This window comes from Burkholderia sp. 22088 (assembly GCF_052045915.1).
GTDB lineage: Bacteria > Pseudomonadota > Gammaproteobacteria > Burkholderiales > Burkholderiaceae > Burkholderia > Burkholderia cepacia.
Window position 1 is genome coordinate 229359 of record NZ_JBQEPY010000005.1, and the last position, 111333, is coordinate 340691.

General features: G+C 68.5%; 105 protein-coding genes and 2 pseudogenes (1 of these 107 cut by a window edge). 61 read left to right on the forward strand and 46 right to left on the reverse strand.

Going from position 1 to position 111333, the window contains the following annotated elements; translation table 11 throughout:
* The 3 genes from ACTJLD_RS11765 to ACTJLD_RS11775 all read right to left on the reverse strand — a co-directional run.
* A protein-coding gene (locus tag ACTJLD_RS11765) for a YqaA family protein (RefSeq protein ID WP_027791496.1) crosses the window boundary here: on the reverse strand, positions 1 to 280 show its 5' portion. It extends 152 nt beyond the left edge of the window; the window shows 280 of its 432 coding nt (coding positions 1-280); it begins with the start codon at positions 278 to 280; its stop codon lies off the left edge, out of view.
* A 107-nt stretch (positions 281 to 387) separates the two neighbouring features.
* The gene (gene kch / locus ACTJLD_RS11770; protein WP_124814802.1) at positions 388 to 1563 is read right to left on the reverse strand and encodes a voltage-gated potassium channel protein; all 1176 of its coding nucleotides are present in this window, start codon (positions 1561 to 1563) and stop codon (positions 388 to 390) included.
* 121 nt (positions 1564 to 1684) lie between these two features.
* Positions 1685 to 2329, reverse strand: coding sequence for a LysE family translocator (locus tag ACTJLD_RS11775; protein WP_124838405.1), 645 nt, complete (start codon positions 2327 to 2329; stop codon positions 1685 to 1687).
* A 284-nt stretch (positions 2330 to 2613) separates the two neighbouring features.
* Here ACTJLD_RS11775 and ACTJLD_RS11780 point away from each other — a divergent pair, with 284 nt between their 5' ends.
* Positions 2614 to 3096, forward strand: a complete 483-nt coding sequence (locus tag ACTJLD_RS11780; RefSeq protein WP_021159229.1) for an Lrp/AsnC family transcriptional regulator — start codon at positions 2614 to 2616, stop codon at positions 3094 to 3096.
* A gap of 834 nt (positions 3097 to 3930) precedes the next feature.
* Here the strand turns inward: ACTJLD_RS11780 and ACTJLD_RS11785 are convergent.
* On the reverse strand, positions 3931 to 5580 hold the full coding sequence (locus ACTJLD_RS11785; RefSeq protein WP_060085212.1) for an IclR family transcriptional regulator: 1650 nt from the start codon (positions 5578 to 5580) through the stop codon (positions 3931 to 3933).
* 177 nt (positions 5581 to 5757) lie between these two features.
* On the opposite strand from ACTJLD_RS11785, the gene ACTJLD_RS11790 reads away from it, so the two are divergent.
* The 3 genes from ACTJLD_RS11790 to ACTJLD_RS11800 all read left to right on the forward strand — a co-directional run bounded on the left by ACTJLD_RS11790 (position 5758) and on the right by ACTJLD_RS11800 (position 9693).
* The gene (locus tag ACTJLD_RS11790; RefSeq protein WP_059683417.1) at positions 5758 to 6717 is read left to right on the forward strand and encodes an MBL fold metallo-hydrolase; all 960 of its coding nucleotides are present in this window, start codon (positions 5758 to 5760) and stop codon (positions 6715 to 6717) included.
* Positions 6718 to 6897: 180 nt separating this feature from the next.
* Positions 6898 to 8247, forward strand: coding sequence for an MFS transporter (locus ACTJLD_RS11795; RefSeq protein WP_059694963.1), 1350 nt, complete (start codon positions 6898 to 6900; stop codon positions 8245 to 8247).
* Between the two features lie 87 nt (positions 8248 to 8334).
* Positions 8335 to 9693 carry an MFS transporter gene (locus ACTJLD_RS11800; RefSeq protein WP_060085213.1) on the forward strand — a complete coding sequence of 453 codons (1359 nt, stop codon included), beginning with the start codon at positions 8335 to 8337 and terminating at the stop codon, positions 9691 to 9693.
* Positions 9694 to 9714: 21 nt separating this feature from the next.
* On the opposite strand, the gene ACTJLD_RS11805 is transcribed toward ACTJLD_RS11800, so the two are convergent.
* Together ACTJLD_RS11805 and ACTJLD_RS11810 are read right to left on the reverse strand one after the other, a co-directional pair.
* Positions 9715 to 10011 carry a hypothetical protein gene (locus tag ACTJLD_RS11805; RefSeq protein WP_060085214.1) on the reverse strand — a complete coding sequence of 99 codons (297 nt, stop codon included), beginning with the start codon at positions 10009 to 10011 and terminating at the stop codon, positions 9715 to 9717.
* A 137-nt stretch (positions 10012 to 10148) separates the two neighbouring features.
* Positions 10149 to 11576 (reverse strand): sensor domain-containing diguanylate cyclase, encoded by a 1428-nt coding sequence (locus ACTJLD_RS11810; protein WP_416360059.1) that lies wholly within the window; start codon positions 11574 to 11576, stop codon positions 10149 to 10151.
* Between the two features lie 78 nt (positions 11577 to 11654).
* Between ACTJLD_RS11810 and ACTJLD_RS11815 the strand changes: the two genes are divergently transcribed.
* On the forward strand, positions 11655 to 11996 hold the full coding sequence (locus ACTJLD_RS11815; protein ID WP_404824981.1) for a hypothetical protein: 342 nt from the start codon (positions 11655 to 11657) through the stop codon (positions 11994 to 11996).
* 293 nt (positions 11997 to 12289) lie between these two features.
* Here the strand turns inward: ACTJLD_RS11815 and ACTJLD_RS11820 are convergent, their stop codons facing one another.
* Positions 12290 to 13090 carry an SDR family NAD(P)-dependent oxidoreductase gene (locus ACTJLD_RS11820; protein WP_060315280.1) on the reverse strand — a complete coding sequence of 267 codons (801 nt, stop codon included), beginning with the start codon at positions 13088 to 13090 and terminating at the stop codon, positions 12290 to 12292.
* 136 nt (positions 13091 to 13226) lie between these two features.
* Here ACTJLD_RS11820 and ACTJLD_RS11825 point away from each other — a divergent pair, with 136 nt between their 5' ends.
* Positions 13227 to 14198 (forward strand): GlxA family transcriptional regulator, encoded by a 972-nt coding sequence (locus ACTJLD_RS11825; protein WP_440658811.1) that lies wholly within the window; start codon positions 13227 to 13229, stop codon positions 14196 to 14198.
* Between the two features lie 77 nt (positions 14199 to 14275).
* On the forward strand, positions 14276 to 15424 hold the full coding sequence (locus tag ACTJLD_RS11830) for an epoxide hydrolase family protein (protein ID WP_440658813.1): 1149 nt from the start codon (positions 14276 to 14278) through the stop codon (positions 15422 to 15424).
* A gap of 102 nt (positions 15425 to 15526) precedes the next feature.
* Here ACTJLD_RS11830 and ACTJLD_RS11835 read toward each other — a convergent pair whose 3' ends face one another.
* Entirely contained in the window at positions 15527 to 16018 is a 492-nt protein-coding gene (locus ACTJLD_RS11835) for a 2,4'-dihydroxyacetophenone dioxygenase family protein (RefSeq protein WP_124531325.1), read from the reverse strand.
* A gap of 168 nt (positions 16019 to 16186) precedes the next feature.
* On the opposite strand from ACTJLD_RS11835, the gene ACTJLD_RS11840 reads away from it, so the two are divergent.
* From ACTJLD_RS11840 to ACTJLD_RS11850, 3 genes are read left to right on the forward strand one after another with little or no spacing between them, the layout of a single operon-like run.
* Complete coding sequence (locus ACTJLD_RS11840) at positions 16187 to 16657, forward strand: MarR family winged helix-turn-helix transcriptional regulator (RefSeq protein WP_334066036.1); 471 nt, start codon at positions 16187 to 16189, stop codon at positions 16655 to 16657.
* Between the two features lie 37 nt (positions 16658 to 16694).
* Positions 16695 to 17030, forward strand: a complete 336-nt coding sequence (locus tag ACTJLD_RS11845; protein WP_060170991.1) for a hypothetical protein — start codon at positions 16695 to 16697, stop codon at positions 17028 to 17030.
* On the forward strand, positions 17027 to 18283 hold the full coding sequence (locus ACTJLD_RS11850; RefSeq protein ID WP_021159215.1) for an MFS transporter: 1257 nt from the start codon (positions 17027 to 17029) through the stop codon (positions 18281 to 18283). The genes ACTJLD_RS11845 and ACTJLD_RS11850 overlap by 4 nt, the downstream gene beginning before the upstream one ends.
* 112 nt (positions 18284 to 18395) lie before the next feature.
* On the opposite strand, the gene ACTJLD_RS11855 is transcribed toward ACTJLD_RS11850, so the two are convergent.
* Positions 18396 to 19349 carry a LysR family transcriptional regulator gene (locus tag ACTJLD_RS11855; RefSeq protein ID WP_021159214.1) on the reverse strand — a complete coding sequence of 318 codons (954 nt, stop codon included), beginning with the start codon at positions 19347 to 19349 and terminating at the stop codon, positions 18396 to 18398.
* Between the two features lie 105 nt (positions 19350 to 19454).
* Here ACTJLD_RS11855 and ACTJLD_RS11860 point away from each other — a divergent pair, with 105 nt between their 5' ends.
* Positions 19455 to 20813, forward strand: a complete 1359-nt coding sequence (locus ACTJLD_RS11860; RefSeq protein ID WP_027791512.1) for an aspartate aminotransferase family protein — start codon at positions 19455 to 19457, stop codon at positions 20811 to 20813.
* Positions 20814 to 20862: 49 nt separating this feature from the next.
* On the forward strand, positions 20863 to 22380 hold the full coding sequence (locus ACTJLD_RS11865; protein ID WP_021159212.1) for a CoA-acylating methylmalonate-semialdehyde dehydrogenase: 1518 nt from the start codon (positions 20863 to 20865) through the stop codon (positions 22378 to 22380).
* 146 nt (positions 22381 to 22526) lie between these two features.
* On the opposite strand, the gene ACTJLD_RS11870 is transcribed toward ACTJLD_RS11865, so the two are convergent.
* The 4 genes from ACTJLD_RS11870 to ACTJLD_RS11885 all read right to left on the reverse strand — a co-directional run bounded on the left by ACTJLD_RS11870 (position 22527) and on the right by ACTJLD_RS11885 (position 26262).
* Positions 22527 to 22901 (reverse strand): COG4315 family predicted lipoprotein, encoded by a 375-nt coding sequence (locus ACTJLD_RS11870; protein WP_021159211.1) that lies wholly within the window; start codon positions 22899 to 22901, stop codon positions 22527 to 22529.
* Between the two features lie 299 nt (positions 22902 to 23200).
* Positions 23201 to 24136 (reverse strand): DMT family transporter, encoded by a 936-nt coding sequence (locus ACTJLD_RS11875; RefSeq protein ID WP_440658816.1) that lies wholly within the window; start codon positions 24134 to 24136, stop codon positions 23201 to 23203.
* A gap of 126 nt (positions 24137 to 24262) precedes the next feature.
* Positions 24263 to 25195, reverse strand: a complete 933-nt coding sequence (locus ACTJLD_RS11880; RefSeq protein ID WP_440658818.1) for an AEC family transporter — start codon at positions 25193 to 25195, stop codon at positions 24263 to 24265.
* Between the two features lie 182 nt (positions 25196 to 25377).
* A complete protein-coding gene (locus tag ACTJLD_RS11885; protein ID WP_440658820.1) occupies positions 25378 to 26262 on the reverse strand; it encodes a LysR substrate-binding domain-containing protein in 885 nt (294 codons plus the stop codon).
* 311 nt (positions 26263 to 26573) lie between these two features.
* Here ACTJLD_RS11885 and ACTJLD_RS11890 point away from each other — a divergent pair, with 311 nt between their 5' ends.
* Positions 26574 to 27818 (forward strand): serine hydrolase domain-containing protein, encoded by a 1245-nt coding sequence (locus tag ACTJLD_RS11890; protein WP_440658821.1) that lies wholly within the window; start codon positions 26574 to 26576, stop codon positions 27816 to 27818.
* 12 nt (positions 27819 to 27830) lie between these two features.
* Here the strand turns inward: ACTJLD_RS11890 and ACTJLD_RS11895 are convergent, their stop codons facing one another.
* Positions 27831 to 28661 carry a GntR family transcriptional regulator gene (locus tag ACTJLD_RS11895; RefSeq protein ID WP_440658822.1) on the reverse strand — a complete coding sequence of 277 codons (831 nt, stop codon included), beginning with the start codon at positions 28659 to 28661 and terminating at the stop codon, positions 27831 to 27833.
* 132 nt (positions 28662 to 28793) lie between these two features.
* A complete protein-coding gene (locus tag ACTJLD_RS11900; protein WP_440658823.1) occupies positions 28794 to 29729 on the reverse strand; it encodes an AraC family transcriptional regulator in 936 nt (311 codons plus the stop codon).
* A gap of 87 nt (positions 29730 to 29816) precedes the next feature.
* Between ACTJLD_RS11900 and ACTJLD_RS11905 the strand changes: the two genes are divergently transcribed.
* The 3 genes from ACTJLD_RS11905 (at position 29817) to ACTJLD_RS11915 (ending at position 31946) form a co-directional block, all read left to right on the forward strand.
* Positions 29817 to 31256, forward strand: coding sequence for a cytochrome P450 (locus ACTJLD_RS11905; RefSeq protein ID WP_440658824.1), 1440 nt, complete (start codon positions 29817 to 29819; stop codon positions 31254 to 31256).
* A gap of 188 nt (positions 31257 to 31444) precedes the next feature.
* Complete coding sequence (locus ACTJLD_RS11910; RefSeq protein ID WP_021159202.1) at positions 31445 to 31750, forward strand: Panthothenate synthetase; 306 nt, start codon at positions 31445 to 31447, stop codon at positions 31748 to 31750.
* A 13-nt stretch (positions 31751 to 31763) separates the two neighbouring features.
* Positions 31764 to 31946 (forward strand): hypothetical protein, encoded by a 183-nt coding sequence (locus tag ACTJLD_RS11915; RefSeq protein WP_060372037.1) that lies wholly within the window; start codon positions 31764 to 31766, stop codon positions 31944 to 31946.
* A 103-nt stretch (positions 31947 to 32049) separates the two neighbouring features.
* Here ACTJLD_RS11915 and ACTJLD_RS11920 read toward each other — a convergent pair whose 3' ends face one another.
* A complete protein-coding gene (locus ACTJLD_RS11920; RefSeq protein ID WP_027791520.1) occupies positions 32050 to 32850 on the reverse strand; it encodes a helix-turn-helix transcriptional regulator in 801 nt (266 codons plus the stop codon).
* Positions 32851 to 32974: 124 nt separating this feature from the next.
* Between ACTJLD_RS11920 and ACTJLD_RS11925 the strand changes: the two genes are divergently transcribed.
* Positions 32975 to 34381 (forward strand): APC family permease, encoded by a 1407-nt coding sequence (locus tag ACTJLD_RS11925; RefSeq protein ID WP_060085226.1) that lies wholly within the window; start codon positions 32975 to 32977, stop codon positions 34379 to 34381.
* A 72-nt stretch (positions 34382 to 34453) separates the two neighbouring features.
* A complete protein-coding gene (locus ACTJLD_RS11930; protein ID WP_042974866.1) occupies positions 34454 to 35563 on the forward strand; it encodes a DmpA family aminopeptidase in 1110 nt (369 codons plus the stop codon).
* Between the two features lie 129 nt (positions 35564 to 35692).
* Here ACTJLD_RS11930 and ACTJLD_RS11935 read toward each other — a convergent pair whose 3' ends face one another.
* Both ACTJLD_RS11935 and ACTJLD_RS11940 read right to left on the reverse strand, forming a co-directional pair.
* On the reverse strand, positions 35693 to 35905 hold the full coding sequence (locus ACTJLD_RS11935; RefSeq protein ID WP_060195854.1) for a hypothetical protein: 213 nt from the start codon (positions 35903 to 35905) through the stop codon (positions 35693 to 35695).
* 164 nt (positions 35906 to 36069) lie between these two features.
* Entirely contained in the window at positions 36070 to 38253 is a 2184-nt protein-coding gene (locus ACTJLD_RS11940) for an FUSC family protein (protein WP_322036223.1), read from the reverse strand.
* A 201-nt stretch (positions 38254 to 38454) separates the two neighbouring features.
* Between ACTJLD_RS11940 and ACTJLD_RS11945 the strand changes: the two genes are divergently transcribed.
* A complete protein-coding gene (locus ACTJLD_RS11945) occupies positions 38455 to 39402 on the forward strand; it encodes a LysR family transcriptional regulator (RefSeq protein ID WP_027791525.1) in 948 nt (315 codons plus the stop codon).
* 142 nt (positions 39403 to 39544) lie between these two features.
* Here the strand turns inward: ACTJLD_RS11945 and ACTJLD_RS11950 are convergent, their stop codons facing one another.
* Complete coding sequence (locus ACTJLD_RS11950) at positions 39545 to 39847, reverse strand: DUF4148 domain-containing protein (RefSeq protein WP_027791526.1); 303 nt, start codon at positions 39845 to 39847, stop codon at positions 39545 to 39547.
* Between the two features lie 214 nt (positions 39848 to 40061).
* Complete coding sequence (locus ACTJLD_RS11955; RefSeq protein WP_440658826.1) at positions 40062 to 41204, reverse strand: porin; 1143 nt, start codon at positions 41202 to 41204, stop codon at positions 40062 to 40064.
* 642 nt (positions 41205 to 41846) lie between these two features.
* On the opposite strand from ACTJLD_RS11955, the gene ACTJLD_RS11960 reads away from it, so the two are divergent.
* The 4 genes and pseudogenes from ACTJLD_RS11960 (at position 41847) to ACTJLD_RS11975 (ending at position 45454) form a co-directional block, all read left to right on the forward strand.
* Positions 41847 to 43181, forward strand: a complete 1335-nt coding sequence (locus ACTJLD_RS11960; protein WP_440658827.1) for a chloride channel protein — start codon at positions 41847 to 41849, stop codon at positions 43179 to 43181.
* A gap of 281 nt (positions 43182 to 43462) precedes the next feature.
* A pseudogene (locus ACTJLD_RS11965) lies at positions 43463 to 43585 on the forward strand (STM2901 family protein); the annotation flags it as partial.
* Positions 43578 to 43925 carry a DUF1493 family protein gene (locus ACTJLD_RS11970; RefSeq protein WP_440658828.1) on the forward strand — a complete coding sequence of 116 codons (348 nt, stop codon included), beginning with the start codon at positions 43578 to 43580 and terminating at the stop codon, positions 43923 to 43925. The pseudogene ACTJLD_RS11965 and the gene ACTJLD_RS11970, both read left to right, overlap by 8 nt.
* A gap of 206 nt (positions 43926 to 44131) precedes the next feature.
* On the forward strand, positions 44132 to 45454 hold the full coding sequence (locus ACTJLD_RS11975) for a TIGR00366 family protein (RefSeq protein WP_027791531.1): 1323 nt from the start codon (positions 44132 to 44134) through the stop codon (positions 45452 to 45454).
* 58 nt (positions 45455 to 45512) lie between these two features.
* Here ACTJLD_RS11975 and ACTJLD_RS11980 read toward each other — a convergent pair whose 3' ends face one another.
* The 4 genes from ACTJLD_RS11980 to ACTJLD_RS11995 form a co-directional block, all read right to left on the reverse strand.
* Positions 45513 to 46841, reverse strand: a complete 1329-nt coding sequence (locus ACTJLD_RS11980; RefSeq protein ID WP_027791532.1) for an MFS transporter — start codon at positions 46839 to 46841, stop codon at positions 45513 to 45515.
* A gap of 220 nt (positions 46842 to 47061) precedes the next feature.
* Positions 47062 to 47994 carry a 3-keto-5-aminohexanoate cleavage protein gene (locus tag ACTJLD_RS11985; protein ID WP_021159186.1) on the reverse strand — a complete coding sequence of 311 codons (933 nt, stop codon included), beginning with the start codon at positions 47992 to 47994 and terminating at the stop codon, positions 47062 to 47064.
* Positions 47995 to 48029: 35 nt separating this feature from the next.
* Positions 48030 to 48836 carry an SDR family oxidoreductase gene (locus ACTJLD_RS11990; protein WP_176096339.1) on the reverse strand — a complete coding sequence of 269 codons (807 nt, stop codon included), beginning with the start codon at positions 48834 to 48836 and terminating at the stop codon, positions 48030 to 48032.
* A 73-nt stretch (positions 48837 to 48909) separates the two neighbouring features.
* A complete protein-coding gene (locus ACTJLD_RS11995; protein ID WP_059694915.1) occupies positions 48910 to 49620 on the reverse strand; it encodes a GntR family transcriptional regulator in 711 nt (236 codons plus the stop codon).
* A 294-nt stretch (positions 49621 to 49914) separates the two neighbouring features.
* Between ACTJLD_RS11995 and ACTJLD_RS12000 the strand changes: the two genes are divergently transcribed.
* Complete coding sequence (locus tag ACTJLD_RS12000) at positions 49915 to 50367, forward strand: type VI secretion system amidase immunity protein Tai4 (protein ID WP_440658829.1); 453 nt, start codon at positions 49915 to 49917, stop codon at positions 50365 to 50367.
* Positions 50368 to 50421: 54 nt separating this feature from the next.
* Here ACTJLD_RS12000 and ACTJLD_RS12005 read toward each other — a convergent pair whose 3' ends face one another.
* The gene (locus ACTJLD_RS12005; RefSeq protein WP_059694911.1) at positions 50422 to 51213 is read right to left on the reverse strand and encodes an IclR family transcriptional regulator; all 792 of its coding nucleotides are present in this window, start codon (positions 51211 to 51213) and stop codon (positions 50422 to 50424) included.
* 159 nt (positions 51214 to 51372) lie between these two features.
* Between ACTJLD_RS12005 and ACTJLD_RS12010 the strand changes: the two genes are divergently transcribed.
* The 5 genes from ACTJLD_RS12010 (at position 51373) to ACTJLD_RS12030 (ending at position 55764) form a co-directional block, all read left to right on the forward strand.
* Complete coding sequence (locus ACTJLD_RS12010; RefSeq protein WP_440658830.1) at positions 51373 to 52149, forward strand: ABC transporter substrate-binding protein; 777 nt, start codon at positions 51373 to 51375, stop codon at positions 52147 to 52149.
* An 88-nt stretch (positions 52150 to 52237) separates the two neighbouring features.
* Positions 52238 to 52894, forward strand: a complete 657-nt coding sequence (locus ACTJLD_RS12015; RefSeq protein WP_006482843.1) for an amino acid ABC transporter permease — start codon at positions 52238 to 52240, stop codon at positions 52892 to 52894.
* Positions 52891 to 53646 (forward strand): amino acid ABC transporter ATP-binding protein, encoded by a 756-nt coding sequence (locus ACTJLD_RS12020; protein WP_060061795.1) that lies wholly within the window; start codon positions 52891 to 52893, stop codon positions 53644 to 53646. The genes ACTJLD_RS12015 and ACTJLD_RS12020 overlap by 4 nt, the downstream gene beginning before the upstream one ends.
* Positions 53643 to 54953 (forward strand): NAD(P)/FAD-dependent oxidoreductase, encoded by a 1311-nt coding sequence (locus ACTJLD_RS12025; protein ID WP_440658831.1) that lies wholly within the window; start codon positions 53643 to 53645, stop codon positions 54951 to 54953. Before ACTJLD_RS12020 ends, ACTJLD_RS12025 begins: the two co-directional genes overlap by 4 nt.
* A gap of 79 nt (positions 54954 to 55032) precedes the next feature.
* On the forward strand, positions 55033 to 55764 hold the full coding sequence (locus tag ACTJLD_RS12030) for a class I SAM-dependent methyltransferase (RefSeq protein WP_060085238.1): 732 nt from the start codon (positions 55033 to 55035) through the stop codon (positions 55762 to 55764).
* 36 nt (positions 55765 to 55800) lie between these two features.
* Here the strand turns inward: ACTJLD_RS12030 and ACTJLD_RS12035 are convergent, their stop codons facing one another.
* The gene (locus ACTJLD_RS12035; protein WP_440658832.1) at positions 55801 to 57219 is read right to left on the reverse strand and encodes a cytochrome-c peroxidase; all 1419 of its coding nucleotides are present in this window, start codon (positions 57217 to 57219) and stop codon (positions 55801 to 55803) included.
* A gap of 103 nt (positions 57220 to 57322) precedes the next feature.
* Positions 57323 to 58996 (reverse strand): phospholipase C, encoded by a 1674-nt coding sequence (locus ACTJLD_RS12040; RefSeq protein WP_440658833.1) that lies wholly within the window; start codon positions 58994 to 58996, stop codon positions 57323 to 57325.
* Between the two features lie 357 nt (positions 58997 to 59353).
* Here ACTJLD_RS12040 and ACTJLD_RS12045 point away from each other — a divergent pair, with 357 nt between their 5' ends.
* Entirely contained in the window at positions 59354 to 60265 is a 912-nt protein-coding gene (locus tag ACTJLD_RS12045; RefSeq protein ID WP_440658835.1) for an EamA family transporter, read from the forward strand.
* A gap of 13 nt (positions 60266 to 60278) precedes the next feature.
* Here ACTJLD_RS12045 and ACTJLD_RS12050 read toward each other — a convergent pair whose 3' ends face one another.
* Positions 60279 to 60752 carry an Lrp/AsnC family transcriptional regulator gene (locus ACTJLD_RS12050; RefSeq protein WP_021159174.1) on the reverse strand — a complete coding sequence of 158 codons (474 nt, stop codon included), beginning with the start codon at positions 60750 to 60752 and terminating at the stop codon, positions 60279 to 60281.
* Between the two features lie 319 nt (positions 60753 to 61071).
* Here ACTJLD_RS12050 and ACTJLD_RS12055 point away from each other — a divergent pair, with 319 nt between their 5' ends.
* The 6 genes from ACTJLD_RS12055 (at position 61072) to ACTJLD_RS12080 (ending at position 65482) form a co-directional block, all read left to right on the forward strand.
* Positions 61072 to 62457, forward strand: a complete 1386-nt coding sequence (locus tag ACTJLD_RS12055; protein ID WP_440658836.1) for an amino acid permease — start codon at positions 61072 to 61074, stop codon at positions 62455 to 62457.
* Positions 62458 to 62502: 45 nt separating this feature from the next.
* Positions 62503 to 63705 carry an amino acid aminotransferase gene (locus tag ACTJLD_RS12060; protein WP_027791545.1) on the forward strand — a complete coding sequence of 401 codons (1203 nt, stop codon included), beginning with the start codon at positions 62503 to 62505 and terminating at the stop codon, positions 63703 to 63705.
* Positions 63706 to 63869: 164 nt separating this feature from the next.
* Positions 63870 to 64268, forward strand: coding sequence for a DUF488 domain-containing protein (locus ACTJLD_RS12065; RefSeq protein ID WP_021159171.1), 399 nt, complete (start codon positions 63870 to 63872; stop codon positions 64266 to 64268).
* Positions 64269 to 64429: 161 nt separating this feature from the next.
* Positions 64430 to 64714 carry a DUF1488 domain-containing protein gene (locus ACTJLD_RS12070; RefSeq protein WP_027791546.1) on the forward strand — a complete coding sequence of 95 codons (285 nt, stop codon included), beginning with the start codon at positions 64430 to 64432 and terminating at the stop codon, positions 64712 to 64714.
* A gap of 22 nt (positions 64715 to 64736) precedes the next feature.
* A complete protein-coding gene (locus tag ACTJLD_RS12075) occupies positions 64737 to 64976 on the forward strand; it encodes a hypothetical protein (RefSeq protein WP_006479066.1) in 240 nt (79 codons plus the stop codon).
* A 155-nt stretch (positions 64977 to 65131) separates the two neighbouring features.
* A complete protein-coding gene (locus ACTJLD_RS12080; RefSeq protein WP_027791547.1) occupies positions 65132 to 65482 on the forward strand; it encodes a hypothetical protein in 351 nt (116 codons plus the stop codon).
* Between the two features lie 48 nt (positions 65483 to 65530).
* Here the strand turns inward: ACTJLD_RS12080 and ACTJLD_RS12085 are convergent, their stop codons facing one another.
* From ACTJLD_RS12085 to lhpI, 3 genes are all read right to left on the reverse strand, one after another.
* A complete protein-coding gene (locus ACTJLD_RS12085; protein ID WP_021159167.1) occupies positions 65531 to 66310 on the reverse strand; it encodes a helix-turn-helix domain-containing protein in 780 nt (259 codons plus the stop codon).
* 16 nt (positions 66311 to 66326) lie between these two features.
* Entirely contained in the window at positions 66327 to 66731 is a 405-nt protein-coding gene (locus ACTJLD_RS12090; protein ID WP_027791549.1) for a response regulator transcription factor, read from the reverse strand.
* A gap of 167 nt (positions 66732 to 66898) precedes the next feature.
* Complete coding sequence (lhpI, locus tag ACTJLD_RS12095; RefSeq protein ID WP_440658838.1) at positions 66899 to 67834, reverse strand: bifunctional Delta(1)-pyrroline-2-carboxylate/Delta(1)-piperideine-2-carboxylate reductase; 936 nt, start codon at positions 67832 to 67834, stop codon at positions 66899 to 66901.
* A gap of 263 nt (positions 67835 to 68097) precedes the next feature.
* Here lhpI and ACTJLD_RS12100 point away from each other — a divergent pair, with 263 nt between their 5' ends.
* The 6 genes from ACTJLD_RS12100 (at position 68098) to ACTJLD_RS12125 (ending at position 75440) form a co-directional block, all read left to right on the forward strand.
* Complete coding sequence (locus ACTJLD_RS12100; protein ID WP_059683474.1) at positions 68098 to 68835, forward strand: FadR/GntR family transcriptional regulator; 738 nt, start codon at positions 68098 to 68100, stop codon at positions 68833 to 68835.
* A gap of 121 nt (positions 68836 to 68956) precedes the next feature.
* Positions 68957 to 70078: a branched-chain amino acid ABC transporter substrate-binding protein gene (locus ACTJLD_RS12105; protein ID WP_059694892.1), complete on the forward strand. Its 1122-nt coding sequence runs from the start codon at positions 68957 to 68959 to the stop codon at positions 70076 to 70078.
* Positions 70079 to 70159: 81 nt separating this feature from the next.
* On the forward strand, positions 70160 to 71167 hold the full coding sequence (lhpH, locus tag ACTJLD_RS12110) for a trans-3-hydroxy-L-proline dehydratase (RefSeq protein WP_021159162.1): 1008 nt from the start codon (positions 70160 to 70162) through the stop codon (positions 71165 to 71167).
* A 173-nt stretch (positions 71168 to 71340) separates the two neighbouring features.
* Complete coding sequence (locus tag ACTJLD_RS12115; protein WP_440658840.1) at positions 71341 to 73929, forward strand: penicillin-binding protein 1A; 2589 nt, start codon at positions 71341 to 71343, stop codon at positions 73927 to 73929.
* Between the two features lie 79 nt (positions 73930 to 74008).
* Positions 74009 to 74890 (forward strand): PilZ domain-containing protein, encoded by an 882-nt coding sequence (locus ACTJLD_RS12120; protein WP_440658841.1) that lies wholly within the window; start codon positions 74009 to 74011, stop codon positions 74888 to 74890.
* Between the two features lie 223 nt (positions 74891 to 75113).
* Positions 75114 to 75440 carry a DUF4148 domain-containing protein gene (locus ACTJLD_RS12125; RefSeq protein WP_027791556.1) on the forward strand — a complete coding sequence of 109 codons (327 nt, stop codon included), beginning with the start codon at positions 75114 to 75116 and terminating at the stop codon, positions 75438 to 75440.
* Between the two features lie 135 nt (positions 75441 to 75575).
* On the opposite strand, the gene ACTJLD_RS12130 is transcribed toward ACTJLD_RS12125, so the two are convergent.
* The 3 genes from ACTJLD_RS12130 to ACTJLD_RS12140 are packed head-to-tail and all read right to left on the reverse strand — an operon-like array spanning position 75576 to position 77891.
* Entirely contained in the window at positions 75576 to 76469 is an 894-nt protein-coding gene (locus ACTJLD_RS12130; protein WP_440658843.1) for a DMT family transporter, read from the reverse strand.
* Positions 76470 to 76476: 7 nt separating this feature from the next.
* Positions 76477 to 77265 (reverse strand): DUF2182 domain-containing protein, encoded by a 789-nt coding sequence (locus tag ACTJLD_RS12135; protein ID WP_027791558.1) that lies wholly within the window; start codon positions 77263 to 77265, stop codon positions 76477 to 76479.
* A 23-nt stretch (positions 77266 to 77288) separates the two neighbouring features.
* Entirely contained in the window at positions 77289 to 77891 is a 603-nt protein-coding gene (locus tag ACTJLD_RS12140) for a DUF1326 domain-containing protein (RefSeq protein WP_027791559.1), read from the reverse strand.
* Positions 77892 to 78240: 349 nt separating this feature from the next.
* Between ACTJLD_RS12140 and ACTJLD_RS12145 the strand changes: the two genes are divergently transcribed.
* The gene (locus ACTJLD_RS12145; RefSeq protein WP_440658844.1) at positions 78241 to 78645 is read left to right on the forward strand and encodes a lysozyme inhibitor LprI family protein; all 405 of its coding nucleotides are present in this window, start codon (positions 78241 to 78243) and stop codon (positions 78643 to 78645) included.
* Positions 78646 to 78699: 54 nt separating this feature from the next.
* On the opposite strand, the gene ACTJLD_RS12150 is transcribed toward ACTJLD_RS12145, so the two are convergent.
* Both ACTJLD_RS12150 and ACTJLD_RS12155 read right to left on the reverse strand, forming a co-directional pair.
* A complete protein-coding gene (locus ACTJLD_RS12150) occupies positions 78700 to 79347 on the reverse strand; it encodes a response regulator (protein WP_006483707.1) in 648 nt (215 codons plus the stop codon).
* Positions 79344 to 81452, reverse strand: a complete 2109-nt coding sequence (locus tag ACTJLD_RS12155) for a PAS domain-containing sensor histidine kinase (RefSeq protein ID WP_440658846.1) — start codon at positions 81450 to 81452, stop codon at positions 79344 to 79346. The genes ACTJLD_RS12150 and ACTJLD_RS12155 overlap by 4 nt, the downstream gene beginning before the upstream one ends.
* Positions 81453 to 81774: 322 nt before the next feature.
* Between ACTJLD_RS12155 and ACTJLD_RS12160 the strand changes: the two genes are divergently transcribed.
* From ACTJLD_RS12160 to ACTJLD_RS12180, 5 genes are all read left to right on the forward strand, one after another.
* Entirely contained in the window at positions 81775 to 82245 is a 471-nt protein-coding gene (locus ACTJLD_RS12160) for a universal stress protein (protein ID WP_060085250.1), read from the forward strand.
* A gap of 377 nt (positions 82246 to 82622) precedes the next feature.
* The gene (locus ACTJLD_RS12165; protein ID WP_027791561.1) at positions 82623 to 83129 is read left to right on the forward strand and encodes a cupin domain-containing protein; all 507 of its coding nucleotides are present in this window, start codon (positions 82623 to 82625) and stop codon (positions 83127 to 83129) included.
* A gap of 185 nt (positions 83130 to 83314) precedes the next feature.
* Positions 83315 to 84340: a DedA family protein/thiosulfate sulfurtransferase GlpE gene (locus ACTJLD_RS12170; protein WP_021159151.1), complete on the forward strand. Its 1026-nt coding sequence runs from the start codon at positions 83315 to 83317 to the stop codon at positions 84338 to 84340.
* 443 nt (positions 84341 to 84783) lie between these two features.
* The gene (locus tag ACTJLD_RS12175; protein ID WP_440658849.1) at positions 84784 to 86166 is read left to right on the forward strand and encodes an amino acid permease; all 1383 of its coding nucleotides are present in this window, start codon (positions 84784 to 84786) and stop codon (positions 86164 to 86166) included.
* Positions 86167 to 86375: 209 nt separating this feature from the next.
* Positions 86376 to 87311, forward strand: a complete 936-nt coding sequence (locus ACTJLD_RS12180) for a universal stress protein (protein WP_091919663.1) — start codon at positions 86376 to 86378, stop codon at positions 87309 to 87311.
* A 548-nt stretch (positions 87312 to 87859) separates the two neighbouring features.
* On the opposite strand, the gene ACTJLD_RS12185 is transcribed toward ACTJLD_RS12180, so the two are convergent.
* Complete coding sequence (locus ACTJLD_RS12185; protein WP_060195822.1) at positions 87860 to 88294, reverse strand: hypothetical protein; 435 nt, start codon at positions 88292 to 88294, stop codon at positions 87860 to 87862.
* 554 nt (positions 88295 to 88848) lie between these two features.
* On the opposite strand from ACTJLD_RS12185, the gene ACTJLD_RS12190 reads away from it, so the two are divergent.
* Positions 88849 to 89103, forward strand: coding sequence for a DUF3562 domain-containing protein (locus ACTJLD_RS12190; protein ID WP_059694877.1), 255 nt, complete (start codon positions 88849 to 88851; stop codon positions 89101 to 89103).
* A gap of 355 nt (positions 89104 to 89458) precedes the next feature.
* Positions 89459 to 91258: a methyl-accepting chemotaxis protein gene (locus ACTJLD_RS12195; RefSeq protein ID WP_440658851.1), complete on the forward strand. Its 1800-nt coding sequence runs from the start codon at positions 89459 to 89461 to the stop codon at positions 91256 to 91258.
* Between the two features lie 59 nt (positions 91259 to 91317).
* On the opposite strand, the gene ACTJLD_RS12200 is transcribed toward ACTJLD_RS12195, so the two are convergent.
* Positions 91318 to 92355 carry a sigma-54 interaction domain-containing protein gene (locus ACTJLD_RS12200; protein WP_440658853.1) on the reverse strand — a complete coding sequence of 346 codons (1038 nt, stop codon included), beginning with the start codon at positions 92353 to 92355 and terminating at the stop codon, positions 91318 to 91320.
* Between the two features lie 134 nt (positions 92356 to 92489).
* Positions 92490 to 92690 (reverse strand): hypothetical protein, encoded by a 201-nt coding sequence (locus ACTJLD_RS12205; RefSeq protein WP_440658854.1) that lies wholly within the window; start codon positions 92688 to 92690, stop codon positions 92490 to 92492.
* 46 nt (positions 92691 to 92736) lie between these two features.
* On the opposite strand from ACTJLD_RS12205, the gene ACTJLD_RS12210 reads away from it, so the two are divergent.
* From ACTJLD_RS12210 to ACTJLD_RS12225, 4 genes and pseudogenes are all read left to right on the forward strand, one after another.
* Positions 92737 to 94728, forward strand: coding sequence for a PAS domain-containing hybrid sensor histidine kinase/response regulator (locus tag ACTJLD_RS12210; protein ID WP_440658855.1), 1992 nt, complete (start codon positions 92737 to 92739; stop codon positions 94726 to 94728).
* Between the two features lie 15 nt (positions 94729 to 94743).
* Positions 94744 to 94873 (forward strand): annotated as a pseudogene (locus ACTJLD_RS12215) (BON domain-containing protein); the annotation flags it as partial.
* A gap of 89 nt (positions 94874 to 94962) precedes the next feature.
* Positions 94963 to 95508, forward strand: a complete 546-nt coding sequence (locus tag ACTJLD_RS12220; RefSeq protein ID WP_091919659.1) for a hypothetical protein — start codon at positions 94963 to 94965, stop codon at positions 95506 to 95508.
* Positions 95509 to 95557: 49 nt separating this feature from the next.
* Positions 95558 to 96169: a DUF4142 domain-containing protein gene (locus ACTJLD_RS12225; RefSeq protein WP_440658856.1), complete on the forward strand. Its 612-nt coding sequence runs from the start codon at positions 95558 to 95560 to the stop codon at positions 96167 to 96169.
* Positions 96170 to 96181: 12 nt separating this feature from the next.
* On the opposite strand, the gene ACTJLD_RS12230 is transcribed toward ACTJLD_RS12225, so the two are convergent.
* The 3 genes from ACTJLD_RS12230 to ACTJLD_RS12240 form a co-directional block, all read right to left on the reverse strand.
* Positions 96182 to 96679, reverse strand: coding sequence for a PRC-barrel domain-containing protein (locus tag ACTJLD_RS12230; protein ID WP_440658858.1), 498 nt, complete (start codon positions 96677 to 96679; stop codon positions 96182 to 96184).
* Positions 96680 to 96736: 57 nt separating this feature from the next.
* A complete protein-coding gene (locus ACTJLD_RS12235) occupies positions 96737 to 97168 on the reverse strand; it encodes a CBS domain-containing protein (RefSeq protein WP_027791577.1) in 432 nt (143 codons plus the stop codon).
* A 351-nt stretch (positions 97169 to 97519) separates the two neighbouring features.
* Positions 97520 to 97768, reverse strand: a complete 249-nt coding sequence (locus ACTJLD_RS12240) for a hypothetical protein (RefSeq protein WP_021162008.1) — start codon at positions 97766 to 97768, stop codon at positions 97520 to 97522.
* Between the two features lie 140 nt (positions 97769 to 97908).
* Between ACTJLD_RS12240 and ACTJLD_RS12245 the strand changes: the two genes are divergently transcribed.
* From ACTJLD_RS12245 to ACTJLD_RS12265, 5 genes are all read left to right on the forward strand, one after another.
* Positions 97909 to 98208, forward strand: coding sequence for a hypothetical protein (locus ACTJLD_RS12245; RefSeq protein WP_059694867.1), 300 nt, complete (start codon positions 97909 to 97911; stop codon positions 98206 to 98208).
* A gap of 306 nt (positions 98209 to 98514) precedes the next feature.
* Complete coding sequence (locus tag ACTJLD_RS12250; RefSeq protein WP_060085522.1) at positions 98515 to 98826, forward strand: hypothetical protein; 312 nt, start codon at positions 98515 to 98517, stop codon at positions 98824 to 98826.
* Positions 98827 to 99029: 203 nt separating this feature from the next.
* Positions 99030 to 99911, forward strand: a complete 882-nt coding sequence (locus ACTJLD_RS12255; protein WP_021162747.1) for a MipA/OmpV family protein — start codon at positions 99030 to 99032, stop codon at positions 99909 to 99911.
* A 96-nt stretch (positions 99912 to 100007) separates the two neighbouring features.
* Positions 100008 to 101702: a VRR-NUC domain-containing protein gene (locus ACTJLD_RS12260; RefSeq protein WP_440658859.1), complete on the forward strand. Its 1695-nt coding sequence runs from the start codon at positions 100008 to 100010 to the stop codon at positions 101700 to 101702.
* The gene (locus ACTJLD_RS12265) at positions 101699 to 103999 is read left to right on the forward strand and encodes an ATP-dependent DNA helicase (RefSeq protein WP_124544661.1); all 2301 of its coding nucleotides are present in this window, start codon (positions 101699 to 101701) and stop codon (positions 103997 to 103999) included. Before ACTJLD_RS12260 ends, ACTJLD_RS12265 begins: the two co-directional genes overlap by 4 nt.
* Before the next feature lie 32 nt (positions 104000 to 104031).
* Here the strand turns inward: ACTJLD_RS12265 and ACTJLD_RS12270 are convergent, their stop codons facing one another.
* Positions 104032 to 104802 carry an IclR family transcriptional regulator domain-containing protein gene (locus tag ACTJLD_RS12270; RefSeq protein ID WP_021162744.1) on the reverse strand — a complete coding sequence of 257 codons (771 nt, stop codon included), beginning with the start codon at positions 104800 to 104802 and terminating at the stop codon, positions 104032 to 104034.
* 172 nt (positions 104803 to 104974) lie between these two features.
* On the opposite strand from ACTJLD_RS12270, the gene ACTJLD_RS12275 reads away from it, so the two are divergent.
* Positions 104975 to 105586: a hypothetical protein gene (locus ACTJLD_RS12275; protein ID WP_440658860.1), complete on the forward strand. Its 612-nt coding sequence runs from the start codon at positions 104975 to 104977 to the stop codon at positions 105584 to 105586.
* Positions 105587 to 105689: 103 nt separating this feature from the next.
* Here ACTJLD_RS12275 and ACTJLD_RS12280 read toward each other — a convergent pair whose 3' ends face one another.
* Positions 105690 to 106991, reverse strand: a complete 1302-nt coding sequence (locus ACTJLD_RS12280; RefSeq protein WP_027791585.1) for a UDP-N-acetylglucosamine 1-carboxyvinyltransferase — start codon at positions 106989 to 106991, stop codon at positions 105690 to 105692.
* 204 nt (positions 106992 to 107195) lie between these two features.
* Complete coding sequence (gene shiA, locus ACTJLD_RS12285) at positions 107196 to 108503, reverse strand: shikimate transporter (RefSeq protein ID WP_048023001.1); 1308 nt, start codon at positions 108501 to 108503, stop codon at positions 107196 to 107198.
* A gap of 355 nt (positions 108504 to 108858) precedes the next feature.
* On the opposite strand from shiA, the gene ACTJLD_RS12290 reads away from it, so the two are divergent.
* Complete coding sequence (locus ACTJLD_RS12290) at positions 108859 to 109986, forward strand: 4-hydroxyphenylpyruvate dioxygenase family protein (RefSeq protein WP_021162738.1); 1128 nt, start codon at positions 108859 to 108861, stop codon at positions 109984 to 109986.
* Positions 109987 to 110032: 46 nt separating this feature from the next.
* Here the strand turns inward: ACTJLD_RS12290 and ACTJLD_RS12295 are convergent, their stop codons facing one another.
* Positions 110033 to 111268, reverse strand: coding sequence for an NADH:flavin oxidoreductase (locus ACTJLD_RS12295; RefSeq protein ID WP_060085267.1), 1236 nt, complete (start codon positions 111266 to 111268; stop codon positions 110033 to 110035).
* Positions 111269 to 111333 lie beyond the last annotated feature (65 nt).

The window sequence follows — 111333 nt, forward strand, 5'->3', positions numbered from 1 at the left end:
AGCGGCCATAACGCGCATACCAGCGCTCGGCGCGTGCGAGCGCGGCGGGCTTGACGGGAAACCAGCGGCGCGCGCGGAAGTGCTCGATGCCGCGCCCGAGCGCCCAGTTGATCGCGGAGCCGGCGACGTTGCCGACGCTCGCGACGAGCACCAGCGCCCATACGGGTTCGCGCCCGGCGAGCAGCAGGCCGGCGAGCACGGCTTCGGACTGGAGCGGGAACAGGGTCGCGGCGACCATCGACACGGCGAACAGGCCGCCGTAAGTGAGCAATTCGGACATCGCGCGATTGTACCGGGCGCATGCCGGCCGCCGCGGGTCATGCGGTCACGAGGCCATGCGGTCTGCGGTCTGCGGTCACGCGGTCACGCGGTCACGGGCCCGACAGGTCATGCGGCATCGGCCGTGCCGAACAGCAGGTGCGAGATCATCGATTTGTCGACCGGTTCGTCGTTGAGCGTGCTCGCGAGCAGTTCGCCCGCGAGCTGCTGCGGCGAAAACACCATGTCGGGCTTCAGCAGGCGCAGCCGTTCGAGGTTGCGCTGCTGGTTCACGAGCGCGACCGTGCGCACCGACGGCGCGATCTCGCGGATCGCGAGGATGATGAACGCGTTCTCGGCGTCGTCGGAGCGCAGCGCGAGCACCGCGCGCGCGGTCGCCGCGCCGGCGCTTTCCAGCACCGCATGGTCGGTCGCGTCGCCGACGATCAGGTCGGTCGCCGCCGCGTAGTTGTGCTCGACGCCGGCCGGCACGACGACGGTCACCGCGTAGCCGCGCTTGCGCAGCCCGTCGTGTACCGCATGCGCGACGGGCGTAGCGCCGACGATCAGGAAATGATGCTTGCGGATCACGTTCGAAATGCCTCCCTTGACGATCCGTTTCAGATTGCCGCCGATCACGGGGCCGACGACCGCGCTGATCGACGTCGCGAACACCGTGATGCCGAGCACGATCACCGAGGCGGTGAACAGGCGCGCGGTCGGCGCGTGCGGAACGATGTCGCCGTAGCCGACCGTCGACATCGACACGATCGAGAAATAGACGGCGGTGGCGAGGTCGTGGACGGGCGGCGTGAATTCGTCGCCGAGATACAGCACGCCGAAGGTGGCGTAGATCAGCAGCGACACGATGCTCAGCAACGCGAACAGGCTGCTCGCGGCGACGCTCGCGCGGTCGAAATGCCGCCAGTAATAAAGCAGCGCGACGACCAGCACGGCCGTGTAGGCGAACACGCCGTGGCTCGGATAACCGCCGAGCGCGCTGAGCGCGGCGGCCGCGACCAGCAGCAGGATCGACAGCACCCACGCGACGCGCGCACGCAGCAAGATGCCGATGGCCATGGTCGCGAGGCCGGCCGCGATCACGACCTGCGGCAGCACGACGAGCCCCGCGTTGTCGACGAGGTTCAGCGCATCGGCAAGCCACGCACCGTGGCGGCCGAGCTTCGCGTTGTCGACGACCGGGCGCAGCACCATCAGTGCATCGAGCGCGAGGAGAAGGGCGAGATACCAATGCAGGCCGATCGGCGCGAACAGGCGCCGCAGGCGGGTAGTGACGTGCTTCATTCAGTCGCCCGGCAGGCCGGGCATGTCCAACGAACCAGGCGCTACCCTAAAGCATTCCGCGATCGGCTGCTTTTTCGCGGGGCCCGGCGGCGGTGGCGACGACGCGCGCAGCGGCGGCCGTTCAGTTCCAGCCGGCCATGATCGCGCCCATCCCGACGAGCAGCCCGCCCGTGACGCGGTTCATCGCGCGCATCCGCGCGGGCCGCTGCAGCGCGCGGCTCAGCCGGTGCGAGAACAGCGCCATCGACGCGACGCCGCCCGCGAACAGCACCGCGAAGGTCGCCGAGAGCAGCAGGAACTGCTGGTTCAGGCTCCAGTCGGCGTCCGGGACGATGAACTGCGGGAAGAACGACGGGAAGAACAGCAGCGTTTTCGGATTCAGCCCCGAGGTCGCCAGGCCGCGCCAGAACAGCGCGCGGTGCGAGTCGGTCTCCGGCGTTGCCGCCCCGGCGGGCCCGGCCGTAGCGGACGCGCCGGCCGGCGTGCGGCTGAGCCATTGCTTGCAGCCGAGCCAGACGAGGTAGGCTGCGCCGGCCCAGCGCAGCACGGTCAGCGCGCGCTCGTCGAGATGCACGAGCGAATTCAGGCACAGCGCGGTCAGCGCGAGTTGCAGCAGCACGGCGAGCGTGCCGCCCCAGACGCACGGCAGCGCGCGGCGCCATCCGGCGCGCAGTGCGTGGTTCATGGTGAGGAGGTTGACGGGGCCGGGAGCGTAGACGAGAACGGCGGAAGCAGCGAGAAACGAGAGGTAAAGCCTGAACGACATGACGGGTAGGGCAGGAACAGGAACACGGGCGCCGAAGCCGCGCGGCCGGATAGGCGCGCGGGCGGCGGGGAATCGCATGCCTGCTGGCCGGCACCGCAACTCGTGATTGCGGCCGTGCGTCCCGCTGCGAAGGGGTTGTCGCGGGGAGCGTGCCGGACAACAGGCATGGGGAAAATATATCAAGGGGCCGGATTAAAAGGCTTCCGCATTTCCACACAAACCGACACAAATCCGGAATGTCGTTCAGATAGAATCGCGCTTTTCAGTAGAAGATTCTTCCTGCCATGGCCACACGTGAACGCTCGCCGAAAACGCTCGACAGCCAGGACCGCAAGATCCTGGGTGCACTGCAGAAAAATGCGCGCCTGTCGAACGCCGAACTGGCCGAACAGATCGGCATGTCGACCACCGCGTGCTGGAACCGCACCCGGCAACTCGAGGTGGACGGCTACATCGACGGTTATGTCGCGCTCGTCAACCAGCGGAAGCTGGGTTATGCGGACATCGTGATCCTCGAAGTCACGCTCGACCGCCACGAGGACGACGCGCTCGCCCGCTTCGGCGAGGAGCTCGCCGCGCTGCCCGAGGTGCTCGAGGCGTATCTGGTGTCGGGCGAGTACGACTACTGGATCAAGGTCGCGGTGGACGGCACGGCCGGCTACGAGCGCTTCCTGCGCGAAAAGCTGTACAAGATTTCGAGCATCCGTCACAGCCGCTCGATGTTTGCGCTGCGCTGCATGAAGGACGTGCCGTCGATTCAGGTGTGAGGAAGGCAGGGGTGAGATGCGGCCGTCGTTGAAACGACGGCGCTTGTGGCTGCGCGTATGCGCGGAGAAAGCCGGCAATCGGGCGGGGGAGAAGCCGCGCGGCGCGGTTCGGTACCGCCGCCGGCAACGCGGATGAATCTTCCGTCCGCGATGGTCCGGCCTTCCCACGTGCTGGCTGGATAACGGCTGTCCGCCCGGGCAACCGTCAGACAGAACCGCGCCGAAGCCGATTCGATACCGCGTCGACGCGGATTGGCGCCGGCATCGGCTTCAAAGCGACCTCGACACGCTCCCGGCACCGGGAGCGCATTCAACCGGGGCAACTCTTGCCGGTTTCCACATTGTTTGCCGCCCCAGGCGTTGCCGGATGCCGCGGCCTTGTGGCGCGCATCCGGGCAAGCGGATCAGGACGGCATCGTGCGGCCGGCTGTTGGCCGGTCGTACCGCTCAGCGCGGCAGGCGTGCGTGTGCTTCAGCGATGACTTCGCAGGTCTCGAGGTGGAGTGCCCAAGCTTCTGCAATCAGCTCGCCCACACGTGCGAGCCAGCCAGCGGATTCGGTGGAACGGTCGGAGACATTAGACGTTTGCATGACGAAGCCCCATATAGGTGGCGAGTTAGGGATAACCCTAATCATAGCGAAACGCCTCCGCCTTGTGAAATGCGATTTCGTTATATGAGAATTACTGACAATTTGTGTTGCTGCTTCGCAACATGAATATCGGGTGCCTTGGCACGGTCGTGCGGGCGCGACGAGGCCGTGCCGGCACGGCCTCGCATCGAACAAGAGAGGGGGATTCGGGCGCTGCGGAGGATGGCGGAAGCGGGCGTCGGCTTACGGGCCGATCCACCCGAACCGCCACGACAGCCGCCGCGTCGCGGCGAGCAACGCCTGCGCGAGATCGCTGTCCGGCCCGCGCGGGAAGCCGCGCGACGAACCGATGATCGCGATCACGAGCCGGATGCTGCCGGTGTGATCGAACACGGGCGCGGCGACCGTCCCGATGCCCGGCACCGGCGCGTCGAACGCGAAATCGAGCGCGTCCGCGCGGATCGTCGCGAGCCGCGCCCGGAATGCGTCGTCGGTCGGCGGGGCGATGCGGCCCGCGAGGCGCACGGGCTCGTCGGCGAGCAGGTCGGCCAGCACGTCGTCGGACATGCCGGCCGCGAAAATCCGGCCGATCGCCGTATTGACGAGCGACATCACGGTGCCGACCTGGAGGCTCACGTGCTGCGGTCGCGCCGATTCCTCGAGGCGGATCACCGTCGGGCCGAGCGGCCCGAGCGTCGCGGCCGCCACGCTCATGTCGGTCGCGCCGGCCAGCGCGACGATCTCGGCTTCAGCGTCGCGCGTCGGCGACACGCGCTGCATCGCGATCAGGCCGAGCGCCTGCCCGAGCGGGCCGCCGCCGAAGCAGCCGGTGTCGTCGCGGCTCAGCAGGCCGATCTTCTGCAGGCTGACGAGATGCGGAAAAGCCTTCGCGGCCGGCATCCCGGCCGCCGCCGCGAGATCGCGCAGCGGCAGCGCGCGGCCCGCCGACACCAGCGCGAGCAGCAGCTCGCCGGTGCTGTCGAGCGCGTTGATCCCGCGCTGCGCCTTCGCATCGTCGGCCAGCGCGGGCGGCACGCGCGGAGCGGCCGGGGCTGCGCCGGGTGCGGGCGGGGGGGCATCGTGCGCCGCGCCGAGCGATGCGCTCGCCTGCCGCGCCGCGTCGCGCAGTGCCGCCGCGATCGGGCCGTCCCACGCGACGTCGATCGAGCCTGTCGAACCGATCACCGTCAACGCGAGCTGCAGCGCACCCGCCGCGTCGAACACCGGCACGCACATCGCGCTGACGCCGGGGCTCGGCAGGTCGACGCCGCGCTCGATCCCGCGTGCGCGGATCGCGTCGAGCTCGGCCTGCGGCACGCCGGTGTCCGGCACGGGCTGCTCGCCGCCTGCAAGCGTGTCGGCCGCGCCGGCCTGGCTGGCGGCCATCGCGCGGAGTTGCGCGGGGTCGCCGAACGCGCGGAACACGCGGCCGGTGGCCGTCGTGTCGAGCGACATCACCGAACCGACATGCAGGTTCACGTGCAGCGGATAACCGCCGTGCTCGATGCGCACGATCGTCGGCCCGAGCGCGCCCGGCACCGACAGCGCGACGCTCAGGCCGACCGCTTCCGCGAGCCGTGCCGCGTGCGGCAGCGTCGCGCGATAGGCCGGCTGGCGCTCGATCGACATCAGCCCGAGCCGCAGCGACAACGGGCCCGGCTCGTAGTTGCCGGTGAGCGCGTCGCGCTTCACGAGCGCGAGCCGGGTCAGGCTGACGAGATAGGTGTGCGCCTGCGCGGTCGACAGGTCGGCCGCCGCGGCCAGCTCGGACAGCCCGAGCGGCTTGCGCCGGCGCGCGAGCGCGTCGAGCAGCCGGCCGCCGACCTCGACACTCTGGATCCCGCGCTGCGCCTTGGGCGGCGCATCGTCTGCGCTGACTTCGTGGTTCTGCACGCGATGATTCTTCCGTTGACGAAACCCCGCATGGTATCCGACGCCATTTATCGCGCCAGCCCGCAGGTTTACCCGTATTAAACAATAGCAAGCGACTTTGCCATTGACAAATATTCGGTGCGGGAAGATGATCCGCTCACTCCCCTCAACACATGGCTCGCAGCCACGGAACGCAACATGGCCAAAGCATTCGCCTCCCAAGCCGATCTGGAAGAGAAGAAAGTCACCTGGACGAAGCTGTCCGAGAACGCGTACGCGTACACCGCCGAAGGCGATCCGAACTCGGGCGTGATCATCGGCGACGACAGCGTGCTGATCGTCGACACGACCGCGACGCCCGCGATGGCGCAGGACCTGATCGCGAAGATCCGCAGCGTGACCGACAAGCCGATCAAGCACGTCGTGCTGTCGCACTACCACGCGGTGCGCGTGCTCGGCGCGTCCGCGTATTTCGACGAAGGCGCGCAGCACGTGATCGCCAGCCGCGGCACGTACGAGATGATCGTCGAGCGCGGCGAGGCCGACATGAAGTCGGAGATCGAGCGCTTCCCGCGCCTGTTCGCCGGTGTCGAGACGGTGCCCGGCCTGACCTGGCCGACGCTCGTGTTCGAGCGCGAGATCACGCTGTTCCTCGGCAAGCTCGAGGTGAAGATCATGCACGTCGGCTCGGGCCACACGAAGGGCGACACGATCGTCTGGATCCCGTCGCAGAAAGTGCTGTTCTCGGGCGACCTCGTCGAATACGACGCCGCGTGCTACTGCGGCGATGCGCAGCTCGAACAGTGGCCGGCCACCCTCGAGGCGCTGCGCGCGCTGAACGCCGAGAAGCTGGTGCCGGGCCGTGGCCCCGCGCTGCTGAACCCGGCCGAAGTGAACAAGGGCCTCGACTACACGAAGGATTTCGTCACGACGCTGCTCGCGCAGGGCCGCAAGGCCGTCGAGCAGAAGCTCGACCTGAAGGCATCGATGGCGCTCACGCGCGAAGCGATGGACCCGAAGTTCGGCCACGTGTTCATCTACGAGCACTGCCTGCCGTTCGACGTGTCGCGTGCGTTCGACGAAGCGAGCGGCATCACGCATCCGCGCATCTGGACCGCGCAGCGCGACAAGGAAATGTGGGCCGCGCTGCAGGACTGAGCGGCTTGCACAGGCGGGGTGTCCGACAGGGCGCTCCGCCTTTTTTCTGAAGCGGCGACCGGCCGCGGCGTTCCGCCGTCTTGCCGTCCGCCGTGATCCGAGCTCACTAGAAAGCAGGGCGCACGTACGCCCTGGGAGACGGCTGCGCGCCCGAATCGCGCAGCCTGTTTGGAGAGAGACATGCCCCAATCGCTTCATGCCGAAGCGACGCTCGCGCACGCGAGCGCTTCGGCTTCCGCATCCGCCGCCACGGACGACGCGCTGCTGTTCCGCAAGATCGCATGGCGGATCGTGCCGTTCCTGTTCCTCTGCTACGTCGTATCGTTCCTCGACCGCATCAACATCGGCTTTGCGCAGTTGCAGATGAAGCACGATCTCGGCTTCAGCGACGCGATGTACGGCCTCGGCGCCGCGGTGTTCTACGTCGGCTACGTGTTCTGCGAAGTGCCGAGCAACATGCTGCTCGCGCGTTTCGGCGCGCGCCGCACCTTCACGCGGATCATGCTGCTGTGGGGCATCGCGTCGACCGGGATGATGTTCGTGTCGCAGCCGTCGCATTTCTATGTGCTGCGGTTCCTGCTCGGCGTGTTCGAAGCCGGCTTCTTTCCCGGCATCGTGCTGTACCTCACTTACTGGTTCCCCGCGAACCGGCGCGCGGCCGCGATCTCGGTGTTCTTCGCGGGCGTCGCGGTGGCCGGCGTGCTCGGCGGCCTGATGTCGGGCTGGATCATGCGCGACATGGGCGGCGTGCTCGGCCTGCACGGCTGGCAGTGGATGTTCGCGATCGAAGGCGCGCCGGCGATCCTGCTCGCGTTCGCCGCGTTCACGTTCCTGGTCGACCGGCCGCAGGATGCCGCGTGGCTCACGGCCGATGAAAAGGCGCGGGTCGCCGCGCTGTGCGCCGACAGCCGCGGCCACGGCCACGCGCACGACGGGCGCAGCCTCGTGGCCGCGCTCGCCAATCCGCGCGTGTACCTGTTCGCGTTCATCTATTTCTCGCTGACCTGCGCGTCGCTGACGCTCAACTTCTGGATGCCGCTGATGATCCGCGATTTCGGCGTGACCGACGTCGTGGCCGTGAGCCTGTACACGGTCGTGCCGAACGCGGTCGGCGCGGTGGGGCTGGTCCTGATCGCGCGCCGTTCGGACCGGACCGGCGAGCGCCGCAAGCACTTCGCGTGCTGCACGATCGGCGGCGGGATCGCGCTCGCCGCGCTGACGCTGCACCTGCACAGCTTCGCGGCGATGCTCGCGTGCCTGTCGATCGCGGCGACGCTGATCTTCGCCGCGCTGCCGATCTTCTGGGCCGTGCCGACCCGCTACCTGTCGGGCAACGCGGCCGCGGCCGGGATCGCGCTGATCAGCAGCATCGGGATCACGAGCGGCATCGTCAGCCCGTGGGTGATCGGGATGATCCGCACGCGCACCGGCAGCATGGATCTCGCCGTGTATCTGCTGGCCGCGTTGCTGGTGGCGAGCGGCGTCGCGCTGATGCTCGGCGTGAAGGGCGAAGCCGCGCCGCGCGACTGAACGCGCAACGGCCGGTCGCCGCGCGCGGGCGGCGGCGACCGGCGCCCCATGTTCGCCCCGCAACCGAATCCATCGAGGAGACGATCGATGTCAGCCCCTCTTCAAGCCGATGCCGCGCGTGCCGTCGCGTCCGGCGCCGCTGCACCGGACGACGACGCGCTGTACCGGCGCATCGGCATGCGGATCGTGCCGTTCCTGTTCATCTGCTACATCGTGTCGATCCTCGATCGCAGCAACATCGGCTTCGCGCAGTTGCAGATGCGGCAAGATCTCGGCCTGACCGACGCGATGTACAGCCTCGGCGCCGTGCTGTTCTTCGTCGGTTACGTGCTGTTCGAGGTGCCGAGCAACGCCTTGCTGCGCCGCTTCGGTGCGCGCCGCACGTTCGCGCGGATCATGTGCCTGTGGGGCGCGGTGTCGGTCGCGATGATCACCGTCGACAGCGCGAAGCACTTCTACGTGCTGCGCTTCCTGCTCGGGCTGTTCGAGGCCGGGTTCTTTCCGGGCGTGGTGTTCTACCTGACGTACTGGTATCCGGCGCGGCGGCGTGCGTCGGTGCTGTCGATCTTCTACGCGGGCGTCGCGGTGGCGGGGATGGTCGGCGGGCTGCTGTCGGGCTGGCTGATGCGCGGGATGTCGGGCGTGCTCGGGCTGCACGGCTGGCAATGGATGTTCGCGATCGAGGGCGCGCCCGCGATCCTGCTCGGCGTGATCGCGTGGTTCTGGCTGTGCGATCGCCCCGAGCAGGCGCGCTGGCTGTCCGACGCCGATCGCCAGCGGCTTGCGGCCGACCTGGCCGCCGACCGCGCCGGTGCCGCCGGTGCCGCCGGTGTCGATACGCCGGCGCCGCATTCGCTGCGGCAGGTGCTGGCCGAACCGCGCACGTACCTGTTCGCGTTCATCTATTTCTCGCTGACCACCGCGCTCTTGATGCTGCTGTTCTGGATGCCGCTGATGATCCGCGAATTCGGCATCCACGACGTCGTGCAGATCAGCCTGCTGTCGGTCGTGCCGAATGCGATCGGCGCGGCCGGCCTGATCGCGATCGCGCGGCGTTCCGACCGCAAGCGCGAGCGGCGCCGGCACTTCGCGGCATGCGCGTTCGGCGGCGCGGTGGCGCTTGCGCTGCTGACGCTGCACCTGCCGAGCATCGTCGCGATGATGGCGCTGCTGTCGGTCGCGGCGATGCTGATCTTCGCTGCGCATCCGGTGTTCTGGGCCGTGCCGTCCGCGTATTTCTCCGGCGCGGGCGCGGCCGGCGGGATCGCGCTGATCAGCAGCATCGGCGTGTCGAGCGGCATGATCACCCCCTGGCTCGTCGGGCTGATCCGCACGCGAACCGGCAGCATGGATCCGGCGATGCTGATGATCGCCGCGCTGTTGGCCGCGTGCGCGGTCGCGATGCTGCTGGGGGTGCGGGCGGTGCCGCGTGCGGAGGCGGCGTGACGCCGGCGGCTGCGGTGCGATTCAGTGGAAGGACAGAAACAGCCCGGGCAGGACGAGCAGGCCGTGCAGCACCAGCGCCCCGTAGATCACGCCGCCGCGCGCCTGCAGGTCGATCGACAGGCAGGCGATTGCCGCGATGACGCCGATGGCCGAGAGGCCTGCCGCCCAGAACAGTGCGGTAATCAGCACGCGAACGCCGGCGTACGGATCGTCCATCGAACTGGCGAACACGTAGCCGATCAGAAGCGCCAGCAACTCGACGAGCGCGACGACGAGCAGACCTGTCGCGATTCGCGCGGTTCGTTTGGCATTGTCCATGGCAAGTCGTGGTGAGGGGAGCAAGGGGCGCAAGTCTACACGATCGGTTTCGAACCGATCGCGCGACGGGGGCGGGGAAACCGGGCGGCGGACGTGGCGCGGATGTCGCCCGGCATGCAGTCGCGCCGTCGCGTCGGCTACGCCCGATACACCTCGATCCGGTTGCGGCCGCGTTCCTTCGCGAGATAGAGCGCCTTGTCGGCGCGTGACAGCGGCTGGTACGCGCCGAAGTCCGACGCCCGCATCGCGTCGATGCCGATGCTGACGGTCAGCGTGACCTGCTGGTCCTCGTGCATTAGCCGCGCCTCTGTCGCGCGTTGCTGCACGCGCTGCGCGAATGCCAGCGCGGTGTCGAGATCCGCCTTCGGCAGCACGACCGCGAATTCCTCGCCGCCGACCCGGCCGACGATCCCGTCGGGCCCGGTTTCCGCGAGCAGCAGCCGTGCGAAATGCCGGAGCGCGCGATCGCCGACCGGGTGGCCCCAGCGGTCGTTCAGCGCCTTGAAGTGATCGAGATCGAGCATCAGCACCGCGGCGGCCAGGCCGGTCGTGCGCACGTTGCGCAGCGCGGCTTCGCTTTGCCGCATGAACGCGTGGCGGTTCGACAGTTGAGTCAGGTGATCGGTCGTGGCCATCCGGTGCAGCTCGGCCTCGATGTGCTTGCGGTCGGTCGCGTCGGTGATGAAGCCGTGCCACACGGTGCCGCCGTCGGCCGTGCGCTGTGGGCGTGCATCGCCTTCACGCCAGCGCAGGCCCTGGCCGGGCAGCAGCACGCGATATTCGAGGCGCCACGGGGTCAGCCGCACCGACGAGTCGTGCAGCGACAGCCGATAGGCGACCAGGTCGGCCGGATGAATCCGCGTCTCGACCGCTTCCGCACTGTGGGCGACCTGCTCGGGCGTCAGTTCATAGATGTCGCTGACACCCGCGCTCGCGTAGGTAAAGAAGCGGTGCCCGTCGGCCGTTTGCCGCAGTTGGAACACGAGCCCGGGAACCTGGTCGGTGAGATCCGTGACGAGCGCGGCCGAGTCGCGCAACCGCGTGGCGAGCTCGCGCAGCGCGGTGATGTCGGTGGTCGTGCCGACCATCCGGAGCGCGCGGCCGTAGGCGTCGCGGGTGATCACCTTGCCGCGGCTGCAGATCCATTTGTAGGTGCCGTCCTTGCAACGGATGCGGTGCTCGACCGCGTAGCGGTCGGTGCGGCGCTCGAAGTGCGCGAGCATCGCGGCTTTCACGTCGTCGACGTCGTCCGGATGCAGCCGTTCGTACGCATCCTCGATCCGGGTGCCGAGCTCGTGCGGCGCGTAGCCGAGCAATGCCTTCCAGGCCGGCGAGTAATGTATCTCGCCGGTTTCCACGTTGCGATCCCACACACCGGTGCCGCTTTCGGTGAGCGCGAGCGTGGTCAGCGTGCTGTGTTCCTCGACGATGTCGAGCCGTTCGCGCAACGCGGCGGCTTCGATCGCGCGGCAAAGCGCGCTTGCCGCCAGCATGGCGAGGTCGCGGAGCAGCGTGCGTTGCGTGGCGTCGAGCGTGCGTTGCGCATCGTCGACGACGCACAGCATGCCCAGTGTCGCGCCATCGGGCGCGGCCAGTTCGCAGGCCGCGACGATCCGCGGCGCGTGAGGCGGGCCGCCGCCGCATTGCCCGTTCGCATTCGCGTTCGTGTCGTCCGGCACGAGCCGCGCATCGGCGGCCGGATCCGGCTCGACCCGGGGTGGCAAGCCATCGGCGAAAAGGGGATCGGGCAGCGCGCCGTCGACGGCGAGCACGCGTGGCGCATCGGCATCCGCGTGCGCAATGAACGCGCCGGCGGCACCGAAATGCGCCCGCGCGACACGACAGACGGTGGCCAGTTCCGGCACGGGCGGGAGCGCGGGCTGAAGGTCGGCCGAACCGCGCGCGGAGGCCGGCGCGTCGCCGGTCTCGGTGATGAACATACGGACCCGCATGGTCGAGTTTGCAACGGACGATTGCCCTCGTGATCGGACGAATGCCGGTCGGACGAGGCCGCTTGGGGACTGCAATCGCAGAGCTTACTGTTGCGCGGAATGCGTGGCAAGCGAACCGGAATCGTCTGTCGGTATGCGCCATTTGCGCCGATCGGGAAAGAATCCGGTGCATGTTTCGGCAGACGAATCCACCGATCGGCACGTGCCGGGAAGCGTGCCGCGGAACCCGGGATGATCGTCGGCGATGCGCTGCATGTCACCGGGTTCCGCGGCGCGTCCCGGAGGGCGACGCGCTTGCTGCCTTCGACCTGCGGGATGTCGGGCGGTCAGCGTGCCGTCGCGTAGCGCGGCGCGGGCGTATCGGCCGACAGGTGCGGGGCCATCGTGCGGCGCGCGGCCTCGTAGGCGGCCCATTCGTCACCCGCATGCAGCGACGGGATCGTCACGAGTTCGCCGCGCTCGAAGCCGATCAGCGCCGCGTCGACGAGGTCGGACGCCGACATCACGATTTCCTTCGGCAGATGCTCGAGCGGCAGGCCGCCCGTCTGCCAGAAATCGGTGGCGGTTGCGCCGGGCAGCACGGCCTGCACCTGCACGCCCTTGTCGGCGAGTTCGTGATGCAGCGACTGGCTGAACGCGAGCACGAACGCCTTCGTGCCGCCGTACACGCCGTTCAGCGTTTCCGGCGAGATCGCGACGATCGATGAAATGTTGATCACCGCACCGCGGCCGCGGGCGACGAAGCCGGGCACCGCCGCGTAGGTGAGGCGCGTGAGCGACGTCACGTTCAGGTCGATCATCCGGGTCATCGCGTCGACGTCGCTGTCGAGCAGCGGCGCGTGCGTGCCGACGCCCGCATTGTTCACGAGCAGCGTGATGCTCGCATCCTGCTTCAGCTTCGCCTCGACGGCGGCGAGGGCCGCGCGGTCGTTGAGGTCGGCGTCGACGATCTCGACGCTGCGCTGCGTGTCGTTCGTGATGCGATCGGCGAGGGCGGCCAGCCGGTCGCGGTTGCGGGCGACCAGGATCAGGTCGTAACCGCGGCGCGCGAGGCGGTCCGCGTAGACGGCGCCGATGCCCGACGAGGCGCCGGTAATGAGGGCGGTACCGCGATGTGCTTGCGTCATGATGTGCTCCGTTTCGATGGGATTGGCCGGATGGCGTGAAGCCATTCTGGCCGTGAATCGCTGTGACACAAATGACGTAGATGGGTATGATTCAGGACATCGGGCCAACTCACTGGCCGGGGAAGGGAGAACGCACATGCACCGCATCGGCTTTCTGATCAGCGACGGCTTCCAGATCATGGCGCTCGCCGCGCAGTCGGTGTTCGAGTACGCGAACATGGGCATGAGCGAGCCGTTCTACGTGATGGGCAACTATTCGGTCGACGGTGGCGACGTGCGCTCGTCGCTCGGGTTGCCGGTCGCCACGCACGCGCTGCGCGGGCAGCTTGCCGTCGATACGTGGATCGTCGCGGGCGTCAACGATCCGGTCGCGTCGCCGGCGCCGCCCGGCGTCGTCGCGTTCCTGCGCCGCGCCAACGCGCGCGCGCGGCGGATCGCCGGCATCTGCACGGGCGCGTTCGTGCTGGCCGAGGCCGGGCTGCTCGCGCAGCGCCGCGCGACGACGCACTGGGCGTTCGGCCGCGACCTGCAGCGGGACTACCCGGAGATTCGCGTCGAGGAAGACCGGATCTACATCGTCGACGGCTCGATCTGGACGTCGGCCGGGATGACGGCCGGCCTCGACCTCGCGCTCGCGATGGTGGAAAAGGACCTGGGCGCGGATGTCGCCCGGTCGGTCGCGCACAAGCTCGTGATGCACCAGCGGCGGGCCGGCGGGCAGTCGCAGCATTCGGAAATGCTGGATCTCGCGCCGAAATCCGACCGGATCCAGAACGCGCTGAACTACGCGCGGCAGCATCTCGGCCGCGCGCTGACCGTCGAGGATCTCGCCGAAGCGGTGCACCTGAGCCCGCGCCAGTTCAGCCGCGTGTTCACGCTCGAGACGGGGCAGTCGCCCGCGAAGGCGATCGAGCGGCTGCGGCTGGAGTCCGCGCGGCTGATGATCGAGCAGAGCCGCCATTCGCTCGACGTGATTGCGAAGGAAAACGGCTTTCGCGACCGGCGGCACATGCGCGAGGCGTTCGTGCGCGGGTTCGGCGTGCCGCCGCAGGCGGTGCGGCGCGACGCGCGGTCGGATGAGCGGTCGGATGAGCGGGAGGCGGGCTGACGCGTGTGCCCGAGCTGCTCTGCGCGCGCCGGGAAAATCGCGCAGAATCTCGTCGACCCGCTTCGCGAGGAGACCCGATGCACACCGCCCCGTTCGACATTGCGATTCCCGATCACGCGCTCGATGACCTGCGCCGGCGCCTGCGCGCCACGCGCGCACCGACGCTGACACCCGCGGAGCCGTGGCAGCAGGGCGTCGACGGCGCCTGGTTGCGCGAACTGACCGCGTACTGGGCCGAACGCTTCGACTGGCGTGCGGCGGAGCGTGCGCTGAACCGGCTGCCGCAGTTCGTCGCAGACGCAGGCGGGCAGCGCGTGCATTTCATCCATCGACGCGGCGTCGGGCCGAAGCCTTATCCGCTCGTCATCACGCACGGCTGGCCCGGCTCCGTCTTCGAATTCGACGCGCTGATCGATCGCCTCTGCGACCCGGCGGCGTTCGGCGGCGATCCGGACGACGCGTTCGACGTCGTCGTGCCGTCGCTGCCCGGCTTCCTGTTCTCGCCGGCGCCCGCGGCACCCGGCATGTCGGCGTTTCAGGTCGCGGACCGCTGGGCGGCACTGATGTCCGGTCTCGGATATCGCCGCTTCGGCGCGCAAGGCGGCGATCTCGGCGCAGGCGTGTCGATTGCGCTCGGCGCGCGGCATGCCGACGTGGTGGACGGCCTCCATCTGAACTTCCTGCCCGGCAGCTACGAGCCGCCGACCGACGCGGCCTTGCCGCTGACCGACGAGGAACGGGCGTTCGTGACGCAGCGCGGCGAGTGGGCCGTGCTGGAAGGCGGATACGCGCACGTCCACATGACGAAGCCGCAGACGCTCGCCGTCGCGCTCAACGATTCGCCGGCCGGGCTGGCCGCGTGGATCGCCGAGAAATTCCGAGCGTGGAGCGATTGCGACGGCGACCTGGCGCGGCGGTTTTCGCACGACACGCTGCTGACCGGCATCTCGTTGTACTGGTTCACCGGCTGCATCGGCTCGTCGATGCAGATGTATTGGGAAAACCGGCTGCAGCCCATGCGCTTCGCGGCCGGGCAGCGCGTGGCGGTGCCCGTCGGGTTTGCGCGTTTTCCGAAGGAAATCGGCCGCCCGCCGCGCAGCTGGCTCGAACGGGTGTTCGACGTCGTGCAGTGGACCGACATGCCGAGTGGCGGCCATTTTGCCGCGATGGAGGAGCCGGATCTGCTGGCCGACGATGTCCGGCGGTTTTTCCGGCGGTTTCGGTAACGCGCGGGCAGGCCGGGGACGTTGGCGAAGGGCGCCGGCTGCCATCCGCACATCAGCGCGAGCCCGCACCGCACGGATCGCGACCCGGCGATGCCGCCTGTCTTACCGTGTGACGAACGGCGCGGCGTCGTCCGGCGCCGTGCGCGCATGCTTGCGCTGGCGCAGCAGCGCGACGCGGCAGTTCTCGCGCGCGGTTTCGCGGCCTTCGTCGTCGAGCAGCACCAGATCGCCGCGCATCACGTTCAGCGTGATCACGTCCTCGCCCGGCGCGCCGAGCGTTTCCGGCGTATGCACCGAGCCGGCCGGTTCGAGCACCGTCGAGCCGGCGCGCGCAATCCAGTCGTATTCGAGGTAGCGCCACGCACCCTGCAGCGTATGGACGAATACCTCGCCGTCGTGGCGATGGCGCGGCAGCGTGCCGCCGGCCGGCATCTTCAGCAGCGCGGTGAGCGTGTCCTCGGCCGCGTTGATGTGCAGGTACTTGATTGCGAGCCCGGGCAGGTCGGCGCTCATCGGCAGCCACGGCAGCGCGTCGCCGGGCAGGCACGAGATCGGCGGCAGGTCGGTGGAGAGCGGAGCGGACGGCTGCGTCATGGCGGGAAGCGGAGCGGAAATGGGGAGCCCGCATTATCGCAGAGCCGGCTTGCGCGGCCGAACGCGACGTTTCGCATCGGCTCGAGCGCACGCGAAGGGACGATCCTTACAAGGTGAAATATGCAGCTAAACTGTACAGTTTGACTGTATACCTGCTATCTTGAATTCATGAACCCGCCTTTATCTCCCTCCGACGCGCTCCCACTGGCCGGTCTCGCCGGCGAACTCCGCATCTCGGTCGGCAAGCTGATGCGGCGAATGCGGGAGCAGATCCACCCGAACGACCTCACGTCATCGCAGAAATCGGTGCTGTTGCGGCTCGACCGCGACGGCCCCGCGACCGTATCGGCCCTGGCGCGCGCCGAAAGCGTGCGCCCGCAGTCGATGCGCGTGACGGTCGCGACGCTCGAGACGCTGGGCGCCGTCAGCGGCGAGCCCGATCCGTCCGACGGCCGGCAGACGCTGATCGCGGTCACGCCCGGTTTCCGCAAGGTGCTGCAGGCGAACCGCGCGGCCAAGGATGACTGGCTGTTCCGCGCGCTGCACGCGCAACTGTCGGCGGCCGAGCAGGCCGAACTCGCGTCCGCCGTGAAGCTGCTGCAGCGGCTCGCCGAATTCCAGGAAACGCCGCGCCCTTGAACCGCATCGACCCGCTTGCCGAAAGGACAACCCGAACATGAACCTCCCGCATCTCGTCGCGTATTTCTTCGGCGGCGCGTTTCTCGCGAACGTCGTGCCGCATCTCGTCAGCGGGTTGCGCGGCGAGCCGTTCCAGACCCCGTTCGCGAATCCGCCCGGGCGCGGGTTGTCGTCGTCCACCGTGAATGTCGTGTGGGGCGTCGCGAACCTCGTGATGGCTTATGTGCTGGTGTGCCGAGTGGGTGATTTCGACCTCCGGGTCACGGCCGATGCAGCGGCGTTCGGTCTCGGCATCCTCGCGCTCGGCCTGTTTCTCGCGTGGCACTTCGGCGAGCTGCACGGCGGCAACGAGCCCGACCGGGAGCGGCCATGAGCGTGCCGGCGGCGGGCGTGTTCCGTTCGCTTCGCAGTTTCAACTATCGTGTGTGGGCGATCGGTTCGCTGGTGTCGAACATCGGTACGTGGGTCCAGCGCACCGCGCAGGACTGGCTGGTTCTCACGCAGCTCACGCATCACGACGCATCGGCCGTCGGCACGGTGATGGCGTTGCAGTTCGGGCCGCAGTTGCTGCTGTTGCCGTGGACCGGCTACGCGGCCGACCGCTTCGACCAGCGCAAGCTGCTGATGGTGACGCAGGCGCTGATGGGCGTGCTGGCGCTGGTGCTCGGCGCGCTGACGGTCACGGGTGTCGCGCGGCTCGAGCATGTCTACGTGTTCGCGTTCCTGTTCGGCTGCGCGGCGGCGTTCGACGCGCCCGTGCGGCAGACCTTCGTCGCGGAACTGGTCGGCGATCGCGAACTCGCGAACGCGGTCGCGCTCAATTCGACGTCGTTCAACGCCGCGCGGATGATCGGCCCGGCGGCGGCGGGTTTCATGATCGCGTCGGTCGGCACGGGCTGGGCGTTTGTCGCCAACGGGCTCAGCTTCTTCGCGGTGCTGGTGTCGTTGTTGCTGCTCCGCGAGGACGAACTGCGCGCGAACCTGCGGGCGGGCCGCTCGCGCGGCGGCCTGCTCGACGGGTTCCGCTACGTGTGGCGGCGCGACGACCTGAAGGCGATCCTCGTGATGCTGTTCCTGATCGGCACGTTCGGGCTCAATTTCCAGCTGTTCATCTCGACGATGGCGGCCAGCGTGTTCCACGTCGATGCGCGCGGGTTCGGCGTGCTGTCGTCGATGATGGCGGTCGGCACGGTGTCGGGTGCGCTGCTCGCCGCGCGCCGCGAGCAGCCGCGCTTCCGGCATCTGTGGTTCGGCGCGGCGCTGTTCGGGCTCGGCTGCACGCTCGCCGCGCTGGCGCCGGGCTATTGGCTGTTCGCCGCCGCGCTGGTGCTGACCGGGATCGCCGCGATCACCTTCATGAACTCGACCAACAGCCTGATGCAGTTGTCCACCGAGCCGGCGATGCGCGGCCGCGTGATGGCGCTGCGCCTCGCGGTCGCGCTCGGCGGCACGCCGATCGGCGCGCCGGTGGCCGGCTGGGTCGCGAACCATCTCGGCCCGCGCTGGGCGCTCGGCGTCGGCGCGATGTCCGGTTTTGGCGCGGCGCTCGTCGCGACGCATTTCGTGAAGCGCAGCCGCGCGCAAGCGCAAGCCGACCGCGCGCGCGACCGGTTCGACGGCGTGTGACCGGGGCGACCGGGCGGGGCGCTGGTGCCGCCGCCGCGCTTGTCGGTCCCTTCATTGCCGGCACGCTGCCGCACGACGGGCGGCCGGGAGCCCGATCCTTTGCGTGATTCGCCTACGCCGCCGGCCGTGCCGTCGCCGCGTGCGCGGCTTCCAGACACGACTGGAACAGCAGCGCGGCCCGCGACGGCCGCGGCGAGCGCCGCAGCAGGCTCACGAACCGGCACCGGTAATTGAACCGGTGCGGCGCGATCGGCTGCATCAGCCCCTTGTTTTCAAAACTTTCCGCGTAATGGTCGGGCAGGAAGCCGAGATAACGACCGGACAGGATCAGCGTCGCGATCGACTCCTGATCCGACGCGGTCGCGCTGCGCGTGAGCTTCGCGCGGTGGCTCAGCTCCATGTTCGGCGAATGGAAGCCGAGCCCCGCGAATGCGTGATTGCGGATCGTCGTCCACGTGAGCTTGCCGTGCGGCGCGTCGTAAAGCGGATGCTGGCGGCCGCAGTACAGCAGCATCCGTTCGTCGAACAGCTCCGAATACACGAGGCTGCCGGAGTTGCGGTGCGCGGGAATGATCCCGACCTGGTAGCTGCCGTCGATGATCCCGCGCTCGACCTCGTTGATCGACGCGACATGCAGGTTCAGCGCGACGTCGGGCGCTTCGTCGGCGAACTGGCGGATTGCGTCGCCGAGGCGAGCGTTCGCGTTGGTGGCCGTCTTGTCGAACACCGCGACGTGCAATTCGCCGCCCATCCGGTCGTGAATGCCGTCTATCCTGCTTCTAAATGCTTCCATCGACGCGAGCAGCCGCAGCGTCTCCTCGTATACGGTCTGCCCCTCGGGCGTCAGCGTGAAGCCCGCGCGGCCGCGCCGGCACAGCACGAGGCCGACGCGCGTTTCCAGGTCCTTCACGTGCCGGCTGATCGTCGAGATGCCGATATTCAGTTCCAGTTCGGCCGCCGCCATCCCGCCGCACTGCACGACGCCCTTGAAGACCCGCAGCAGGCGGAGATCCATGTCGCTGAGCTGCCCGAGCAGCGCGCGGCTCTTCGGTTTCTTTGCTTGCATAGTTGCGCAAGTGAACATTGATATTGCGATATTGAAGAGACTAATTGGCCTCCCGACAATGCGCAACATCATCACAAGAAGGAGGGGCGCGCCGCGCCGACCGACATGACCGACATCACCACCGCCGCGCAGCAGGACGACACGACCATCCGCACCGACGCCGCGTGGCTCGACGCGCACTGGATGCCGTTCACGGCCAACCGCCAGTTCAAGGCCGACCCGCGCATGATCGTGTCGGGCAAGGGCGCGTATTACACGGACGCCGAAGGCCGCAAGATCTTCGACGGCCTGTCGGGCCTCTGGTGCACGGGCCTCGGCCACGGCCGCACGGAAATCGTCGAAGCCGTGAGCCGCCAGGTCGCGCAGCTCGACTACGCGCCGGCATTCCAGTTCGGCCACCCGAAATCGTTCGAGCTCGCCAACAAGATCAAGGAACTGACGCCGGCCGGCCTCGACTACGTGTTCTTCACGGGGTCGGGCTCGGAAGCGGCCGACACCTCGCTGAAGCTGGCCCGCGCGTACTGGCGCGCGAAGGGCAAGGGCACGAAGACGCGCCTGATCGGCCGCGAGAAGGGTTATCACGGCGTGAACTTCGGCGGTATCTCGGTCGGCGGGATCGGGCCGAACCGCAAGCTGTTCGGCCAGGGCCTCGACGCCGACTTCCTGCCGCACACGCAACTCGCCGAAAACAAGTTCTCGCGCGGGATGCCCGAGCACGGCGCCGAGCTGGCCGACCGCCTGCTCGACCTGATCGCGCTGCACGACGCGTCGAACATCGCGGCCGTGATCGTCGAGCCGTTCTCCGGTTCGGCGGGCGTGGTCGTGCCGCCGAAGGGCTATTTGAAGCGCCTGCGCGACATCTGTACCGCGCACGACATCCTGCTGATTTTCGACGAAGTCATCACGGGCTTCGGCCGTGCCGGCGCGATGACGGGCGCCGACGCGTTCGGCGTGGTGCCGGACATCCTGAACTTCGCGAAGCAGGTGACGAACGGCGCGCAGCCGCTCGGCGGCGTGGTCGCGACGAAGGAAATCTACGACACGTTCATGGCAGCAGGCGGCCCCGAGTACATGCTCGAGTTTCCGCACGGCTACACGTATTCGGCGCATCCGGTCGCATGCGCGGCCGGCGTCGCGGCGCTCGACCTGCTGGTGAAGGAAGACGCGGTGGCCCGCGTGCGCGATCTCGCGCCGCATTTCGAGGCGGCCGTGCACGGGCTGAAGGGCCAGCGCCATATCGCGGACATCCGCAACTACGGGCTGGCTGCCGGCCTGACGATCGCGGCCCTGCCGGGCGAGCCGGCACGGCGCCCGTACGAGATCGCGATGCGCTGCTGGGCGAAGGGCTTCTACGTGCGCTACGGCGGCGACACGATCCAGCTGGCGCCCCCGTTCATCTCGGAGAAGCGCGAGATCGACAACCTGGTCAACGCGCTGTCCGACGCACTGAACGAAGTGGACTGAGCCGCGGCGCGCACCGACCGACAACCGCATTCACGAAAGAGCCTCAACGATGAAACACGACAGCAATGTGACCTCCACCGTCGGCCACCTGATCGACGGCAAGCGCGTCGACGGCGGCAGCCGCGTCCAGCCGGTGTTCGACCCGGCGACCGGCGAATCGCACAAGAGCGTCGCGCTCGCCGACAAGCTGACCGTCGAAGCCGCGATCGCGTCCGCGCAGGCCGCGTTCCCGGCCTGGCGCAACACGCCGCCGCTGAAGCGCGCCCGCGTGATGAGCCGCTTCAAGACGCTGCTCGAGGAACACGCCGACGAGCTGTGCGCGCTGATCACGGCCGAGCACGGCAAGGTGCTCGCCGATGCGATGGGCGAACTGCAGCGCGGGATCGAAAACGTCGAATACGCGACCTACGTGCCCGAGCTGCTGAAGGGCGAGCACAGCAAGAACGTCGGCCCCGCGATCGATTCGTGGAGCGAGTTCCAGGCGCTCGGCGTCGCGGCCGGCATTACGCCGTTCAACTTCCCGGTGATGGTGCCGCTGTGGATGTGGCCGATGGCCGTCGCGTGCGGCAACACGTTCGTGCTGAAGCCGTCCGAGCGCACGCCGTCGTCGACGCTGCGCATGGCCGAGCTCGCGCTCGAAGCGGGCCTGCCGCCGGGCGTGCTGAACGTCGTGAACGGCGACAAGGAAGCGGTCGACACGCTGCTGACCGACCCGCGCGTGAAGGCCGTGAGCTTCGTCGGCTCGACGCCGATCGCCGAATACATCTATTCGACCGGCTGCGCGCACGGCAAGCGCGTGCAGGCGCTCGGCGGCGCGAAGAACTTCGCGGTCGTGATGCCGGACGCCGACATCGGCAACGCGGTGAACGCGCTGATGGGCGCCGCGTACGGGTCGTGCGGCGAGCGCTGCATGGCGATTCCGCTGGTCGTCGCGATCGGTGACGAGACGGGCGACAAGGTCGTCGCGGGCCTGAAGGCCGAGATCGAGAAGATGAAGGTCGGCCCGGGCAACGGCGCGGGCGTCGACATGGGCCCGCTCGTCACGCAGCAGCATTTCGAGAAGGTGACGGGCTTCGTCGACGCGGGCGTGGCGGCGGGCGCGACGCTCGTCGTCGACGGCCGCGGCGTGAAGGTCGACGGCCACGACGGCGGCTACTACCTCGGCCCGTGCCTGTTCGACAACGTGAAGCCCGGCATGCCGATCTACCAGCACGAGATCTTCGGGCCCGTGCTCGGCGTGATTCGCCTGAAGTCGCTCGACGAGGCGATGGCGCTGATCGACGCGCACGAGTACGGCAACGGCACGTGCCTGTTCACGCGCGATGGTGAGGCCGCGCGCTACTTCAGCGACAACATCCAGATCGGCATGGTCGGCATCAACGTGCCGCTGCCGGTGCCGGTTGCCTACCACTCGTTCGGCGGCTGGAAGCGTTCGCTGTTCGGCGACCTGCATGCGTATGGCCCGGACGCCGTGCGCTTTTACACGAAGCGCAAGACGATCACACAGCGCTGGCCGTCGGCCGGCGTGCGCGAAGGAACGGTGTTCAGCTTCCCGTCGAACCGCTGATGCGCTACCCGGCCGCATGAATCGCCCGCCTGCGGGCGGACGATGCAACGCGGCCGGCGCGATCGCGAGCAGGCCCGCCCGGATCGACAATCCGGGCGGGCTTTTTTACGTCCTCGTGGCGGGCGCGGAAGGCGGCGGAACGACGCTTACGGCGCGACCACGTGCCACATGTCCTTGAAGTTGTCGCCGTTGCGGTCGCCCTGTTTCATGTCCTTCGAGAAGAAGTACAGCGGCTTGCCCTTGTATGCCCATTGCGGGCTTCCGTCGTCGCGCTTGACGATCGTGTAGGGCCCGACCGGAACGTCGGTCGCGCTGGCCTTGTAGGGCGGCCAGAAGGATTCGCACTGGCCCGTGCACGCGCTGGTGCCGGCGTTGGCCTTGTCCTTGTCGAACGTGTAGACGGTCATCCCGTTCGCGGCGACGAGCGAACCGTTTTCGACTTTCGTGATCGAGCCTTGAGCCGACGCCGATGCGGATGCAATGGCGAGCAGGGCGGAGCTGACGAGCAGCGCGGCTTTCATGAGGGCCTCCTGTAATCCGGTGGGCGGCCGCGATCGTGCACGGGCGAGCGTGCGCCGGATCGCGGTGAATGGTGCCGGAGCGCGGGGCCGTCGCCGCCGGTGCGAGCGACGCAGGGTCGAATGGCGGCAAACGGAGCGCTCCATTCACGATAGGCGGTTTTTGGCGGGGCTGCGAGAACATCGGGGGCATATCGGTAGCGGCCGCCCGTCTGCGTCACGGAACCGGGGCGTGATCGCCGCCGCGCGCCGCTCCGGTATTCGGCATCCGTCCCCGAGTGCGCGTCGCGCACACCCATGGATCAGCGTTTCGCTCGATTGGTCAGCGCGACGCCCGCGATCACGAGCGCACCGCCCGCCAGCATCGACGGCGACAGCGGTTCGCCGAGCAGCGCGACCGACAGCAGCACGCCGAACACGGGCACCAGGTTGGTGAACACGGCCGCGCGGGCCGGCCCGAGTTCGCGGATGCCCTGCGAATACCAGACGAACGCGACCACCGTGCCGATCGCGCCGAGATAGAGCATCGACGCGACGGCCTGCCATGTCAGCGCCGTGCCGCTGCCGGCGGGCGAGCCGAACAGGTGCGCAATGACCAGCAGCGCGAGGCCCCACAGCGCCGCGTACGTCGTGGCCGCCAGCGGCGACAGCCCGTCGAGCGCGCGCCGGCCGATCACGGTGTAGGCGGCCCAGCTCAGCACCGCGCACAGCATGAAGCGTTCGCCGGCACCGAACGTGTTGCCGAGATCGGTCAGCACCTGCAGCAATTCGCCGCGGCTGATCACGACCAGCGCGCCGAACAGCGCGACGGCGATGCCGGCCCAGCGCGACAGCGACAGGCGTTCCCCGCGCACGACGATCGACAGCAGCACGGCGGTGGCGACCGGGTTCAACGCGACGAACAGCGCGGTGCGGCCCGCCGGCATCCGCGCGAGCGCCGCGAAAAAACACACGTTGTACAGGAAGATGCCGGTCGCGCCGAGGCCGAAGGTCGTCACGACCTGGCGGCCGCTCAGCTTCGGCAGCCCGCCTTCGATCTTCCACGTCAGCGCGACCAGCATCAGCGCGGCGATCGCGAAGCGGCCGGTGGCCGCCGAGGTCGCGGACATCGTCGCGGCGAGGATCCGGCCCGCGATGAACGTCCCGCCCCAGAACAGCGCGACGAGCGTGAGCTTCACGTAGACGGCCGCGTGCGGCCGGGTGGCGGCGATGGCGGCGGGCGGGGCGGGAGCATTCATGTGACGGGGTTTCTCGGTGAGCGCCTGCGGCAACGCGCGAACGAGCACGCGCGGCCGGTTATGCCGAATCGCGCGATGGCCGGCGTGCAGGCTGGATTCAGGGGGAAATGGGCGGTCGTTGCGTCGTCAGCGAAACGCGGGTGCCGACGCGAGCGCGGTCAGCACGACGGGCATCGCGAGCGCCGCCGCGATCGTCTGGAACGCGGTGATGCCGGCCATCAGCGGCGCGTCGCCGCCGAGCTGGCGCGCCATGATGTAGGACGCCGACGACGTCGGCAGCGCCTGGAACAGCAGCGCGACCGTCAGCGCCGCATCGCCGAGTCCGAACAGGCGGCCGGCGGCGAGCGTGATGAGCGGCATCGCCATGAACTTGAACGCCGACGCGACGCAGACCGGCTGCAGCCACGCACGCGCCGCATCGAATTTCAGTGCCGCGCCCACGCACAGCAGGCCGAGCGGCATCGACGCGACGCCGAGCGCGCGCACGGCCGGCTCGACGGCCGCCGGGAACGTGACGCCGCCGGCCTGCATCGCGATCCCGAGCGCGCACGCGACGACGAGCGGATTCGACAGGATCTGGCGCACGAGGGCTGCCGCGCCGAGCCACGTGTCGCCGTAGCGCGCGAATACGAGCACGCACATCAGGTTGACGGTCGGGACGATCGCCGCGACGCACACGGCCGCGAGCGCGATGCCTTTTGCGCCGAACAACCCGGCCGCGAGTGCCGTGCCGACATAGTTGTTGAAGCGCACGGCACCCTGGAACACCGACGTGAAGCCGGCGCCGTCGACCCGCACGAACGGGCGAACCAGCAGGAGAAGCGCCGCGGCGAGTGCGGTCGAACCGACCAGCGCCGCCGCGAGCGGTAAAACGGGCAGTGCCTGCAGCCGCGCGTTCGCGAGGCCGTCCGCGAACAGCGCGGGCAGCAGCACGTAGTAGCACAGCCGCTCGGCCTGCGGCCAGAAGGCGTCGGCGATGAAGCCCGTGCGCCGCAGGCCGTGGCCGCACGCGACCAGCAGCGCGACCGGCGCCAGCGCGAGCAGGATCGGGCCGATCATCGGGGCGCCTTTACTCGAGGCGGGATGACCGTGCAGGCCGCCGTGAGCGGCTGGCACGCAAAACGGCGGAACGAGGCGGGCATCCATCCGGCGGGCAACATGGCGACACGCAAGCGAAAGAGTGACGATGCCGCCAAGTTAACACGCGCAAACAACAGGAATAATGGTTAATTATCGGGTGTTCAATGAGAAATTCTCATCGATGACGCGGTGACTTCGGCCGCCAGCGCACGTGCGAAACGTTCGGCCGGACGCGACTGGTGTTCGAGCAGGACGACCGCGCGCCCCATCTGCGGCTGGCCGAACGGCAAGCGCGTGGCGGGCGGCAGGCGCGCGAGCGTCGAATCGGGGAGTGCGACGATCGCCGCGCCGAGCCCTCGCGCGACCATGCGCGCGATCGTTTCCGCGCTGTCCAGCACCATCTCCTCGCGCACCCGCACGCCGATGCGGCGCAGTTCGGCGGCGATCATGCGGCCGGCCCACGCCTGCGCATCGAAGCGGATGAACGGCAGCGCGCCGAGCAGCGTGCCCGCGTCGCGTTCCGTCTGGTCCGGCGGCGCGAGCAGCCAGAAGCGATCCTCGTACAGCGTGGTCCACGTGAGTTCCGCCGGATGCGGGCGCACGGGGCGTGTCGTGATCGCCGCATCGAGTTCGCCGGCCGCGACACGGTTCGCCAGTTCGGCCGACATGCCGGCCGACACGTGCACGCGCAGCCCCGGATGCGCTGCGCGCAGCGCGAGCAGCGCGTCGGGCAGCGGGCCCGACAGCGCGGTCTGGATCGCGCCGATCCGCAGGCGGCCGACGAGCTTCTTCTCGTCGCTGAGCGCATCGGGAATCCGGTCGACCATCGCGAGCACCTGCTCGGCCTGCGCGAGCAGGATGTTGCCGGCCTCGGTAAGCACCGGCTGCCGGCGCGAGCGATCGAACAACTGCACGTTGTATTCGCTTTCGAGCGTCTTGATCTGCAGGCTCACCGCCGATTGCGTGAGGCCGATGGCTTCGCCGGCGCGCGCGAAAGTCCGGTATCGGGCGATGGCGACCAGCGTTCTGAAGGCGCGGAGTGACATAAGCGGGCTGAGGTGGGAAGAGGCAGCCGTGTGCGAAACGTAGCCCGGCCGGCGCATTGGCAATGCGACGGGGGGAACGGTTCGCAAGGCAGCCGCCAGGGTTCGCGACATCATGCCCGCGCGTCCCGAATCGGGCAACCGGCCCACATGACGAGCGCCGCATGTCGCCGACGCGTCGCGCCGGGTCGGGCATTCTTTAAAATGACATAGTTCTATTGTTAGAATGTTTTGATCGGACAAGCGCGCTGCCTGAAGCGAGGCGGGCGCGGGTTCCGGCGCGTCGAGACCGAAGTGGAAAGAGGAGCAGGGGCATGACCAAGGTGGCATATCCGGGTTTGTCGTCGCAGCGTCTGAAGGCGCTCGACATGCGGCTGAACGAACGGTACGTGGCGTCCGGGCGCTTGCCGGGGGCGGTGACGATGATCCATCGCCGTGGCGAGCTGGCGCACGTGAACGTCGTCGGCTCCATGGACGTCGAGCGCGCGAAGCCGATGCGCGAGGACGCGATTTTCCGCATCTATTCGATGACCAAGCCGATCACGAGCGTCGCGTTCATGACGCTGGTCGAGCAGGGGCGGGTGGCGCTCGACGATCCCGTGTCGAGCGTGATCCCGGCATGGAAGGATCTGGGCGTCGCCGTGGCCGGCGCACGGAGCCTCGGCGGGTTCCAGACCCGGCCGGTCGGGCGCGAGATGCTGATGGTCGATCTGCTGCGCCACACGGCGGGGTTGTCGTATTTCTTCCAGGCCAGGACGAACGTCGATGCCGCGTACCGCGAACTCGCGATCGGCGAACCGGGCAACCCGGGCGGTCTCGACGGCATGATCGCGGATCTGTCCGGGCTGCCGCTCGACTACTCGCCTGGCGAAGCGTGGAATTATTCGGTCGCGACGCACGTGCTCGGCTATCTCGTCGAGAAGATCTCCGGGCAGCCGTTTGCCGACTACCTGAAGCAGGTGCTGTTCGATCCCATCGGCATGCCCGACACCGGTTTCTTCGTGCCGGACGCGCAGGCCGAGCGCCTGTGCGCGTGTTATTGCCCGGGCCCGGATGGCGGTCTCGTGCTGCAGGACGACCCGGCATCCAGCGCGTTTCGCCGGCCGCCGGCGCTGGCTTCGGGCGGCAGCGGGCTCGTGTCGACGGCCGGCGATTACCTGCGCTTCTGCCGGATGCTGCTGAACCGCGGTTCGATCGACGGGCACCGGATCCTGAGCCCGAAGACCGTCGAACTGATGACGATCAACCATCTGCCGGGCGGCCGGACGCTCGACCGGATGTCGCGCTCCACGTTCAGCGAGGCCGTGTATCCGGGGCTCGGGTTCGGGCTCGGCTTCGCCGTGACGCAGGACCTTGCCGCGACGATGCAGCCAGGCAGCGTCGGCGATTACTTCTGGGGCGGTGGCGCCAGCACCGCTTTCTGGATCGACCCGGCCGAGGACCTGATCGTGGTGTTCATGACGCAGCTTCTGCCGTCGACGACATACCGGATTCGCCGCGATCTGCGGCATTGGGTCTACGGGGCGATGTGCGACGGCGAGGGCGACGCGGCGGCTTGAAGGGCCGGCGGGTCAGGCCGCCGGCTTGCGCGTGCCTTTCCGACCACCGGCGCGCGGTGACGGGATCAAGTCGGCGCTCCGGTCGTTGCCGTCGAGATCGTGGGTGATGTCGAGCACGAAACGGTCGGCGCGATACAGGTAGAGCCCCGCATGGACGATGCAGCCGTCGCCGTCGGTCCACCAGCGGCGCATGCGAATCAGCATGTCGGCCATGCTGAAGTCGGCACCGTCCGACGCGAGCAGGTCGGCCGTCTCCTGGTCCGCATAGGCGGCCGTGATTTCCTGGCGGGCCTTCGCGAGCGGAAGACGGTTGTATTGACGGACGAGATAGCCGACCTTGCGCCGCGCGTCGCTGCCCTTCGGAAACCGGTCGTAGGTTTCCCGCGCGACGTAGCTGTCCATCACGCCGTAAGGCGCGCCGTCGTGCAGCTGAAGCGTGCGGATCCGCATGTAGGCGGCGCGCATGGGTTGGCCCGTCTGCAACGCGGCGGGCAGCGCGGTCACGGCTTCGCGCAGCAGCACGCGCAGGGTCTGGCCGGGTGCGAGTTGCAGCGGATCGTTGATCGCGGCGCGCAGCGCCGGGTTATCCGGGGGAGAGACGACATCGGCCGTGACGAACGTGCCGCGCCCGCGGGCACTGCTCACGAGCCCTTCGGCGCTCAGTTCGGCCAGCGCCTGGCGCACCGTGATCGTGCCCGCCTGATAGAACGCGCACAGCTCGGGAATCGGCGGCAACTGGTCGCCGCGCTTCCATTCGCCTTGATGGATTCGTCCGCGAAGCAGGCTGGCAATCCGCGCATAAAGGGCGACCCCTTTGCGTTCGGCGGGCGACGACGGGTTCAATCACGGGCTCCTGGAATGATGCGGGTGGCGGGTTGACCGGGCGGGGCAGGCATGGCGCCTGTTAATGCCCAACATTCTACTCTTGGAATGTATGGCCCATTCGCGCGGCCGGGGCCGTGAAGCCGCCGTGCGTCACACCCACAGCCGGTACATCCAGAACGATTCGTCGTCGATGAAGCGCTGCGTGAATTCGCTCGGCGAGAATCCCGTGATGCGCTTGACCTCGCGGCTCAGGTGCGCCTGGTCGGCGAATCCTTCGTCGAGCGCGAGCGTCGCCCAGTTGAACGCGGTGCCGGCTTCGAACCGGTCGCGCGCCGCGAAGAACGCGCTTTCCGTCCTGACGAGCGCCTGCCATTCGCGCAGCGATCGGCCGCTGTAGGTCTTGATGCGCCGTTCGACCTGGCGCGGGCTGTGCGTGCCGCGCCACTCGCGCGCCTGCAGCGCGAGACGCTCGACCCAACTGCGCCCCGCATTGCGAAGCGAAGCCAGCGGCGTCGCGGGCCGCAGCGTCCGCCAGCGAGGCGCGAGATGGCGATCGATCGCCGCCAGCACGTCCGCGTCGCCATCCGCGCCGAGCAGTGCATCGAGCAGCGGGTGCCAGTCGCGGCCGAGGCACGCGTGTGCGTCGAGCACGCGGTCGTGGACGTCCGGCAGCGCGATGCCGAACAACGTCCGAGCGGCGTCGGCGGTGAAACAGATCATGCCGATCAGCCCGCCTGTCGGCGACCACGCGACGGTGGGGGCCGAATGGCTGCCCGACAGCGTCGCCGCCGCGCCGAAGGGGCGCCATCGCGGGCCGTCTGGGGCGGGTTCGATGAAGCCCACGTCGAGACCCCGGTACCACGACACGCAGACGAGCGGCGTGGCCGGAAAATGCGAAAGCCGTTGCGCGTCGCTCGACGCGACGCCGCGCGTGTCGGACAGAACGATCGCGACCACCGCGCCCTGCAGCGCGGCAGGCGCGGGATGCAGCCGCGCATGCGGCAGCGGCCCGCCGCCCGCGACGCGAGGGGCGCGGGCAAGCGGATCGGGGCATGACGGCGGAATCGATGGCGGGCCGGAGAACATGACGCCGCAGTATAGGGACGGGGCCCACGCGTGTCGATGTCGTTTGCGTTCAAGACCGCCGCCGCGCCGATGCGGAGAATCCGGCACATGAACACACGATCCTCTTCCCCATGTCCATTCCACGCGGGCACCGCTGCGCCGGCGCCCGTGCTTCACCCGCCCGGCGTATGGCCGCCGGGGCCGCTCGCCGGCCTGACGGGTTGGGGGTTGCTGCGCACGATGTCGCGCGACCTGATCGGCGCGCTTGGCGACTGGCAGCGCACCTACGGCGACGTCGTGCACTTGCGCGTGTGGCCCGAGCATGCCGTGGTCGTGACCGATCCAGCGCTCGTGCGCGAGCTGCTGGTCACGCACCACGATGCGCTCGGGCGCTGGGAGCGCGCCATCCGCGTCTTCGCGGAGGTCCACGGCCAAAGCGTGCTGGTCGCCGAGGGCGATGCGTGGCGCGACAAGCGGCAGGCGCTGCAGCCCGGCTTCATGCCGAAGCCGGTTCAGGCGTTCGTTCCGGCGATCGCGGCGACGGCCGGTCACGCCCTCGCGCAATGGCCCGCGCATGATCCGGAGTGGCCGATCGAAAGCGCGCTGACGTCGCTGGCGATGGACGTGATCATGCGCACGATGTTCTCCGATACGATCGGCGACGATGCGCGCGCGGCCGAGGAGGCGGTGCGCGTGGTGAGCGCCGCGGCGAACGCGGCGTTTTACCAGCCGGTGAACACGCCGAGCTGGGTGCCGTGGAAGCGCCGCACGGCACGCGCGATGGCGGTGCTGAACGGGGTGATCGACCGGCAGCTGCATGCGCGCCTCGACCGGCCCGAGCGTACCTGGCCCGACGATCTGCTGTCACGCCTGTTGCGGCTGCATCGGGCCGATGCGCGGAAATGGCCGCTGCGGGCCGTGCACGACGAATGCGTGACGGCGTTCCTGGCCGGCCACGAGACGACCGCCGGGGCGCTGACCTGGTGGGCATGGTGCATGGCCGCGAATCCGGCCGTGCAAGCCTCCGCGCGCGACGAGGTGTCCCGCGTGCTGGGCGGTCGTGCGCCGTCGGCCGAGACGCGCGCGTCATTGCGTTACCTGTCGCAGACGCTCGACGAAACGCTGCGCCTGTACCCGTCCGCGCCGATCCTGATCAGCCGTCGCGCAGCGCGGCCGATCGCGCTGGGCGCGTGGCAGTTTCCCGCGCGCACGCTGTTCATGCTGCCGCTGCAACTGATGCAGCGCGATCCTCGATGGTTCCCCGAGCCCGATACGTTCCGCCCCGAACGCTTCGCCGACGATGCGCCGACGCTGCCTCGCGGTGCCTGGATGCCGTTCGGCACGGGCCCGCGCGTGTGCCTCGGGCAGCATCTGGCGATGACGGAGATGACGGTCGTGGCCGCCATGGTCCTGCAGCGCTACGTGCTGTCGGTGCCGCCCGGCATGGCGCCGCCGTGCGCGGTGCTGAACGTGACGCTGCGACCGCAGCACGCGTTGCATCTGGCGATCGCGCCGACGGAGCTGGCGGCCGATACGGTCTCCGAATGACGGAGGCACGAGCGGCCGATTCGACGGGGCCTGCATCGCGCGAGCGCATGCCGTGCGCGCGATGCGGTGTCGTCGAATCGTCGGAACGTGAAGGCGTGCCGGCAACCGTTTTCGGCGCCACTGGCGCGGCATCGCGCAGCACCTATGCTTGAAGAGCCCAGGCCGGGTGACGCCCAAGGAGGATGGTCATGCGCATGCTTCTCAACATACGAATCCCTCACGAGCCGTTCAACACGCTGGTGCGGGACGGCAGCGTCGGCGACGTGATCTCGCGAATACTCGAAGCGGTCAAGCCGGAGGCCGTGTATTTCACGGAGCAGGGCGGCGGTCGCGGGGCGGTCGCGATCGTCAACGTGGATGACCCGTCGCAGATCCCCGCGCTCGCGGAGCCGTGGTTCCTGATGTTGAATGCCGACTGCGAGTTCCGCGTGGTGATGTTGCCGGACGATCTCCGGAACGCCGGGCTCGCGCAACTCGGCGCGAAGTGGCGGTAGCGGGGAGCCGCGCATGCGCATGCCGCTGCCCGAAAGCCGGGTGAGCGGCATCGCGCGGCGTTCGCGTGCCGGCTATCGCGCAGCCGGCGGCGGCTCGACGTTCGCCGCCTGCCTGTCCTTCGGTCGCAACAGCAACAGCAGGCCGCTCAGCGCCGCCGCTGCAACGCATACGAAAAAGAACCGTTCGTTCCATTGAATCTCGCATGTCGGATGCTGTGCCGCCGGCATTCCCGGCCGTGGCGCCGGGTTCCCGCAGGAACGTGAAGACCGCCGGTTGCCATCCGTCCGGATCGGGAAGGTCATCCGGCCGCGTCTTCCCCCAGCGCCTGGATGAAGCGCGAGAACAGCTCGGGCTGCGATGAAATCCCGAGCTTCGCGTACAGGTGCCGCCGGTGCACCTTCACCGTTTCCGGCGAAATCGCGAGCCGCTCGGCGATCGCCTTCGACGAGTTGCCGCGCAGCACCATTCTCGCGATCGACATCTCGCGATCGGTCAGCACGCCCGCGCCGAAGCGGGCGAGTGCCTGCTCGACCCGCGCGCCGAGATCGGCGTCGGGCGTCGCGCGTGCGGCGTCGCCCACCAGCCGCCAGTGCTGCCGGATCGCCGCGAGCACCCACGGCATCGCGGCCGTCAGCTTGCCGAGCGGCTCGACGTCGAAACGCGTGCTCGCGCCCAGCGACAGCGACAGCAGCATGTCGGCGCTCGGCCGCACGAGGATCTGGATCTCGTCGTCGCCCACCGCATCGCGGAAATAGCTGAGGAAATACTCGCTCTGCCGGAACAGGTCGGGTGCGACTTCCTCGAGCCGGTAACAGCCGTCTGCGAGCCCGTCGTGCGCGGCCTGCAGGAACGGGTCGAGCAGATACACGCCGTTCAGGTAGAGCGGCACGGGCGACGCGGCATCGGTGCCGCCCGTGTCGTATTCCTCGAGCACGAGCGGCACCCCGTCGGGGCCGATCGCGGTCGCGAGCGCGTTGTCGAACGGCGCCATTTCATTGAGCAGCAGCACCAGGAAGCGCCAGAAGCGCGGCTGGCCGAGGTGATCGATTGCGCGGCCGAGCGCCTGGTGCATCGCGATTTCGGAAAAGAGACGATCCATACCACCACCGGAAGGGCGTAACACGAAGGGGGAATAGCGGTCCTGAAATTGGCTTCCTAGACTGCCACGCAATCAGTCGGGCCCGAGTATGGGCGTTCAAAAAAGTGCAGCACAGGAGAACGAGATGGCGATGATGTCGGAATCGACGGGCACGCTGCAAGCGGCGCCTGCAACGGAGGACGCGCCGCGCGCGCTGTCGCAGACGCTCAGCGTGCGCGACGCGGTGATGATCACCGTATCGGGCGTGACGCCCGCGAGCTCGATCTTCGTGATCGCGCCGTTCGCGATCCAGCAGGCCGGCAGCGGTGCCGTGCTGTCGTTCCTGCTCGGCGGCGTGCTCGCGCTCGCGTTCGCGCTCTGCTACGCGGAACTCAGCGCCGCGCACCGCAGCGCGGGCGGCGAGTATGTGATGGCCAAGCGCGTGTTCGGCACGCTGCCCGGCTACCTCACCTTCATCACGGTGCTGTCCGTCAGCGTGTTTATCCCGGCCGTGCTCGCGAGCGGCGCCGCGCCATACCTGAACAATGCGCTCGGCACGCACTTCAGCAACCAGTCGGTCGCGTTGACGATCGTGCTGCTCAGCTACCTGCTCGGCATGCTGAACATCAAGACGAACGCGTGGATCACGGGCGCGTTCCTGGTGGTCGAGATCGGCGTGCTGATGCTGATCGCGGGCCTCGGCTTCGGTTCCCCGCATCGCGGTGCCGACGCGCTGGTCGCGCCGGTCGTCGCGAGCGGCAACGCACTCGTGCCCGCGACGCTGGCCGCGATCGTTCCGGCGATCGGCACGGCGATCTTCTGCTACAACGGCTTCGGATCGGCCGCGTATCTCGCGGAAGACCTGCGCGGCGGCAACCGCAACGTCGCGAAGGCGGTGATCTACTCGCTGCTCGTGATCCTCGTCGTCGAACTGATTCCGCTCACCGCGATCGTGCTCGGCGCACCGTCGCTGACCGAGCTGACGAAGAGTGCCGACCCGATCGGCTATGTCGTGCGTTCGCTCAGCAACCCGGCGGTGTCGCGCGTGGTCAGCGGCGGGATCTTCCTGTCGGTGTTCAACGCGATCATCGCGATCGTGATCACGATGGGCCGGCTGCTGTACAGCAGCGGCCGGCACGCGCTCTGGTCGCGCACCTGCAACCGCGCCTTCTCGACGATCCACCCGCGTCTCGAATCGCCGTGGCTCGCGACCCTCGCGCTCGCGGTGCCGTCGGCGGGGCTCGTGTTCGTGTCGAGCCTCGACGAGCTGACCGCGTTCACGGTCGACCTGCTGCTGCTGATCTACCTGGTCGTCGGGCTGGCCGCGCTCGCGAGCCGGTTCGTGCGCCGCGACGTCGAGCATCATTACCGGATGCCGTTGTGGCCCGTGACGCCGCTCGTCGCGGTGGCGGGCGCCGCGTACACGCTCTACACGACGCTGGCCACGGCCACGAAACCGACCGACCTCATCATCATCGCCGGCCTGCTGATTGCCGCGCTCGCGATGTACGCGGTCTGGGCACGCCACAGCGAAGCGTTCCGCGCGCTCTGAGCGACGGATCGAAGCCTTGCCGTACTGAAACACCGAAACACCGAACCATTGAAAGACGGGAGGAATTGCATCATGCGCACGAGGGATCTCGGCATCCGCATCGGACTCGGCACGCCGGGCCGCTTCAACGCGATCACGGACGTTCCGGGCGTGCGGGTCGGACATTGCACGCTGAACGAGGAGAACGGCGACGCATCGATCCGCACCGGCGTCACCGTCATCGAGCCGCGCGCGGGCGCCGCGCACGATTCGCCCTGTTTCGCGGGCGTGCACGTGCTGAACGGCAACGGCGATGCGACGGGGCTCGAATGGATCCGCGAAGCCGGCCTGCTCACCACGCCGATCGCCTATACGAACACGCACAGCGTCGGCGCGGTGCGCGATGCACTCGTCGCGAACGAACGCGAAGCGGCGGCGGGCCGCGTGTACTGGTGCATGCCGGTCGTGATGGAAACCTACGACGGCCTGCTGAACGACATCTGGGGGCAGCACGTGAGCGCCGCGCACGTGCAGCGCGCGCTGGCCGCCGCGCAGACGGGGCCGGTTGCCGAAGGCGGCGTGGGCGGCGGCACGGGCATGATCTGCCACGAGTTCAAGGGCGGCATCGGCACCGCGTCGCGCGTGCTCGCGGCCGATGCGGGCGGCTGGACCGTCGGCGCGCTCGTCCAGGCGAACTACGGCGTGCGCGAGATGCTGCGCGTGGCCGGCTACCCGGTCGGCGAAGTGCTGCGGCACGTGCCATCGCCGTTCCGCGCGCCGGACGCGCAGGGCGAGGCCGGGATGGGCTCGATCGTCGTGACGATCGCGACCGACGCGCCGTTGCTGCCTCATCAATGCACGCGGCTCGCGCAGCGTGCCAGTGTCGGGCTCGCGCGGGTCGGCGGCGGCACGGAGGATTCGAGCGGCGACATCTTCCTTGCGTTCGCGACGGGCAACGACGGCCTGCCGGCGGCGAACTACGGCAGCAAGGGTGCGCCAACCACCGGCGTGAAGATGGTCAACAACGACCATATTTCCGCGCTGTTCGTCGCGGCGGCGGAAGCGGTGGAGGAAGCGATCGTGAACGCGCTCGTCGCGGGCGGCGACGTCGAGTCGCGCGGTGCGCGGGTCGAAGGGCTGGGGCAGGCGCGCTTGCTGGATGCGTTGCGCGAGGTGGGCTGGCGGCCGGGGCGCGGCGCCTGAAACGGCATGCGCCGCTTCAATCGAAGCGGCGTGGGTTGGAGCGGCGATGCGGCGATCGGCCGGGCCGCCGCTCGCCCGCGCAGGTCATGCGGGCGGTGCGGGCCTGGCCGTGACGACGCGGCGTCATGCTCAGCTGCCGAAGTAGATGTTGCAGAAGCTGACGGGGCCGACGCAGGCGTTCGGGTCGTCCTGCTTCGATTGCGCACGATCGACGCGGCCGGCGGCCTTCACGGCTTCGACGCGGTTCGCCTGTTGCGGTGCGTCGTCTGCCGGTGCCGGCTGTGCGTGAGCGACAGCAGCGGTGAGCGACAGGGCAACGAGGGCGAGGTGCAGCGGCTTCATTTTTGTTTCTCCTGGGTGAGTGCCAGTCTCGCTGGCAGTGAGGAAACTATAGGCTCGCACTGCTTAAAGATTAATCACCGCGCCTGTAGAGCATATTTCCATCCGGAACAAGGATCCCGTTGCGCACGCACCGATCGTCAAGGGCGTCGATGGCATCGATGGGATCAATGGCGATGCCGGTTGAACGGCGCGTCCTTGTCCAGCAGCGCGCTGCGCATGAAGTGCAGACAGCCGACGATGCGCTGCATGCGGTGCCGCTCGTTGGGCACCGCATACCACGCCTGCAGCGCGTGTTGCGCGGCGCGGATCGCGAGATTCACCGATTTCAGCGTGCGTGCGTGATGGCCGGGCGTCGGATCGTCGAAGAAGCGCGGCAGCTCGTGCAGCACCGCGTCGATCGAGCCGGTCCAGCGCAGCGTCTGCGGCGGCTTCGATGCGCGGAACGCGTTCATTTCGTCGCGCAGGTCGATCACCGCGTGGCCGACTTCGAGCGTCGACAGCATCCAGCGCAGCGCGTCGCGATGCTGCCGCGTGCGCCGCACGAGCAGCGTGCGCAGTTGCGCCATCAGGTCGTGGGTACTCGACTGGAAGCGCTGCGCGAGGCCGTCCGGCGCGCCTTCGCACGCCAGCGTGACCTGGCGGCGCAGGTCGTGCGCGATGCGGCCCGTGAGCCACGGCATGTGAGTCGGGAACACGACCGCGAACACGAGCGAGCACGCGAGCATCGCGATGACGACGGCCAGGCCGTTGTTGATCAGCACCTCGGGCGTATACGCGATCACGTTGTCCGGCCCCGCGAGCAGGCAGAAGAACACCGCGAAGCCGATCCCGTAACCGGACAATCCCGGCCGCATCGCGAGAAACGCGCCGACGCCGAGCACCGGCGCGAGCGCCGCGCACAGCAGCGGAAAGCCTTCGATGTTCGGATACACGTAGCACAGGAACAGGTAGCCGACGGCGGTCGCGAACGCCGCGCCGACGCTCATCTGCGCCACGAACTTCGGCGCGCGCGGCGACGTCGAGCTGAGCGCGCAAGCGATCGCGGTGGCGGTCACGGCAAGCGGGCCGCTTGGCCACTCGGAGGCGATCCAGAACACGCTCATCGCACCGACGGCGACGACCGTGCGCAGGAACGCGAAGCCGACGAAGAACGTATTGGTCTTCACCGCGTAATGCGTGACCGAGCGCTCGAACGCATGGTCGTCCTGGTCGAGCGACGCATAGGTGTCGGCGTAGCCGAGGTATTCGCCGATGAAGCGGTACAGCAGCTCGATCGCGGTATCGAAGTCGAGCAGGCCGCCGGGCGCATGTTCCTCGATGCTTCGCCGCGAGGCGCGCGCGGCTTTCGGCAACGCGCTGTGGAAGCGGCGCAGATCGACCAGCGCACCGGCGGCCGGCGCGATGCCGCGCTGCCGCTCGTCGCGCAGCGCGGCGAAACGCTGCGCGAGCGCATCGACATGCGGCGCGAGCGCATCGAGCACCGCGTCCGAGCCGTTCGCGCGCAGCCGCTTGACGAGCTGGTGCAGCGCATGCAGCCGTGTGCACGCGTTCATGAACTCGCTGTTCAGCCGCGCGAGCCGGCGGCTGCGCGCGCGAATGTGCGGGTCCTCGAACGACGCGAACGCGCGGTTGGCCTCGAAGCCGACGATGTCGTCGACGAAATCCGCGAAGCGCCGCTCGAAGTCGGCGCGCGCGACGTCGCCCGCGAGTGCGCCGGCCGTGAACGCCGCGAACGTCGCATGGCGGGTGCCCAGCGAGCGCATCAGCGCCTTCGCGGAGCTGAGCGGCAGGATCAGCGCGCTGACCGCGCCCGAGCAGGCGATGCCGAGCGCGACTTCCGCGGCACGCGTGAGCGCGGACTGGAACAGCGTCTGCGGCGTCATCACGGCCGGCAGGCCGATCAGCGCGGCCGTATAGCCGGCGAGTACGAAGCCGTACCAGCGGAAGTGGCGGTTGCGCACCGCGAGTGCGATGCAGCTGCCGATCCACAGCGTGATGCCGGCCATGTACAGCTCGGGCTGCTGCGCGAACAGCCCGCCGAGCGCGAGCGCGGCGACGAGACCGGCCGCCGTGCCGAGCACGCGGTAGAAACTCTTCGCGAACACCATCCCCGACAGCGGCTGCATCAGCACGAACACGGTCGTCATCGCGGTGCGCGGCTGCGACATCTCCAGGCGCATCGCGATGCCCATCGCGAGCAGCGCCGCGAACACGGTTTTCGCGAGGTGCAGCCAGATCAGCCCGTCGCTCGCGGCCCAGTCGCGTGCCGCGTCGCCGAGTGGATCGAGCCATGTCCTCCATCGTGCCGGTTCGATGGAAGGTCGCTCGATCGCAGGTTGTGGCTTCATGAAAAGAGGGGGCCGGTACGGGGCCGGGCACGGTGCCACGGCACGTCCGAACGGGTTCGTTCGACTGGTGAGGCGCCGATTGTAGGAGCGCGGCGCCCGCGCATTAACGCAGCTGCGGGGAAACGATAGTTGCAGCCGGAGTAACAATCTGTCGCATCCAGTGGAGGAAAATAGCGGCTCCGCTACAGGTTGCTCACAGGAATGGATACCCTACAAAACATGCGGGTGTTTTCGCGTGTCGTCGAGACGGGCAGTTTCACTGCCGCCGCGCAATCGCTGAATTCGACGACGGGCGCGATGTCGCGCGCGGTGTCGGAGCTCGAGGCGCGCCTGCGTACCCGTCTGATGAATCGTTCGACACGCCGTCTCGCGCTCACGTCGGCCGGCGAAAGCTATCTGCGGCGCTGCCGCCAGATCCTCGCCGACGTCGACCGCGCGGAGGAAGAGGCGAGCTGCGCGCACGAACGGCCGGCCGGTGTGCTGCGCATGCACAGCTTCGCGAGCGTCGGCCATCACTATGTATTGCCCGCGCTGACGCGCTACCACGCGCAGTTTCCGGACGTGTCGATCGAGCTGTCGCTGTCGCAGCGCATGCCCGACCTGTTCGACGGGACGAGCGACATGGCCGTCGTGACTGCATCGTCGCTTCCCGATTCGGAACTCGTGTCGCACCTGCTCGGCTCGACCTTCAGCATCCTGTGCGCGTCGCCCGACTACGTGAAGCGCCACGGCGCGCCGGCCCGTCCGCAGGATCTCGCCGCGCACGCGTGCCTGACGCTGTGCACGCCGGCGTTCCCGACGCACGAATGGGTGCTCGAAGGGCCCGAAGGCGTCGAGCAGATCCACGTCGCGGGGCCGGTGCAGACCAATACGGCCGAATCGCTCGCGCTCGCGATCCGCGACGGCATCGGGATCGGCATGCTGCCGCTTTACTCGGCGATCGACGCGCTGCGCGACGGCACGCTCGTGCGCGTGCTGCCCGCGCACATCCTGCAGAAGATGAACGTGTACGCGCTGTATCCGTCGCGCCGCTTCGTCGATGCGAAGGTGCGGACGTGGGTCGAGATGCTGCGTGCCCAGGTGCCGGGGATGATCGCGCGCGACGTCGAGATGCTGAACGCGATCGACCGCGAACCGCAGGCCGCCTGAGCGGCCGACGCGTATCGGCGTATCGCCGGCTTCTTCTCTTCAGCCGGCTTCTTCTCTTCACGCGAATTTCGCCAACCTCGCCAACGCGACTCGCCGCGCCCACGGTACATCGTCTCCGTGGGCGCGGCGCATCGTCATGACGTTACAGCGCGGGCTTTGCCGCCGTGCCCGATTCCGTTGCCGGCTCGCCGGCCGGGCCGTATGCGGCGCGCGCGGCCTTCTGTTGCGCGAGGCGCTTTTCGTGGAGCCGCTCCTGTGCCGCCAGGATGTCGTCCGGATAGTTGATGGATTCGCCGCGCGCCGGGTTGTAGCCGACCGATTCGAGGTCGCTCAGCTCCTGCAGCACTTGCGCGCGCGTGACGGGCGACTTTGCCGACTGGGCGAACGACAGGGCCGGTGCAGCGAGCAGGACGGCAGCGGCGGCGGTAACGACGAGCGATTTCACGAGGTTCTCCTGGGTACGGGGTGGGTGGCCGGCGCGACGCGCGATGCGTGCCCCCGACCTTCGCTGGCAGTCTACGCAGCGCTCGCGCGCGTAAAAACCCCGATTCCAGGCAGGCTGCCTTCCAGATGGAACAACATTGATGCGCCGCCCGCCGCGAACGAACCCGCACGCGAACGCAGGTGCGTGACCGACGGGCGGCGATGCATCGCGTCGATCAGAAGCGCGTGCGCATGCCGATCGTGCCGACGATCTGGTTCGCGGTGCTCGATGCGCCGCCCGAGCCGTCGATGAACGCCCGGTAGCCGCGGCCCGATGCGTGCTGATACATCGCTTCCGCGTAGACGTCCGTGCGGCGCGACAGCTTGTAGACGGCCTGCAGGTCGACCTGGTGCCACTTCGGATCGGTGCCGTGCCTGCTGTTGGGGTTCGACACGCTGGCGTCCGTATACACGTAGGCCGCGCCGAGGCTGACGGCCGGCGTCACCGCATAGCGCACGTTCACGTCGTAGTTGTTGAACGCGACCTGGCCGGTCGAGCCGAACGAGCCCGTGTTGTCGTACTGCGAGCGCGTATAGACGAAGCCGACGGTGGCCGGGCCGAACCCGTAGCTGATGCCGCCGCCGTACGAACGCATGCGGTCCGAGCCGATCGACCAGCCGCCCTGGTTCAGGCTCTTCGCTTCGGCCGCGTCGGTCGCGCCCGGGCTCGCGCTCGTCGAGCCCTTCGTGCCGTTCATCTGCAGGTACGCGCCGGCCAGCTTCAGCGGGCCGTTCGTGTAGCTCGCCGCGACGCTGTATGCGCGGTTCGCGCCGAAGCTGGTCGCGTTCGAGAACGCGTACATCGCGCCGACCTTGAAGCCCGCATACGTCTCGCTCGTGTACTTGACCGCGTTGTTGATGCGCAGCGAGTGGTTCAGGTTGTCGTTGTCGAACGGGTGCGCGAAGCTCGTGTCGCCGAGGTCGCCGGCCGTGGCGGACAGCGGCGCGACGAAATCGACCATCGTGTCGTACTGGCGGCCGAGCGTCAGCGTGCCATAGCCGCTCTGGCTCAGGCCGACGTACGCGTGGCGGCCGAACAGCTTGCCGTCCTGCCCGAGCCCGCCGTTGTTCACGTTGAAGCCGTTCTCGAGCACGAACAGCGCCTTCAGGCCGCTGCCGAGATCCTCGGTGCCGCGAAACCCGACGCGGCTGCCGTTGACGGTGCCGCTGTTCAGGCGCCACAGCGACGCGCCGTTGGCGTTGTTGGTGTAGACGATGCCGGCATCGATCAGGCCGTACAGCGTGACCGAGCTCTGTGCGTGAGCGAGCGGGGCGAACAGCGTGGCGGTGCATGCGCCGGCGACGAGGGTTTTTTTCAAGTGAGGCTCCTGCGTGTGGAAGGGGAACGAAAGTTCGGCGCAAGTATAGGAACGCAACCCGCGCGCAAGGCCGCCGGGGGCCGCGAGCGCACCTTTCCGGATCAGGCAAGAGTCGTTCACAAAACTGACACGACGTGCGGTGCGCGCGTGACGGTGGTGGTTTTTGCACGGTCGCACGCGGGCGGTATCCCTCCGTCGCGGGCGTGCTGTCGCGTCGGTGCAACATGGGCGGGGCGCGGCACGGCGATGGATCGGTGCGACTGGCGCGCGGAGAACGGCTCGCCTGCGTCCACGCCCACGACCGGCATCACCCGCGTTCAAGGGCGGGCGCGTGCACACATTCCAGGCTCGTCAACCGGATCGCGCGACCTGCCGACTCGAAGCACGCGGCCGTTCTCACGAATACGCCGCAACGGGAAGGCGATCCTGCGGCGTGAACCGGAACGCATCACGTATCCGGTATCCGGATTGAAGCGGACGGTGAACTTCGGGCTGCCTCGACCCGCCGGTCTTCATGTATTCATCGAATGCATGAGTCGATTCGAAAAATACGTTTGTCTCATGATTGTCGCCGGCCTACGATGCGGTCCTGACGACGGCGCGAGTGGCGCGCCGTCCTTTTCGAACCCATTCGCGAACCCCATGCGCCCCGATCTCCCGTCCGCTCCCGCATCCCTTTCGCCGGCCGCCAGCCCGTTCGCGCGCATGGCCGTCGTCACGATCCTGACCGGCGTCGGCGCGGGCCTCGGTGGCATGCTGCTCGCGCTGCTGCTGCATGCGATCCAGCACGTCGCGTTCGGCTACAGCATCGCGCACGTGATCGGCACCGAGAGCTTCCTCACCGGCGTGACCGGCGCCGATCCGCTGCGCCGGCTCGCGGTGCTGATCGTCTGCGGGATCGTCGCCGGCGGCGGCTGGTGGGCGCTGTACCGGTATGGCCGGCCGCTCGTCAGCATCCGCCGCGCGGTGCGCGCGGCCGATCCGCGGATGCCGGTCGTCAGCACGACGATTCACGCGCTGCTGCAGATCGTCACCGTCGCGCTCGGCTCGCCGCTCGGCCGCGAAGTCGCCCCGCGCGAGATTGGATCGCTGCTGGCGGGGCAGCTTGCGCATCGTGCGGGGCTCACCCCCGACGATTGCCGGCTGATGGTCGCGTGCGGTGCGGGCGCGGGCCTCGCGGCCGTCTATAACGTGCCGCTCGGCGGCGCGATCTTCGTGCTCGAGGTGCTGCTCGGCACGTTCGAACTGCGTGCGCTGGTCGTGGCGGTCGCGACGTCGGCGATCGCCGCGGCCGTCGCGTGGATCGGCCTCGGCAACGAACACCAGTACACGGTGCCGCCGTTCGTGCTGAGCACGCCGCTGGTGGCATGGTCGATCGTCTGCGGGCCGCTGTTCGGCGTCGCCGCATACGGCTTCGTGCGGCTCACGACGCGCGCCCGGGCGAACGCGCCGAAAGACGGGCGGCTGCCCGTGCTCGCGCTGATCAACTTCGCGGTGATCGGCGTGCTCGCGATGCGGTTTCCGCAACTGCTCGGCAACGGCAAGGGCCCGGCATCGCTGGGTTTCGACGGCACGCTGACGATCGGCCTCGCCGCCGCGCTGCTCGTGCTGAAGGTGCTGATCGAGGCCGGCAGCCTGCGGGCCGGCGCGGAAGGTGGCCTGCTGACACCGGGCCTCGCGAACGGTGCGCTGCTCGGCGTCGTGCTCGGCGGGCTGTGGAGCCTCGTGTGGCCGGGTGCGTCGATCGGCGCTTGCGCGCTCGTCGGCGCGACCGCGTTTCTCGCCGCGTCGATGCAGATGCCGATCACGGCGGTCGTGCTGCTGCTCGAGTTCACGCGCGCGGATCACGACAGTCTCGTGCCGATGCTGCTTGCCGTGACCGGGTCGCTCGTCGCGTATCGGGTGGCGCAACGGTGGAGCGAGGGGCGGGCGAAGGCGATGGAGGTGGTCAAGGAGCGTGCGGTGGCGACGCGTTAATGCGTCCATGCAGCCAGGAGGCGAACGACGTTTGCTCTTTTGTCGCCAACGGGTCACTGAAAATTGACGATTTGTATCCGTTCCCAGGCAAGCCATTGCCGCGAGGATCCGTGCTGCACGACGACGCTGTCACGATCGGAGGTGCAAGCGCGGGGCCGCATTAAAGGAACGATAACCGGTCGACCGCTTGCGTCGGAATGCACGCTTGCAACAGCCTTTGCTTCCATGGGGCGGTTGTCCCTCCCGAGTCGTTCACGATAGCCTTTTCCGCTCGTTCAAATGTCGGGCGCGCCATTCCAGGAGCAGGCTGGGTACTCCTGGCAACGGATATATCGCTGATCACTTATCGCACGATCGGCACGTACAACAGCATCGTGAAGCCCGAGGATCGTTTGTATGGCTGACGCCTGGAAAAACCTCGAAGCGTTCATTGCGACCGATATCGGCAAGCTTCCAGTCGATCGGATCGAGCTCACGCGGGACACGGATCTCCATCACGATCTCGACATGGAGCCCGACCACATCGATGCGTTCGTCCGGCGATGGGCCGTGATGTTTGACGTCGACTTGTCCATGTTCGACATCCACGATTACTACCCGTCGGCGAAGCTCGGCATCGGTTCGTTCCTTGCCACGGTCGTCAGATCGCCGTTCAGCAACAAGGCGCGCGAAATCCTGGGCGGCCGGTCGCTCACACTCGGCATGATGGTCGAGGCGATGGAGCGCGGGCGCTGGGAGGCGTGACGAACGCGGTGCGTTGATCGAGGCTGCGAAGCGACGTAAGGGCTGCCTGTCATTTATCCCCGTTTTCCTGTCGATACGACCGCGCGATCGCGGCCCCCCGCATTCCAAAGCGTGTCCGCCGGTTCTATGCAAGAATCCGCGCGTTTCCGCGCATCCACCCACAACGACACGCGCGGACGTCCCTATCAGGAAACGAGGAGCTCAAGTTGATCCAGCGCATTTCCCGCTTTTTCACGCAGGTGGTTCACCGCGTGTTGCCCGACCCGTTGATTTTCGCGATCCTGCTGACGATCGTCACGTTCGCGCTCGCGTTCGGCCTCACGCCGAATACGCCCGCGCAACTCACGACGATGTGGGGTTCGGGTTTCTGGAACCTGCTCGCGTTCTCGATGCAGATGGTGATGATTCTCGTCACCGGTCACGCACTCGCGAGTTCGCCGCCCGTGAAGCGCATGCTCGTCGCGCTCGCGAGCACCGCGCGTACGCCGGGGCAGGGCGTGATGCTCGTCGCGTTCGTCGGCGCGCTCGCGTGCGCGATCAACTGGGGCTTCGGCCTCGTGCTCGGCGCGATGCTCGCGCGCGAAGTGGCGCGTCGCGTGGCCGGCAGCGATTACCGGCTGCTCGTCGCGTCCGCGTACATGGGCTTCCTGAGCTGGCACGGCGGATTGTCGGGTTCGGTCCCGCTCGTCGCGGCCACGAAGGGCAACCCGATGGAAAAGACCATCGGGCTGATTCCCGTTTCGCAGACGATCTTCACTGGCTACAACGCGTTCATCACGATCGGCCTGATCGTGATGCTGCCGTTCCTCGCGCGCCTGATGATGCCGAAGCCGGGCGACGTGGTCAGCGTCGATCCGGCGTTGCTGGCCGAACCGCCGAGCGTCGAGCGCCAGCTCGGGCCCGACGCGACGTTCGCGGAGCGGATGGAGGAGAGCCGTGCGTTGTCGGTGTTCGTCGCGGCGCTGTGTGCGGCGTTCCTCGTGCTGAAGTTCGTGCAGAAGGGTTTCGCACTCGACATCGACACCGTGAACCTCGCGTTCCTCGCGGCCGGCATCCTGCTGCACCGTACGCCGATGGCCTATGCGCGCGCGGTGGCCGGCGCGGCGCGCGGCGCGTCGGGGATCATGATCCAGTTCCCGTTCTACGCCGGCATCCAGGCGCTGATGGATCATTCGGGGCTCGCGGGCGTGATCACGAAGTGGTTCGTCGATATCGCGAACGTGCATACGTTCCCGCTGCTCGCGTTCCTGAGTTCCGCCGTGATCAATTTCGCGGTGCCGTCGGGCGGCGGCCACTGGGTCGTGCAGGGCCCGTTCGTGATGCCGGCGGCTCAGGCGCTCGGTGCCGATCTCGGCAAGGCGGCGATGGCGATCGCGTACGGCGAGGCCTGGACCAACATGGCGCAGCCGTTCTGGGCGCTGCCCGCGCTGGCGATTGCCGGGCTCGGGGTGCGCGACATCATGGGGTACTGCGTGACGACGCTGCTGTTCTCGGGCGTCGTGTTCGTCGCGGGGATGTATCTGTTCTGACGGCGTGAGGCGGGCGGGGCGCAGCCCGTCTCACGCCGGTCTGGTTCCAGCCTGCCTTTCAGCCGCGCGACCGCACGTCGGCGCGCTCGTGCCCGTGACGCAACGCGAGGCTCGCGAATGCCGCGACGACGAGCGCGGCCGCCAGCAGCGTCAGCCCGTTCTTTGCATTGCCGGTCGCCTGTTCGATCGCGCCGACGACGGTGGGCCCGACGAAGCCGCCGAGCAGCCCGCACGTGTTCACGAGCCCGAGCCCGCCGGCCAGCGCACTGCCGGCGAGCCGCGACGCCGGAAACGTGAACACGATCGACTGCACGACGAAGAACATCGACGCGGACACGCACACGCAAAGCAGGCCCGCCAACGGTGACGCATGCGCGGCGCCGACCATCCCGGCCGCCATGATCGCGAGCCCCGCGCACAGCATCCGCCGCGAATGACGCGACTCGCGTGCGAAGCGCGGCAGCGTCCCGGCCCCGAGCGCGGCGGCGAGCCAGGGCAGCGACGTCAGCAACCCGACCGCGACCGGCGACAGACGTCCCGACGCGCCGATGATCCCCGGCAGGAAGAAGATCACCGTGTAGATGGTCAACTGGTGGCAGAAGTACACGAAGATCGCGAGCCAGATCTGCGGGTCGCGCAATGCGGCGCCGAACGCGTGGCCGCCGTGCGCGGCGACGCCCGCATCCTGTTCGGCGGCCAGCTTGCGCTCGAGCGCGCGGCCGGTTTCCGGGGCGAGCCACGGCGCGGCGCTCGGGCGGTCCGGCAAGCGTGTCCACACGACGAACGCGAGCAGGATCGCCGGAATGCCTTCGACGACAAACAACCATTGCCAGCCGTGGAAACCGAGCGTGCCGTCGAGCTCGATCAGCGCACCGGCCAGCGGCCCGCCGACGATATTCGCAATGCACACGCCGAGCAGGAAATAGCCGGTGGCGCGCGCACGCTCTTCCCGGCCGAACCAGTACGTCAGATACAGCATCACGCCGGGAAACAGGCCGGCTTCGGCCACGCCGAGCAGCAGGCGCATCACGTAGAACGACGTCTCGCCGCGGACGAACGCCATCGCGATCGACAGCGCGCCCCACGTGATCATGATCCGCGTGATCCAGAAGCGCGCGCCGACGCGATGCATGATCAGGTTGCTCGGGATCTCGAAGAGCGCGTAGGTGAGAAAGAACAGCCCCGCGCCGAGCCCGTACGCGGCCGATGAGATGCCGAGATCGACGCCCATCGAATGTTTGGCGAACGCGATGTTGGTGCGGTCGAGAAAGCTGATCACATACGCGGCGATCAGCAGCGGCATGAGTTTGCGGAACAGCAGCCGGTTCAGCGACGCGTTCGCGTCGGTCGCGGTGGACGACAGGGCCTGAGCGTGATGAGTGGACATGCGGACGACTCCGGTAAGGGCGAACCGGCGCGCACGGCAAGCACGGCGCGCCGCGTTCGGCAAATGCCGCTGCGCGGCAGGCAGCGGATGGGCAGTCGACGGAGCCGCGCCGGCGGCGCTCGAACGGAGCGGGGCGATGAAGGGCGTCCTGGCGCCGGCCGGTTCGGGCCGGCGCCTTGTCACTGCGCTTGCGGATTCTGGTGTTGGGGCGACCCGGCGATCAGAAATTCACGGCGTCGCCGCCCTTGAGCGCGAGCATCGCGCGCGCCTCGGCCGGCGTTGCGATCTCGAGCGACAGGCCCTCGAGCACCTGACGCATTTTCAGGACTTGCGCGGCGCTCGATTCCGCGAGCTTGCCGGGCGCGATCCACAGCGAATCCTCGAGCCCGACGCGCACGTTCGCGCCTTGCGCGGCGCCGATCGTCGCGAGCGGAATCTGGTTGCGGCCCGCGCCGAGGATCGACCACACGTAATCGCTGCCGAACAGGCGGTCGGCCGTCCGGCGCATGTGCATCAGGTCTTCCGGGTGCGCGCCGATCCCGCCGAGCAGGCCGAACACGCTTTGCACGAAGAACGGCGGTTTCGCGAGCCCGCGATCGACGAAGTGCGCGAGGTTATACAGATGCGAGATGTCGTAGCACTCGAATTCGAACCGCGTGCCGTTCGCGCCGCAGCGCGTGAGGATCGTCTCGATGTCCGCGAACGTATTCTTGAACACGAGATCGCGGCTTTTCTCGAGATGTTCGCGCTCCCACGGATGCTTCAGCTCGCGGAAGCGCTCGAGCATCGGGTACAGCCCGAAGTTCATCGAGCCCATGTTCAACGACGCGACCTCGGGCTGGAAATGCAGCGCGGGCTGCAGCCGTTCGTCGACCGTCATGTGCGGGCTGCCGCCCGACGTGAGGTTGATCACCGCGTCGGTCTGCGCCTTGATGCGCGGCAGGAATTCGGCGAACACGGCTGGATCCTGTGTCGGCTTGCCGTCGGACGGGTTGCGTGCGTGCAGGTGCAGGATCGCCGCGCCGGCCCGTGCGGCCGCCACCGCGGCCGTTTCGATTTCGTGCGGCGTGACAGGCAGGTACGGCGACATCGACGGCGTATGGATCGCGCCGGTCGGCGCACAGGTGATGATGACTTTGCGAGCGTTTGCCACGGATGGATTCCTTTCGATGAACGATGCAGGACGCGTCAGAGCACTTCGACGTTGCCGCAGACGGAGATCGCCTGGCCGGTGATGCCATGCCCGCCCGGCGAGCACAGGAACAGCGCGGTCGCGGCGATCTCGGCCGGATCGGTCATGCGCCGCAGCGAGATCTTCTCGAGATAGCGCTTCTCCATGTCGTCGTAGCCGATGCCGAGCTGCTGCGCGCGCGCCTCGATCACGCGGCGCATCCGCGGGCCGCGCACGATGCCGGGCTGGATCGCGTTCACGCGGATGCCGAGCGGCCCGAGTTCGATCGCGAGGCTCTTCACGAGGCCGACCACCGCCCATTTGGTGGCCGCATACGGCGTGCGGAACGCATAGCCGAGCCGGCCGGCGACCGACGACAGTGCAATGATCGCGCCGCCGTGTTTCGACTCGCGCAGCAGCGGCACCGCGCGGCGCGCGAACTGGAATTGCGCGTTCAGGTTGATCGCGACGGTTTGTTCCCACTGCACGGGGTCGATTTCGTCGATGCCGCCGGTCGGGCCGGCGATACCCGCGTTGTTGACCAGCACGTCGAGGCCGCCGAGCGTGGTCGATACGTCGGCGAACACGCGCTCCACGGCGGCCGGGTCGGATACATCGGCCAGCGTCGCGCTGATCGCGCCGGCCGCGGCGCGCGGCGGCCGGTCGGCGAGCGCCGCGATCGCGGCTTGCGAGGCGTCGCACACGTGCACGCGCGCGCCGCATTCGGCGAACGCGTCGGCGATTTCGAGACCGATGCCCGACGCGCCGCCCGTCACGAGGACGCGCAGGCCGTCATAGGGTTTCAGCAGGTCGGAAGCTGTCATGCCGGGTTGTCTCCATCGTTGGTGTAGTCGGATTGCGGCCGCTCGCGATTCGGCGGGTCGAGGCGGGCGGCGGCTACGGTTTCGCGTTCACGGTCCGCGGCGTCTGTTCGGCTCGCAGCGTCTCGGCGAGATCGTGCGCGGCGCCGCCGATGTCGAGCGCGATGCCGGCCCGCACGCCCGCGCCGTCGCGTCGCTCGAGTGCATCGACGATGGCACGGTGCGCATCCATCGAACGCCGCATGTGCGGGATGTCGAGCGCGACCATGTTGAGGAACGGGCCGACGCGCATCCACAGGTTCTCGACGATCGCGAGCGTGTTTTCGCTGGCGCCGTGCGCGTAGATCGCGCTGTGGAACGCGAAATTGCTTTGCAGGTAGGCGCGCGAGCGGCCGGCCTCGACGTGTGCCTGCATCGTTTCGCAGGTCTTGCGCACGACCGCGATCTGCGCGTCGGTCATCCGCTCGCACGCGCGCTCGGCGATGCAGCCTTCGAGGGCGATCCGCACGTCGCGCAGTTCGTCGAGCATGTCGAGCGTCATCGGCGGAACGACGAGCGCCCGGTTCGGGCCGTCGACCAGCGCGCGCTCAGCGCGCAACCGCGTGAGCGCGGCACGCACCGGCATCGTCGACGAGCCGACTGCCTCGGCGACGCTGCGCAGGCTCAGCGCCTGGCCGGGCGCGAAGCGGCCGCTCATCAGCGCTTCGCGCAGTTGCTGATAGACCTTGTCGGCCATCGTTTCCTGTTCGATGGCTTTCAGTGCGGGCGGGACGATACGAGGCGGCAAGGCGGGGTTCTCCTGGGATTGATCTGCGATCTGTGATCACACTTGCGATGTGCGAAGTTTTGTCGATCGGTGCGGCGGAGTCAAGATGAACGGGATCGGGGAAAACGAGGGGGTGGGTGGACGAAGAGGCTGTCGGCGACAGTCGGCCATACTTTTCCCCGTCGGGGTTTGATCCGATCCTCGAGGTCCGGCCGCGGAGGGCGACGGACGCGAGCATCCGGGGCGCGATCATGGTTACTTCAACGAACCGGGCGCGCGGTATCGTTCCGATCGCGCAAACTTCTGGAGCCTGTCATGAGGGGAGTCCGGATCGCTGCCGTGTTGGCGTGCATCGCGTTTCAACCCGCGATGGTCGTGGCGAAGGACAGCGCACAAACATCGCCCGAGGCCGGCTCACGGACTTACCTCCAGAACTTCAAGGACAGGGTGCTCGCGGAGTGCCTGGCTACCGCTTACAAGCAGGAGGCCGGCGTGAGCAGGGACATCGGCAGCAGCATCAGCGCGTTGCGCGACTGGACCTACTACGACATGGAGTGTGCGCCGGATGTCATTCACGCGCTGGTCGCGAAGTATCTGGCCCGTGACTATCGAAATCCGGTTGTCGAATCGGAAGTCGGGGACGCGAAGTTCGACTTCCTGAAGTGCCTCGATCTGTATCACGGCAAGGAACTGGACGCTGTCGCGAAGCCGCTCGTGTTGCATCCGAACCGGACTTATCGGAGCGAGGCTTCGCGGAAGCCGCAGTAGCGATCAAACGCCGTTGCGCACAGCCGGGGCGCACGGTCTCCCGCCTCACGAACCCTACTCGAGCGTCCGGATCGAGTTGCTGATCCCGCGCGCGCAGTCGATCACCGCCGGCGCGAGCTTGCGGCGCGCGTCGTCGAACGTCCAGCGGCTCGTCGGCGCGACCACGTGCACGGCCGCGACCGGCTGCCCCTGACTGCCGAGCACGGGCGCGGCAATCGACATGTCGCCGATGAACAGTTCTTCCTGGTTGGTCGCATAGCCTTCGCGCCGCGCGTTGTCGAGCAATGCGACGAGATCGTCGAGCGCCGTGACGGTGCGCGGCGTATGCGGCGTGCGCACCATGTCGTCGAGCCGCGCGCGTGCTTCTTCCGGCGCCAATGCGCTCAGGAACGCGCGCCCGGAACCGGTGCAGTACATCGGGATGCGGCTGCCGATCGGCATGTGAATCGGCACGAACTTGGTCGACACGAAACGCGCGACGTACACCATTTCGTCCTCGTCCGGCTCGGTGAGGTTGGTGGTTTCGCCGGTCAGGTTCGTGAGCTCGGACAGGAACGGATTCGCGACGTCGATCAACGTGTCGGCGGCGAGATAGTTGAAGCCGATCCGCATCACGTGCGGCGTGAGCTGGTAACGCCGCGTGACCGGATGCTTGCGGATGTAGCCGAGCTTCTCGAGCGTATAGACCATCCGCTGCGCGGAGCTTTTCGTCATCCCCGCCGCGTCGGCCACTTCCGCCAGCGTCATCGTGCGCCGTTTCGCGCTGAACGCGCGCAGCACGTTCAGCCCTTTTTCCAGCGACTGGTTGAACAGCAGATCGTTTGCTTGGTCGGGCGACGTTTCCATGGCGAGGAGCGGAATCGATTCGATATCGCATCATAGCGTATCGAATATCGATACGCAAAAATCTATTTGCGATGTTTTTGATTCGTTTTAAGATCGGGTCATCGTCGCAGTGTCGATCAGCGACCGGCCGGCGCCCGGATTATTCGAGAAGGAGTCACCATGGTTCCGTTCATCAAGCGGTTCGGCGCACTGGCCGCCGGTTTCGCCACCTGTATTGCCCTCTCCACGGCATCGGCGGGTGCCGTTGCGGCCGAGCCGACGCTGAAGGTCGGCGCGACGGCCACCGGCGTGCCGTTCACGTTTCTCGACGTCAAGAGCAATTCGATCCAGGGGATGATGGTCGATGCGATCACGGCAGCCGGGAAGTCGGCCGGGTTTCGCGTCGACGTGCAGCAGACCGTGTTCTCGGCGCTGATCCCGTCGCTCACCACGCAGAAGATCGACATCATCTCGGCCGCGATGCTGAAGACGCCGGCGCGCCAGCAGGTCGTCGATTTCTCCGACACCGTCTACTCATTCGGCGAAGGCCTGATCGTGAAGGCCGACGACCCGGGCCGCTATACGTCGATGGACGATTTCAAGGACCAGGTGGTCGGCGCGCAGGTCGACACGGCGTTCGTCGATGCGCTCAACAAGAAGGGCATCTTCAAGGAAGTCCGGACCTACGATTCGATCGCCGATATCATGCGCGACGTCGCGCTCGGGCGCATCAAGGCCGGCTTCGCCGACCAGCCGATCGTCGCGTACCAGATCGAACACGGCGTCAATCGCCAGGTGCGGCTCGTGCCGGAATACCAGAGCGTCGTGAAGGGGCAGGTGTGCTTCATCGTGCGCAAGGGTGACACTGCGACGCTCGAACAGCTCAACGGCGCGATCCGCAAGATGAAGAGCGACGGCACGCTGCAGCAGATCCTGCAGAAGTGGCACATGAGCTGAGCGTCGGCATTCGATTCCCGACCGGCATCGCCCGCGCGTCGCGGGCATTCCCGGCGGCGGGCCGTCCGGCCGTCGCATAGGAGGCCTCATGTTTTTCCAGAATGCGATCGATTTCCTGCCGATCCTGCTGAAGGGCGCGGTGGTCACGATCGAGATCACCGCATGCGCGTTCGTGCTCAGCTCGGTGCTCGGGCTGATCCTTGCGCTGCTGAAGGTGTCGCGCAATCGTGCCGTCTCGACGGCCGGCAGCACGATCGTCAACGTGATCCGCGGGCTGCCGATCATCGTGCAGCTGTTTTACATGTACTTCGTGCTGCCTGATCTCGGCGTGCAACTGTCGGCATTCCAGGCTGGCGTGCTCGGTCTCGGCATCGCGTATTCGGCGTATCAGGCCGAGAACTTCCGCGCGGGCATCGAGGCGATCGACCGCGGCCAGATCGAGGCCGCGCACGCGATCGGCATGCGCGGGCCGATGATCATGCGGCGCGTGGTGCTGCCGCAGGCGTTCCGCATCGCGCTGCCGCCGTACGGCAACACGCTGGTGATGTTGCTGAAGGATTCGTCGGTCGCGTCGACGATCACGGTCGCCGAGATCACGCGCGCCGGCCAGCTGATCGCGTCGTCGACGTTCCAGAACATGAGCGTCTACACGCTCGTCGCGCTGCTGTATCTCGCGCTCGGCCTGCCGCTGATGTTCGGCGTGAACCGGCTCGGCAAGCGGCTCGCACTGAGGAGGGGCGCATGATCCGGATCGATTCCATCCATAAACGGTTTCAGCAGCACGCGGTGCTGAAGGGCGTGAGCCTCGACGTGCAGGCGGGTGAAGTCGTGTGCCTGATCGGGCCGTCCGGTTCCGGCAAGTCGACCGTGCTGCGCTGTATCAACGGCTTCGAGACCTACGACGAAGGGTCGATCACGATCGACGGCGTGAAGGTCGACGCGCATTCGAAGCGGATCCACGAACTGCGGATGCGGGTCGGCATGGTGTTCCAGCGCTTCAACCTGTTCGCGCACCGCACGGCGCTCGAGAACGTGATGGAAGGGCCCGTGCACGTGCGGCGCATGCCGGCCGCGCAGGCACGCGAGCAGGCGCGTGCGCTGCTCGACAAGGTCGGGCTTTCGCACCGGATGAACGCGTATCCGTCGGAACTGTCGGGCGGCCAGCAGCAGCGCGTCGCGATCGCACGCGCGCTCGCGATGGCGCCGCAGGCGATCCTGTTCGACGAGCCGACGTCGGCGCTCGACCCCGAGCTCGTCGGCGAAGTGCTCGGCGTGATGCGCGGGCTCGCCCGCGACGGGATGACCATGGTGGTCGTCACGCACGAAATGGCATTCGCACGCGAGGTGGCCGATCGCGTGTGCTTCCTGCACGACGGCACGATCTGCGAAAGCGGACCGGCGCGCGACGTGCTCACGCAGCCGACCCATCCCCGCACGCAGGAATTCCTGCGCCGCCTGCTGGCGTCGGACGGCGCCGACCACCCGGATCGAACATGAGCGCAACGAACGCGGCACCCGGACGGCCCGACGCGCAGTGGCCGGATTCGCTGTGGGCGGCAACCGCCGCGCCGGCGCCCGATACGCCCGCGCTCGACGCGTCCGTGTCGTGCGACGTGGCGATCGTCGGCGCGGGCTTCACGGGCCTGTCGACCGCACTTCATCTGGCCGAACGCGGTGTCGACGTCCGCGTGATCGACGGCGCGCAGCCGGGCTGGGGCGCATCGGGCCGCAACGGCGGGCAGGTGATTCCCGGGCTGAAATACGACCCCGACGAACTGGTACGCCGGTTCGGCGACGAGGCCGGCGAACAGCTTGTCGGCATCGTCGGCGGCGCGGCCGACACGGTGTTCGACCTGATCGCGCGGTACGGAATCGACTGCGATGCGCGTCGCGCCGGCTGGATCCAGCCGGCGCCGACCGCCGCGATGCTCGACACGGTCGCACGTCGGGCGCAGCAATGGGCCGCGCGCGGCGCGCCGGTCGACGTGCTTGGCCGCGACGAAATCGCGCGTCGGCTCGGCACGCCCGCGTATGCGGGCGGCTGGATCGATCGCCGCGCCGGCAGCGTGCAGCCGCTCGGTTATACGCGCGGCCTCGTGCGCGCCGCGCAGGCGAGCGGGGCGGTCGTGCATGGGTCGACCCGCGCCGTCGGGCTGACGCGCACCGACGGCCGCTGGCGGATCGCGACGTCCGGCGGCACGACGCTGTCGGCCGAACGCGTCGTGATCGCGACCAACGGCTACACGGACGGGCTGTGGCCCGGCTTGCGTCAGTCGGTGATCGCCGCGAACAGTTTCATCGTCGCGACGGAACCGCTCGCGCCGGAGCTCGGCCGCGACATCCTCGTCGGCGGCGAGGTTGCATCGGATGCGCGGCGTCTGCTGCTGTACTTCCGCCGTGACGCGGCCGGGCGCCTGCTGATGGGCGGCCGCGGCCCGTTCGCCGACCCGCGCGCGCCGAGCGACTGGCGCCACCTCGAACGCGCGACGACGCTGCTGTATCCGCAACTGAAGGGCGTCCGGTTCGAATACCGCTGGGCGGGGCGCGTCGCGATCACCGCGGATTTCCTGCCGCACGTGCACGAGCCCGCGCCGGGCGTGACGATCGCGCTCGGCTACAACGGCCGCGGCATCGCGATGGCGACGACGCTCGGCAAGCACCTGGCCGCGCATCTGTCGGGCGATGCGCAACTGCCGCTGCCGTTCCGGGTCACGCCGATCCGCCCGATCCCGTTGCACGGGTTGCAGCGCTTCTATATCGCGGCCGGGGTCGCGTGGTATCGGTTGCTCGACAGCCTGTCCTGACGCCGGCGCGAGGCCAGGTCGCCAGCCGCCGTCGGATCGGGCAGAATCGGCCTGCCCAGTCTCCACCGACGGATGCCGCATGACCGACCCGAACGAACCGTCCGCCCGCCGCGTTTACGCGAGCTTCGCGCAACGCTACGCGGACATCGCGCCGACCAAGGCACACAACGCGCTTTACGAGCGGCCGGCTACGATGGCGCTGCTCGGCGACGTCGACGGCCTGACGGTGCTCGACGCCGGCTGCGGGCCCGGCATCTGCAGCGAGCACCTCGCGCGCCACGGTGCGACCGTCCACGCGTTCGACATCACGCCCGAGATGGTCGCGCTCGCGAAGGCGCGTTGCGCGGGGCTCGCGGTCGACGTCGCGGAAGGCGATCTCGCGGCGCCGCTCGACTGGCTGCCCGACCACGCTTTCGACAAGATCCTGTGCTCGCTCGCGTTCGACTACGTGCGCGATCTGACGCCGACGCTGCGCGAATTCAGACGTGTCGCGCGGCCGGGCGCGACGCTGGTGTTCTCGATGGCGCATCCGATGCGCGACTGGATGGACGAACGCACGCGCGGGGACGGCACGTACTTCGATACGAGCCGGTTCGGCTTCCATTGGTCGGGCTTTGGAGAACCGAAACCCTATGTCGAGGCCTGGCGCCGGCCGCTCGCCGACATCCTGAATGCGCTCGCCGACGCCGGCTGGCGCCTCGACCGTTTCGTCGAACCGACACCGCTACCCGAGATGAAGGCCGTATCGGAGCGGCTCCACGCGGAGCTGTCGCTGGCGCCGGCCTTCCTGTGCATCCGTGCGCGCCGCTGACGAACGCGGCGCGCACGGCATCCGACAGCCGGCCGCTCAGCGCGCCGGCTCGTCGTTCAACGTTCCCAGAAACGCTTCGATATCCCTGATGTCCTGCGCCGTCATCGCAGGCTTGTCGCCCGGCTTGCGATCGAACGGCGCATCGGTCACGTCGACGTTCGCGCGGTATTTCGGCGGAATGTCGTCGTACTCGTCGACCTTGCCGTCCGCGCCGCGCGAATAGAACTTCTGCGGCGAGATGCTGCGCTCGTTGTAGAACGCCATCACCTGGTCGAGCGTGTGGAACACGCCGTTGTGGAAGAACACATGGCGCGTCGCCGAGTTGCGCAGTGTCGGTGTGAGGAACATCCCGCAATACTGCGTCTGGTCCTTCAGGTCGTCGCGGAACGGCCCGCACACGCCGAGATCGTGGAACGCCGGGTTGCGGTTCTGCGCGAGCTGCTGGTTACGCGGCACACCGAGCGCCTCGTACTGGTAATCGGTAAACATCGGCGGCAATCCGTCCTTGCCGGGCTTCGACAGGTGGCAGCCCGCGCAATTCGCCTTGTCCGGGTCGTTGAACAGCCGCAGCCCGCGCAGTTCGGCCCGAGTCAGCCGCGCACGGCCTTCGAGCCAGCGGTCGTACTTGCTGCTGTACGGGTGGAACGACGGATCCTCCACCTGGTAGCGCGCGATCGCGAACATCGCTTCCGATACCGCGAGCTGCGGGCTGTCGAACACGCGTGCGCCGAACAGCTGCTCGAGCTGGGCGCGGTGCGACGACTGCGCGAGCTTGCGCGCGACGTCGTCGATGCTCGCGTTCGCCATCTCGACCGGATTCAGCAGCGGGCCGAACGCCTGCTGCTGCAGCGTATCGGCGCGGCCATCCCAGAACATCCCGCCCTGCGGCACGAGTTGCGGCGCGGCCGACGTGCCGGCCACCTTCTGCGCCTTCACCACGCCGGCGGCCGAAGCGGCCTGTTGCGCGACGCTCGGAGCGGCGTCGTTTTCACCGGCGTCGGGGCCGATGCTGAAGTTCGGCTGGCGGTACAGGTACATCAATGACGGCGGCGGGCGATAACCCTGCTGCGTCATCGCGAGGCCGCCCGGCTGCACGTCGAGCGCGTTCGGCGGGCCGTACGCGTGATCGGGGCTGTGGCACGACGCGCACGACTGCTTGCCCGACGCGGACAGCGACGGGTCGGCGAACAGCGCGCGCCCGAGCTGCGCGACCGCCGACAGCGGCTGCGCGGCGGGCCGCTGCAGCACGACCGGATGCGGGTTCGCCCCCGTCCAGTCGGCGACGACGGTGCCGATCGCCGCCGGTACCTGCGCGGGAAACGCGATCGCGAACGCGCCGTAGCCGAGCACGGCGGCGCCGATCGCGAATGCCGCGCGGCGCAGAAGGCGGGAAGGGGCGCGCGGCGCGGAGGTGCCGGAGGCGTCGGGAGACGGGAACGCGGGGCGAGCTGTCATGCTGTCGGTCGGGAATCGGGCGCCGCACGAAGCGGCGCGTTGAACGGAACAAACGGAAACGGCCGGCGCGTGAGGCGCCGGCCATGCGGTCATGCAATACCGGTCAGATCGCCGGTGCCGCGCTCAATGCGGTGCCGAGCGTCGGGTCGAGGTACAGCGGCGTCGTGTTCGGCTTCGACGTGAAGTCGAACAGCGCGCGCAGGTCGCCCGCCGTCGCATCGAACGAACCGCCGCCGATGCGCTGGCCGCCCAGCCAGTTGTCCTCGATGAAGCGCACGACGGACGACTGGTCGAGCATCGTGTGGTCGACGTAGTTCTGCTTCGCGTACGGCGAGATCACGATCAGCGGAATGCGCACGCCCGGGCCGCAGCGGCCGTTCACGGTCGCGCCGTTCACGCCGGTGGTGCCGCCCGTGCCGCACTTGCCGTTGCCGTTGACCTGGTCGACCGGATCGGACGACGCGCGCGTCGGTGCCGTGTACACGTGGTCGTACCAGCCGTCCGAGTCGTCATAGGTGACGATCACGGCCGTGTTCTGCCAGTCCGGCTGCTGCTGCAGGAAGTTGACGACCTTCGTCACGAACGCCTGCTCGTCGAGCGGATCCGAATAGCCGGCGTGCGCATCCTGTGCGGCCGGGGCCTTCAGGTAGCTGACCGACGGGAAGTTGCCGGCCTTCACGGCGGCGAAGAAGTCGTCCGTGTCGTACTGGTGGTTCGCGGGTTCGGCGGTCTTGCCGTCGGTCTGGAAGCTCGAGCCGATCGCCGCGACCGAGCTCGGGCGCGTGTGCTGCGGGTTCGCGGTCGACGCGTAGTACTGGAACCAGTTGTGGTGCGGGATGTAGTCGGCCGTCGCGGCGTTCACGGCGGTCGCGACCGTACTGCGCGCGCAGCCCGTCGTGCCGTTGCCGTTCGTCGTCGACAGGTTGAAGCCGCCCATGAAGCCGCCCCACGTGATCTTCGCGCCGTTCAGCAGGTCGCCGATGTTCTTGCCCGTCATCATCGCCTGGTCGGTCGTGCTCGAGCACACGTCGAAGCCCGGGTCGACGTCGTTGATCATCGTGAGGCCGCCCGCGCCGTCATTGATGTAGTACGAGCTGGACGCGAGCGTCGACGGCTGCTTCGACGTCTTGACGATCTGCATCCCGTTGGTCTGGCCGGACACCACGTTCAGCGCGCCGGGCGTCGACGGCCCATAGACCGTCGTGAACGTGTTGTCGCTCATCGCGAAGCGCTGCGCGTAGTTCCACAGCGCGGTTACGGTGTTGCCGTCGAAGTAGCCCATCACCTGGCCCTTCGTGCCGAATGCGCCGGCGCCGCCGGACGAGCCCTTGCCGGTGTATTTCGGGAACAGGTCGGCGAGGCCGTTGTCCTCGGCCTGCTGTTCGGCCGTGTACGCGTGGTTCTGGTCGGCGGTCGCGGCCTGCGTGCGGTCGAGGCGGAACGGGTTCGCCGCGTCGGTGCCGTTGGCCGTGTTCGTGAAGTTCGGGTTCGCGGTGAGCAGCGTGCCCGTCAGCCCGTTCGGCGTCGGCGTGCCGGCCTTCGCGGTGAACGCCGGTTCGCCCGACGGGTTCGTCGCGTTCGGGTAGGTGCCGAAGTAGTGGTCGAACGAGATGTTTTCGCCATAGATCACGACGAGATGCTTGATCGGCGTGGCGGTCTGCAGCGCATCCTGCGACGACACGGCAGGCGTCGACGTGGGATCGTCGCTGCCGCCGCAGGCGAACAGCGCCAGCGCCGCGGCTGCGCAGGCGGTGACGAGCAAGGCTTGACGGAACATCGGGAAACTCCAGGTAAGGTCTTCGATGGTGGAGAGCGGCCCCGTCGCCGTGTCGGTTCGGCGCGGAGCTCGTGAGAGAGCACGCGCATTGAAACAGTCCCGTATGAAGATATGGGGACGGAGTGGTTTCGCGCCGATTGCGCTGCGGTATCGATTTCATTACGCCGGGGCGCAAGGCGAAAGAGAACGGAAAGGGGCAGACCGCCTGCCACCTTCGCGTCACATTCCGCGGCGGGTGGAGCGATTGCCGCGGATGCCGCACGGGGCGGGCGGGACAGGCGAAACGGCGTGGCGGCGCGGGGGCGCAGGACGCTGCGCAGCGCAGGTTTTTTGACAACCGGATGACGTATTCATACGATGAACGCCCTGCGGCGACGATTTCGCGTGGCCGACCGTCAGCGAGTACGCATCGTGCCGATCCCCGTTCTGTTTGCCGTTCTGTGTGCCGCGTTCCTGCATGCGTCATGGAATGCGCTCGTGCGCAGCAGCGGCGACCGGCTGCGGTCGGCCACCGTGCTGCAGATCGCCATCGGGCTGTTCGCGCTGCTGTTCCTGCCGGCCGCCGCGCCGATTACGCCCGCGAGCTGGCTCTGCGTCGTCGCATCGGCCGTGCTCCACGTCGTCTATACGCTGCTGCTGGTGCGCGCGTACGAGCACGGCGACCTGACCGTCGCATACCCGGTCGCGCGCGGCACCGCGCCGCTGCTCGTCACGCTCGGCGCGGCGGTGTTTGCGGGCGAGCACCTGAATGCCGGCGCGCAATGCGGGCTCGTGCTGATCTGCGCGGGCATCCTGGCGATCGGCCTGGAGCGCGGGCGCGACGCGAAGCACCGGATGATGCAGGTCCTGCCGACCGCGTTCGCGACCGGCGTATCGATCGCGGCCTACAGCGTGGTCGACGGAATCGGCGTGCGGGAAAGCGGCAACACGGTCGGCTATACCGCGTGGATGTTCGTGCTGACGGGCGCGATGATGGCCGCGTACTACCGGCTGCGGGCGGGGCCGTTACGGCTGACGCGGGATGTCGGCGAAACGGCGAAGGCTGCGTGCGGCGGCGTGTTCGCGGCGCTCGCGTACGGCATCGTGATCTGGGCGATGGATCGCGCGCCGATGGGGCCGGTGTCGGCGCTGCGGGAAACGAGCGTGGTGTTCGCGGCGCTGATCGCTCGCGTATATCTCGGCGAGCGGCTGACGCCGCGCCGGGCGGCCGGTTGCCTGGTGATCGCGACGGGGGCGTTGCTGATCAGTGCGTTCGAGGCGGTGAGGTAAGCGGGCCGGTGCTTCAGCCTTCCACCGGCATCGCGCTCGTGCACTTGATCTCGTCGAGGCACACGCTCGAATGCACGCCGCTCACGCCGGGAATGCGCATCAGCGTCTCGAGCAGGAACGTGGACAGCCCCTTCAGGTCGCGCGCGACGACCTTCAGCACGTAGTCGATATCGCCCGTCACTGAAAAACACTCCTGGATCTGCGCGAGATCCGACACCAGTTTCTGGAACTTCGACAGGTCGCGGATATGTCCGCGCTCCATCGTCACGTGCACGAAGGCGGTGACGCCAAAACCGAGCGTGTCGGGGCACAGCCGGGTTTCGTAGCGGCGGATCGCGCCGATTTCCTCCAGCCGCCGGTGGCGGCGCAGTGTCTGCGCGGGCGACAGGCCGACCGCCTTCGCCAGATCGAGGTTCGACGCGCGGCCGTTCTCCTGCAGGATCGCGAGCAAGTGGCGATCGAGGCGATCCAGAACCGGTTCATGCATTTTTATTTCCTCATCCGTCTCCTGGGTGCAATCTTATCTCATAATGTAGGGTTTGCATGAACGGGTTACGAAACCCGATTTCGCCGTCGCGACGCTAAACTGACGCCGGATTTTCGTGTGCGATCGCAGCAAGGCGGGCGCGGCGACGGTCGGCGGCCGGTCTGGCGGGGACGCCGACGCGAATCGGGCGCCGCCACGCGAAGATTGCAGTCCCCAACCCGGCGGCTCCACGAACGGCCCCGGCATAGCAAAACAGCGCCCGGCACACCGAGGCGCGCCGCACCCCGCTTCAGGCGGAGGCGGACAGAGTGGAGAAGACATGGTTTCTGGAAACGAGAGCGACGGCCTGAAGCGCGGGCTGAAGAACCGGCACATCCAGCTGATTGCGCTCGGCGGCGCGCTCGGCACGGGGCTGTTCCTCGGTATCGCGCAGACGATCAAGATGGCGGGCCCGTCCGTGCTGCTCGGTTACGCGGTGGCCGGCATCGTCGCGTTCTTCATCATGCGCCAGCTCGGCGAGATGGTCGTCGACGAGCCCGTCGCCGGCTCGTTCAGCTACTTCGCCAACAAGTACGTCGGCCACTTCACCGGCTTCCTGTCGGGCTGGAACTACTGGGTGCTGTACATCCTCGTCAGCATGGCCGAGCTGTCGGCCGTCGGGATCTACGTGCAGTACTGGTGGCCCGGCGTGCCGACCTGGGTGTCGGCGCTGGTGTTCTTCGTCGCGATCAACCTGCTCAACCTGGCGAGCGTCAAGTCGTACGGCGAGACGGAATTCTGGTTCTCGATCATCAAGGTCGCCGCGATCGTCGGCATGATCGGCTTCGGCGGCTGGCTGCTCGCGAGCGGCCATGCAGGCCCGGAGGCGAGCGTCCGGAACCTGTGGCAGCACGGCGGCTTCTTCCCGAACGGCGTGTCGGGGCTCGTGATGTCGATGGCCGCCATCATGTTCTCGTTCGGCGGGCTGGAGTTGATCGGCATCACCGCGGCCGAGGCCGACGATCCGAAGCGCAGCATTCCGCGCGCGACCAACCAGGTGATCTACCGGATCCTGATTTTCTACATCGGCGCGCTCGCCGTACTGCTGTCGCTGTATCCGTGGGAAAAGGTCGTCACCGGCGGCAGCCCGTTCGTCCTGATCTTCCGCGCGCTGAGCAGCAACCTGGTGGCCAACGTGCTGAACGTGGTCGTGCTGACGGCCGCACTGTCGGTCTACAACAGCGGCGTGTACAGCAACAGCCGGATGCTGTTCGGCCTCGCGCAGCAGGGCAATGCGCCGAAGGTGCTGTGCTCGGTGAACAGGCGCGGCATTCCGCTCGCCGCGCTCGGCGCGTCGGCGCTCGCGACCGGTGTGTGCGTGCTGGTCAACTACTTCATGCCGGGCAAGGCGTTCGAGGTGCTGATGGGCCTCGTCGTGTCGGCGCTGATCATCAACTGGGCGATGATCACGCTGATCCACCTGAAGTTCCGCCAGGCGAAGCGTGCGGCCCGGGAGGAGACTTCCTTCCGCAGTCTGGGCTATCCTTTCACGAATTACCTGTGCCTGGCATTCATGGCCGGCATTCTCGTCGTGATGTACCTGACGCCGGATCTCCGCCTGTCGGTGTACCTGATCCCGGTATGGCTCGCGGTGCTCGCGGTCGGGTATCGCTTCCGTCAGAAGAATGCAGGCTATGCGGTGCACGACGGCGCATCCGCACGCTGACGCAGGCCGGCCCGATCATTCTTCCAAACGAGACAGACTCAAGCCATGTTCGAACACATCGACGCGTACCCGGGCGACCCGATCCTGACGCTCAACGAGAACTTCCAGAAAGATCCGCGCGACCAGAAGGTCAACCTGAGCATCGGCATCTACTTCGACGCCGAAGGCCGGATTCCGGTGATGGGCGCCGTGCGCGAAGCCGAAACCGCGCTGCAGCGCGACCTCGGCGCGAAGCCGTACCTGCCGATGGTCGGCCTCGCCGCGTATCGCGATGCCGTGCAGGCGCTCGTGTTCGGCGCCGATCACCCGGCCCGCGCGGCCGGCCGCATCGCGACGCTGCAGACGCTCGGCGGCTCCGGCGCACTGAAGGTGGGCGCCGATTTCCTGAAGCGCTATTTCCCGGATTCGCAGGTGTGGCTCAGCGATCCGAGCTGGGAAAACCACCGCTTCATCTTCGAGCGCGCCGGCTTCACGGTGAACACGTATCCGTACTACGACGAGGCGACGGGCGGCCTGAAGTTCGACGCGATGCTCGCGGCGATCGACGCGCTGCCGGCGCGCAGCATCGTGCTGCTGCACGCGTGCTGCCATAACCCGACCGGCGTCGACCTCGACGAAGGCCAGTGGGAGAAGCTGATCGACGTGATCGAGGCGCGCGGGCTGCTGCCGTTCGTCGACATGGCCTACCAGGGCTTCGGCGCGGGCCTCGACGCGGACGCGTTCGCGGTGCGCGAACTGGCCCGCCGCGGCGTGCCGGCGCTGGTCGCGAACTCGTTCTCGAAGAACTTCTCGCTGTACGGCGAACGCGTGGGCGGCCTGAGCGTCGTCTGCGAGGATGCCGCCGCGGCCGACCGCGTGCTCGGCCAGCTGGCCGGTGCCGTGCGCTCGAACTACAGCAACCCGCAGACCTACGGCGCGAAGGTCGTGGCCACCGTGCTCGGCACGCCGGCACTGCGCAAGCAGTGGGAAGAGGAACTGGCGGCGATGTGCCGCCGCATCGCGCGGATGCGCCAGTCGATCCATGACGGCCTGCGCGACCACGTCAGCGGCGAGGCACTGACGCGCTACGTGAAGCAGCGCGGCATGTTCACGTACACGGGCCTGACCGAATCGCAGGTCGACGCGCTGCGCGAAGTGCACGGCGTGTACATCCTGCGTTCGGGCCGGATGTGCGTCGCGGGACTGAACGACTCGAACGTCGCCATCGTCGCCGATGCGATCGGCAAGGTGCTGAAGAGCGGCGTCTGATCGCGGCGCGCCCCGGCGCGCAACGCGGCTGGCCGAACCGGCTGTCTCCCGCAAGGGGGCAGCCGGTTTTTCTTTGTGCGGCCGCAATGTCCGCCACCCGGCTGACGGGGGCGCAGGCGCGGCGGTACGATCACGCAATCGGACGCAACACGAAAAGGAGCGACATGGGCATCCGGATCATCCAGCTCGGCACGCCGCGCGCGGCCGGCGAGGGCCTGCGGATCGGCACGGTGCGGCGGCCGCCGCGCGGCGTGCCGAAGGCGGAATTCGCGTCGCGCAACTACTATGATGTATGGCTGCCGACGTTGTCGCCGAGCCCGGAACTCGTCGCGCAGGCGCAGGCCGCCGAAACGGACGCCGAATGGAACGCGTTCCGGCGTCACTTCCGCGCGGAGATGGCGCATGGCGACGCGCCGAAGGTGCTCGACCTGCTGGCGGCGCTGTCGGCGACCACCGCGTTCTCGATCGGCTGCTATTGCGACGACGAACGCCATTGCCACCGCAGCGTGCTGCGCGAACTGCTCGCGGAACGCGGTGCGACGATCGAGCCCGACGCGGGTTGAACGTGGGTTGAAGGCGGGTTGAAAGCGAGCGAGGGGGCGTCGCGCAGTCGCGGCCGGCACGCTGCCGCGCCGTCCATCGTGCAGCGCAGCGAACCCGTTGACGTGGGTCAAGCGTGGAGGCGCGCGCGCCACTATGCTCTTGTCATGGAGCCATCACGACGATGACAGGCGGACAGATGCAGATTGCCTTCCCGCCGGAACCGCCCGAATATTGCGCACGCGACCTGGTCGTGGCGTTTTCGGCGCTGGTCGACGGACGTTGCGTGCAGTGCGCGGTCACGGCCGAGGCGCTGGAAGATCATTTCGGCGCGCCGTCGCTGCTCGAACGCGACCTGCTGGCCGCATTCGAAGCGCACCGGTCGGCGATCGAGGCGATGGCGCGACGCATGCTCGAGGAAATCGGCGGCCGGCCGGTGCTGCTGCACAGCGGCCACTTCCGGCTCTGAGACGGATACAGCAGGAGGGTGCATGACACTGCAGGGCAACATTCACGAACGCGACTGGTCCGTCGAAGTCGAGACGCGCCCGTGCGAATCGGGCGAATTCCGCTGCCGCGTGTCGGTCGAGCATGGCGCCGGCGCCGCGCGCTTTCACCATACGTTCGAGCACAGCCATGCGTATCCGACCGAGCGTGAGGCGATGATCGAAGGGCTGCGGGCAGGCATGACATGGATCGAGATGAAGGCGTCTCAGACCTTCAACGTATGAACGATCCCGCGCCGACGAAGGCGCGGGCAGACTATCGGCCGGGCAGCGATCGAAGAAATCGCGCCGTGCCACGGGCAACACGTGCCGCCGCATGTCGATGCGGGCGGCATATGCAAGGCGGTCGACGAGCGGGCGGCCCCGTCAGGAGACACGACATGGGCGTGGGCATGCAGATCGCCTGCCATGGATTCGCGGGTACCGCCGCGATCGAAGCCGAAGCCGGCGCGCTGCTGGTGCGGCTCGAGCGCTTCCGCGCGCTGATCGACGGCTGCCACCTCGCCATCGAATCGCGCGCCGCCGCCGATGGCGCGCGCCGGTACGACGTGCGGCTCGACCTCGTGATGCGCGACACGTCGCTCTGGCTGCTGCCGGCGTGTGTCGGCGACGACATGGACGACACGCTGCGCCGCGCGTTCATGCAGGCCGAACAGGCGCTGATCGCATGCCAGGCGGGCGGTGCAAGGGTGGGGCTGCGCGATGCGGCGGCAGGCAGCGCGGCGCAATGAGGCATCGCACGCGATGCCGCGCCGGCGGCCGGGCGCCGGCGCGCCCGGTCAGACCCGGGCGAGCGCTTGCGAGTCGATGATGCGCACGCGCTTGCCGCGCGTTTCGACCAGCGCTTCGCGATGGAACCGCGAGAACATCCGGCTGACGGTTTCGAGCTTCATCCCGAGATAGCAGCCGATTTCCTCGCGCGTCATCCGCAGGTTGAATTCCGTCGCCGAATAGCCGCGTGCCTCGAAGCGCGACGACAGGTTCAGCAGGAATTGCGCGACGCGCTGTTCGGCCGACATCGTGCCGAGCAGCAGCATCTGGCTCGATTCGCGGACGATCTCGCTGCTCAGCATCTGGTAGAGGAAGTGCTGCATCGGCTTGATCTCGCGGCACGCCGCTTCGAGCGCGCCGAACGGGATGATGCACACGACGCTGTCTTCGAGCGCGATCGCGTCGCAGCAGTGCTGGCCGCTGCCGATGCCGTCCATCCCGAGCGTTTCACCGGCAATCTGGAAGCCCGTCACGTGCTCGCGGCCGTCGCGATGCATCATCACCGTCTTGAACGAACCCGCGCGCACCGCGTAGATGCTCTGGAACGGATCGTCGGTGCGGAACAGCGCGTCGCCCTGGCGCACCTGCCGGGTCGTGCAGATGATCGCGTCGAGGCGGCCGTATTCGGCGGCCGTCAGTTGCGGCGGCAGGCACATCGAGCGCATCGCGCACGCCGAGCAGCGCGCGGCGGGATGCTTGGCGGCGTCGGCACGCGTGACCGCGCGAAGCGGAATCGTCGGCCGGGGCGTGATGGATACGTCGGCGGCGCAGGCGGTGGCTGTGGACATGAGTCACTCCGGCTCGTCAGGGGCGGTGCACGCGAGCGTGCACCAGGGATTCGATGACGCGGCATGCGGCGTCGAATTCGACGGTCTTGTCGAAGAAGTAGTCGGCTCCGGCCGACGCGCATGCCTCTCTGAATGCCGGCGCCGAGTGATTCGTCAGCACGATCGTGACGATGCGCGGCGCGGCCTTCGACAGCGTCCCGATCAGGTCGAGGCCGCTGCCGTCCGCCAGCCGCAGGTCGACGATCACGACATCCGCCTGGCTGCTGCGGATGTGCGTCCACGCGTCCTGGCCGTCTTCCGCCTCGCCCACGACGGCGACACCGCGGATCGCGCCGACGAGCAGCGCGATCCGCTGTCGGACGGCGACGGCGTGATCGACGAGAAACACCCGGAGCGCGGCGGGCAACTGGCTGGCATTCATGCCGGCAGTATCGTGTTGCGCCGCCGAAAATGAAATCGGCCGAATTGGAAGTTGATGTAGGCCGCGGCGACGCGTTGTAGGGCGATTCCTACAACGCGTACGGGAAACCGCCGGAGCGGCCCCGGTGTGACGTGCCGCCTGTGGGGCAGGCGGGTCGTGCTGCCGGATCAGCCGGCCCGGCGCGCGTCCAGCGCATCGCGCGCGGTTCGGCACGCGGCCAGATCCCACGCCGCACAGCCGACGCTCTTGAACAGCAGCGGCCCGGTGCGGTCGAATGCGCCGCCCAGCACGTCGGCGAGCGACGCGACCTGCTGCCAGTCGACCTGCGCGACGATCAGGTCGCCGGCTTCGTGGCGGGCGCCGGCCGGATCGTCGACGACCAGCCGGCTGGCACGCACGGTGTTCGAGTCGATTTCCGCGGCATCCGCGGTGAACGCGCCGACGCCGACCACGAGCCGGCCTTCGCGCGCGGCTTCGCGGTAGACGGGCGTGCGGCTCGTCGTCAGCGTCACGACGACGTCGATCGCATCGGGAACCGCGTCGCCGTCGAGCGGTGCGAGATGCGGCGCGTGCGCGCGGTGCGCGGCGCAGAATGCCGCCGCGCTGTCGGCGCGATTGCCGCGCACGTGCAGGCGCGCGTCGGGAAAGATCGCCGCGAGCGCTTCCGCGTGATTGGCCGCCTGCTTGCCGGTGCCGATCAACAGGATGTCGCGCGGCGCGGCGCCGTGCAGCGCCTGGATGCCGAGCGCGGTGATGGCCGCCGTGCGGCGTCCGGTGACCGTCGGGCCGTCGAGCGCGAAGCGCATTTCGCCGGTGGTCGCGTCGTACGCGGTCACCTGGCCGAGGATCGTCGGCAGCCCGCGCGCGCCGTTGCCCGGGCACACGTTCACGAGCTTGTGGGTCGCGAGGTCACGCGCGCTCGACGGCATCGACAGCATCACGCCGCCGGCCTGCAGCGGCACGACCAGGCGCTCGGGGCTGACGATTTCGCCCGCCGCATAGTCGGCGACGGCCTGCCTGAGCGTGGCGAGCAGCGCCGGGTAGTCGAGCAGCGCGGCCGTGTCGGCCGCATCGAAAACGGGAATCGGGGAAAGCGTGGTCATCGTGTACGTCGCATGCGTCGGTGAGCGTGGACGACGGGCGCGTGCCGCGCCCGCCACAAATCTGCCGGGTACCGTGACACAGGGCAGTGTGGATCGAATCTATACCACTTGCTGGCCCGTCTGCAACCCAGAAAATAAAGCGCCTTGCCGGTTTTGGTTCTAATATCTGTCCAGAAGAGCCGCCATGGCCTCGATGCCGGCGCGCTCCGGTATAGTGCGAACCCATTCCAGATTCACGCCCGCGACCGGGCAGGAGCTACACGATGATGTCCGCGCGTCCCGACTCACTCGAAGGCGGATTCAAGCCGCTGCAGATCTACGAGCAGGTGGCCGAGAAGATCCGCGACGAGATTCGCGCGGGGCGCTACGCCGCCGAGTCGCGGCTGCCGTCCGAGCGCGAGCTCGCGGGGCTGTTCCAGGTCGGCCGGCCGGCCGTGCGCGAAGCGCTCGGCGCGCTGCAGAACGAAGGGCTCGTGTTTACGAAGCGCAATTCGGGCACCTACGTGGTCGCGGCGCCGCTCGACGTGCTCGCGCAGCGCGGCGACACGCACGAGGCGTCAGAAGCCGATTTCAGCCCGACGTCGACGCTCGACGTGCGGTTGATCCTCGAGCCGGCGATCGCGCGCCTCGCGGCCGCGCACGGCCGGGCCGACCCCGGCGCCGAACGCTACCTGGCCCAGATGGAAACCATTACCGATGTCGACGATCCACATCAGCGGGCGCTGTGGAACGAGAGCGACCGGTTGTTCCACCGGCAACTCGCGTTGATGACCGGCGACGCGCTGATCGTGAAGATCGCGGACGAAGTCGCGAAGACGATGGACCAGCCGCTGTGGAAGCGGCTGAAGGACGACGGCATCTACGACGCCGGCCGGATCCGGCTCTACGTGTCCGAGCATCGGCTGATCTACGAGGCGATCGTGTCGGGCGACGCCGATGCGGCGGCGTTCTATGTCGAGCAGCACATCCGCCGCGTGCGGCGCGACATCGCGCCGAAGTGACCGCGTCGAAATCGTTCTGGTCTGAAAAATGACCAGAATCGAACACTTTATTTTGAAATTGCTTGCGCGGTGACCACGCGTGTCCTACATTGGTTTCACACAAAACCAATCAGGAGACATCATGCGACACCTCGTTACCGCGCTTTCGGTGGCCATTGCCGCCGGCGCGCTGACTTCCGCGCACGCGCAGGAAGTCGTGATGATCGGCCATTCGGCGCCGCTGACCGGCCCGCAGGCCGCGAACGGCAAGGACAATGAAAACGGCGCGCGCCTGGCCGTCGACGAACTCAACAAGGCCGGCATCAAGGTCGCCGGCAAGACCGTCACGTTCAAACTGGTTTCCGACGACGACCAGGCCGACCCGAAAGCGGGCGTGCAGGTGGCGCAGAACCTCGTCGACAAGGGCGTCGTCGCGGTGCTCGGCCCGTACAACTCGGGCGTCGCGATTCCCGCATCGCGCGTGTACTCGAATGCCGGCGTGCCGATGCTGCCGGTCGCATCGAACCCGGCGCTGACCAAGCAGGGCTTCAAGAACATCTTCCGGATCGGCGCGAGCGACGAGCAGCTCGGCGGCACGATGGCCACGTTCGCCGCGAAGACGCTGAACGCGAAAACCGCCGCCGTGATCGACGATCGCACCGCGTACGGGCAGGGCGTCGCCGAACAGTTCATGAACGTCGCGAAGGCGAACGGGATCAGGATCGTCGACCAGGAATTCACGAACTCGTCGGCCACCGATTTCCTCGGCATCCTCACCAAGATCAAGGCCAGCAACCCCGACGTGATCTTCCTCGGCGGCTATGCGGCGCAGGGTGCGCCGATGGCCAAGCAGATGAAGCAGCGCGGCCTGCGCGCGAAGCTGCTCGGCGGCGACGGCATCTGCTCGGCCGACATGGGCAAGGTCGCGGGCGACGCGGCATCGATCGTCTACTGCGCGCAGGGCGGCGTCGCGCTCGAGAAGACGGCGGCCGGCCGCGAATTCCTGAAGAAGTACCACGACACGTATCACACCGATACGCAGGTCTACGGCGTGAACTACTACGACGGGATGAAGCTGCTCGCCGACGCGATGGTCAAGGCCGGTACGACCACCGACAAGGCGAAGCTGATCGCGCAGCTCGCGAAGTCGAACTACGCGGGCGTCGCGGGCACCTATTCGTTCGACGCGAACGGCGACCTGAAGGGCGCGCCGACGACCGTCTACGTGATCCGCAACGGCCTGCCGGAACCGTACGCGAAATAAGCGACGCACCAAGCGCCGCACAAGCCTGTCACCGGACGGCGGCGCGACCGCCGTCCTTCGTTTCCACGCATCCGATCGACCATGAAAATTTCCCGATCCCTTTCCACCGTCGAAGTGCATACGGGCGGCGAAGCGTTCCGCATCGTCACGAGCGGGCTGCCGAGACTGCCGGGCGACACGATCGTCCAGCGCCGCGCGTGGCTCAAGGAGAACGCCGACGAGATCCGCCGCGCGCTGATGTTCGAACCGCGCGGCCACGCCGACATGTACGGCGGCTACCTCACCGAGCCGGTGTCGCCGAATGCCGATTTCGGCGTGATCTTCGTGCACAACGAAGGCTACAGCGACCATTGCGGACACGGCGTGATCGCGCTGTCGACCGCCGCCGTCGAGCTCGGCTGGGTGCAGCGCACGGTGCCGGAAACGCGGGTCGGCATCGACGCGCCGTGCGGCTTCATCGAGGCTTTCGTGAAGTGGGACGGCGAGCATGCGGGGCCGGTGCGCTTCGTCAACGTGCCGTCGTTCATCTGGCAACGCGACGTGTCGGTCGAGACGCCGTCGTTCGGCACCGTGACCGGCGACATCGCGTACGGCGGCGCGTTCTATTTCTACGTCGACGGCGCGCCGTTCGACCTGCCGGTGCGCGAAGCGGCAGTGGAAAGGCTGATCCGCTTCGGCGCGGAAGTGAAGGCCGCCGCGAACGCGAAATACCCGGTCGTGCATCCGGAGATTCCGGAAATCAACCACATCTACGGCACGATCATCGCGAACGCGCCGCGCCATCCGGGCTCGACGCAGGCGAACTGCTGCGTGTTCGCGGATCGCGAGGTCGACCGCTCGCCGACGGGCTCCGGTACCGGCGGCCGGGTCGCGCAGCTCTACCAGCGCGGGTTGCTCGCGGCCGGCGACACGCTCGTCAACGAATCGATCGTCGGCACGGTCTTCAAGGGGCGCGTACTGCGCGAAACGACGGTCGGCGGCATGCCGGCCGTGATTCCGGAAGTGGAAGGCAGCGCGCATATCTGCGGGTTCGCGAACTGGATCGTCGACGAGCGCGATCCGCTGACCTACGGTTTTCTCGTGCGCTGAGTCGCCGCGCCGATCGGCCGCGCGTTGCGCGGCTTCCCGTTTGTCGTACCAGGCTTGGCGCGTCGTTCCCGTCAGGGAGCGCGCGCCTTTTTTGCGTGCGAACCGGCGCCCGGCCGCCCGTGCAGGCGGGCGCGACGCCGTCGCGGTTCGGTGGGCCGCGCGAGTTTGGTACGATGCACCCTTTTCAGCCGAGCTCCACCCGCGTGAATCGCCGAAACGTGTCGTCAGTGCGTGACTTCTGTGCCAGATGGGTCGCGCGCGCCCAACCCGTCGCGGCTGCCGCCGTCGCGCGGGTCAAGCCTCTCGCCGCCGTTGCGTGGCGCCACCTGCGTCATCCGACGCGCCGCGGCGTGCTGCTCGCGGGCGCCGCCGTGCCGGCGCTGTTCGTGGTGTACGTGGTCGCGCTCATCCCGTTTACGCCGGGCATCGGCGACATCCGCAAGGCGCGTGTCGACCAGCCCGCGCAGGTGCTGTCCGCCGACGGCAAGCTGCTGGCCGAATTCAAGCCGTCGAACCGGGAATGGGTGCCGCTCAAGCAGATCTCGCCGCACATGGTCGACGCACTGATCGCGACCGAGGATCACCGCTTCTACGAGCACCACGGCCTCGACTGGAAGCGCACGGCATCGGCCGCGCTCCATACGTTCTCGGGCAGCCGCCAGGGCGGCTCGACGATCACGCAGCAGCTCGCGCGCAACCTCTATCCGGACGAAATCGGCCGCGCGCCGACGCTCACGCGCAAGGTGAAGGAGGCGATCACCGCGCTGAAGATCGAGGCCGTCTACAGCAAGGACCAGATCCTCGAGACCTACCTGAACACGGTGCCATTCCTGTACAACGCGTACGGTGTCGAAATGGCCGCGCGCACCTATTTCGACAAGTCCGCCGACGAGCTCGATGTGCTCGACAGCGCGACGCTCGTCGGGATGCTGAAGGGGAACAGCTACTACAACCCGGTGCTGAACCCCGAGCGCGCGCTGCAGCGGCGCAATACGGTGCTCGGCCAGATGGTGAAGTACGGCAAGCTGTCGCCCGCGCAGTTCGCGCAATTGCAGCGCCGGCCGTTGCGGATCGATTTCGAGCGCCAGAAGGAGCCGCCCGGGCCGGCACCGCATTTCGCGCAGCAACTTCGCAAATGGCTGATCGCGTGGGCCGACCGCAACGACTACAACATCTACGCGGACGGGCTGATCGTGCGCACGACGATCGACTCGCGGCTGCAGCAGATGGCGACGCAGGCGCTCACGCTGCAGGGCAACCAGTTGCAGGGCATCGCGAACAACGCGTGGAGCGGCCGCGACGGCTGTGGCACCGACAACGAGGTATTCCGCACCTTCATGCGCGAGTCGCCCGAGTACAAGGTCGCGCAGGACGCCGGCAAGGACGACGCGGCCGCGATGAAGCTGCTCGCGGCCGACCGCGGTTTCATGCGTGCGCTGTGCAAGACCAAGACCGACGTGCAGGCCGGTTTCCTCGCGATCGACCCGCGCAACGGGCAGATCCGCGCGTGGGTCGGCAGCCGCGACTTCACCAGCGAGCCGTTCGACCACGTCGCGCAGGCGCGGCGCCAGCCGGGCTCGACGTTCAAGCCGTTCGTCTATGGCGCCGCGTTCGCGAGCGGAATGAAGCCGGACGACACGTTCATCGACCAGCCGGTCGAGATCCCGTTGAAGGGCGGCGAGATCTGGCGGCCGAACGACGACGTGCCGCCGTCGGGCAAGCCGATGACGCTGCGCGACGCGGTTGCGCTGTCGCGCAACCGGATCACCGCGCAGGTGATGGAGAAGGTCGGGCCGGGTGCCGTCGCGCGGCTGGCGCGCGACATGGGGGTGCGCGAAAGCCCGCTCGAACGCGTGCCGTCGCTCGCGCTCGGCACGAGCCCCGTCACGCTGAAGGAAATGGTCGCGTCGTACGCGACGATCGCGAACGGCGGGCTGTACGTCGAGCCGCAGATGGTCACGCGCATCGAGAACCGCCAGGGCGACGTGCTCGCCGAATACGCGCCGGCGCCGCCCGAGCGCGCGCTCGACGCCGAAACCGACAAGACGCTGCTCAGCGTGATGCGCGACGTCGTGACGCGGGGCACGGGCGGCAGCATCCGCACGCGCTTCGGGATCCGCGGCGACGTGGCCGGCAAGACGGGCACGACGCAGGACAACGCGGACGGCTGGTTCATCCTGATGCAGCCCGGCCTCGTTGCCGGCGCGTGGGTCGGTTTCGACGACGGCCGCGTGACGTTGCGCAGCGATTACTGGGGGCAGGGCGCGCACAGCGCGCTGCCGATCGTCGGCGATTTCTTCCAGCGTGCGCAGCGCGCCCGGATCGTCGACACGAAGGCGAAATTCGATACCGAGCCGTCGCCTGGCTGGTTCGCGTCGCTGCGCGAGCGCGTGACGGACCTGTTCGACACATGGTTCCCGCCCAAGCCTGAAAAGGCGCCCGCGCCGGTCAGGACGCAGCGGGTGGAGCGCGCGCCCGAGGCTGACACCGGCACGGAATCGACCGCCTCGGCCGCCTCCGCGCCGGAAGCGGCATCGGGTGGCATCGTCGAGGAATGGGTACCGGCGTCCGAAGTGGCCGCGTCGGCTGCCGCGCTGTCGGCCGGCGCTTCGCAACCGCAGCCCGCTCAGCCGCCAGCGGGTGCGAGCATGCCAGGCGGGGGCGGTTCGGGCCCCGGTGCTGCGCCGGCCGCCGCTCCTTCGGCTGCGCCGGCCCAGCCGCCCGTGCCGGCTGCTCCCGACGCGAGCGGCGCGTCGCAGTAACGGAGCCGTTCAGATTTCGCGCGCGGCTGCCGTAATCATGGTGTCACGACAGCTCGCGCGGTCGCTCCGCGCCTCTCCGATGAGGCTATCTTCCGACTACGTCGCACTCGCGCGCGACGATCTCGCCGCCGGTGTCCCGTTCGCCTTCGATCTCTACGATGCCGACGGCGCCGCGCTGCTGCCGGCGGGCACGACGCTGCGCGATGCCGCGCAGCATGCATTCCTGTTCGACCATTTCCGGCCGGTACGCCGGCGCGACGACACCGAAGCCGTAGCCGAAACCGAAACCGCGCCGCGCGTGCCCGACGCGGTGCCGCATGCCGCGCGAATGGGGTTGTCGGCGGGCGCCGCGATCGGCTTCCGCCGCCGGGTCGGCACGACCCGCGGGCTGCAGCGCTACCGGCTGATCGGCATTGCCGCCTCGGGTGCGCTGTTCGTCGAGCCGCAGCCGGCGGCCGCGTTCGACTTCGCGAGCGGCGACGACATCGAGGCGGTGGCCATCGGCCGCGCCGCGGTGTCGCGTTTCGGTGCGACGGTGGAATCGGTGCACGAGGCAGGCGGCGCGCGGTTTCTGGTCCTGTCGCCGCCGGGTTTCGTCGACCGCCTGCGCACACGCGCGGAGCCGCGCGTGCCGGTGCGGATCGCCGCCTGCTGCGCAGGCGGAGCGGAGGGCGCGGAAGGCATCGGGATGGTGCACGACATCAGCGTGAGCGGGCTGTCGATTGCCGTCGACCGGCCGATTGCCGCCATCGGCGAGCCCTTGCGCGTGCTGCTGCCGTACGCGACGGGCGGCCGGGTCGAGCTGCTGGCGCTCGACGGCACGGTGCGGGCCGTCCATGCCGACCCGGCGGCGCCCGCGCTGACGCTGCATCATGCGGCGTTCGGCGAGACCGGCGCCGACGACCTGATTCGCCTCAAGGCGCTGCTGTTCGACCGACTGATGGCGTCGTCGGGACGCTGATGCCCGGCGGGGCACGCCGGGTACCGTATCGCGGCATTCGGTGCGCGAACGCCGATAATCGTCTGACGATTCAGTGAATTCCGCGACGATTGTATGTTTTCCGTCAACAGTGAATTCGTAATTTAAGTATTTACCCTGATAGGGCCGCCTCCTAGACTTCTACTCATGCGCAACGACCCCGAGTCCGAAGCGCCTGACAAAACAATCCTGGAGGTAACGCATCATGAAATCGCTGATCAAGGCAGTTGCACTGGCCGCCCTGGTGGCCGCACCGGTCGTTTCGTTCGCCCAGAGCCAGCAGCCGCTGACGCGCGCGCAAGTGCGCGCCGAGCTGGTCCAGCTCGAAAAGGCCGGTTACAACCCGAACGACTGGATCAATTACCCGGAAAACATCCAGGCCGCGCAGGCAAAGATCGCCGCCGCACAGAACACCGGCGCGCAAGCCGATGCAACGGGCTACGGCTCGAACCCTGTCGGGACGTCGCAGTCGGGTCAGCGCGTGCTCGTGCCGACCGCCGCCGACCGTTCGTCGGTGTACTTCGGCCACTAAGCCTGGCAGCGCCCGCAAGGGCGCCCGGCGCTTGCCGTCTCTTCCGAAACCCGCGCACGGTGTCCGTGTGCGGGTTTTGCATTTTGGCTGCCTGATTCGTCGGAGCGGGCGCGAGCGCGTTGCGCCCGATGCGCATCAGAGGCGGCTGCCCGCCTGGCGCGCCCGGGTCGCGAGCACGGTCGCGACACCGCCGAGGATCGCGGCCGATGCGAGTGCGAGCCGCCAGGTCGGCTGTTCCGACAGGAACAGCACGGCGCCGCATGCAGCGATGGGGGGAACGGAGAGCTGGACCGCCGCGGCGCGCATCGCCGTGAGGTGCCGCAGCGCGGCGTACCAGAGCACGTAGCCGAGGCCCGAGGTCAGCGCGCCGGAAAGCACGGCGAGTACGGCGCCGGCCGGCGTGACGTGAAAGCGGGCGGCGAGCGCGACGCTCAGCGCGAGCGCCAGCGGCGCGGCGCGCAGGAAATTGCCTGCGGTCGCCGCGACCGGATCGACGGGCCGACGGCCGCGTATCGAATAGATTCCCCACGCGATGCCCGCGGCCGTCATCAGCGCGGCGCCGCGCGGCGTGGGCGCGGCGAGCCCGGGCGACACGAGATACACCAGTCCGCCGAGCGCCGCGCCGAACCCGGCCCAGCCGGTCGCGGCAAACCGTTCGCCGGCGTGCCATCCCGCCGCAAACATCGTCAGTTGCACCGCGCCGAACAGGATCAGCGCGCCGGTGGCCGCGCTGACGGTCAGATACGCAAACGAGAAGCACGCGACGTACACGAACAGCATCGCCGCGGCGGGCCAGTCCGCAGGCGGGGCGGGCCGCCGCGCCCCCGCGCGCGCGACGATCGCGAGCATCAGCGCGCCGGATACGAGACGCAGGCTGCCGAAGCTGGCCGCGTCGATTCGTCCGGCCTGCAGCGCGAGCCGGCACAGCAGCGAATTCGACGCGAACGCGAGCATCGCGATCGACGTCAGCGCGGCGACGCGCATGCCCGGCCGGACATGCAGCGCGAACGTGGAGGCAAGCGGTCGCATCGCGGCCTCACGCGTGGCTGGCAACGATCAGCACGGCCGCACCGAACAACGCGGCGCCAAGCGGCGCGGTGAGCGCCTGGCCCCAGGCCGCATTCTTCTCGAGTGCCATCAACGCGGCGAGCGCCAGCATCCAGCCGAGGCTGCCGGCGCCGACGACGAACATCAGCAGCATCAGCGCCCAGCAGCAGCCGACGCAGAAGAGCCCGTGGCTGACGCCGAGCGCAAACGCGTGACGCATCGGCGTGCGGCCACGCCAGCGGCTGATCACGAAACTGAATGGCGTGCGGCAACGATCGAGACAGTGCGTCTTCAGTCCGCTGAACTGGAACGCGCCCGCGAGCGCGAAGACGGCCGCGCCGATCAGCCAGCCGCGCCACGCGAGCGCCGGCACGCGCGCGACACCTGCCAGCACCAGCCCGTGCAGGCCGTGCGCGACGAGGCCGAAACCGCTCCACGTGGCGACGTAGCCGATGCCGACGAGCGCGAGCAGGCGCGTCTGGTCGGGGCGGCTCGCGACGACGCGGGCGAACGCATCGAACAGCGACAACGTCGTCGGCAGCATCATCGCGAGGATCATCAGCGTCCAGCCGGCCGCGTCGAACGCGGCCGGCAACCACAGCGTGCCGCCCGGCAGCGCGCGGCAAAGCGCGCTGAACGGTGCGGACAATGCGCTGTCGCCGTGGTCGAGGTAGCGCCCGTACGGGCTGCGCGTCCATGCCCACAGCGTGAGCCACGCGAACGCGACGAGACTCGCGAGCACGAGCGGAAACAGGCGCCGATGCAGCGAAGCAGCCATGACCGTGGGCGTGCGATCGCGCTTCACGCGTCGAACAGGAACGTGCTCTGCAGCGCGTTGTGATTCTTCAGATCGACGTCGATGCCGATCGCCGCGTTTTTCGACCGGTAGACCGGCGCCTTACCGACGAACACCGGTGCGCCGGGTACCGTCGAGAATACGGTGTCGGTCAGCGTCGTCTGCGCGCCGCTCGGGCCGAGATACGGCTCGAGTTCCGCGTGGTAGTCGGTGCCGATCGACAGTGTGCCGCGTGCCCCTTCGACGTTGAAGGCGATGGGGGCGCGTTCGATCGACACGACCGTGCCGATCAGTTTCGCGAGTTCGGCGATCGGGCCGCCGGCCTGGCCGGTGTAGACCTTCAGCAGCGCCTGCTCCTGCACGTCGGATGCCGTGTCGCTGACGTAGATCGCGGCCGTCCAGTTGCCTTGCAGGATGTTGCCGGGCACGCGGCACACGGCGGCGATCGTGTTGCCGCTCACGTCGACGCCGTCGACGGTGCCCTTGTCGACATGCCATGCGACGATCGTGTCGCAGACGCCGAAATCCGGGTCCTCGCCGATCCAGCACGGGCAGAGTACGCGACAGTTGCAGACCTCGAGCAGACGGCCTTCCAGGTGATAGCTCATGATTCCCTCCAGGGAGCGACGGCGATAGCACGTTGGGCCGGGTGGAGGAACCTGACTGACGAGTCGTCACCCCGCTCGGCGATGCGAACGCGAAATGCGCTGAGGAATGCGCGGAAGCGGAGACGGGATGGATGCGATAGCGCGGGCCTGAAGCGGCGTATCGATTTTCCAGTGTAGGTGCGCGGGGCCGATATGCAAGCCGTCGCGGGCGCTGCGATGCCGGCTGACAAGCCGGCGCGCGTGCGCTAGCATCGCGATCGGTATCGCCGCCGCACGGCGGCGCGATGCGCGACAGCACGACAGGCCCGGCACCGGGTTCCACGACTTCAACGAACAACAAGGAGCATCCATGCGTGTCTTGACCGGTTTGCTGTGCGCACTGGCGCTGGCGGCGAACGTCGCCCATGCGCAGGCGAATTGTGCCGACGCGACGGACCAGGCGGCGATGACGGCGTGCGCCGATCGCGCGTACAGGAAATCCGACGGGGAACTGAACCGGATCTACCAGGCCGTCACCGCGCGCCTGCGCGATGCGCGGCCGCTCGCCGACAAGCTCGTGAACGCGCAGCGTGCGTGGATCGCGTATCGCGATGCCGAATGCAGCTTCTCCAGCGCGAACGCCGAGGGCGGCAACGCATATCCGATGGTCGTGTCGACCTGCCTCGACGATCTGACGAAAGCGCGCACCGAAACGCTGAAGGGCTATCTGTCGTGCGAGGAAGGCGATCTCGCGTGCCCGGTGCCCGCGAAGTAGGCGTGGTGAGCCGCCCGCGGCCGGGCGGCGCACGCCATCCGCTGCCAGACGTCGCTAGACGTCGTCCGTTTCGTCGAGCAGCTTGTGCCGCATCGCGTAGCGCACCAGCGCCGCTTCGTGCGGCATCTGCATCTTTTCCAGGATCCGTGTCTTGTACGTGCTGACCGTCTTCGCGCTCACGCACAGCGCGTTGGCGATCTCGGTCAGCGTCTGGCCCGCCGCGATCCGCCGGAACACGTCGAATTCGCGATCGGACAGCCGCTGGTGCGGCAACGTCTCGGCCGGCTCGTTCAGGCTCTGCGCGAACTGCTCGGCCATCGCGAGGCTCACGTAGACGCCGCCCGACGCCACCTTCGTGACCGCGCCGACCAGCTCGGCGCTCGCGCTTTCCTTCGTCAGATACCCCGACGCGCCGGCACGGAACGCGCGCACCGCGTACTGCTGCTCCGCGTGCATGGTCAGCACGAGCACGCGCAGCGCGGGCTTCTCGTCCTTGATCTGCTTGATCAGTTCGACGCCGTTGCGGCCCGGCATCGACAGGTCGAGCACGAGCACCTGGGCGGGCGTGGCGCGCACGAGCGCGATCGTCGACGGGCCGTCGCAGGCTTCGCCCGCCACTTCGAACCCGGTGGCGTTCTGGAGGATATGCCGCAGACCGTCGCGTACGAGCGTATGGTCGTCGGCGATGAGCACCTTGATCATGTGATGAGCGTTTCCTGTTGTACGGTGCTGAGCGGGAGTGCGACGGTGATCGAGAAACCGCGCGCGAGCGCGGTGTCGATCGTCACGGTGCCGCCCAGCATGTGGGCGCGTTCGCGAATGCCGATCAGGCCGAACGATTTGTCTTCGTGGGCCGGGCCGCCGGGTGCCGAGCCGCGGCCGTTGTCCGCGACGCGCAACACGCAGAAGCCTTCCTCCACGTCGAGCCGCAGCGCGACGCGCGTCGCATCCGCATGGCGCGCGACGTTCGTCAGCGCTTCCTGGACGATCCGGAACAACGTGGTCGCGCCCGCGCTGGTGAACGTGAGGCCGCCCGTTTCGATGTGCCGCTCGACGTCGATCCCGTAGCGGTTCGTGAAATCGTTCGCGAGCCATTCGATCGCCGGCACGAGGCCGAGATCGTCGAGCATCACGGGCCGCAGGTCGGCCGCGATGCGCCGCACCGATGCGACCGTCGCGTCGATCAGCCGCCGCATGCCCTGCAGGTGCGACAGCACGCCCGCGTCGGGCAGCGCGCGGCCGGGCATGCGCAGCTGCTGTTCGACCACCGACAGATCCATCTTCAGCGCGGTGAGCTGCTGGCCGAGGTCGTCATGCAGTTCGCGCGCGATGCGGGTCTTTTCCTCTTCGCGCACGTTCTGCAGGTTCGCCGAGAGTTCGCGCAATTCCTCGCGCGACAGCTTCAGCGCATTCTCCGCGCGCAGCCGCTCGGTGATGTCGCGCAGCATGACCGTGTAGAGCTTGCCCGACGCGTCGCGGATCTGCGAGATCGATGCCTCGATCGGGAACTCCTCGCCGTTGGCGCGCAGCCCGAACAGCACCCGCTGGCGGCCCATCTGACGTTCGGACACGCCCGTCACGCCGAACTGGTCGACGTGCTTCGCGTGCGCGGCGCGGAACCGTTCGGGGATGAAGCGCGACAGCGGCGCGCCGATCGCTTCCATCGCGGACACGCCGAACACCTGCTCGGCCATCGGATTGAAGATCACGACCGTCTGCTTCTCGTCGATCGTGATGATCGCTTCCATCGACGAACGGATGATGCCCATCATCCGCGCCTCGTTGAGGATGCCGCGGCTGCTCGCACCGGAATCGGCGGCACCGGTGCGGCGCAGCAGTGCGTGGACGAGCATCGCGAACGCGATCGACGCGATCAGCCCGGCGGCGAGCACGGTGCCGGCCGCGCGTTGCGCGCCGGTTGCGCTCGGGCGGCCGTCCGCGGAATAGGCGAGCGCCAGCACGGTGCCGCCGAAGTTCAGCTCGTCGGTGCGCCGCATCAGGTCGGGCGATGCCGACGCCTCGTCGGTCGTCGTTTCGACGCTGACGATCGCACGCCGGTCGCCGCCGGCGGTCATCGACACGTCGATTCCGCGTTCCGCGTCGAGTGCGCGCTCGATCAGGCGACGCGGGCTCAACGCCGCGAACAGCACCCCGTCGGCGGCGGCTTCGCGCGTACCGGACGGCGGGGCGGCCGCATGCGGCGACGCGGCGACCGGCACGAACAGCGTGAAGGTGCGGGCGTCGCGGGATGTGTCGTCGTCGGCCGGGTGGACGCCGAGCGCGATGTCGCCGGTCTGCAGCGCGCGCGCGAGCGGCGCAGCGTCGGAGGCGCCGAAGCGCACGACGGGCGAATTCGACGCCGGCGCGCTGAGCACCGCGGTCGCGAGCGTGCCGGCCGGCATCGGGTTCGTGCCGGCGAGCGCGGTGCGGGTCGCGGGCGGCAGCGGCGCATAGCCGATCTGGCGAACCGGCGAGCGGCCACTGTCGAGGTCGAGCGTGTCCACGTACCGGCGCCACTGCTCGGGCGCCATGTCCGGGACGAGGCTGAACGCGCCGCGCGCGCCTGCGAGCACGGCAACGCCGGACTGCAGCTCGTGGCGGAGCATGGCCGTCACGTGCGACGTGCGGCGTTCGAAACGCGTATGGACGGCGCCTTGCCACTGCTCGCGCACGAGCAGCGCGACGCCGAGCGACAGCGCCGCGCCGGCGCACAGCGCAACGACGCCGGCCGCGAGCGGCTGGCGTAACATGATCTGGAGGCGCGTGGGCCCTCGGGCGTCACGCGTCGGGGTTCCACTGGCGGTCATTCGATGGCCATTCTGTTGTCGGGGGCCGCCCCGTGGCACGGGGGCAGCGCAGCAAAACCGGGCAAAACTCGCACCGGCTGCACGCAACGTCTAATTTCAAGATGAAATTGTGCGCGATTTACACGTTTTTTGTAATGGGGTCACTAGAAATTGCGGCAACCGGCGTGAAGCAGCGGGCGCGCCGGCCGCACTTGACGCGCATCAACGGGCGCGTCGGCACGTGGGGCAGACTGTTCGGCAGGCCAGCCGGCACCGGGCCGGGTGGCGATAACGGGCCGCCGTCGCGCGACGCGCGAGGCGTGCCCGGTCGGAGGGACGGACCATGTACAAGCGGATTTTCGTCGGGCTCGACGGCAGCCCGAGCGCGCGTCTCGCGCTGAACGAGGCGATCCGGATCGCGGCGGCGTCAGGCGGTGAAGTCACCTGCGCGTATGTCGTCGAGCACCGGCCGCAGCTCGTCGACGTCGATGCGGGTTTCGCGGCCGAGCGCGATGGCGATGCGGCCGCGACCGATGCCGCGACGCCGGTGCTCGACGCTGCGAAAGCGGTGCTCGCCCAGGAGCACGTGCCGGGCACCGTGCGCGCGCTCGACGCCTACGGCGAGGATGTCGCCACCGTGCTGATGCGCACGGCGGCCGAAACCGATGCCGACCTGATCGTGATGGGCACGAGCGGGCGGCACGGCCTGCGCAGGCTGCTGCTCGGCAGCGTCGCCGAATCGCTGCTGCGCGCGGCCGACCGGCCCGTGCTGCTGGTGCGGCACAGCGAGCCGGTCGCGCCGTCGGCTGCGTGACGTACGCGGGCGCGGCGCCGACGCATGGGCGGCCGCGGGCGGCGGCTGTCGCGTGGATCCGCCGGATGACGGCCTGACGAAACGGAAACGCGCGACGCGCCGGCCGACGCTCGGCGTGTGAACGCGACGGCCGTTTCCGTCGCACCGGCCGGGCGAGGGCGGTACACCCGATTGCGCCCCATGGGCGCAATCGCATGCCCATGGTTGCGTCCCGATACGCAGTTCTGGCAGCATCGGCCGGTGTCCGCTTGTTCGCCGCGCGCATGGCCGCGGCGTTCGACCCAGCGGCATCCGGCGGCATGCGGTCGCGTTCGCGACGGGCGAAGCGATCCGGTGCGCCGGGTGTCCGGTTCCTTACCTTACCGACGTCATCCGCCATGCCGATTTCCGCTACCGACCTGATTCGCCAGTTCGACCTGCAGCCGCACCCCGAGGGCGGCTATTTCCGCGAAACCTACCGTGCGACCGATTCGGTCGTGCGTCCCGCCGACGGCGCGCCGCGCGCCGCGTCGACGGCGATCTATTACCTGTTGTGCGATGGCGCTTACTCGTCGTGGCATCGAATCCGTTCCGACGAAGTCTGGCATTTCTATGCGGGCGATCCGATCGAGGTATGGGTGCTCGACGAGCGCGACGGGTTGACGATCCACCGGCTGGGCAACCCGCTCACGCATCCGGGCACCGTGTTCCAGGCGGTCGTGCGGGCCGGGAGCTGGTTCGGCGCGCGCTGCGCGGCGCCGGAGCACGTCGCGCTCGTCGGCTGCACGGTGGCGCCGGGTTTCGAGTTCGCGGAATTCGAACTGGCCGACGCAGCCGCGCTGGCCGCCGCGTTTCCCGACTACGCGGAACACGTCGCGCGGCTTGCGCAGCGCCCGGACGCATGAGCACTACAGCGGTGCCGGCAGCCTCCTGAAGCCCGCGCCGAAGGCGCGGGTTCCGCGCGATCGCGGCCAAACCCGTTTAGAATGCCCGTCATGCACTGGTTGGCTGCGGACGTGCCGCGGCGGCCGCTGCCCAGCCGGTCCGACGGCCCTCGTCGCGCGGCCGCATGTCTTCCAGGAGCGCCGCCGTGTGGCACTTTCCCATCGCTATTCCATCGTCGCTCGGCCCGTGGGCCGTGTTCGCGAGCGTGTTGATCACGCAGCTCGGCGTGCCGGTGCCGGCCGTGCCGATGCTGATTCTCGGCGGCACGATGGCGGCAATGGGGCAGGCATCCTGGGTCAGCATGTTCGCGGCGGCGATCGGCGCGACGATGCTGGCCGATTCGCTGTGGTTCTTCATGGGCCGCACGCGCGGCCGGCGCCTGCTGAACGGCCTCGTGCGCTTCTCGCTGTCGCTCGACACCACGCTGCGTTTCGCGCGTAACGTATTCGAAAGGTACGGCGCACCGCTGCTCGTGCTGTCCAAGTTCCTGCCGGGCCTCGGGCTCGTGTCGGCGCCGCTGCTCGGCACGACCGCGATCGGTGTCGGCGTGTTCCTGTTCTGGGATCTGGCCGGCGCGTCGCTGTGGGCCGCGTTCTGGCTGGTCGGCGGTGCGGCCATTCACGACCAGATCGTCCAGTTCGTGCTGTGGGTGCGCGCGAGCGGCGGCACGATCCTCGACGCGTTCCTCGCGATCTTCATCACGTTCCTGCTGTACCGCTGGGTGCGTCGCGTGCAGTTCCGCCGTTATCTCGCGCAGGTGCGCATTTCGCCACCGCAGCTCGTCGAGATGATGACGTCGGACGAACCGCCGCTGATTTTCGACGCGCGGCCGAAGGCGATTCGCGAGCGCGAACCGTACCGGATCGCCGGCGCAGTGCCGGTCGATCTCGATTCGCCGGACCTGCTCGACCCCGAACTGCTGAAACGGCCGATCGTCGTCTATTGCGTGTGTCCGAACGAGGCCACCGCGAAGCGCCTGATCGCGAAGATGCAGCGCAAGAAGATGATCCACAACATCCGCGCGCTGAAGGGCGGCCTCGATGCGTGGGAAAAGCACGGCTACCCGGTCGAGCCGATGCCGGCCGATCTCGACGCGTCGCGTTATTTCGTGCGGCCGGAACACGGGGCGCTCGAAGGCGAATATACGGTGCGCGCGACGCTGTCCAAATAAATCCATGCGCGAGATACGCGCGTATTCGAATTCCGCTGCCGATTTCACCCGCCACGATTTCCACGAAAATCGGCTGGCGCGAAACCGCTGATCCTCCATATAATCCCGTCTGCATATTGCGTGCGCATGATCGCGCACATTCGACGCGTATTCGTTCGCGCCGAAAGCGATTGATCCCGGTGCCGTCCGTTACGCGCTCAGCCGCGTCACACGGGCCGCACGGGCGTATTCCGTGAAAGGCCCGATCCGTTTTCCGGATTGTTCCGGAAGATACGGATAATCCGCGGCGATTCCCATCGGATTGACGCAGTATCCGTGTCGTTTCTTATTCGGAAAATGACGGCGGAGATTATTTCGTTTTCGGCATGCCGGGCTCGGCATGAACGGTCGCGCATTGACATTGACAATGACGGCGGCCCGTTCACGGCTGCCAGGAGACGGACTTGAAACAACCAGAAGACCAGTTGCACCGTGGGCTGGAAGAGCGGCACATCAACCTGATGGCGCTCGGCGCGACGATCGGCGTCGGCCTGTTCCTCGGCTCGGCCAGCGCGATCCGCGTCGCCGGCCCGGCCATCCTGCTGACCTACCTGCTGGGCGGCATCGCGATTTTCCTGATCATGCGCGCACTCGGCGAGATGGCGATCGCCAATCCCGTCGCCGGAGCATTCAGCCGCTACGCGCGCGACTACCTCGGGCCGCTGGCCGGCTACCTGACCGGCTGGACCTACTGGTTCGTGTGGATCGTCACCTGCATGGCGGAAATCACCGCGGTCGGCGTCTACATGCACATGTGGTTCCCCTCCGTACCGAACTGGATCTGGGCGCTCGCGGCGCTCATGGCGATGGGCTCGGTGAACTTCATCGCGGTCAAGCTGTACGGTGAATTCGAGTTCTGGTTCGCGCTGATCAAGATCGTCACGATCGTGCTGATGATCATCGGCGGCGGGTTGATGATCGCGTTCGGCATCGGCAACGGCGGTGTCGCGATCGGCCTGTCGAACCTGTGGGCGCACGGCGGTTTCATGCCGAACGGCATCAACGGCGTGATCGCCGCGCTGCCGATCGTGATGTTCGCGTATCTCGGCGTCGAGATGCTCGGTCTCACGGCAGGCGAGGCGCGCAACCCGGAGAAGTCGCTGACGAAGGCCGTGAATTCGGTGTTCTGGCGCGTGCTGATTTTCTACATCGGCGCGCTGTTCGTGATCATGTCGCTCTATCCGTGGGATCAGATCGGCACGCAGGGCAGCCCGTTCGTGATGACGTTCTCGCGGCTCGGCATCCCGGCTGCCGCCGGCATCATCAACTTCGTCGTGCTGACCGCGGCGCTGTCGTCGTGCAACAGCGGCCTGTTCAGCACCGCGCGGATGCTCTACAACCTCGCGCAGCAGGGCCAGGCGCCGAGCAAGCTCGGCAAGGTCAACCGCAACGGCGTGCCGGTGTACGGCGTGATCGTCTCGGTCGCGCTGCTGCTGATCGGCGTGCTGCTCAACTATCTCGCGCCGCAGCACGTGTTCACGTGGCTCACGTCGGTGTCGACGTTCGGCGCGATCTGGACGTGGTGCGTGATCCTGATCGCGCAGATGCGCTTTCGCCGCACGCTGTCGGCCGACAAGATCGCGCGCCTGCCGATCCGCGTGCCGTTCTATCCGCTCGGTTCGTTCGTCGCCCTCGGTTTTCTCGTGCTGGTCGTCGTGCTGATGGCGTTCACGCCCGACACGCGCGTCGCGCTCGTGATCGGGCCGGTGTGGATCGTGCTGCTCGGCATCGCGTATGCACTGTTCTACGCGAACCGTCCGACGGCATCGGTGCCGACGAAGTCGTAAGCGGCGCGGGCAGGGGCCCGCGCGACCCTTGATCGCGATCATGCACGCGCGGGCCGGACGTCCTATGCTGAACGCATCGATTGTCCGCGCTTCGCGTGACACCCCGCCGATCCCCGCGACCGCGGCGGCCGTCCGGCCGCCGCGCGCCGCTTCCGCGCGAAGCTCCCGTCGTCGTTCCACGACGACGCGCACGCACGGAGGCCTTCGCCATGCAGCCTGCCCAGTCCATCCCGACGCTTGCGCGGATCGCGCTGGCCGTCGATCCGACGCCCGAATCGCTGTCCGCCGCACGCTACGCGCGCACGCTGCTGCGTCCCGGCATGCGATTGCGCATCGTCTGCGCAATCGACAACCCCCGCCTCGTATTGCCCGACATCCCGCGCATCGACGCGCTGCTGACGTCCGCGCGCGAGGACATGATGCGCGAAGCGCAAGCCACCAACGAGCGGATCGCCGCGCTGTTCGCCGATAGCGGGATCGAGGTCGAGCAGGCCATCGTCGATACGTCGGTGACGGGCGGCTCGGTGGCCGATGCACTGGTGAACGATACGTCGGAATGGCGCGCGGACGTGCTGATAGTCGGCGCGAATCCGCATCACGGGCTGCTGCGGCTCGTCGAAGGCGCGATGTCGGACACGCTGACGACACGCGCGCGCTGCGCGCTGCTGATCGTGCCGGCCGCCTATGCGTTGCCGTCGAATGGCGGCCTGCAGCGGCTGATGTTCGCGGTCGACGGCAGCGAGCCGTCGCTGCACGCGGTGCGCGTCGGGCTCGGCTTCGCGACGCCGACAACGTTGCTGTACGCGGCATACGTGATCGATCGCGCGGTTCGTCTGACGGATATCGTGCCGGTGCGCGCGCTCGAGGATGCCTATCGCGCGGAGGGCGAGGATGCACTCGCGAAGATCGGCCCACTGTTCCATGCGACCGGGAACCCGACCAAGCGCGGTATCGTCGAAACCCGCCCGACCAGCGACGACGTCGCCCATGCACTGATGCGCGACGCCGTGCACTGGCGTGCCGAACTGCTGGTGGTCGGCACGCACGGCCGGCGCGGCATCGCCGCCTGGCTGATCGGCAGCGTCGCGCGTCGCGTGGCGCATCTCGCCCAGGTGCCCGTGCTGCTCGTGCGCGGTACCGAGTAAATCGCGCGGTGTCGAGATCGAAACCGGCCTGGTTTGATCTGCATCAGAAATGGCGCAAGTATCGCGTGAGACATTGACGGAACAACCGGCCGCGCGGCCGGTCTGTCGTGCATGCACCGCGCAGCCGCGCGAGCGTCGAAGGCCGTGATCGACGGTGCATTCACCGGCATCACATCATTTTCCGGAGCCGCGACGTGCGATGCACGGCGCGTCATCCGGCCGAGAACTCTCTGGCACGAGGGTAGGCAGCCGTCGGCTGCCTTGGAGGACGGGCGGGGTGCAAGTCACCCCGTCCGCTTTCCGCATGGGTGTTGTCGTTGGCCCCGTCTGAAGTGCATTCCCCGCAGGAATCGTTGTCGTTGCGACCGTGTGGAACGGCGCGTGGTGATGCGTGATGGCGCGCGGTTGCGCCGATGCGGCGCGGTGAGGGTCGCGGCGGGCTCACCGTTGCCGCGCCGTCGTACAGGCTCGGCGTGCGGCAGGCGCTGCCGACGTTGCGCGGTGAGCAGCCATTGCACGGCCCCGTGCCGTGCCGGCCGCTTGCCCGCTCAGCCGGTGCGAAGCATCGACCGCAAGTCGTGTCGCCGGCCAGCGCCGCGGCGTACCCGCGGGTGCTGGCGCGCGACGTGCAGCGGCGCGCATAGGCCGCATGTACGGTTGCGCAGGCGGTTTGCATGCGGCCAGCCGGGGCGCGCCTTGCGGCGTGCCTCGACCGCGGCCGGCGCGTCGGGTGCGGCCCGTGCGCACAGTGCCGCGGCGAACCGTTGCAACGCGAGAACCGAGCCCGCGACGCTCTGGTACTTCTCGCGGCCGATCTGCCCGTCGAGCGTGACGAGCAACCCGGCTTCGCGAGCAAGTGCAAGCAAGGTGTCGATATCGTCCGACGGACGGTTGCCGGCCGGCACGGCCTGGGCGGGCAGGGCGCGTGCGTTGCCCGACGCGCGCCGTTGGCCGTCCCGGCCCGGTAAGTTGCGATGTGCCATGGTTGGTCTCCTGCGCCAGGCCCCGCATGCCGGCTCGACGGCCGGCTGAGCGATGACCTGTATGAACGTTTCGTCCATGTCACCAGTATCGTGGGGCGCCAGTACGCTGCCAAGCAGCGTGCGCTGAACTCGCTGTCAGGGATTGCGCGGTGCGTATCGGAATCCGCTGACACGCAGGGCGCCCGATCGGCCGTCCGGGCGACGATCCGGCCCGTTCGTTCCGACGAATGGCCGGCGCGTGGCGCAGCGCGCTTGACGCATGATTTCGGCCGGTCTAAGTTCGCGGATGCATCGGCGTCGAGCAGCGTCCCATCGTTCGCCCGCCAGCCGGTGCCGCGCCCCGGGGTGGCGTGGCAGGTTTCCAGTCTCGTTCGCGGGCCGTTTGCGCCGCGAATCTTGCGCGGCCGGTTCGGGGACGGATCGGCACGACGGCACGCAACGTGCCGTTGATCGCGCGCAAACACGCGCCGGCGCATCGCACGCCGCGCGGCCGTTCAGTCTTTAAGCTTCCAGTACCGTCTTCTTTTCGTTCCTCGACCGTCAGGAGTCTGTCGATGTCCAAGGACAGTTTGCTCGATTCACTCAAGGAAGCCGCCAGGCAGCGCGCGATCGGCGCGGATCAGTTGCGTGCGATGCTCGACGACGAAGTGCGCGTATTGTCGTCCGACGCGCGGGTGCACGATTACATCCACGTGTTCGCGATCCGGCACCTGCGCGAACGGATGCGCCGGCAGGACGAGCTCGACAACGACACGCGGGCCGAGGGGCCGCCCGCGGAAGCCGATCCGCGTCCGGGCCATCGCCTTTGACGGGCGCGCGCCGCAACTGATGACGCGGGCGCGGCGCGATCCGTCGCCGCGCCACGGCCGGGTTCCAATCGACACGCATGCATCCGTCGACCGGGAACCGGCCTGTCTCGACCTCCTTTTCGACTCATCCTGCCCAAGCGCGCAGGTACCGTCGTCGCGTCCCGGCGGCGTGCGCGCGCGTCGCAGGACCGCGCAGTCATCCTGACGATTCGCCGACGATCCGCTGACGATCGGCATTGCGTTTTGTCAGACGTTTCACTGAATTGTCACAGTGGCCTCAAGTAAGCGGCGCGATTGCCGTTTACCCGGTGAATTCGTCCACCGGGCGTTCGCGCTCCCTTACCGAGTCGTTGCCATGTTCTCGTCCATCCGCGCCCGCATTCTCGCCGCGTGCGTCGCCATCGTCGTATTCGCGCTCGTCGCCACCACGCTCATCAACTACTTCATCGCGCGCTCGTACAACGACGACGCGATCGACCGCAACCTGACCTCCGTCGCAAGCGGACACGTGGTCGGGATCGCCGACTGGGTCGCCACCCGGAGCCGGATGATCGCGTCGCTGCAGGATGCCGCGCTGACGCCCGATCCGCTGCCGGTGTTCAAGCAGATGGCCACGGCCGGCGGCTTCACGAACGTGTACGCGGGCTACGCCGACAAGGCGTTCCACTTCTCCGACCCGACCGGCATCCCGCCCGACTACGATCCGACCGGCCGCCCGTGGTACAAGCAGGCCGCGCAGGCCGGCAAGCCGGTCGTCACGCCGCCTTACGTCGATGCCGGCACGGGCAACCTCGTCGTCACGTTCGCGGTGCCGATCCTGCGCGACGGTACGCTGAAGGGCGTCGTCGCCGCCGACGTCGCAATGGACACCGTGATCGCGAACGTGAAGTCGATCCACCCGACGCCCGCAAGCTTCGGGATGTTGATCGACAGCAGCGGCCATGTGGTCGCGCACCCGGACCCGAAGCTCACGCTGAAGCCGGTCGCCGACGTGTCGCCCGAACTCGGCGCGACGAACGGCGCGACGATCGCGGCCGCGACCGCGCCGGTCGAGGTGAGCGTCGGCGGCGACGCGAAGCTGGTGCGCGCGCGCCCCGTGCCGGGCACCGACTGGTACGCGCTGGTGCTGCTCGACAAGTACGAGGCGACGGCCGGGATGCGCTCGCTGCTGACCGCTTCGCTGATCACGCTGCTCGTGATCGTCGGCGTCGCGTCGCTGATCATCGGCGCGATCACCGCGACCGCGTTCCGCCGCCTGTCGCAAGTGCGCCAGGCCATGGCCGCGATCGGCTCGGGTGCCGGCGACCTGACGCAGCGCCTGCCGGCCGACGGCCGTGACGAAGTGGCCGACATCGCACGCTCGTTCAACAGCTTCGTCGACAAGCTGAACGACGTGATGCGCGAGATCCGCGATGCGAGCGAATCGGTGCGCACGGCCGCGAACGAGATCGCGGCGGGTAACCAGGACCTGTCGTCGCGCACGGAATCGGCGGCGGCGAGCCTCGAGGAAACGGCCGCATCGATGGAAGAGATCACCGCGACCGTCGGCCAGTCGGCGGCGGCCGCCGGCCAGGCCGACGAACGCGCGGCAGCCGCGTCGCGGATCGCGTCGCACGGCGGTGTGGTCGTGTCGGACGTCGTCGCGACGATGGAGAAGATCGAGGAAGCGTCGGGCCGGATCGGCGACATCATCGGCGTGATCGACGGGATCGCGTTCCAGACCAACATCCTCGCGCTGAACGCGGCCGTCGAAGCGGCGCGCGCGGGCGAGCAGGGCCGCGGCTTCGCGGTGGTCGCCCAGGAAGTGCGCAGCCTCGCGCAGCGCAGCGCGCAGGCCGCGCGCGAAGTGAAGGTACTGGTCGAATCGACGGTCGCGAGCGTGTCGGCCGGGTCCGGGCAGGTGCGTCAGGCCGGCGATACGATGCGCGAGATCGTCTCCAACGTATCGAACGTGACGACGATCATCTCCGAGATCACGCACGCGGCGAACGAGCAGACGCGCGGCATCGAGGAAGTGAATCGCGCCGTGACGCAGCTCGACGAAATGGTGCAGCAGAACGCGGCGCTCGTCGAACAGTCGACCGCCGCCGCGACCGCACTGCAGTCGCAGGCGAACGCGCTCGCGACCACGGTCGGGCGGTTCAAGGTCGCGTAATTCATGTTGCGCACCGCGCAACCGCGGCATGCGGTGCGCGGGCGATACGGCCGCGCCGCTCAGGAGCGGCCGTTGTCGCGCATCAGCGCGAGCCGGTTGTAGAGCGTTTTCAGGCTGATGCCGAGTGCTTTCGCGGCGCGCGGCTTGTTGCCGTCGAAGTGGCGCAGCGTCGCCGCGATGAAGCGCTGCTGCGCATGGTGCAACGTCGCGCCGAGCGGCAGCGCCATCGTGTCCTCCGACAGACGCTCGGGCGGCACCGCGGGCTTCGGCAGCGTGACGTCGATGCCTTCGTCCGACAGGATGTACGCGCGCTCGATCGTGTTGTGCAGCTCGCGGACGTTGCCGGGCCACGAATACGCGCGCAGTGCCGCGATCGCCGCGTCGGTCAGCCGCTTGTGCGCGCGGTGCCGCGCGTTGAGCGCGTCGACGAACTCCAGCGCGATCGTCTCGATGTCGCTGTCGCGCTGGCGCAGCGGCGGCACGTACAGCGCGAACGCGGCGAGGCGATAGAACAGGTCCTCGCGCAGCCGGCCGTCGCGCACGGCTTCGGCCGGGTTGTGGCGCGTGGCCGACACGATGCGCACGTCGAGCGGAATCGGCTCGGTGCCGCCCACCCGGACGATCGCATTCGATTCGAGCGCCCGCAGCAGCTTCACCTGCAGCGACGCGGGCATTTCCGCGATCTCGTCGAGCAGCAGCGTGCCGCCGCGCGCGGCTTCGAAGAAACCTTCCCGCTGCGCGATCGCGCCGGTAAAGCTGCCCTTCTCGTGCCCGAACAATTGCGATTCCGCGATATCGGACGGAATCGCGCCGCAGTTCACGGGCACGAACGGGCCGTCCCGCCGGGTACTGAGATCGTGCAGCCGGCGCGCGACGATATCCTTGCCGACCCCGCTTTCGCCGGCAATCATCACGCTGGCGCGGGTCGGCGCAATTTTTTCGATGCGGCCGAGCAGCGCGCGCATCGCGGACGAGCGGCCCGACAAACGGCGGCCGTCTGCACGCTGCTTCGAACGGTTTGCGGTATCTCCCATCGGCATTAGCGGGTCGTTTTGAAAATCGGCATCACCCGTTCCGTTGATTGCAATATTTATCATCGACAGCGAAACGACCACGAAGGTGCCGCGGAATAGAAATTTCCAATGTGCGTGGCGGGGGCGGAAGAAACAGGCCATCGATTCACGGCACGAATCGCGGCACTTCCGAGGTCCAGGCGCACATCGGTGCTTTTTTACAGCGTGCCGATGAAAAAGACGGTCGCGACGCCTTGCGTCGATGCGTACCCCGATACCGGCCGGCGCCCGACCGGCCGCGGCCTTCGGAGCAGCCCGGCAGGCTGGCGCCGGCCGGCCGCCTGAAGCACGCAGCGGGCATGTCGCTTGCGGGTGCCATCAGGCTCGCCCGGCACGCTCGACGGCAGGCTGGTCGACAAGCGGCATGACGCCGTGCGACGGGAGCCGGCGCGAGGCAAGGATGCAATGAGGACCCTGACCCGTGAGCTGTTACGGCAGGGTGCATGGGTCGTGCTGGCCGTCGGGCTGGCGTCCGCGCTGCAGGCGTGGACGGTTCGCGTCGTCGGCGGGCACGCGCCATTTGCGCCGCTGCCTTTCTATGCAGGCGTTGCGGCCGTCGCATGGCTGGCGTCGTTCGGCGGCGGCCTGGTCGCGGCCGCCGCGAGTGTGGCCGTGATCCGCGCGCTCTGGTGGCGCAACGCGCCGCTGGCCACGCTGCTCGAGCAGGCCGGCGCGTTCGTCGCGATCAGCTTCGTCGAGTGCGTGCTCGTGATGGCCGTGAAGCCGCTGCTCGCAAGCGATCGTCTCCGCGAATTCCATGACGACGGCGACGCCGGCGCCCGCGAGCCGCATGGCGAGCCTTCGCCGGCCGCGCGCGTGCCCGTACCCGACGACGGCCTGCTGCGCCGGGTGGTCGACGCGTCGCCCGACGCGATCGTCGGCGTCGATACCGCACACCGGATCACGAGCTGGAACCCGGCCGCGCGACGGATCTTCGGCATCGATGCGGCGCAGGCCGCCGGGCTCGACGTCGCCGAGCTGATCGCGCCGCGCTGGTTGCGGCGGCATCCGCTGTCCGGATCGTTCGCGACGCTCCGTGCGCCGGTCGGTCCGTTCGACGTGCTGTGCGTGCGACGCGACGGCGGCCGCTTTCGTGCGACTTTCGCCGCGTCGCCGATCGTCGATGCGCGGGGCGACTGCACGGGGCTGTCGATGACGCTGCGCGACGCGCACGAACGGCGCCGCGGCGAGCGGCGCAACATGCGCTCGCTGCGCGGTGCGCGCGACGCACGCGCACAGGCGGACGCGTCGAACCGGCTGAAGGATGAACTGCTGGCCACGGTGTCGCACGAACTGCGCACGCCGCTCAACGTGATCTACGGCTGGGTCGAGGTCCTGCGCAACGTCGACGGCGACGGGCTCGCGCAACAGGCGGTCGACGCGATCGACCGCAGCGCGCGGTCGCTGTCGCACATGGTGGCCGACCTGCTCGACGCGTCGTCGCTCGCGACGGGCCGATTGCGCCTCGAGCGCGTGCCGGTCGATCTCGTGCGGATCGTGCGCGATGCCATGCGGGAACTCGACGCGACGGCGCAGGCGAACGGGCTCGATCTCTCGACGAAATACGAAATGGCGACCTGCGTGATTCCGGCGGATCGCGAGCGCGTGCGCCAGATCCTGTCGAACCTGCTGTCGAACGCGATCAAGTTCACGCCGTCCGGCGGCCGCGTCGTCGTGTCGCTGACCCGGGCGGGCGAGCGTGTGCGGCTGTCGGTCGCCGACACGGGGCAGGGTATTGCGCCGGAATACCTGCCGCACCTGTTCGAGACATTCAGCCGGCCCGAACGCGCATTCGCATCGCCGAGGCGCGGCCTCGGGCTCGGCCTGTCGATCGTGCGCAACATCGCGCAACTGCACGGCGGCGAAGTCGTCGCGACAAGCGCGGGCACGGGGCGCGGGACGACCGTCACGGTCACGCTGCCGACCCGGTGGGATGTCGACGATCCTGCCGAGGACCTGCTGCACGCGGCGGGCACGCCGGATACGGTGGCGCTCGACGGCCGGCGCGTGCTCGTCGTCGACGACGACGCGACCTCGCGCGCGAGCCTCGCCGCGGCACTCGAAACGATGGGCGCGCAGGTGTCGACCGCGCAATCGGGGCACGACGCACTCGAAGTGGTGGAACAGGATGCGCCGAACGTCGTGCTGTCGGATCTCGCGATGGCCGACGGCGACGGTTTCTGGCTGCTCGACCGCATTCGTCATTTGCCGGGCGGCAGCGGACATCTGCCTGTCGTCGCGGTCACGGCGCACGCCGGCAACGCCGACCGGCACCGCGTGATGGCCGCCGGCTTCGACGCGTATCTGTGCAAGCCGGTGGACATGCCGACGCTGGCGAGCGTGATCGCCGATGTCGCGCCGGATGCCGGGCACGATCGGAACCCGCATGACCGGTAGCGGCGGGTAGCCCGGGCATCGAGCGATATCGACGTGCAGGTTCGCCATCGCGTGGCCGAACTGTCGGGCAGCGTACCCGACGAGCGGCAGCGCCGACGTCGACGGCGTGAGCCGCGTGCTCGACAGGCGGCAGGTCCGCCGGAAGCAACGTGAGGCACCGGCAAAGCACCGGTCCGGTCGCGCGCCGCGTGCGCGCGGCCCGGTCCGGTACTTTGCCGGGCAGGAGGGATCGACATGGACACCATCATTGCCGGCCGTTTTTCGACGCTCGAGCAGGCGCAACATTGCGCGGAGCAACTGCGCGGCCACCTCGTGCATCGGGACGACGTGAAAGTCTTCTTTCTCAATCCGCCCGGGCAGCACGCGCTGTTCTGGCTCGGCGGCGACGCGTATGCGGATTCCGCCGCGCGGCCGGGCGGGAAGGGCGCGCTGGCGGGTGTGGCGATCGGGGCGATTGCCGGGCTGGCCGGAGCCGCGCTGCTCTACGTGGGCGGATTCCATTCGCCGCATGCATGGGTCGGCGTGCCGCTGGTCGGTGGTTACGTCGGCGCGTTGTGCGGCGCGCTCGGCAAGATGCGCGGCGATGCGCCGGAGGGCCACGGCGCGCTGCAGCAGTGCGAGAACGGTGTCGTGCTCGCCGCGCATGTGACGCGACGCACGAGGGTGTTCGCCGAGCGGACGATGCTCGCCGCCGGCGCGCTGTCGGTGGAGCGAACCGAGGGGGCGTGGCGGCACGGCGCGTGGACCGATTTCTTCACGTCGTCCCGGCGCCCGGCGTGACGGGAGCCCGCGCAACCGGCGCGTGCCGTCGCGACACACGGAGGTCGGAATGAAAGCGAACCGAACCCGCCGGCCGGCGGCGACCGTGCTGGCCGCGACCGTCGGCCTGCTGGCCGCCGCGTGCCCGCCGGCCCAGGCGTCGCCCGCTTCGTCGGCGCAGGTCGGGCCGGGTGTGATCCGCCCCGGCACGACGGCCGACGAGGCCGGCATGACGCAGCGGCCGACCGGTATCGATGCCGAGTTCGTCGACAAGGCCGGCATGATCGGCAAGGTGGAGCGGCAGGCCAGCCAGCTCGCGCTCGACCGCTCGTCGAACCCGGACGTGAAGGCGTTCGCGCGCCGGATGGTCGACGATCACCGACGGATCGCCGGAGAATTGCAGCAACTCGGGGCGGCCAAGGGCCTGCCGGTGCAGTCGCGGATGCTCGTCGATCCGGCCGTCACGGCATTGAGAACCAGGGAGGGGCGTGCGTTCGACACGGCCTATGTCGCGCTGGCGGGCCCGCGCGCGCATGAAGCGGCGATCCGGCTCTACGAAGCAGAGGCACGGAACGGCCGCGATCCGCAGCTTCGCGCGTTCGCGGCCAACACGCTGCCGATGCTCAACGCGCATCTGGCAGCCGCCCGGCAACTCGAGCGGGCGGTGGCGGCCGCGCACTGACCGACGATCGCGTTATCGCTTGCCGCCTTCCGGGCCTTCCGGCGACGCCTCGTACGGCGGCGAGTCGATCGCCGTTTCGCCTTCCTCGATGAGCCAGTACGGCGAACTGCCGTAGTACGCATGCAGCGCCTCGGCCCAGTCCGGATCGGCCATTGCCGGCCAGCGATTCCTGTCGAAGCCGGGGGCTTCGCGCACCCGTTCGGTGGCCACGGGCAGCACGAAGCATTGGCGCTCGACGTCGAGCACGAGTACGTTCCACGGCACCGCGAGCAGCTTTTCGCCGATTCCCGGCCGGCCGCGTGACGAAACGACCGCATACGCGACGCGGCCGGAACGCACGTCGAGCATGATGTCGTCGACCTGGCCGATGTCGTCGCCGTCCATCGTCAGCACGCGATCGCCTTCGAGCGTGCGGGCGGCCATCACGTCGGGCCCGGGCCCGCCGCCGGCCGTGCGGCGGTCGTCGCCGACGATGCGCGTGGCGTCGCGCGACGGTCTGTCGGTTGTCATCGAACACCTCCTGGTCGAAGCGGCACCCGGGCGGGTCGCCGATATGAACGGCGCCGGTCAGCGCCGGCGCGGCAGCGACACGTCCTCGAGCGTATTGGCCAGTTCGTCGCGCTCGGGGCCGCCCGCGCGCGTCGCGATGTCGCCGAGCGATACCATGCCGACCAGCCGCCGGTGACGGTCGAGTACCGGCAATCGATGCAGCTGCACGTCGGCCATCCGCTGCTGGACGTCGCCGACACCGTCGTCCTCGACGCACCATTGCACGGGCCTCGACGCAACCGCCTGCACCGGCGTATCGAACGAATGGCCGTGCGACAGCCCGCGCACTGCAAGGTCGCGGTCGGTCACGATCGCGACGAGTTCGTCGCCGTCGCAAACGGGCAGTACGCCGATATCGAAGCGCCGCATCAGCTCGGCCGCGTGGCGAATCGTGTCGGTCGGCGCGACGCACACCACGTCGCGCGACATGATCTCGGTGACGCGATACATGAAGCCTCCTTCGTGAGCGGGACGATGTGCAAGCAGATGGCGTGCCGCGCGCGTACCGCACACGCCGGGGCACACGCCGGGCCTCGACGGCCGTGCGACGGAGAAATTTGCCAGCCCGCTTGTACATCTTCCACAGCGCAAGCCGAGAACGGGCCGTACAGGGTGTCAGTGGCCGATGCCCGTCATCGCGACGATCACGAGCACCACTGCGCTTTCGATTGCCGCCAGCGCCGCGACGCCGGCGGCGCCGCTGATTTCATGCCATCTGCGTTCAAGGCGTTTCATCAGATCAACTCCGGATTGCTCCGGCGCGCCGCTGCACCGCCGCGCAGCGCGAGCCGGGTGCCGCCGTCAGCCGTGATCGCGGGGCGGGGAAGGAACGTGCGGCGCGCGGCGTTCGTGCTCGCCGGACGGCCTGGCAGGGTCGATACGGGTCGCGCCGCCAACGGCGGGCGGGTCGCTGGCCGGAAACGTCTCCTCGAGTCCCTCGTCGATGCGCTCCTCCGTCTTGTCTTTCGACGGCGGGCGCGACGTGGCGAGCCAGAGCAGTCCGGCAGCCGGTGGCACGGCGTGGTGGCGGCCGGGGGCGTGAACGGTCATGGTCGAACCTCCTTGATGGCGATTGAAGGCGCAAGCGCCGTGCCCGTCATGTATCGGCGGCACGGCGCTTGCGCGCCGGGGGCGGCGGACGGGCGCGGCCACGAGGCACGCGCCGTCGGCGGGAACGAGAGGACAACGTGATGGATGCATCCAGGGAAAGGATACGTTACGACGCGAACGTGTGCGGCGGCGATTTCGGTCACGTGCGCGAGCGCTTCGACACGTGGAAACGCGAATCGCTCGTCTACCGGCCCGAGCGGCGCATGTTCGACGGCAAGGACGAGGTACGCGAACTGAACCGCACCGTCTACGACGGCCCGGAGCGCGCGCAGCGGGCGCTCGTCGAACAATGCGCACCGTCCGACCCGTACGCGCTCGCGGTGCAGCTGACCGCGGAAGGACGCACGATGTGGCTGGTGATGGCGGCCTATGACGACTGAGCGAAGCCGCCGACGTTCGCGGCGCGACAGCAGGCATGCTGCTTGCGCGCTCGCCGCGCCATCGAAATGCGCACGCCGCCGCGCAGGAGCGACATGAAGACGCCATCCATGCTGCACCGCCCCGAGCCGACGACTCCCGACGTCGACCCGGACCCGCCGCCGCCCGGACACGACGATCCGGTCGACCCGCCGGTGCCTGACGGGCTGCCGCAGGGCGACCCGCCGTCGAACCCGCCGCCGATGCGGATGCCGGGCGGAAGCGGTGCGCCGCGACCGGCCGCGCGAACCTTGAAAAGGAGGACCGTCATGGACATTCACGTGCAATCGCCAGACAAGCGCGCGATCGCTCAGGTGCTGGGCCGCTATTTCGAATCGCGTTCGCTGCGCTATCACATCGAGGAACTGCCGGGCGGCGTGCTGCAGATCGGCTATCGCGCCAGCGGCCGCCCGGCTGCCGTCACCGTGTCGTTCGACGATGCCGCGTACGACACCTATACGCACTGGGATGCGAGCCAGAAGCAGCTGGCGCTCGGCCGGCTCGCCGACGGCTTCTCGCGGATGATGTCGTCACGCAGCCCGGCCGCGCTGGCCGGCGACTATCACGTCGAACGATTCTGATTCGTCCCTGCCACGCCGCTCGATCCCCATGCAGGGCAAAGTGCCCGCGCGCAGCGGGCGCTTTGCGTCTGCGTGCGCGTCGCGTAGGATGTCCGTTAATTCAGCACACGCTACGTTCGCGCCGCAGCCTGGCAGCCGCTGCGGCCGAAGAGGCGCGATGCGCTTTCCTTCAGGTTCGTTTCGCGCAACCGACGGAGACCACCTTGGCCACAGTTGCTCGCCTGTTGCTGTCACCCGGCGCACGCCGGTTCGTTTCCGGCCTGTCGGCGTGCGCGGCGCTTGCCGCGGCCGGCACCCGCGATGCGTCGGCCCAGACGCCTTCGCCGCTCGGCGAGTGGCAATACTCGGCGGGTGTGCCGCTCGAAAAACTGTTCGACCCGAACATTTCCACGTGGAATATCAGCGTGGGCGCCGCGATGACGCTGCAGCCGCGCTATGCGGGCTCCGACCGCTATCGCGTGATGGGCGGCCCGAACCTCGACATCCGCTATCGCGACCTGTTCTTCCTGTCGACGGGCGAGGGGCTCGGCGCGAACGTGCTGCGCGGGCCGAACTGGCGCGTGAGCCTGTCCGTCGGTTACGACCTCGGGCGCCGCTCGGCCGACGATATCCAGCACCTGAACGGCCTCGACAACATCAACGCGGCGCCGGTGATGAAACTGGCGGCCGATTACGTGATCTCGAAGGAGTTTCCGCTCGTGCTGCGCGCGGATATCCGGCGCAGCATCGGCGGCTCGAACGGCTGGGTCGGCGATTTCTCCGCGTACATGCCGCTGCCGGGCAGCAACGAGCATTTCTTCTGGTTCGCGGGGCCGACCGTGTCGTTCGCCGATTCGCGCTACATGAACAGCTGGTTCGGCGTGAACCAGGGGGCCGCCGCGCGTTCGGGGCTGCCGGCGTATTCGTCGGGGGCCGGGATCAAGTCGTACGGTGCGGGCGTGACCATGGCCTGGTTCGTGAACAAGCACTGGTTCATCACGATCGACGGCGCGATCGAGCAGCTCGTCGGCCGCGCCGCGCGCAGCCCGATCACGCAGCAGTCGACCAACGGCGTATTCGACATGTCGGTGAATTACCAGTTCTGAGCAAGGCCGGGCAGCAGGGAGGCGATCGGGGCAGCGGCATTTCCCGTCACATTTGATATGATTCCGACCTGTACAAATGTACAGTGATCAATCCCCGTGACGCCTGCTTCGCCGACGCCCCCGGCGTTTTACTACCTGACCAATTTCGAACGCGCGCTGGCCTGGCTCGGCGCGCGTTACGACGACCTGTTCGATGCGCACGAGCACGCGTTCGTCCGGCAGTTCGCCGCGCTGCCGCAGGCGTCGCGCGCGCTGCTCGTCCGGATGCTGATGCGCAACGGGTCCGATTTCCGCGCGAGCAAGCTCGTGTACGACGAAATCGGCTGCGCGCTCGACGCGGCCGCGCCGCTCGTCGAACTTGGCTGGATCGATCCGGCCCCCGCGCTGACGCTCGACGAACTGTTCGCGCTGTCGACCAAGGCCGATCTGCTGCGTATCTTCCCGGCACTCGCCGCGCATGCGGGCGAGCGCAAGCCCGAGTGGCTCGAACGGCTGCGGCCCGCGCACGACATCGCGCAACCGCTCGACGCGTGGTGCGCGCAGGCCGGCGACCGCGTGCTGCGCGTGACGGTCGGCGCGCTGTGCGACCGGCTGCGCCTGATGTTCTTCGGCAATCTCCACCAGGACTGGAGCGAATTCGTGCTCGCCGATCTCGGCGTGTTCCAGTACGAAAGCGTGCCGATCGCGCCGTCGTCGCGCGCGTTCCAGCAGCGCGGCGACGTCGACGCGTATCTCGCGCTGCAGACGTGCCGCGATGCGCTCGACGCATGGCCCGACGATCTGCCGTTCGACGACCTGGTGCGCGCGATCGACGCGGTCGGCTGCGCGCAGCCCTGGCTCGCGACGCGTCGCGCGAAGCTGCTGTTCGCACTCGGGCAGACGTGCGAGCGCCGGGCCGACTGGGCCGGCGCGCTCGACGCGTATGTGCGCAGCGCCTGGCCCGGCAGCCGCCATCGGCGCATCCGCGTGCTCGAACGCTGCGGGCGTGACGAAGATGCGCTCGCGCTGGCGCTCGAGGCGCGCGGCGGTTTCGAGAGCGACGAGGAGCGCCAGCGTGTCGAGCGCATGCTGCCGCGCCTGCAGCGCCGGCTCGGCCGGCGCGTCGAACGCGCGGCTTCGGCGGCGGACGTGCCGCGCGAAACGCTCGTGCTCGCGCGCCCCGATGCGTTCGTCAGTGTCGAATTCGCGGTGCGCGACCATCTCGCGCAACCGGCTGCGCCGGTCCATTACGTCGAAAACACGCTGATCAATTCGCTGTTCGGGCTGCTGTGCTGGGAACCCGTGTTCGCCGCGGTACCCGGCGCGTTCTTCCATCCGTTCCAGCGCGGCCCGGCCGACCTGCACGCGCCCGATTTCGCCGCGCGCCGTGCGGACGCATTCGCCGCGTGCTTCGCGCAACTCGATTCGGGCGCTTATCGCGAGACGATTCGCCGGCATTTCGCGACGAAAGCGGGGCTGCAATCCCCGTTCGTGTTCTGGGGCGTGCTGAGCGACGCACTGCTCGACGAGGCGCTTGCGTGCCTGCCGCCGGAGCATCTGCGGCTGTGGTTCACGCGCCTGCTCGCGGATATCCGCAGCAACCGTTCGGGGCTGCCCGATCTCGTCCGCTTCTGGCCCGGCGAGCGCCGCTACGAACTCGTCGAGGTGAAAGGCCCCGGCGACCGCCTGCAGGACAACCAGACGCGCTGGCTCGCATACTGCGTCGCGCACGGCATTCCGGTGCGCGTGATCGATGTCGAGTGGGCCGGCGCGGACGTCGTGCCCGTCGAAGCGGCGGGCCTGTCCGCATGAGCTACGTCGTCGCGGTGCGGGCGATGTGCGAGTTCACCGCGCGGCGCGGCGATCTCGACCTGCGCTTCACGCCCGCGCCCACCGCGCTCGAAGGCATCGCCGGCCACGGCGCGGTCACGTCGAACCGCGGTGCTCGCTACGAAACCGAGATCGCGCTGACGGGCACGTGGGGCACGCTCACCGTGCGCGGCCGCGCGGACGGCTACGATCCGGTGGCGAACCGCCTCGAGGAAATTAAGACCTTCCGCGGCAGCCTCGACGCGATGCCGGCCAACCACCGCGCACTGCACTGGGCGCAGGCGAAGGTCTACGCGCACCTGATGTGCGACGCGCGCGGCCTCCCGGAAATCGACGTCGCGCTCGTCTATTTCGACATCGTGTCCGAGCGCGAGACGGTGCTGACGCAAACGCTGGGGGCGGCAGAGCTCGCGGCGTTCTTCGCCGAGCAGTGCGCGTGCTTCGTCGGCTGGGCCGAACGCGAGACGGCGCACCGCGCGGCGCGTGACGCGGCGCTGCGCGCGCTCGCGTTTCCGCACGGGCAGTTCCGCAGCGGCCAGCGCGAGCTGGCAGTGGCCGTCTATCGCGCGGCCCGCGACGATCGTTGCCTGATGGCGCAGGCGCCGACCGGCATCGGCAAGACGCTCGGCACCGTGTTTCCGCTGCTGAAGGCCTGCGGTGAGGGCGAGCTCGACCACGTGTACTTCCTGACCGCGAAAACGCCCGGCCGCGCGCTCGCGCTCGAAGCGGCGGCGACGCTCGGCGCCGGCACGCCCGCGCTGCCGCTGCGCGTGCTGGAACTCGTTGCGCGCGACAAGGCGTGCGAGCATCCCGACAGTGCGTGCCACGGCGAGTCGTGCCCGCTCGCGAAGGGTTTCTACGACCGGCTGCCGGCCGCGCGCGACGCGGCGATCGAGGCCGGGCTGCTCGACCGCGACACCGTGCGCGCGGCCGCGCTCGCGCACGACGTCTGCCCGTATTACCTGTCGCAGGAGCTCGCACGCTGGTCCGACATGGTGATCGGCGACTACAACTACTACTACGACGGCAGCGCGATGCTGCACACGCTCGCGCAGCAGAACCAGTGGCGCGTCGGCGTGCTCGTCGACGAAGCGCACAACCTGCTCGATCGTGCGCGCAAGATGTACAGCGCATCGCTCGATCCGTTCGCATTCGCGGCCGCGCGCGAGGCCGCACCCGCCGCGCTGCGCAAGGCCTTCGACCGGCTCGCCCGCGCGTGGGGCACGGTCAACCGCGCGCAGGCCGAGCGTTATGCCGCGTATCCGGAGATACCGGGCCCGATCGTGTCGGCGTTGCAGAACCTTGTCGCGGCGGTCGGCGAGCACCTGGCCGACGCGCCGCGCGCGAACGGCGACGCGCTGCTGCGGTTTCATTTCGAGGCGATCCAGTTCGGCGTGCTTGCCGAAGCGTTCGACAGTGCGTCGATCTTCGACGCGACGCTGCACGGCGAACCGATGCCGCGCCAGCCGGCGCTCGACGGCGTTGCGTCGGCCGGCCGCCGGCGCCGCGTCCAGTCGACGCTCTGCGTGCGCAACGTGATTCCGGCCGGCTTTCTCGCGCCGCGCTACGAAGCCGCGTGCGCGACCGTGCTTTTCTCGGGCACGCTGAGTCCGTTTCATTTCTACCGCGACACGCTCGGGTTGCCCGGCGACACGGGCTGGCTCGACGTCGACGGGCCGTTCCGCGCCGAGCAGCTGACGGTGCGCGTCGCGAGCCACGTGTCGACCCGCTGGCGCGACCGCGACCGGTCGCTCGAACCGATCGTGGACCTGATCGCCGCGCAATACGCGACGCGGCCCGGCAACTACCTCGGGTTCCTGAGCAGCTTCGACTATCTGGGGCGCGTGGTCGCGCTGATGCAGGCACGGCACCCGGACGTGCCCGTCTGGGCGCAGGCGCCCGGCATGACCGAAGGCGAGCGCGACGCGTTTCTCGCGCGCTTCGACGCGGGCGGGCGCGGCGTCGGCTTCGCGGTGCTGGGCGGGGCGTTCTCGGAAGGCGTGGACCTGGTCGGCGAGCGGCTGATCGGCGCGTTCATCGCGACGCTCGGGCTGCCGCAGGTCAACGATGTCAACGAGCAGATGCGGCGTGCGATGGACGCACGCTTCGGCAACGGCTACGACTACATGTACCTGTATCCGGGCTTGCAGAAGGTCGTGCAGGCGGCCGGACGCGTGATCCGCACCGAGCACGACGAAGGCGTCGTGCATCTGATCGACGACCGTTACCGGCGGCGGGAGGTGCGCGATCTGCTGCCGCGGTGGTGGCGGATCAAGTGACGGGGCGCGACGTTGCGCGCTCCGGCACGTCGCTACAGCACGTTGAGCATTGCGAGCGCGGCTTCCTGCAGGTGCGGCAGGACGCGCCGCACGGCCGCGTCGGTCGTCTCCGCGCCGATCGGCATGTTCGTGCTCAGCGCGGCGACCACTTCGCCGTGACGGTTCTTCAGCGGCACCGCGATGCCGCGCACGCCGACCTGCAATTGCTGTTCGATCGCCGCGAAACCGGCGTCGCGTGCCTGGTCGACCTGTTCGAGCAGGCGCGCCTTGTTGGTGACCGTGTGCGGCGTGAACGGCGGCAGTTCGGTGTCGTCGAGCCACGCGCGCACGGCTTCGCGATCGGGATGATGGGCGAGCAGCACGACGCCCGGCGACGTGAGCGGCGCCGGTACGCGCGCGCCGAGCACGAAGCCGGTCGTCATCACGCGCGACACGCCGTTGCGCGCGATGAACACGAGCTCCCAGCCGTCGAGCACGCTCACGTACGCCGATTCGTTCAGCGACGCGCTCAGTTGCTGCAGATAGGGCTGGACCGTGCGCGGCAGGCGCGCCGAATCGAAGTACGACCAGCCGACCCGCAGCACGCGCGGCGTGAGGCCGTACAGCTTGCCGTCGGTGTACACATAGCCGAGCGATTCGAGCGTCAGCAGGTACCGCCGCGCGGCCGTGCGCGTGAGGCCGGTGCGCGCGGCGGCCTGGGTGGGCGTCATGCGCGCGTGCTGGCTGTCGAATGCCTCGAGGATCGCCAGGCCTTTTTCGAGGCCGGCAATCCAGTCGCGTCGGTCGAGTTCGGGCTTTTTCATCGTCGGAAGGTGGCGTCCCGGTGCGCGGCAATCGCGCATGAGTGGGCGATTATCGCGCAAATCGGATCTGCCGCGATGTATCGCCGGGCTTGCATGAGCCGGCGCTGGGTGCGTGCCCCGAGCCCGGAACATGCCCGTCGTTTAGAATCGCCGCCTCAACTGGACCACAACAATGAAAATTCGCGAATCCGTGTTGGCCGTGCTCGTCGCGGCCGTGCCGCTGCTTGCCGCGGCGAATCCCTCGTCCGGCACGCCCCTCCCGAAGCCGTCCGTCGACGTGCGTGCCTGGCCGCGCATGACGTCGCCGAAGTTCGGCTGCTACGTCGAATCGACCTTCGGCTACCGTGACAAGCGCTTCAATTGCGCATTGAAGAAGTACCGGAATACCGGCGATGCGTGCGGGAACACGAAGGCCTACTACGAAGGTCCGGTGTTCCCCGACCGGCTCGCGGCCAGCGTGCATCCGCTCGCGACGAAGGTCGAACTGGACTGGGAGCACGGAGACCTGCAGATGGTCACCGTCATGCTCAAGGGAACCTGGAACGAAGCGGACGTGCGCAAGGCGTTCGGGCTGCCGCGCGCGGAAGCGCGCAAGCTGACCGACGCGGAGTTGCGCTCGGCGCCGGGCAACCTGATGGACACGAGTGTCCAGTATCCGTCGTCCCCGCTCGACGAAAGCCTGGCGAAACGCCCGAGCAACCCGGCGCGCGGGACGACCGCCGTGATGCTCTACGGGTTCGACCACATGGGCGCCGGCGATGCCGATTGCGGGGGCGGCGAGTAACGGGGGGAGGGACGGGAGGGGGCGGCTGACACAGCCGCCGACCGGGTGCGGGTGGCGGTACGGCGCTCGTGTGGCGTGCGCCGTACGCCGTACCTTCAGGGTCTTACTCGCTGCTCGTCCATTCGACGTTCGCGCCGACCGAGCGCAGGTTCTCGACGAAATGCGGATGCGCGCGGCGGATCGGCAGCGCGTTCATGATTTCCGAGCGGCCTTCGATGCTCGCGGCCACCATCAGCAGCGCGATCGCGACGCGGATGATGTACGGGCTCTCGACGCGGGCCGGCGTCAGCTGCAGCCCGCCGAACGTGATCAGCCGGTGCGGATCGGACAGCAGCACGTGCGCGCCGAACTTCGACAGTTCGCCGGACCAGCCGAGCGCACCGTCGTAGACCTTGTTCCAGAACATCGCGCTGCCTTCCGCGCGCACGCCGAGCGCGATGAAGATCGGCAGCAGGTCGACCGGCAGGTACGGCCACGGCGCGGCTTCGACCTTGGTGAGGATGTTCTGCGTGAACGGCCGGCGCACGCGCAGCGGGCCGTCGCGTTCTGCGCGCGACCAGCCGTCGCGGTGCGTGACGTTGACGCCGAACTTCGCGAACGTGCGGTCGATCAGCGGGAAGTGTTCGGGCGACGAGTTGCGTACCGTGATGTCGCCGCCCGTGATCGCGCCGAGCGCGAGGAACGTCGCGATTTCGTGGAAATCCTCGGCGAAGCGGAACTCGCCGCCGCCGAGCTTGCGGCCGCCCGTCACGCAGAGCCGCGACGTGCCGATCCCCTCGATCGCGACGCCGATCATCGCGAGGAACTGGCAGAACTCCTGCACGTGCGGCTCGGACGCGGCATTCATCAGCGTCGACGTGCCGTTCGCGGTCGTCGCGCACAGCGCGAAGTTTTCGGTGGTCGTCACCGACGCGTAGTCGAGCCAGTGATCGTTGGCCGTCAGCGGGCCGTCGGTGCGGACGATCAGCGAATCGGGCGTGCGCTCGATGTGCGCGCCGAAGCGCTCGAACACCTCGACGTGCGGATCGATCTCGCGCACGCCGAGCGTGCAGCCCTTCACGTCGTTCTCGAGGCGCGCGACGCCGAAGCGCGCGAGCAGCGGCGGGATCAGCATGATCGACGAGCGCATCGCTTCCGGCAGCCGATGGACGGCCGGATCGAATTTCGTGTCGCGATGGTGGAGTTCGAGCAGGCCCGTCGTGAAGTCGACCGACACGTCGCTGCCGAGCGTGCGGAAGATGTCGAGGATCTTGCGCACGTCGGTGATGTCCGGCACGCCGATGAGGCGCAACGGCTGGTCGGTCAACAGGGTGGCGCACAGGATCGGCAGGACGGCGTTCTTGTTCGCGGACGGCTTGATGTCCCCGCGCAGCGGAGTGCCGCCGTGGACGATGAGATTCGACATGATATGGGGGCGTATCGGTGACTGACGTAGGCCCATATGATGCCATTGGTCGGCGGGCGGCGTGGAATGTTCAGAGGGGAAAAGGGGGAATCGGCGCGTATAACTGACAGTGTTTGACGTCGCGCGCGACGCAGCGAGGCCGTTGCCGGCCGCCATCGAGCGATGCGTGATGGCCGGCCACGGTTGGGGCCGGCCATCGGGACGTTACTGCGCCGCCCGCATCCGCGCGGCGACGATCAGCGAGATCAGGCAGCCCACCGCGAGATAACCGGCGACGAGGTGCCACGAGCCGCCTGCCACGCTGACGAGGCCGACCGCGATGAACGGCGTGAACCCGCCGCCGACCACGCTCGCGAACTGGTAGCCGACGCCCGCGCCGCTATAGCGGTATTCGGCGCCGAACAGTTCGGTGAACAACGGCTGCTGGACACTCACGACCATGTCGTGCGCGGCGTTCGCGAGCAGGATCGAGAAGATCACGATCCACGCGATCGACCGCGCCTCCAGCGCGAGGAAGAACGGCACCGCGGACGCGACGCCGATCAGCGCGCCGATCAGGTAGATGCGGCGCAGGCCGTAGCGGTCGGCCAGCCACGCGAAACACGGGATCGTCACGCAGCTCACCGCCCCCACCAGCAGGCCGATGTTCAGGAACAGGTCGCGCGACATGCCGAGGTTCGTCGTCGAATAGCTGAGCGCGAACGCGGTGACGATGTACATCGTGAACAGCTCGGCGAGCCGCAGCGCAATGATCAGCAGGAACGCCTTCGGATGGCGCGTCAGTGCCTCCAGCACCGGCAGGCGCAGCTTGCGGTTGCCGTGTTCGACCTTCTCGACGAACTCCTGCGATTCGTCCATGTTCTTGCGCACCCACAGCCCGATCAGCACGAGCACGATGCTGAACACGAACGGCAGGCGCCAGCCCCACGACTTGAACGCGGCCTCGCCGAGCGTGTGGCTCAGGATCGACACGATGCCCGTGGCCAGCACGAGGCCGACGCCGTAGCCGACCTGCACGCCGCTGCTGTAGAACGCCTTCTTTTGCTTCGGCGCGCTTTCGACGGCCATCAGCGCCGCGCCGCCCCATTCCCCGCCGACCGCGAAACCCTGGATCGCGCGCATCAGCACCAGCAGCACGGGTGCCCACCAGCCGATCGTCGAGAATGCCGGCAGCAGGCCGATCGCGACCGTCGACAGCCCCATCAGCATCACCGTCAGGACCAGCATCCGCTTGCGGCCGAGCCGGTCGCCGTAGTGGCCGAACACGATGCCGCCGAGCGGCCGGAACAGGAAACCGACGCCGAAGGTCGCGAACGCCGCGAGCGTGCCCATCGTCGGGCTGACTTTCGGGAAGAACTCGGAATTGAATACCAGCGCGGCGACGATCCCGTACAGCAGGAAGTCGTACCAGTCGACAACGGCACCGACGAAGCTGCCGATCGCGGCCTTGCGGGCCTGGCTGCGTACGCGGGCACTGGCGGCGGCGTCGAGGGTGTCGAAGGTTGGGGTCATGGCGGTGTCTCCTGGCACGGCGCATCGTGGAATCGTGGCGGCGCCGCGTCCGATGCTGCATTGAAGTCGATGAGTGAACGGAGAATAGGGCGCGCGCCGTACGGCGGCAATCGGCCAATCGGGCAGAGTGCGCGATTATCGTACAAGTCCGTGCGATTATCGAACGCTTTTCGGGTTTGCACTAGGCGGCGCGACGATATCCCGTTTGGCCAGGGTGTGCCGCCGTGAACGATCTGGTTAAAATCTGCAGCATTGAGAACTTGCCCGTTCGGGGCGGATGCGGTCGCCACGCTGGCCGCGTTTGCCGCCAGCGACGGGCGCCATCCCCATCGAACGCATGCCCCCGGAGACTGGAATGCCCGGCAATTCCCACCCCCTGTCCAGCGATACGCCGCCCGTTGCCGATCCGGCCGCCAATCCGCTCGGGATGGCCGGCCTCGAATTCGTCGAATTCGCGGCGCCGGTGCCCGAGGCGCTCGCGCAGCGCTTCGAGCAGCTCGGGTTCAAGGCGATCGCGCGGCATGTCAGCAAAAACGTCACGCTCTACCGGCAAGGTCAGATGCATTTCCTGATCAACGCCGAACCCGATTCGTTCGCCGCGCGCTACGCGGAGGAATACGGGATGGGTGTCTGCGCGATCGGGCTGCGCGTGGCCAGCGCCCGGCGCGCGTTCGAGCGGGCGATCGAGCTCGGTGCGTGGGCGTTCGAAGGCGAGAAGGTCGGCGTCGGCGAGCTGAAGATCCCCGCGATCCAGGGCATCGGCGATTCGCACCTCTATTTCGTCGACCGCTGGCGCGGGCGCGACGGCCAGCGGGGCGGCGTCGGCGACATCTCGATCTTCGACATCGATTTCCGGCCGATCGACATCGCGACCGCGCATACCGATCTCGACTGCGTGGGCGTCGGGCTGCAGCAGGTCGATCATTTCACGCAGACCGTCGGCGCGGGGCGCATGCGGGAGTGGCTGGATTTCTACCACGACCTGCTGCATTTTCGCGAGATCCACGAAATCGACGCGCACTGGCATGTGTCGGAGGAATCGCGTGTGATGGTGTCGCCGTGCGGCGCGGTGCGGATTCCGGTCTACGAGGAAGGCACGCGGCGCACCGAGCTGATGCACGCGTATCTGCCCGACCATCCGGGCGAGGGCGTGCAGCACGTCGCGCTGGCTACCGACGACATCCTGTCCTGCGTCGATGCGCTGCGGGCGAACGGCGTCGAATTCATCGAGCCGCCGGCCCGCTATTACGATGACGTCGACGCGCGGCTGCCGGGGCACGGTGTCGATCTCGACGCGCTGCGCCGTCGCGCGGTGCTGGTCGACGGCGAGATCGGCGGCGACGGCGTGCCGAGGCTGTTCTTCCAGACTTTCGTCAAGCGCCGGCCGGGCGAGATCTTCTTCGAAATCGTGCAGCGCAAGGGACACCACGGGTTCGGCGAAGGCAATCTCGCGGCGCTCGCCCGCGCGCGCGACGCCGGCTGAGCGACGCCGGCGCCCGCATCGGGCGTCCCGCGCCCCGCGTCGCACCTCACGCGCCGGCGGCCGGCACCCGGTTCGGCGCGGGGTCGTTCGGCTCGTGCAGGACGCACGCGGTGCCGCCCGGCGTGTACATCGACACGACACAACGGTTGCACGACGTGCAGCCCGACTGCGCGAGCCGGCCGTCGCGCAGTCCGTTGACGAAATCCGGCTCGAACACGAGCGCGCGGGCGAGCGCGACCGCATCGAACCCTTCGCGCATCGCCAGCTCGACGTTCCCGCGCGAACGTACGCCGCCGAGGTAAGCGAGCGGCATCCGGACGGACGCGCGCACCTTCCTCGAGTGCTCGAGGAAATACATCTCGCGAAACGCGCCCATCTTCGGCTCGGTGAGTTTCTGCAGCGCCATCGCCGCACGCACGATCGCGTTGTCGGCGTTCGCGCGCGCGTCGCCGGGCAACGGGCTGCCGAACAGCTGCCACACCGATTCGACGTTCATCCCGCCGCTGAGCACGAGCAGGTGCGCGCCTTCGGCTTCGAGCCGCCGCGCGATCCCGCATGCGTCGTCGGCGGTTCCGCCGCCGCGCACGCCTTCGGTCACGCCGATCTTGCAGACGACGGCGAGATCGCGGCCCACCGCGTCGAGCACGCGGCGCAGCACCTCGGCAGGGAAAGCGGCGCGCCGTGCCGCGTCGCCGCCGTACGCATCGCGGCGGCGGTTGTACAGCGGCGACAGGAACTGGCTGAGCAGATAGCCGTGCCCCATGTGGATCTCGACCGCATCGAAGCCGGCGTCGCGCGCATGGCGTGCGGCCTGCGCGAATTCGTCGGCGACCGCGGACATCTGGTCGCGCGTCATCGCCTGCTTCAAAAAGCGGCCGCTCATCACGCCGACCTTGTTGAAACCGCCCGATGCGCTCAACGGCCGTCGGGTCGACAGCGACGGCAGGAACGTGAAGCAGCCGCCGTGCGTGATCTGCGCGGAGGCGGCGGCGCCGTGGCGATGGACGGCGTCGGTCAGCGCGCGGAACTGGCGGACCGTCGGCACGTCGAGCCGTGCCTGGTCGACGAACGTGCGTCCGTCGTCGCTGATCGCGCAGTACGCGACGGTCGTCAGCGCGGCGCCGCCTTCGGCGATGCGTTCGTGAAAACGGACGAGCGCGCGCGACGGCACGCCGTTCGGCGTCATGCCCTCGTTGGTGGCTGACTTGATCAGGCGGTTGCGCAGCGTCAGCGGGCCGATCTGCAGCGGGCTGAACGCGGTCGTGAGGTCGGCGGATTCCATGAGGGGCGGGGGGCGGGATTGGGCACGGCGACCATTGTGCGGCGGTGGCGCAGGCGCGCATCGTC

Coding starts and splice junctions, on each gene's coding strand:
- ACTJLD_RS12270 (WP_021162744.1), bottom strand. CDS start 104,802: ATGAAAAAGCCCGAACTCGACCGACGCGACTGGATTGCCGGCCTCGAA.
- ACTJLD_RS12240 (WP_021162008.1), bottom strand. CDS start 97,768: ATGACCGTTCACGCCCCCGGCCGCCACCACGCCGTGCCACCGGCTGCC.
- ACTJLD_RS12145 (WP_440658844.1), top strand. CDS start 78,241: ATGCGTGTCTTGACCGGTTTGCTGTGCGCACTGGCGCTGGCGGCGAAC.
- ACTJLD_RS12280 (WP_027791585.1), bottom strand. CDS start 106,991: ATGTCGAATCTCATCGTCCACGGCGGCACTCCGCTGCGCGGGGACATC.
- ACTJLD_RS12070 (WP_027791546.1), top strand. CDS start 64,430: ATGACAGGCGGACAGATGCAGATTGCCTTCCCGCCGGAACCGCCCGAA.
- ACTJLD_RS12125 (WP_027791556.1), top strand. CDS start 75,114: ATGAAATCGCTGATCAAGGCAGTTGCACTGGCCGCCCTGGTGGCCGCA.
- ACTJLD_RS12005 (WP_059694911.1), bottom strand. CDS start 51,213: ATGGAAACGTCGCCCGACCAAGCAAACGATCTGCTGTTCAACCAGTCG.
- ACTJLD_RS11930 (WP_042974866.1), top strand. CDS start 34,454: ATGCGCACGAGGGATCTCGGCATCCGCATCGGACTCGGCACGCCGGGC.
- ACTJLD_RS11860 (WP_027791512.1), top strand. CDS start 19,455: ATGACCGACATCACCACCGCCGCGCAGCAGGACGACACGACCATCCGC.
- ACTJLD_RS11775 (WP_124838405.1), bottom strand. CDS start 2,329: ATGTCGTTCAGGCTTTACCTCTCGTTTCTCGCTGCTTCCGCCGTTCTC.
- ACTJLD_RS11810 (WP_416360059.1), bottom strand. CDS start 11,576: ATGCTGTGCGTCGTCGACGATGCGCAACGCACGCTCGACGCCACGCAA.
- ACTJLD_RS12100 (WP_059683474.1), top strand. CDS start 68,098: ATGATGTCCGCGCGTCCCGACTCACTCGAAGGCGGATTCAAGCCGCTG.
- ACTJLD_RS12010 (WP_440658830.1), top strand. CDS start 51,373: ATGGTTCCGTTCATCAAGCGGTTCGGCGCACTGGCCGCCGGTTTCGCC.
- ACTJLD_RS11840 (WP_334066036.1), top strand. CDS start 16,187: ATGAACCCGCCTTTATCTCCCTCCGACGCGCTCCCACTGGCCGGTCTC.
- ACTJLD_RS12165 (WP_027791561.1), top strand. CDS start 82,623: ATGCCGATTTCCGCTACCGACCTGATTCGCCAGTTCGACCTGCAGCCG.
- ACTJLD_RS11920 (WP_027791520.1), bottom strand. CDS start 32,850: ATGGATCGTCTCTTTTCCGAAATCGCGATGCACCAGGCGCTCGGCCGC.
- ACTJLD_RS12190 (WP_059694877.1), top strand. CDS start 88,849: ATGTCCAAGGACAGTTTGCTCGATTCACTCAAGGAAGCCGCCAGGCAG.
- ACTJLD_RS12230 (WP_440658858.1), bottom strand. CDS start 96,679: ATGACAACCGACAGACCGTCGCGCGACGCCACGCGCATCGTCGGCGAC.
- ACTJLD_RS12275 (WP_440658860.1), top strand. CDS start 104,975: ATGAAAATTCGCGAATCCGTGTTGGCCGTGCTCGTCGCGGCCGTGCCG.
- ACTJLD_RS12220 (WP_091919659.1), top strand. CDS start 94,963: ATGGACACCATCATTGCCGGCCGTTTTTCGACGCTCGAGCAGGCGCAA.
- ACTJLD_RS12225 (WP_440658856.1), top strand. CDS start 95,558: ATGAAAGCGAACCGAACCCGCCGGCCGGCGGCGACCGTGCTGGCCGCG.
- ACTJLD_RS12025 (WP_440658831.1), top strand. CDS start 53,643: ATGAGCGCAACGAACGCGGCACCCGGACGGCCCGACGCGCAGTGGCCG.
- ACTJLD_RS12015 (WP_006482843.1), top strand. CDS start 52,238: ATGTTTTTCCAGAATGCGATCGATTTCCTGCCGATCCTGCTGAAGGGC.
- ACTJLD_RS11885 (WP_440658820.1), bottom strand. CDS start 26,262: ATGTCACTCCGCGCCTTCAGAACGCTGGTCGCCATCGCCCGATACCGG.
- ACTJLD_RS11945 (WP_027791525.1), top strand. CDS start 38,455: ATGGATACCCTACAAAACATGCGGGTGTTTTCGCGTGTCGTCGAGACG.
- ACTJLD_RS11850 (WP_021159215.1), top strand. CDS start 17,027: ATGAGCGTGCCGGCGGCGGGCGTGTTCCGTTCGCTTCGCAGTTTCAAC.
- ACTJLD_RS11890 (WP_440658821.1), top strand. CDS start 26,574: ATGACCAAGGTGGCATATCCGGGTTTGTCGTCGCAGCGTCTGAAGGCG.
- ACTJLD_RS12035 (WP_440658832.1), bottom strand. CDS start 57,219: ATGACAGCTCGCCCCGCGTTCCCGTCTCCCGACGCCTCCGGCACCTCC.
- ACTJLD_RS12135 (WP_027791558.1), bottom strand. CDS start 77,265: ATGGCTGCTTCGCTGCATCGGCGCCTGTTTCCGCTCGTGCTCGCGAGT.
- ACTJLD_RS11830 (WP_440658813.1), top strand. CDS start 14,276: ATGCACACCGCCCCGTTCGACATTGCGATTCCCGATCACGCGCTCGAT.
- ACTJLD_RS12000 (WP_440658829.1), top strand. CDS start 49,915: ATGAGGGGAGTCCGGATCGCTGCCGTGTTGGCGTGCATCGCGTTTCAA.
- ACTJLD_RS11780 (WP_021159229.1), top strand. CDS start 2,614: ATGGCCACACGTGAACGCTCGCCGAAAACGCTCGACAGCCAGGACCGC.
- ACTJLD_RS12045 (WP_440658835.1), top strand. CDS start 59,354: ATGAACGCCCTGCGGCGACGATTTCGCGTGGCCGACCGTCAGCGAGTA.
- ACTJLD_RS11800 (WP_060085213.1), top strand. CDS start 8,335: ATGTCAGCCCCTCTTCAAGCCGATGCCGCGCGTGCCGTCGCGTCCGGC.
- ACTJLD_RS12195 (WP_440658851.1), top strand. CDS start 89,459: ATGTTCTCGTCCATCCGCGCCCGCATTCTCGCCGCGTGCGTCGCCATC.
- ACTJLD_RS11925 (WP_060085226.1), top strand. CDS start 32,975: ATGGCGATGATGTCGGAATCGACGGGCACGCTGCAAGCGGCGCCTGCA.
- ACTJLD_RS12290 (WP_021162738.1), top strand. CDS start 108,859: ATGCCCGGCAATTCCCACCCCCTGTCCAGCGATACGCCGCCCGTTGCC.
- ACTJLD_RS11905 (WP_440658824.1), top strand. CDS start 29,817: ATGAACACACGATCCTCTTCCCCATGTCCATTCCACGCGGGCACCGCT.
- ACTJLD_RS12235 (WP_027791577.1), bottom strand. CDS start 97,168: ATGTATCGCGTCACCGAGATCATGTCGCGCGACGTGGTGTGCGTCGCG.
- ACTJLD_RS12030 (WP_060085238.1), top strand. CDS start 55,033: ATGACCGACCCGAACGAACCGTCCGCCCGCCGCGTTTACGCGAGCTTC.
- shiA (WP_048023001.1), bottom strand. CDS start 108,503: ATGACCCCAACCTTCGACACCCTCGACGCCGCCGCCAGTGCCCGCGTA.
- ACTJLD_RS11825 (WP_440658811.1), top strand. CDS start 13,227: ATGCACCGCATCGGCTTTCTGATCAGCGACGGCTTCCAGATCATGGCG.
- ACTJLD_RS12295 (WP_060085267.1), bottom strand. CDS start 111,268: ATGGAATCCGCCGACCTCACGACCGCGTTCAGCCCGCTGCAGATCGGC.
- ACTJLD_RS12085 (WP_021159167.1), bottom strand. CDS start 66,310: ATGTCCACAGCCACCGCCTGCGCCGCCGACGTATCCATCACGCCCCGG.
- ACTJLD_RS12075 (WP_006479066.1), top strand. CDS start 64,737: ATGACACTGCAGGGCAACATTCACGAACGCGACTGGTCCGTCGAAGTC.
- ACTJLD_RS12200 (WP_440658853.1), bottom strand. CDS start 92,355: ATGATAAATATTGCAATCAACGGAACGGGTGATGCCGATTTTCAAAAC.
- ACTJLD_RS11835 (WP_124531325.1), bottom strand. CDS start 16,018: ATGACGCAGCCGTCCGCTCCGCTCTCCACCGACCTGCCGCCGATCTCG.
- ACTJLD_RS11865 (WP_021159212.1), top strand. CDS start 20,863: ATGAAACACGACAGCAATGTGACCTCCACCGTCGGCCACCTGATCGAC.
- ACTJLD_RS12180 (WP_091919663.1), top strand. CDS start 86,376: ATGCAGCCTGCCCAGTCCATCCCGACGCTTGCGCGGATCGCGCTGGCC.
- ACTJLD_RS12040 (WP_440658833.1), bottom strand. CDS start 58,996: ATGTTCCGTCAAGCCTTGCTCGTCACCGCCTGCGCAGCCGCGGCGCTG.
- ACTJLD_RS11910 (WP_021159202.1), top strand. CDS start 31,445: ATGCGCATGCTTCTCAACATACGAATCCCTCACGAGCCGTTCAACACG.
- ACTJLD_RS11970 (WP_440658828.1), top strand. CDS start 43,578: ATGGCTGACGCCTGGAAAAACCTCGAAGCGTTCATTGCGACCGATATC.
- lhpI (WP_440658838.1), bottom strand. CDS start 67,834: ATGACCACGCTTTCCCCGATTCCCGTTTTCGATGCGGCCGACACGGCC.
- ACTJLD_RS12185 (WP_060195822.1), bottom strand. CDS start 88,294: ATGGCACATCGCAACTTACCGGGCCGGGACGGCCAACGGCGCGCGTCG.
- ACTJLD_RS11900 (WP_440658823.1), bottom strand. CDS start 29,729: ATGTTCTCCGGCCCGCCATCGATTCCGCCGTCATGCCCCGATCCGCTT.
- ACTJLD_RS11935 (WP_060195854.1), bottom strand. CDS start 35,905: ATGAAGCCGCTGCACCTCGCCCTCGTTGCCCTGTCGCTCACCGCTGCT.
- ACTJLD_RS11880 (WP_440658818.1), bottom strand. CDS start 25,195: ATGATCGGCCCGATCCTGCTCGCGCTGGCGCCGGTCGCGCTGCTGGTC.
- ACTJLD_RS12090 (WP_027791549.1), bottom strand. CDS start 66,731: ATGAATGCCAGCCAGTTGCCCGCCGCGCTCCGGGTGTTTCTCGTCGAT.
- ACTJLD_RS12020 (WP_060061795.1), top strand. CDS start 52,891: ATGATCCGGATCGATTCCATCCATAAACGGTTTCAGCAGCACGCGGTG.
- ACTJLD_RS11870 (WP_021159211.1), bottom strand. CDS start 22,901: ATGAAAGCCGCGCTGCTCGTCAGCTCCGCCCTGCTCGCCATTGCATCC.
- ACTJLD_RS11845 (WP_060170991.1), top strand. CDS start 16,695: ATGAACCTCCCGCATCTCGTCGCGTATTTCTTCGGCGGCGCGTTTCTC.
- ACTJLD_RS11875 (WP_440658816.1), bottom strand. CDS start 24,136: ATGAATGCTCCCGCCCCGCCCGCCGCCATCGCCGCCACCCGGCCGCAC.
- ACTJLD_RS11980 (WP_027791532.1), bottom strand. CDS start 46,841: ATGTCCACTCATCACGCTCAGGCCCTGTCGTCCACCGCGACCGACGCG.
- ACTJLD_RS11990 (WP_176096339.1), bottom strand. CDS start 48,836: ATGACAGCTTCCGACCTGCTGAAACCCTATGACGGCCTGCGCGTCCTC.
- ACTJLD_RS11940 (WP_322036223.1), bottom strand. CDS start 38,253: ATGAAGCCACAACCTGCGATCGAGCGACCTTCCATCGAACCGGCACGA.
- ACTJLD_RS12150 (WP_006483707.1), bottom strand. CDS start 79,347: ATGATCAAGGTGCTCATCGCCGACGACCATACGCTCGTACGCGACGGT.
- ACTJLD_RS12130 (WP_440658843.1), bottom strand. CDS start 76,469: ATGCGACCGCTTGCCTCCACGTTCGCGCTGCATGTCCGGCCGGGCATG.
- ACTJLD_RS11855 (WP_021159214.1), bottom strand. CDS start 19,349: ATGCAAGCAAAGAAACCGAAGAGCCGCGCGCTGCTCGGGCAGCTCAGC.
- ACTJLD_RS12140 (WP_027791559.1), bottom strand. CDS start 77,891: ATGAGCTATCACCTGGAAGGCCGTCTGCTCGAGGTCTGCAACTGTCGC.
- ACTJLD_RS12060 (WP_027791545.1), top strand. CDS start 62,503: ATGTTCGAACACATCGACGCGTACCCGGGCGACCCGATCCTGACGCTC.
- ACTJLD_RS11805 (WP_060085214.1), bottom strand. CDS start 10,011: ATGGACAATGCCAAACGAACCGCGCGAATCGCGACAGGTCTGCTCGTC.
- ACTJLD_RS11820 (WP_060315280.1), bottom strand. CDS start 13,090: ATGACGCAAGCACATCGCGGTACCGCCCTCATTACCGGCGCCTCGTCG.
- ACTJLD_RS12050 (WP_021159174.1), bottom strand. CDS start 60,752: ATGCATGAACCGGTTCTGGATCGCCTCGATCGCCACTTGCTCGCGATC.
- ACTJLD_RS12155 (WP_440658846.1), bottom strand. CDS start 81,452: ATGACCGCCAGTGGAACCCCGACGCGTGACGCCCGAGGGCCCACGCGC.
- ACTJLD_RS11960 (WP_440658827.1), top strand. CDS start 41,847: ATGCGCCCCGATCTCCCGTCCGCTCCCGCATCCCTTTCGCCGGCCGCC.
- ACTJLD_RS12245 (WP_059694867.1), top strand. CDS start 97,909: ATGGATGCATCCAGGGAAAGGATACGTTACGACGCGAACGTGTGCGGC.
- ACTJLD_RS12055 (WP_440658836.1), top strand. CDS start 61,072: ATGGTTTCTGGAAACGAGAGCGACGGCCTGAAGCGCGGGCTGAAGAAC.
- ACTJLD_RS12265 (WP_124544661.1), top strand. CDS start 101,699: ATGAGCTACGTCGTCGCGGTGCGGGCGATGTGCGAGTTCACCGCGCGG.
- ACTJLD_RS11915 (WP_060372037.1), top strand. CDS start 31,764: ATGCGCATGCCGCTGCCCGAAAGCCGGGTGAGCGGCATCGCGCGGCGT.
- ACTJLD_RS12115 (WP_440658840.1), top strand. CDS start 71,341: ATGCACCCTTTTCAGCCGAGCTCCACCCGCGTGAATCGCCGAAACGTG.
- ACTJLD_RS12080 (WP_027791547.1), top strand. CDS start 65,132: ATGGGCGTGGGCATGCAGATCGCCTGCCATGGATTCGCGGGTACCGCC.
- ACTJLD_RS12250 (WP_060085522.1), top strand. CDS start 98,515: ATGGACATTCACGTGCAATCGCCAGACAAGCGCGCGATCGCTCAGGTG.
- ACTJLD_RS12065 (WP_021159171.1), top strand. CDS start 63,870: ATGGGCATCCGGATCATCCAGCTCGGCACGCCGCGCGCGGCCGGCGAG.
- ACTJLD_RS12210 (WP_440658855.1), top strand. CDS start 92,737: ATGAGGACCCTGACCCGTGAGCTGTTACGGCAGGGTGCATGGGTCGTG.
- lhpH (WP_021159162.1), top strand. CDS start 70,160: ATGAAAATTTCCCGATCCCTTTCCACCGTCGAAGTGCATACGGGCGGC.
- ACTJLD_RS12160 (WP_060085250.1), top strand. CDS start 81,775: ATGTACAAGCGGATTTTCGTCGGGCTCGACGGCAGCCCGAGCGCGCGT.
- ACTJLD_RS11795 (WP_059694963.1), top strand. CDS start 6,898: ATGCCCCAATCGCTTCATGCCGAAGCGACGCTCGCGCACGCGAGCGCT.
- ACTJLD_RS11790 (WP_059683417.1), top strand. CDS start 5,758: ATGGCCAAAGCATTCGCCTCCCAAGCCGATCTGGAAGAGAAGAAAGTC.
- kch (WP_124814802.1), bottom strand. CDS start 1,563: ATGAAGCACGTCACTACCCGCCTGCGGCGCCTGTTCGCGCCGATCGGC.
- ACTJLD_RS12120 (WP_440658841.1), top strand. CDS start 74,009: ATGAGGCTATCTTCCGACTACGTCGCACTCGCGCGCGACGATCTCGCC.
- ACTJLD_RS12105 (WP_059694892.1), top strand. CDS start 68,957: ATGCGACACCTCGTTACCGCGCTTTCGGTGGCCATTGCCGCCGGCGCG.